Raw genomic sequence first — 114417 nt, 5'->3', positions numbered from 1 at the left:
AACAGGTAGCGGCTGGTGTCCTTGCCCAGCGCGTAGATCCACTGCCAGGGGGCGGTGGTGCCGTCCCACTTCACCCGGGCAGACACGGTCAGATCCGTCTTGCCTTGGATGGCGGCCAGCGGCAACCTCACGTAGGCGCCGTTGGAAGTGGGCGCGCCGCCGGGCAGGCTCAGCGCGTGACCTCCGCCCGCGCCGTCGACCAACGACGCGGTGGAGCCGTTGACCAGCGTCCCGTGCAGGCCGTTGCCCGAGGAGTCGGTGACGGAGCCGGTGCTGACGTCGTCGGCGTCGAACTCATAGACGAGGGCGGGAGCAGGCGGATCGGCCGCTGCCGCGACCGGGACGCCAAGGGTTAACGCGAGGGTGAGGGCGGCCGGGAGGAGCCCGGCGCGCATGGCCTTGGTGATGCTCGGAAAGGTCATCACGATGTCCCTAGGTCATGTGAGCGCTAACAAATTCGAGGGAGTCGATCCGCAACGCAACCGAGGGTTTCGCGTAGGTTACGTAGCCGCGGCGCGCACGTCAATGGGGTGCTTTCCCACCGTTTCCGGCAAGTCACGATTCGGTATCTTCCGCTGCCTGCGCTCTTGACGCCTGCCTCCTGGAGGGGTGACAGTCGAGCCCAATCGTTGAACCGGTTCGCCGATGCCGATGAGGCACCGTCCAGGAATCTCTGGGCGAAGGCGTCGTCCGGGCGACGATATGAGGGAGTCCGCAACGCAACTGTCGAACCGGTTCAATGATCAGGAGGTGAGAGTGGCGACGATCGGAGACGTGGCCCGGGAGGCCGGGGTGAGCCGCAGCACGGCGTCGTACGCGCTGTCGGGCAAGCGGCCCATCTCGGAGGAGGTTCGCCGGCGGGTGCTGGCGGCGGCCGAGGCGCTGGCGTACACGCCGAACGCCGGCGCCCGCGCGCTCGCCACCTCCCAGACCAAGGTCCTCGGTCTGCTCGCCCAGTTCCATGAAGACGAGTTCGCGCCCGCGATGATGCAGTACATCCTGGGCGTCACCGACACCGCCCGCGACCTGGGCTACGACACGCTGCTGGTCACCGAGGCCGACGGCGCGCGGGCGCTGCGGCGCATCACCGATTCCCGGATGGTGGACGGCGTCGTGCTGATGAACATCGCGGAGGACGACCCGCGGCTGCCCATCCTGCGCGCCGCGCCGCAGCCGGGCGCCCTGGTCGGCCTGCCCGGCGACTGCTCGGGGCTCGACGTGTTCGACCTGGACTTCGAGGAGGCCGGCCGGGTCATGGTGGAGCACCTCCACCGCCTCGGCCACCGCGAGCTCATCCTGATCTCGCAGCCCGAGCACGTGGTCGAGCGCGGCGGCGCGTACGTGTGGCGCCTGCGGGACGCCGCGCAGGAACGCGCGCGGCAACTGGGCGTCACCCTGCACGCGGTGTATGGCGAGTCCCGGCAACCTGCCGTCGGCCGCCTGCTCAACGGCCTGCTCGACGCCTACCCGGCGGCGACCGGCCTGCTGATCAACAACGAGGCGGCCGCCGCCGCGCTGCCGTCGGTCACCTACCAGCGGGGACTGCGGGTCCCCGAGGATCTGTCGGTCATCGGGCGTTACTCCGAGGAGTTCGCCGCGACCTTCTCCCTGCCCTATTCCTTCATCGAGAGCGCACCCGACCGCCTCGGCTCCATGGCGGTGCGCCAGCTCGTGCGCCGCGTCGAATCGGCGTCGGCCCGCGACGAGCCCTTCGTGGTGCGCTTCATCTCTCCCGAACTGGTCTCCCGAGGCAGCACCGCCGTCCCGGGAGCGCCTCTCCCGCCTCCGCACGCCCGCTGAACACGGGCCTTTACCCCCCCAAACCACCTTTGACCGCTCGATGTGAGCGCTAACATTGGAGGAATCGATGAACCGTCCGTCGATGTCCACGAGGGCGGCGGTCTTCGGAACCGCCGTTCTGGCGCTGTCCGCTCTGTCCGCCTGCGCCTCCGCCCCCCAGGGTGGGAGCACCCCCACGGCCGCCGGCTCCGCCGGCACGGCCTACACGTGGTGGGATCCGTACCCGCAGCACGACGCGTCCTCCGCCTGGGCGAAGCGGGTGAACACCTGCGGGCAGCAGGCCGGCGTCACCATCGAGCGCACCGCCTACGACACGACCGCGCTGACCAACCAGGCGCTCCTGGCCGGGCAGGAGGGCAACGCGCCGGACGTCATCCTCCTGGACAACCCGGCCGTCTCGACGCTCGCCGACGCCGGGATGCTCACCACCATGGCCGACTTCGGGCTGGACACCGCCAGGTTCGACAAGAACCTCATCGCCGCCGGTGAGTTGGACGGGAAGACCTACGGCATCCCCATCGGCGCCAACACCCTCGCCCTCTACTACAACAAGAAGATCCTCGACGAGGCCGGCGTCGACCCCGCCTCGATCAAGGACTGGGCCTCGCTCAACGCGGCGCTGAAGAAGGTCAAGGCGGCGGGCAAGAAACCGATCACGTTCTCGGCCATCGGCACGGAAGAGGGCTCGTTCCAGTTCCTGCCGTGGTTCTGGGGCGCCGGCGCGCAGCTCACCCAGCTCGACTCGCCCCAGGCCGTGGCGGCGCTGGAGCAGTGGACGTCGTGGGTCAAGGACGGCACCGCGCCCAACTCGGTCATCAGCAACTCGCAGAACACCACCTGGGAGGAGTTCCTGACGGGTGAGTTCGCCTTCGCTGAGAACGGCACGTGGCAGATCAACAGCGCCGGGAAGGCGGACTTCCCCACCGGTATCGTCCAGATTCCCGGCAAGGATGGGGGCGTCGCTCCCACGCCTACGGGCGGCGAGTTCATCACGGTCCCGGTGCAGAAGGACACCGGCCGCTACAGCGCCACCAAGAAGATCCTCGAGTGCATGACCACGCCCGAGGGCCTGGTGGAGACCGGTACGACGTTCGCCTACTACATCCCCTCCACCGCCGACGGGCAGCAGGCGATCCTCGCCAAGGAACCCGGCCTGAAGCCGTGGGTCGGTGCCGTGCAGTCCGCCAAGGGCCGCACCAGCGACAACCTCGGCACCAAGTACCCGAAGATCTCCGAGGCGATGTGGACGGCTGTGCAGAAGTCGCTGAGCGGCTCGGCCAGCCCGGCCGACGCGCTCAAGGAGGCGCAGGCGCAGGCGCAGGCGAAGCAGGCCACCGGCGGCTGATCCGATGACCTCCGTTCGCACCCAGACGGTCACGGCGAGGAGAGCGGCGCACCAGGCTCCCCGGCGGCGCTCTCCTCGATGGACGGCCCTCGCCTTCCTCGCGCCGCTCGTCGTCTACCTGCTCCTCTTCTACGCCTATCCGCTCTACCGCAACATCGAGCTCAGCGTGCACGACTACACGCCGCGCGCGTTCGTGCAGGGCGACCCGGAGTTCACGGGGTTCGAGAACTACGCGACCATCCTGTCCGACGACACCTTCCTGCAAGCGCTGGGCAACACCGCGGTGTTCACGCTGGGGTCCATCGCCGTGCAGTACGCCCTCGGGCTGGCGCTCGCGGTCTTCTTCCACCGCACCTTCCGCCTGTCGGTGGCGTTGCGGGCGATGTTCCTGGTGCCGTGGCTGCTGCCGCTGATCGTCTCCGCGTCGACCTGGTCGTGGATGCTCAACAGCGAGAACGGCATCGTCAACGCGGCCCTGCAGGCGTTCGGGATCGGCCAGATCAACTGGCTCACCTCGCCCGACACCTCACTGCTGGCGGTCACCATCGCCAACATCTGGCTCGGGATCCCGTTCAACCTGGTGATCCTCTACGCCGGGCTGCAGAACATCCCGGCCGACCTGTACGAGGCCGCCGGCCTGGACGGGGCGAACGCCTGGCAGCGCTTCTGGCGCATCACGTTCCCCCTGCTGCGCCCGGTGTCGGCGATCACGCTGCTACTCGGCCTGATCTACACGCTCAAGGTCGTCGACATCATCTGGATCATGACGAGGGGAGGTCCGGCGGACGCCTCGACGACGCTGGCCATCTGGTCCTACCGGGAGGCGTTCGGCACCGGGCAGCCCGACTTCTCCCCGGCGGCGGCCGTCGGCAACATCCTCATCCTCATCGCCTTCGCCGCCGGGCTCGTGCACGTGCATCTGCAGCGCAGGGAGGAACGCGCATGACGGTCCGCAGGTCCTGGTGGAAGACCGCGCTGGGCGTCGTCCTGGTAGGGCTGATGCTCTTCCCGGTCTACTGGATGTTCAACGTCTCGCTCACCAAGACGAGCGACATGCGGGCCGACCCGCCGCACTGGTTCCCGTGGGACCCCACGTTCGAGGGATACACCGCGGCATTCGGCCAGCAGCTGCCGGCCCTGGCCACCAGCCTGTTCATCGGCCTCGGCACGGTCGCGCTCACGCTGGTCGTGTCGCTGCCCGCCGGCTACTCGCTGGCCAAGCTGCGGCCGCTCGGCGCGCGCGGGATCGACTTCCTGCTCCTGGTCGCCCAGATGATCCCCGCCGTGGTCATGGCCATGGGCTTCTACGCGATCTACATCAGGCTCGGGATGCTCAACACCGTCGCGGGCCTGATCGTGGCCGACTCCACGCTGGCCGTGCCGTTCGGGGTGCTGCTGTTCCGGGCGTTCATGGCGAGCATCCCCACCGAGCTCATGGCCGCGGCCCAGATCGACGGGGCGAGCACCTGGCGCACGTTCCGCTCCATCATCCTGCCGCTCAGCCGCAACTCGGTGATCACCGTCTCGCTCTTCGCGTTCCTGTGGGCGTGGTCGGACTTCATCTTCGCCTCCACGCTCAACCGCAACAGCGACGTCATCCCCATCACGCTCGGCATCTTCCGTTACATCGGCAACAACACGACCCAATGGAACTCGATCATGGCGACCGCCGTGATCGCGTCCGTTCCCGCCGCGTTCCTCCTCGTCCTCGCGCAGCGTTACATCGCCGCCGGGGTCACCGCGGGCGCCGTGAAGGACTGATCGTTCCGTGATTCGAAAGGCCCACCACATGACCGACCGCTCCGTTCCCGTGCTGCCGCCGACCGGCCCGGTACGCCCTCTGGGGCTCGCCCAGGTGTCCATCACCGGCGGGTTCTGGGGCCACAGGCAGAGCGTGAACGCGACGGCCACGCTGTTCCACTGCGAGTCGTGGATGGAGCGCCTCGGCTGGCTCGCGAACTTCGACCGCGTCGCCGACGGCACGACCGGGCCCGACCGCCCAGGCTGGTCGTTCTCCGACTCCGAGGTCTACAAGCTGCTGGAGGCCCTGGCCTGGGAGACCGGGCGGACCGGCGACCCGGAGGCGGAGGCGGCCATCAAGCGGCTCACCGCCCGCATCGGCCGGGCGCAGGACCCCGACGGCTACCTCAACACGTGCTTCGGGCACGGCGAGCAGCCGCCGCGCTACAGCGACCTGGAAATGGGCCACGAGCTCTACAACACCGGCCACCTCCTGCAGGCCGCGGTGGCCCGCCTGCGCACCTCCGGCGAGGACGACCTGGTACGGATCGCACGGCGGGCCGCCGACCACGTATGCCGCACCTTCGGCCCCGGCGGCAACCCGGGCATCTGCGGGCACCCCGAGATCGAGGTCGGCCTGGCCGAGCTCGGCCGGGCCCTTGGGGAGGAGCGCTACGTCGAGCAGGCCCGCCTGTTCCTCGACCGCCGCGGGCATGGGACCCTGCGGGACATCCCGCTGGGCCGCGCCTATTTCCAGGACGACATCCCGATCAGGCAGGCCGACGTCTGGCGCGGCCACGCCGTGCGCGCGCTCTACCTCACGGCCGCCGCGGTGGACGTCGCCGTCGAGCTCGGCGACGACGAGCTGCTGGCCGCGGTCGAGCGGCAGTGGGAGCGCTCGGTCGCCCGCCGCACCTACATCACGGGCGGCATGGGCTCCCGCCACCAGGACGAGGGATTCGGCGAGGACTGGGAGCTGCCGCCGGACCGGGCCTACTGCGAGACGTGCGCCGGTGTGGCCTCGATCATGGTGTCCTGGCGGCTCTACCTGGCCACGGGCGACGTCCGCTACACCGATCTGATCGAGCGCACGCTCTACAACGTCATCGCGACCTCCCCGAGCCCCGACGGCCGGGCGTTCTTCTACGCCAACCCCCTCCACCAGCGCACGCCCGGCAAACCGGCGAACGCCACCGAGGTCAGCCCCCGGGCCGAGGCCGGCGTCCGGGCCGCCTGGTTCGACGTCTCCTGCTGCCCCACCAACGTCGCCAGGACGCTGGCCAGCCTGGACGGCTATGTCGCCACCGCCGACGACGACGGCCTGCAGATCCACCAGTACGCGCCCGGTACCGTCCGCGCCGAGCTGCCCGGCGGGCGGCAGGTCGCCGTGGACGTCGAGACGGACTACCCCGAGTCGGGCACCGTCTGCGTCCGGATCGCGGCCGACGCGCCCTCGCCCTGGACCCTCTCCCTGCGGGTGCCGGCCTGGGCCGCCGGCGCCACATTGACCGAGGACGGGCAGGCGCGGCCGGTCGAGCCCGGCATGCTGCAGGTCAGAAAGGCGTTCCGCGCCGGCGAGGTGATCACCCTCGAACTCCCGATGGAGCCCCGCTTCACCTGGCCGGACCCCCGCATCGACGCCGTACGCGGCTGCGTCGCCGTCGAGCGCGGCCCCGAGGTCCTGTGCGCCGAGTCCCACGACCTTCCGCACTCCGGCGGGCTCGACTCCCTGGCGATCGACCCCCTGTCCGGCCCCCAGGCCGAGCCCGGCGGCGCGCGGGTCCGCGCCCTCCTGCCCGCCCACCCCGGCCGGCCCTGGCCCTACCGTCTCTCGGCCGCCCCAGCGGAGCACGCCGAGTGGCTCGACATGCCACTGCGCCCGTACCACTCCTGGGCCCAGCGCGGCCCGTCGAGCATGCGCATCTGGTTGCCCGTGTCCACACCCCCCGAAGGAGCGTGACACCATGTCCCGATTCCGAGCGATCGCCTTAGCACTGGTCACCACGGCCGCCACCGTGGTGACCGCGTCCCCACCGGCCGCCGCGGCGGGCGCGACGCTGACCGTCAACGTCGCCCAGCCGTTCCGGACCGTCACCCACGCCGCCTCCGGCGGCCTGTACGGCCTGGCGGAGAACTCCCGCCCGGCCGACTCCACCCTGCTGCCGATCAAGGTGAACTCGCTCACCCAGCCCGCGCCCGGCGTCGGCCAGCGCCCCAACGGCCAGCCGCCCGGCGGCGACGCCCTCCTGGTCGCCCCGCAGGCCACCCGGGTCGGCGCGGGCGAGTTCATCCGCATGCCCGACATCTACCCGGACTTCCCCTACCGGTGGGTGAGCTGGGACGACTGGCTGGCCAAGGTCAACACCATGGTCAACGCCCGCCTGTCGGCCACCACGGTCACGAACGTCATCGGCTGGGAGCTCTGGAACGAGCCCGACTACACCTGGAACACCTCTGCCGCGGGCAACTTCAACGACGGCTGGGTGCGCACGTTCCGGGCGGTGCGCGCGCTCGACACGCTCACGCCGATCGTCGGCCCCAGCACCGCTACCTACAACCGCTCCTGGATGCAGGCGTTCCTCACCCGCGCCAGGGACACCGGCACGCTGCCCGACATCATCTGCTGGCACGAGCTGACGAACCCCACCAGGATCGCCGGCGACATCGCCGACTACCGAAACCTGGAGGCGTCGCTGGGCATCAGCCCGCGCCGCATCTCCATCAACGAGTACGCCGCCCCCGCCGAGGTGGACGTCCCCGGCCGGGTCGCCAGCTACGTGGCCAAGCTGGAGCGCGGCGGCGTCGAATCCGCGCACCGGGCCTTCTGGTACGAGTACGGCACCATGAACGGCCTGGTCGTCAACAACAACCAGCCCACTGGCACCTGGTGGCTGTACAAGTGGTACGGCGAGATGGCCGGCAACATGGTCACCACGACGACCACCACCCAGACCGGCCTGGACGGGTTCGCCTCCTACGACCCCACCCGCAGGATCGTCAACGTGGTGTTCGGCAACGAGGCCGGGGCCAACACCGTCAACCTCACCGGCCTCGGCCCGCTCGGCTCCAGCGTGCGCGTCACGCTGCTGTCCACCCCGTCCAGCGGCCGCTTCACCGCCGTGACCGCGCCTGCCACCGTCTCCTCCACCACCCGCACGGTCAGCGGCGGCAACCTCAGCGTGTCGGTGCCGAACATGAGCGCCACCAGCGCCTACCAGCTCATCGTCGAACCCGTCAGCGGGGTCCCGTCCTACCAGCAGCGCTACGAGGCCGAGAACGCCTCCGTGTTCCGCGCCCAGCGGCTGAGCGCCTCCAGCGCGTCGGCAGGCGGCTACGTGGGCCGGATCGACAACTCTGGCACGCCCCGCATCGACAGCTACGTCGACTTCGTCGTGAACGTGCCCACCGCCCGGGCGTACACGATGACCATCGGCTACGCCAACGGCACCGGCGCCACCGCCACCCAGGGCCTGGCCTACAACGGCGGGGCCTGGACCACGGTCAGCTACCCGCCGACCGCGGGCTGGGGCCAGTTCGGGGCCACGATCAGCACCAGCGTCAACCTCATGGCCGGCTACAACGTGATCCGCCTGGCGAAGGGCTCGCCGTACTTCGCCGGCGGCACCGGATACGCCGAGCTCGACTACATCCAGCTCACCTGATCGCTCACCGCCCATGATCGCGCCCGGCCGGGCCACGACGTCGACGTGACCCGGCCGGGCGGGTCTGGTCGAAGCAAAGGGCCGCGGGCGAGCGCCCTTGGCGCGTCGCGCCCGCAGCTCAGGGAATGGATGGGCCGGCCGTGGCGTTATCCCCGCAACCCCGAAGCCGGCTTTACCGCACAGGGTAGATCTTTGCCGGATTCGTGGTGTTTTATTTGCGTTTGTCCGATTCGAGTCGGTAACGTAGTTCCAGTTGCCGGGGAATGACCCGCACCTTACCTCTGAAGGGCGGTTTCCCGGATCCTCTTGCGCTCCACGTAGCGACTGTGGCCTCATGCCCGGCTACGTCGGTCAAGCGAGTGCAATCCATGTACGTGTCCCCTAACAAAGGACTGACCTTTAACTATGACTGCCCGCATGCGCTCTATCGCCCTGCTCGCAGCCTCCACCCTTGGCGCCCTGACCATCGGCTCCGCCGCGGCCCACGCCGACACCGGCTCGGACGCCGGCAAGGCCAAGCTCCAGGGCTCGACCACCGCGTCCTACTTCTGGGACGACTCCTCCGGTCGCGCCGGTGACACCGGCCTTCCCGCCGCCGGCAAGCCCATGCAGAAGGGTCTGGCCGCCAGCCCCAGCTGGCCGCTCATGACCGAGGGCTACGTGATGTACAAGGGCAAGAAGCTGCCCTTCTTCGTCGGCGACCGCGGCCCCGGCGACCCCTCCAGCCGTGGCGTCATGCTCGACCTGGACGCCAAGACCTTCGCCGAGCTGACCGGCGGCACGTTCAACCCCGACACCCTGGGCGTGGACGGCGTCGGCGGCGAGGGCCACATCAAGATTCAGTACGTGGTGACCAAGTGGGGCGACGGCATCGGCCGTAAGAGCCACCCGGTCGCCTTCTCCACCCGCGCCTGGGCCGAGAAGGACACCACCTCCGTCTCCACCGTGTCGGTGAAGCACTAAGCCGGCCCACCGGTCAGTCCGTCCACGAGGAGGGCACCCCATTCGGGGTGTCCTCCTCGTCTGTATCGTTACAAACCGATCTACAGAATGGACGGTCATGACAGAGGCTCCCCAGCCGCTCTACCGCGACCCCATGTTCGACGGCGCCACCGATCCCACCGTGATCTGGAACCGCGCCGAGGGCGCGTGGTGGCTCGTCTACACCAGCAGGCGGGCGACCGCGCCGCACCGCCAGGACGTCAGCTGGGTCCACGGCACCGACCTCGGTGTGGCCTCCTCCGCCGACGGCGGCGTGACCTGGCTGTATCGGGGGACCATCGAGGGTCTCGACCTCGAGTGGGGGCGGCACACGTACTGGGCGCCGGAGATCGTCGACGACGGCGCCACGTACCACATGTACGTCAGCGTCATCCGCGGCGTCCCCGAAGCCTGGCATTCCCATGAACGCCACATCCGCCACTACACCAGCCCCGACCTCGTCCGCTGGACCTACCGCTCCACCTTGGACCTGTCCTCCGCGTACGTGATCGACGCCTGTGTGGCCGCGCTGCCCGGCGGCGGTCACCGCCTCTGGTACAAGGACGAGGCCGACGGCTCCCACACCTGGGCCGCCGACAGCCAGGACCTGTATCAATGGAAGGTCAAGGGCCCGGCGGTGACGATCTCCGCCCACGAGGGGCCCAACGTGTTCACCCTCGGCGGCCACCACTGGATGATCGTGGACGAATGGCACGGCCAGCGCGTGCTCAGATCCGACGACCTCGAGACCTGGCAGCCCCAGGGACTCATCCTCGACAAGCCGGGGACCGGTGAGCAGGACGCCGGCTACGGGCACCACGCGGACGTCGTGGTGACCGGCGAAGAGGCGCTGGCCTTTTACTTCACGCACCTGGACCCGCCGGACGACGGGCGGCGCTCGGCCGTGCACGCGGCCCGGCTGCGGGTTCGCGACGGCGTGCTGACCTGCGATCGTGACGAGTCGCTCACCGGCCCGATCCTTCCCGTTGAGGGCCCGGCAACACATCCTTGACATCGGCCGATTTTTATCGATACAAACCCCTTTACCGATAAAAAACGGCGGAAGGCTGGATAGCGGACAGTGGCGTTCGCGAGCCGATCGCCCACGCGCGGATGGACATCCGCGTGCCATCCCCCACGGTAACGATCGCCAAAGAGGTGAGCGATGTCCCTGCTCAGAAGATCAGTCGCGACGCTGGCGGCAGCGGCCGCCGTCCTGGCCGCCACGGCCGGATGCGGCTCGGGAAGTGAAGGCAGCGGCGGCGGCAAGACCAAGCTGAGCTTCTTCTCCTGGGAGAACGAGAAGACGATGAAGCCGCTCATCGACGCCTTCGAGAAGCAGAACCCCAGCATCGACATCGAGTTCTCCACCGCCCCGCCCGTGGCCGAGTACATCGCGGCGCTGCAGACCAGGCTCGTCTCGGGCACTGCGGCGGATGTGTTCGTGATCGCCGCGGAGAACAAGACCAACCTCGTTCAGGGCGGCTTCGTCAAGGACCTGACCGGCAAGCCGTTCATGGCGAACATGTCCAAGTTCAACACCGCGGCCTGGTCCGTGGACGGCAAGGCCTACGGCATGTCGATCTCGTCGTGGTCCGCCGGCATCCTCTACAACAAGGACCTCCTCGCCAAGGCGGGCGTCACCGAATTCCCCACCAAGTGGGACGACTTCATCGCGCTGTGCCAGAAGCTCAAGGCGGCGGGCACCACGCCGTACTACGAATCGGTGGCGGGCATGCCGCTCACCTTCGCGGCCCTGGTCGGCCACGAGAACGCGCGCCAGGGCGGCGACGTGGACGCCCAGATCTTCGCAGGCAAGAAGAAGTTCGGCGACCTGTGGAACGGGCCGCTGACGACCTTCAACCAGCTGTTCACCAGCGGCGTGCTGGGCAAGGACGCGGTCAGCCTGAAGGGCGAGCAGATCGCGGACGAGTTCGCCAATGGCCGCGTCGCGATGATCCCCGCGGGTCCGTGGGACGTGACCTCGCTGCGGGAGAAGGCGCCGAAGATGAACATGGTCTTCGCCGGGGTGCCCACTCCCGACGGCAAGCCGTTCTGGGGCGGCGCCGCCTCGCCCGGCTGGGCCATCAACGCCAAGACCGAGCACGAGAAGGAGGCCGAGGCCTTCCTCACGTACCTCGGCAGCAAGGAGGGCGTCACGCTGTTCAACAAGCAGACGGCCGCCATGACCACCACGTCCGACGTCACCCCCGTGATCGACAAGGTGCTGGAGCCCAACCTCCAGGCGCTCAAGGACGGCAACTTCTACCTGCCGCAGATCGCCTGGCCGCGGGTCCAGGACGCGCTCACCACCGAGGCCGTTGCCCAGCTCCAGCTGATGGTGCAGGGCCAGGCCAAGCCGGCGGACGTCGCCGCCGCGCTGGACACCCGGCTGGCCCAGGGCTGACATGACCGCGCTCGGCAGAAGGGCGCCCGCACCGACGGGCGCCCTGTCCTGGCTCACCTCGCCGAAGAGGCTCGAAGGGCTGCGCCTGCAGGCGTTCCTGGTGCCGATCGGGATCGTGTTCGCGGTGTTGTTCGCGATCCCGCTGGCGCAGTCGCTCTACTTCAGCGTGACCGACTTCAACGGCTACTCCACGGACGTCAACTTCGTCGGGCTGGAGAACTACCGGAAGATCTTCAGCGATCCGTCCATGCTGGCGGGGCTGGGGTTCACGCTGCTGTACGCGATCGGCACCACCGTGATCGTCACGGTGCTGGCGATCCCGCTGGCCGTGCTGCTCAACCGGCGCTTCTTCGGCCGGAACGTGGTGCGCGCGGTCTTCTTCTTCCCGGCGATCCCGAGCATCGCGATCCTCGGTCTGGTGTGGGGGTTCATCCTGTCGCCCCTCGGGTCCGGCGCGCTCAACTGGCTGCTCGACGCGGTCGGCGGGCTCGGCCCCGTGCCGTGGCTGTCGGACGGCACGCTCGCCCAGTTGTCGATCATCATGGTCGCCGTCTGGTCGTCCACCGGCTGGCACGCCATCCTCTACCTGGCGTACCTGCAGTCCATCCCCGGCGACTACTACGAGGCCGCGCGGGTCGACGGGGCCTCGCCGCGCCAGTCGTTCTTCAGGATCACGCTGCCGCTGCTCGCCCCCGCGGTCACCGTCAGCTCGCTGCTGCTGATGACCGGCGGGCTGAAGGTCTACGATCTGCCCTACACCCTCACCAAGGGCGGCCCCGGGTACGCGACCTTCACCATCACCCAGTCGATCATCCAGAGCGGCATCGCCCAGGCCAAGTTCGGCCAGGCCTCCGCGCTGGCCGTGGTCTTCATGCTGGCCGTGGGGGCGATCGTGGCCGTCCAGCTCGTTCTGTCCCGTCGCCTGGAGGGACGCCTCTCATGAGGAAACAGCGCTCCTCGCCGATCCTGTCCCTGGCCATGATCCTGGCCGCGGCCGTGGTCGGCGTGCCCTTCTACTACATCGTCGTCAACACGTTCAAGACACAGCAGGAGACGTCCGCCGCGCCGCTCGCGCCGCCGACGAGCCTTTACCTGGACAACTATGTGCGGGTGCTGGAGAGCACGCCGATCTTGCAGTCGTTCCTCAACACCCTCTACGTCACCGCCGTGTCCATCGTGATCATGCTGGTCATCGGGTCGATGGCGGCGTACGCGATGCTGCTGCGCCAGACGCTGCTCAACCGGGTGGTCGGGGTGCTCCTCGTGATCGCGTTCTTGGTGCCCGGGCAGGCCACGCTGATCCCCGTCTACCGGATCCTGGTGGGGCTGCGGCTGGTGGACAGCCTGGAAGGGCTCGTCTTCCTGTACGCGGCCGGCTCGATCTTCTGCTATTTCCTCATCCAGGGCTACCTGCGGTCGCTGCCGATCTCGATCTTCGAGGCCGCGCGCATCGACGGCGCCGGACCCTGGCAGATCTACTGGCGGATCGTGCTGCCGCTCATCCGGCCGATCCTCATCACGGTCGGGGTGTTCCAGACCATGTGGATCTGGAACGACTTCATCACGCCGAACGTCTTCATCAGCTCACCCGACAAGCAGACCCTGGTCCTGCAGGTCTACAAGGCCGTCGGGGAGTATTCGGTGGACTGGCCGGCGTTCATGACGCTCAGCGTGATCGTGCTGGTTCCCGTCGTGATCTTCTTCATCGTGATGCAGCGGCACATCGTCAACGGGCTCCTGCAAGGAAGCGTCAAGGGCTGAGGCCCTCCATGAGAGGATTCTCCGGTGAGGCTGCGGGGATGGTGACGATCCAGGACGTGGCACGAGCAGCAGGCGTGTCCGCCATGACCGTGTCCCATGTGATCAACGACCATCCGCACGTCAAGACCGAGACCCGGGCTCGCGTGCTGCAGGCCATCACCGACCTCGACTACCGGGTCAACGTGGCCGCGCGCAACCTCCGCACCGGCCGCACCGGCACGATCGGGCTGGCCGTTCCCGAGGTCGACCGGCCCTACTACGGGCAGTTGGCCGCCGAGATCATCACGGCGGCGGCCCGCCACAACCTCAAGGTGGCGATCGAGCAGACCGGCGCCTCCCGCGAGGGCGAGCTCGACGCGCTGGCCCTGTCCCGCAACCGGCTCTACGACGGGCTCATCCTCAGCACGGTCGGGCTGGGGCCGGCCGACACCGATCTGCTCAAGGTCGACTACCCCGTGGTCATCCTGGGGGAGCGGATCTTCGACGGACCGGTGGACCACGTCGCGATGCCCAACGTCGAGGGCGCGCGGGCGGCGACCGCGCACCTGATCGAGCAGGGCTGCCGCCGCATCGCGCTGATCGACGGCGGGCCGCCCGGCGACGAGGTCGACGTGTCCAGCCTGCGCTACGACGGCTATCGGGAGGCGCTGGCGGAGGCCGGCATCCCCCTCGACTCGCGGCTGCTCGTCCACATCGACGGGCTCACCATGGAGCAGGGCGCCGCGGCCGCGCGGCGGGTGAGCGAGTCCGGGGTCGAGTTCGACGGCGCCTTCTGTGTGACCGACACGGTGGCGATGGGCGCGCTGCGCGGGTTCGCCGACGCCGGGGTGCGCGTGCCGCAGGACGTCAAGGTCATCGGGTTCGACAACATCGCCGAGGGCGCCTACATCGTGCCGTCGCTGTCGTCGATCGACCCCGACCACGCGCTCATGGCGAGCACGGCCGTCCGGTTCCTGGTCGGGCGGCTGGCGGAGAAGGGGAAGAAACGGCAGGTCGCGCGGGAGTTCATCAGCCGCTTCACGGTCGTGGCCCGCGAGTCCACCGGCGGCTGACGACTCCGGCCGCTGACGTCGACCGGCGGCTGACCGCCGCCGGTCGACTCGCTGGGGCTCAGCCCTGGGGGGTCCGGAAGCGGGGCACGGGCACTCTCGACCAGTCGATGTCCGAGCCCAGGTAGAAGCTCGGGTACGCGGGCTGGTTGTACCCGGTCTGCTGCCGCGCCACCTCCACGCGGTACTGCGGGTCGTGCATCAGCGTGTACAGCTTGCGGTCCGTGACCTCCGTGCTGAGGAAGATCCGGATCGCCGAGCTGTCGGTCGTGCGCGTCAGCAGCTCCTCCCGCCAGTCGCCGAACACGTCGGCCACCAGACCCGGGTTGCCCTTCGTCCAGTTGTTGGTCAGCGTGCCCTCAGCGGTGAGCACCGTGCCGCGCTTCCAGTCGTCGATCGTCGGCGTCTGGAGCACGGTGGTGGCGGTGCCGTTGATCAGCTGGGTGGTCATGTCGGCCGCCCAGCGGATGCTCATGTTCGTGCCAGGGGTGGTCCGGCCCAGGTGATCGCCGCGGGCCGACCACAGGCCCGCCTGGATCTCCTGGTTGGGCGGCATCGACGACCATGCCTCCAGGCCGCGGATGGCGGGGTCGATATCGCCGACCATGCCGCGCCCGGTGTCCCGGCCGCTGTAGCCGCCGAACAGCACCTTTCCGGTGGCGGCGTCCCGCATGGCCCATCCGTACGGAGCCCAGGCTGCACCCTCGTGCACGGTCCAGATCTCCAGACCGGGGCGTTCCGGGTCGAGGTCGCCGACGTGCATGGCGTCGCCGTGGCCGAGCCGCACGTTCTGCCCGGGCACGTTGCTCTGCGGCGGGCCCTCGGCGAACGACGAGTACAGCAGGTCGCCGTCGTCGTCGATGGTCGCGGCCCCGTACACGATCTCCTGCCGGCCGTCGGCGTCCACGTCGGCCACGCTCATCGAGTGGAAGCCCTGGGTGGTGAGGTCGGCATATTTCGGGTTGCTTCCCGGCACGCCGTGGGGGGAGGCGTTGAACGGGTTCGCCATCGGCGCGTGGCCGCTGTCGACGTACCAGACCTCCTTCAGCTTCCTGCCGTTCCAGTCGTAGGCGACCAGCGTCGTGCGCGTGTAGTAGCCGCGGGCGAAGATCGCCGACGGCCGCTTGCCGTCGAGGTAGGCGACGGCGGACAGGAACCGGTCGACCCGGTTGCCCGGCTCGACACGGGCCATCGCGTAGTCGCCCCACAGCAGGCCGTCGTCGCCGCGGCCCGGCTTGTAGTGAATGGTCTGCAGTTCCTTGCCGGTGGCGCCGTCCAGCACCGACAGGTACTCGGGGCCGGTGATGACGAACCCGGCGAACTCCCGCAGGCGGTTGTTGCCGCTGCGGCTCGGGGCGTAGACGTCGACGAAGTGCGTGGCCAGGTCGACGGCGGCCTCGTGCGACAGCGGGTACTGATGCCTCGGGGCGATGCCGAAGGCCTGCTCGAGCGTCGCCGGCCAGCGCCCGGCCACCACCTCGGGGTGCTCGTGCCACTTCTCGAACATGGCGACCACGTGGTCGAAGTAGTCGGCCGCGCTCTTGCGGTAGTCGTCGGTGTGCGAGTAGCCGGCCTTGACGTCCTGCTCCGGCATCGTGACGTAGCGCTCGGAGACGACCTGGCCGTCGCGTCCGTAGCGGATCATCTTCGTGCCGGGGGCGGTCTTGAGCATCATCTCCGAGCGGCCGTCGCCGTCGAAGTCGTAGACCAGGAACTGCGTGTAGTGGGCGCCCGAGCGGATGTTGACGCCCAGGTCGAGCCGCCAGCGGAGGGTGCCGTCCAGCTCGTACGTGTCGACGTAGGTGTTGCCGGTGTAGCCGCGCTGGGAGACGTCCTTGGAGTTCGACGGGTCCCATTTCACGACGTACTCGTATTGGCCGTCGCCGTCCACGTCGCCGACGCTCAGGTCGTTGGCCGAGTAGGTGTAGGCCTCGCCGGCCGGGGTCACGCCGTCGGCCGGCTTCTTCAGCTGAAGATCATAAAACGATTTAACCCAGGGCGTGGCGGCGGCGCTGCGGCGGCCCTCCCGGCCCTTGACGACGGGGGCGACGCGGTACTCGGCGGAGCCGGTGCCGGCGGTGTCGAGGTAGTTGGTGCTGTCGGTCACCGTCGCGATGGGCCGGCCGTCGCGGTAGACGCGGAAGTCGGCGCCCGTCATGCCGGTGGCGCCGGCGCCGGTCACCTCGTCGCCGAGGAGTCGCCAGCTGAGGAACACGCCCTCGCTGGTGGAGGCCGCTACCAGGCCGCGGTCGAGGTGTTCGAGCCGCACGCCCGCGCCGTGGCCGCCTTCGGGGTCGGCGGCGGCCGGGGCCGCGGTCGCCGATGCGGTGAGCAGGGCGGCCAAGACGGTGGCGAGTAAGCGGCGGACGCCGCTGGGGGATCTCATGGCACAGGGCTCCTGGCGCATTAAATCGATAAAATCTCCCGGAGGCTATTGGCCGTCTGTGAGGTTTGTCAAGGACGCATTTCGGCTGCATTTTTCGCGAAATGAATGCACGAGTTGCAGTGAATTGAATTCCCGATCGCGCCCCGGCCGCCGTGCCCCGGCTCCGGCGCGCCCCGGCCGAGATCGTCGACGAGCACGTGCGCCCGTGGGATGCTCGCTGGGCGGGGCAGGCGGGCGATCCCTGGATCTCCGGCGACACAGAATGACATGGATTGCGCGTCGCTCTGATCACGGCGTCTTGTGTGGTTTCGTCGCTAAAACGTACGAACGAGACCGCACTTCTGATTCGTGGAGGACTTTGTGCGCTTATATCCAGCCATCCTGGGCATCGCCGTCTCGGCGGCGCTCCTCGTCCCGCCAGGGTCGGCGACAGCCGAGCCGGCCGAGCCGCCCCACCCCGCCGTACGCGACTTCGGCAACGGCCCCGAGCGGAACGAGGTGGCCGCGGGCGTCGTGGAGGGACAGCAGGCCCAGAAGCTCCGCCTCGCCCCGGAGGCCGAGCCGTACGGGCTGTCCCGGGACCGCGGATACCCCAGGCAGACCCAGCTCCCGATCCCCGTGGAGAACCCCGCCGACGCCTCCATCAAACTGGGCCTGGTGCCGTACCACGGCATCGCTCCCAAGCTGAACGACCTGCAGCGGCGCAGCGACCGCGTCAGCGCGGAGATCATCGGCCGCACCCACCAGGGCCGCGACCTCTACCTCGTCACCCTCACCGCCCCGGAGAGCCGCGGCCAGGCCGCCGAGCAGAGCGTCATTCGCGACCGCATCGAGAACGACCCGGCCGGCGCCGCCCGTGACCGCAGGCTGGCCGCCAGGTACAAGGCGCCGATCTTCGTCAACGCCAACATCCACGGCAACGAGTGGGAGGGCACCGACGCCGCGCTGCGCACCATCGAAGAGCTGGCGACCAGCACCGATCCCCAGGTCGCCGACCTCATGAAACGCACGAGGCTGTACTTCAACATCACCGCCAACCCCGACGGCCGCGTCAACGGCGTTCGCCAGAACGGCGCCGGCTTCGACATGAACCGCGACTTCGTCACCGCCTCCCAGCCCGAGGTCCGGGCCATGCGCCAGGTGATGATCGACACCCAGCCGGTCGCCATGATCGACCTGCACGGCTACGTCAACGGCACGCTCATCGAGCCCACCACGCCGCCGCACGGCGCCAACTACGAGTACGACGTGTTCATCAAGAACACCTACGCCAACGGGCTCGGGATGGAGGCCGCCGTCAACGGGCTCGGCTACACCCCGGCGAAGGACGGCGTGGAGCCGGCGCAGATCCCGTTCCGCGACTCCGCCGAGGGCTGGGACGACTGGCCGCCGATCTTCACCCCGCAGTACGCGCCCTTCCACGGCACGGTTGCCGCGCACACCGTCGAGATCCCGCTCCGGGTCAACAACGCCGACTACAACCTGCCCGTCGAGGAGCTGCGCCGCCGCTCCGCGATCAACACCGACGTGGCCGCCGCCGCGATCCGGGCCACCTACGGGTTCGTGCAGTCCAAGCACGACGCGCTGATCGCCGACCAGATCGAGGTCTTCCGGCGGGGCGCGGCCGGCGAGCCGTCCAAGGTCGTGCCGCTCGGCATCGTGCCCGGCTTCGGCCCCGAGGACGTCTACAACACCACCTTCCCCCGCGCGTACGTCATCACCGGGCAGCGCTCGGCCACCGCGGCCGCCCGCCTGGTCGACCACCTGATCGCGAACGACGTGCGGGTCGAGCGGGCCACACGCCCGTTCCGCCTGAACGGCAGGACGTACCCGGCCGGGTCCTACGTCGTGGACATGCGCCAGCCCAAGCGCGGGCTGGCCAACGTGATGCTGGAGCCGGGGGAGGACATCTCCCCACGCGTCGATGCCATGTACGACATCTCCGGCTGGAGCCATGGTCTGCTCTGGGGCGCCACCGTGGACAGCGTTCCCTCGGGACCGCTGCATGTCTCATCCGAACCGGTCAAGGCCGCCGCGCCCACCGGATCCGTCCCGCGTACCCCCGGGCCGCTGGCGCTGAAGGTGACCGACGCCAAGGAGGTTCAGGCGCTCAACGACCTGCTCACCCAGGGCGTGGCCGTGACCTGGACGAACGACGGCCGCGCGATCGTGCCGGCCGCCGCCCGCCAGGCCGCCGCGACCGTGTCCGACCGCTACGGCGTGGCCTTCACCCCGGCGGGCCCGGCCACGGGCACGCCGCTGGCGCCGGTGCGCATCGCCGCGGCGGCCTCCGCGGACGAGCTGTTCACCTTGCGCGAGATGGGCTTCACCGTCACCCCGGTCTCCACCGCCGTGCTCAACGCGGGCTTCGACTGGAGCGGCGCCGACGTCCTGTACGTCTCCAGCGGGCTCAGCTACGCGGTGCTCAACCCCGCGGCCCGGACGGCGCTCGACGCCTTCCTCGCCACCGGCGGCGTGATCACCCGGGGCGGCACGGGGGCGGCGTTCAACGCCGCGGCGGGGCTGCTCACAGCGACCGCGGTCGCCGGCCGCGGCGATGCCAACGGCGTGGTCCGCGTGACCTCGCCGGCCGGCCCCGTCGGCGGCGGGTCGCCGGAGCACTCGTTCGTGTACTCGCCTCGCTGGTTCACCGCCCTCGGCGCCGAGGTCACCGTCGAGCAGTCGTACGCCACCGACGGCCCGCTCGTGTCCGGCCACTGGCGACCGAACGCGGCGGACGGCACCGGCGGCCCGGACGCGGCCAGGGGACAGGCGGCCGTGGTCAGCGGCCGGGACGAGCGGGGCGCGGCCGTGGTGCTGTTCGGCACCGAGCCGATGTTCCGCAACCACCCGAAGGGGTTGTTCCCGCAGGTGGCGAGGGCGCTGTACTGGTCGGCCGCGGTCACCGGCGCAACCGTCACCACCCCCTGACACCACTCGCGCGGGCCGGCGACCCGGAACAACCGGATCGCCGGCCCCCAGAACGGGCGGCGCCGCCTACAGGTTCGGGCGGCGCGGGGTGAGGACGTCACACCACTTTGGTGTTGACCTCCGCGAAGTGGCAGGCGGTGGGGTGGCCGATGCCGCGGTCGGTCAGGGCGGGCTCCTCGACGGCGCAGATGTCCTGGGCCTTCCAGCACCGCGAGCGGAACCTGCATCCGCTCGGCGGATCCAGCGGGCTCGGCACCTCACCGGTGAGGATGATCCGCTGCCTGCGGCGCTCCTCGCGCGGATTGGCCATCGGCGCGGCCGACAGCAGCGCCTGGGTGTAAGGGTGGGCGGGACGGTCGTAGACGTCGTCACGCGAGCCGGTCTCGACGATCTTGCCGAGGTACATCACCGCGACCCGGTCGGAGATGTGCCTGACCACCGACAGGTCGTGCGCGATGAAGATGTACGCCAGCCCGAACGCGTCCTGCAGATCCTCCAGCAGGTTGACCACTCCGGCCTGCACCGACACGTCCAGCGCCGACACCGGCTCGTCGAGCACGAGGAGCTTGGGCTCCAGCGCCAGCGCGCGGGCGATCCCGACGCGCTGGCGCTGCCCGCCGGAGAACTCGTGCGGATACCTGTTACCGTGCTCGGGGTTGAGGCCGACCCGTTCGAGCAGTTCGGCCACCCGGGCGGGGCCGCCGTCCTGCCAGCGGCCGTGGACCTTCAGCGGCTCCGCGATGATGTCGTTGACCGGCAGCTTCGGGTTGAGCGAGGCGTAGGGATCCTGGAAGACGATCTGGATGTCCCGCCGCACCGCTCGCAGCCGTTTGGGCGGCATCGTCGTCAGCTCTTCGCCTTCGAAGAGCACCGAGCCGGACGTGGGCTTGTGGAGCTGGAGGATGGCCCGGCCCGTCGTCGACTTGCCGCATCCCGACTCGCCGACGACGCCGAGGGTCTCGCCCTGGTCGACATGCAGGCAGACGCCGCTGACCGCCTGGATGTGGCCGCCCACTTTGCGCAGGAGACCGCCGCCGCGTACGGGGAAGCTCATCACCAGGTCGTTGACCTCGAGCAGGTGGGTCATCGGACGGCCTCGCTCCCGTTGCGGAACAGCGCGGTGGGGTCCGCCGCCGCGGCCACGTCGCGCCAGTGGTGGCAGGCGGCGTAGTGCCCGCCTTCGCCGGCTTCCATCAGGGTGGGCTCCTCGCTGCGGCAGGTGCCGTCGGCCAGCGGGCAGCGGGGCGAGAACGGGCAGCCCGCCGGCAGGTTGATCAAGGACGGCGGGGCCCCGCCGATCGGGCGCAGCCGCCCGCCCGACGTCTCCAGCGACGGCATCGAGCCGAGCAGCCCCGCCGTGTACGGCATGCGCGGCTTGTAGAAGATCGTGTCGGTGTCGCCGATCTCGACCGGCTTGCCGGCGTACATGACCAGCACCCGATGCGCGATGCCCGCGACCACGCCGAGGTCGTGCGTGATCAGCACGATCGCGGCGTTGACGGCGTCCTTGACGGCCAGGAGCTTCTCCAGGATCTGCGCCTGGACGGTGACGTCGAGGGCCGTGGTCGGCTCGTCGGCGATGATGACGTCCGGGTTGTTGATGACCGCCATAGCGATCATCGCGCGCTGGCGCATGCCGCCGGAGAACTCGTGGGGGTAGGCGCGCAGGCGTGCCTCGGCCTGCGGGATGCCGACCAGGTCGAGCATCTCCTTGGCGCGCGCGAGCGCCTGTTTCCTCGGCACGAGGCCGTGCGCGAGCACCGCCTCGGCGAGCTGGTCGCCGATCGTGTGCACGGGGTTCAGCGCCGTCATGGGGTCCTGGAAGATCATGGCGAGCTTCCCGCCGCGCAGCGCCCGCCGCCTGCGGCCGGGCAGCTTCAGCACGTCCTCGCCGCGGTACAGGATCCGGCCCCGCACGCGGGCGCCGCGCGGGAGCAGCCCCATCACGGCCAGGGAGGAGACCGACTTGCCCGAGCCGGATTCGCCGACGATGCCGAGCACCTCCCGCTCGTGCAGCGTGTAGGAGACGCCCCGGACGGCGTGGACGACGCCGTCGTCTGTCGGGAACTCGACGGTCAGGTCCTCCACGCGAAGAATCTCACTGGCGGGACTGGTCATCAGGCACGCACCCGGGTCTGTCGAGGGTCGAAGGCGTCACGCAGGCCGTCGCCGATGAAGTTGATGGACAGGGCGATCGCGATGATGAAGACGCCCGGCCACCAGAACAGCCACGGGCGGGTGGTCATCGCGCTGCGATAGGTGTCGATGAGCTGGCCGAGGGAGACGTCGGGCGGCTGCACGCCGACGCCGAGGAACGACAGCGCCGATTCCAGGAGCACCGCGTTGGCCACGGCCAGGGTGGCGCTGACGATGATGACGCCGACGGTGTTCGGCAGGATGTGCCGGAAGATGATCCGGCCGGCGGAGGTCCCCACCGCCCGTGCCGCCTCCACGAACTCCTTCTCGCGCAGCGACAGGAACTCGCCCCGGATCAGCCGGCCCAGCGTGGGCCAGGTCACCAGGCCGATGCAGATGGCCAGGATCACGATGCCCGAGTCGCCGAACGCCCGTCCGACGATGGCCGCGATGATGAGGATCGGAATGGTGATCATCACATCGGTCAGCCGCATGATGATCGATTCCGTAATTTTCCTGAAGTATCCGGCGAAGGCGCCTGCGATCGTCCCGACCGTGGTGGCGACGAAGCCGACGATGAACGCGACGATGATCGACTGCTGGGTGCCGCGCATGGTCAGCGCGAAGTAGTCGATGCCGATGTTGTCCTGGCCGAACGGATGCTCGCCGAGGTGGATCCCCTGACCGCCGAGGAACGCGGGGACCACGCTGAGCGTCGGCCTGCCCTGGTTGACCAGTGATCCGGTGGCGAGATACGTCTTGTCCCACCAGCCGGGCACGGGCCCGAACCCGATGGAGGTGAACGCCAGCAGGACGACGCCGCCGAAGACGACCATGCCGGCGAGCGCGGCGCGGTGCCGGAAGAACCGGCGGCGGACCATCTGGCTCTGGGTGCGGGCGACGACGGTCATGCCCTGCGCGGCCCCTGGAGCCTGGGCGCTGATCGTCATAGGTGGTTCTCCCTCATGACAGCCTGATCCGCGGGTCGAGATAGGCGTAGACGATGTCGGCCAGCATGTTGAAGATGACGATGGCGGTCCCCGAGACGATGAAGAACGCCATGACCGGGGCCGGGTCCACTTGCTGGAGCCCCTTGAGGAACAGGCTCCCCATGCCCTGCCAGCCGAAGACGTTCTCGGTCACGATGGCGCCGCCGATCACGCCCGCGAAGTCGACGGCCATCAGCGTGGTGATCGGGATCATCCCGTTGCGGAAGGCGTGCTTGGTGATCACCGTGCGCTCGGGCAGGCCCTTGGCCCGCGCGGTGCGCACGTAGTCGAGGTTCATCACCTCGAGCATGCTGGAGCGGCTATAGCGCGTGTACGTGGCCAGGGAGATCAGGATCAGCGCCATGGTCGGCAGCAGGAGGTGCCCGGCCGCGTCCAGGTTGGTCTGCCAGAAGTCGCCGGTGAAGTTCGGGGTGCGCGAGCCGATCGTGGAGATCGGACGGCCGCGGACCCGCTCGCTGTAGGCGGCGAAGCCGCGCAACATCCGGTCAAGGAAGATCAGCCCACCGGTGATCAGCCCGGTCAGCACGGCGGCGGTGATCGCCTGGCGGCGGAGCAGACCGCCGAGGCCGTACCCGAGTCCCGCGCAGACGGCCACGGTGACGAGCGCGAGCCCGAAGACACCCGCCCAGCCGGGGTCGGCCAGCACGGGATCCAGGACCTCGGACAGGAGCACGCCGATTCCCGCGGCCGCCAGGGCCGCGTAGAGCGGGCCGCGGTACTGCAGCCCGGAGACCAGCACGGTCAGCCCGATCGCGGTGCCTCCCGCGAGAACGGCCAGCGCGAACAGCCCGATGCCCGGATCGGCGAACCAGCGGGTCGCCGAGAGCAGCGCCAGCGTCACGGCCGTGACGGCGGCGCCCGCACCGAACGCGGCCAGCCTGAGCCGCCGGTCGCCCATGGCCAGCGCCGCCCAGGCGAGGCCGCCGACCAGGGCCGCCGAGCCGATGACGGCAGGCGGGATGACGGGATCGCGGAGCCAGTCGTTGAACTCGATGGCGATGTACTGCTTGAGCATCACCGCGACCCAGAAGAGCGGAAGCGAGAAGCAGACGAAGGCGGCGAAGGTGACCGAGTAGTCGAAGGCGCTGTACTGCCGCAGCGCCGAGACGATGCCCACGATCACGCCGATGACGACCGCGAGCACGGTGGCCGCCACGACGAGCTGGAGCGTCGCCGACAGGGCCGCGCCGAGCAGCACGCCCACGTCCTGGCCGTCGCGGTTGACGCCGAGGTCACCGCGGAACAGGTTGCCGAGCCAGGCCAGATACCTCAGGGGAAGGGCGACGTCGAGGTTCATCCGGTCGATGCGGTCGGCCATCCTCCTTTCCCGGTCCGGGCCCGGAAGCTCCCTCAGGTCCTCCAGCGGGTCGCCGGCGAGCGCCGTCAGCCCGTAGATGACCATGGTGGCGGCCAGGAGGACGAAGAAGGAGGTGATCAGTCTTCGGGAGATGAAGGCGATCACTCGCTACCCCCTTGGTTCATGGCGACGATGTGCCGGCGCGTGGGCCGGGGACCTGCGGGTGCCCTGCCCACGCGCGGCTGGTTCAGGATGATCGGACGGCTAGGGCGCCAGTGTCCACTTGTCCATGTTCCAGGTCACCGACGACTGCGCCGGGTTCGGCACGACGCCCTGGAGCTTCTCGTCCCACGCGAGCAGACCCGGGTGGGCGAACAGCGGGATCGTGGCGAGGTCCGCCCAGAGCAGCTTCTCGATCTCGGCGACCATGGCGGGGTGCTTGGTCTTGTCGACCTCGCCGTTGAGCTTCTTGATGAGCTCGTCGACTTCCTTGTTGGAATAGCAGCCGTTGTTGTTCTCCTTGCCGGCCTCGCTGCACTCCTTGGCCGTGGTGTACGTGGAGCTCCATTGGCTGACCTCGGCCGAGCCGCTCCACGCGAACAGGGCGACGTCGTAGGTGTTGGTGGCCAGCGGTCCGCCGGCCTCGAAGAACTTCTCGTCACCGGCGTCGACGATCTTGAAGCCGGCCTTGCCGCAGGAGTCCGCGATCAGCTGCACTTCCTGGGTGCGGCGGGGGTTGGGCAGGTTGTGGCCGATCTTCACTTCCATCCCGGCCTTGCCGGCCTTCTCCAGCAGCGCCTTGGCGCCCTCGACGTCGGGCTGGGCGTAGGTCTCCGAGCCACTGCCCTGCGCGACGGTGGCGTACTCGGCCTCGAACGGGAACTTGGTGCGGACCTGCAGCACCTGTGCCTGCGGCGCGAGCGGCTTGATCAGGTTGTCCACGATGAGCTGCCTGGGCACGCACTTGGCGAACGCCTCGCGCAGCGTCTTGTCCTTGAACGCACCCTCGAAGTTGAAGTCCAGGTGCTCGTAGGTGTACTGGTCGCCGGGTTTCACGGTGACGCCCTGCATGCCTTCGAGCTGGGCGAGCAGGTCGGGGTTGGGCTGCGGCTCGATGAGGTTGACCTCGCGGTTCTGCAGAGCCTGGGCCTGCTCCTCCTGCGAGATGACCCGCATGACGATGGTCGGCGTCACGGGCTTGGGGCCCCACCACTTGTCGTTGGCGGTGAGGGTCAGCGACTGGCCGGGCTCCATGGCGGAGATCTTGTACGGGCCGGCGGCGGGGAAGAGCGACATGTCCTTGATGCCGCCCTCGATGACCCAGCCCTCGTTGTAGAACTTGATCACCGCCTCCAGCTTCTTGGCGTCCTGCGCCTGCACCGCGGCGATGAAGTCCGCCTCGCTCATGCCCGCCGCCTTGTAGGCCACATGGGCGGGCAGCAGGTCCGCGGCGCCGGGGCCGTTGCTGTCCCAGTCGGCGAACGGCGCGGAGTACTCGAAGGTGAACTTCTTGTCGCCTGCCTTGCACGCCGGAGTCTTGGTGAGCTCGACGCCGCTGGTGCCGTCGACCTGGAAGCCCTTGACCTTGCCCGACTTGGCCGCCCAGAACAGCAGGGCGTCGTCACAGTCGATGGGGGTGCCGTCGGACCACACGGCACTGGAGTTGAACTCGTAGTCGACGGTCAGCGGGTCGTCGGAGCTCTTGGTGTAGGTGCCGAAGTCCTTGTCCGGGGTCACGACGCCGTTCTCGCCGTAGTACCAGAAGCCGGCCAGGACCCGCTGCATGGCCGTGCTGTTGACGAGGTTGTTCACCGCGGTGCTGTTGTAGGAGTTGAACTCCTGCTCACCGGCATAGGTGATGGTCTGCGCCGCGGGGTCCGAGGCCGAGGCCGAGGGCTTGCTCGCCCCGTCGCCGGTCTGCCCGCAAGCCGACAGCAGAAGCGCGCCTCCTGCCACCGCCGTGAGGAATCTCCCAAGTCTCCGCCTGTGGGACACGACAGCTCTCCTTTGTCCGAACCAGGGTCAACGCCGCTAGTTAGTGCGGAATAGAATCATTGACTAATGTTTCGGACAAATTGCCTGACAGTAATGTTGCAGAGTTGAGATCTATGTCCACCCGTTCCGTAATGTCCCTCTTGGGGAGGCCTGCAGGTCGAAAGGCACCTATAGACAGGAGGGGATGACCTATGCAAAGGTGTGCCACTACAGCCATCGGCGTCTGAAACATTCGCCTGGGCGTATTGTGGTGCGCCCTCGGTAAGGCGGCTTTTCCGTTGCCATCCTGGGCTGCCATTTACAGATATGGCCGTTTAGAGATTTAGCGGAACCTTCACTTCTCGCCCCTTCATGAGCGCCGGCATCGCACCGCGCACACCCGGCGCGCGGCATGATCGCGGCGCGGCCCCGTACGGGTGGACCCGCAGGTCTTCGCCACGAGGTTCACCGCGCGGACGCCTGCCTGCCCCCGGGGGGCGACGCCGTTGTCATTTCCGCATGTCGACATAGGCGCGAGACCCCTTCAGGGAAGGACGCCCGCCCATGACGATCTCTCTTGACACCGGTCGGTACACGGTCGACATGGCCACCACCGCCGCCGACCTGCGGGCCGCGCAACGATTGCGGTACGAGGTCTTCGCCGAGGAGATGGGGGCGCGCCTGGACAGCCCCGTCTCGGGCCTCGACGCGGACCGGTTCGACGCCTACTGCGACCACATCCTCGTCAGGGACGGCGCCGAGGTCGTCGGCACGTACCGGCTGCTGCCTCCGGGCCGGACCGACCGGCTCTACTCCGACGGCGAGTTCGACCTGCGCAACCTCGCCCCGATCAGGAAGGGGCTGGTCGAGGCCGGCCGCACCTGCGTGCATCCCGACCACCGGGACGGCGCGGTGATGGCCCTCATGTGGGCCGGCATCGCCCGGTACATGACGGACGGCGGCCACCAGTGGCTGGCCGGCTGCTGCTCGGTCCCGCTCGACGACCAGGGCGCCGTCGCGGCGGCCGTCGTCGACCAGGTGCCGCTCGGGCCGGAGGAGTACCGGGTCACGCCGCGCGAGCCCTGGCGCGGCCGCCGGGGCGGGGCTCGCGGCGACCGGTTCGTGCCGCCGGCGCTGCTGCGCGGCTATCTGCGGCTGGGGTCCTGGGTGTGCGGGGCGCCCGCGCACGACCGGGACTTCGGCACCGCCGACTTCTTCGTGCTGCTGTCCATGGCCCGCGTCAACCACCGCTACCTGCGCTACTTCCTCGGAGAGACCGCGCAGGGAGCGTCACGGTGAGCGGCACGAGCAGCGGCACGGTGAGTGGCCCTGTGAGTAGCCCGGTGAGCGGCATCGCCCAGGCCAACCCTTGGCGGCCGGTCGGCCCGTGCACGACCGCCACGTGCGTGACGGGCCCGGCCGCCGCTGCGGGGATGCTGCGCCGGGTGGCGCGGCTGTCGGCGGCCCTGCTCGTGATCCTCGCCGGCCTGCCGGTGTCTCTGGCGGCCTTCCGGATGCCGGCCCGTGTGCGGGCGGCGATCACGAGGGCGTGGGCCAGGCTGCTGCTCCGGGCACTCGGCATCCGGGTCGAGGTCCCGCCGGGAATGCCCGGCGCTGAGGGACTTGTCGTGGCCAACCACATCTCCTGGCTGGACCCGCTCGTGCTCGCCGCGACGGTGCCGTCGCGGCCGCTCGCCAAGCAGGAGATCGCCGGATGGCCGGTCGTCGGACGGCTCGCGGCCGGCTCGGGGGCGCTGTTCATCGACCGGGAGCGCCTGTACGCGCTCCCGGGGACCGTCGCGGCGGTCGCGGGCGCGCTGCGGGCCGGCGACACCGTCGTCGCCTTCCCCGAGGGAACGACCTGGTGCGGGCGCGGGATGGGCCGGTTCCGGCCGGCGGTGTTCCAGGCCGCCATCGACGCGGGGGCGGCGGTGGTCCCGGCGGCGCTGTGGTATCACGAGGGCGGCGCCACCTCGACCCGCGCCTGCTTCGTCGGCGACGACTCGCTGCTGGCCTCAATGCTGCGGGTGGCCGCCACCCGGGACCTCGCCGTCGAGGTGACGCTCCTCGACCCGGTACGGCCCGCGCCCGCCGACCGGGCGGCGCTGGCCGCGCTGGCCGAGGGCCGGATCCGCGCACACGTGCTCGACGACGCGCACGCCGGCTGGGCGGCGAAGGCACCCTTCAATACGCTCGTGCCCGCCGCGGCAGGCGGAATCGACCTCGCTCAGCCGGTACGTTCCCCATGACGGCCGTGACGGCTGCTCACGCGGGCACGACGTGGCCGACGCGGAAGAAGCCGTCCGGGTCGTAGGCCCGCTTGACCTCCCGCAGCCGCCGGTAGTCCGCCGCGCTGTAGGCGGCCGCCGTACGCCGCGGGTCGGACAGGAAGTTGAGGAACGTGCCCCCGTTGGCGTACGGCCGCAGCTCCTCGGCCAGGCCCGGCACCGGCGTGTCCACGATGACCGACAGCTTGGTGCTCCGGTGGCTGACCGGGCCCGCGTCGGGTCCCGGCCGGCCCAGCGCGCCGCCCCAGTGCCGGATCTCCACGGTCTGCGCCTGCTCGGCGGCCTGCACCACGATGTCGGCGACCTCGCCGGGGACCGTGTCGAACATGTCCATGTGCCGGTTCGGGGTGCCGCCCATCGCCGCGTCCACGTACGCGATCGTGCGGGTCTCGTCCAGCAGCGCCGGGCCGGCCGCCCGCCACAGCGGGGCCAGCAGCCGCCTGCCCTCGGCGGCCTCCCCGGCGTGCACGACCTTCAGCATCGCCACGTGCCGGCCAGGCAGCGGCCCGCCGGCGGGCATGCGCTTGAGGACGACGGCGGTGCTGATCTCGTCGGGCGCGTCGTCGATCCAGGTCCGGTACGCGTGCAGGAGGCCGGCCGCCGCCTCGATCGGGAAGTACGCGAACCCCGCGTAGACCTGCGCGACCGGGTAGAGCCGGAACTCCAGCGAGGTCACCACGCCGAACCCCCCGCCGCCCCCGCGCAGCGCCCAGAACAGCTCGGGATGGCTGCTCGCGCTCGCCGTGACGTGCCGGCCGTCGGCCAGCAGCACCTCGGCCCGCACCACGCTGTCGGCGGCGAACCCGTGCTTGCGGGCCAGCCAGCCGAGGCCGCCGCCCAGCGTGTACCCGGTGACGCCGACCGACGGCGCCGACCCCGACAGCGGCGCCAGGCCGAACGGCGCGGCGGCGGCCAGCACCGCGCTCCAGCGTGCGCCCGGCCCCACCCGGGCGGTCCGGCGGACGGGGTCCACCAGCACCGACGCCATCGGCGACGTCCTGACCAGCACGCCGCCGTCACCCGCGGCGTGCGTGCCGTGCCCGGTCGACTGCACGGCGAACGGCACCCCGTGCGCCCGCGCGGCGAGCAGCGCCGCCCGCACGTCCGCCGCCCCGTACGCCTCGGCCACCAGGGCCGGGCGGGCGTCCACGGCGGGGTTGAGCGAGCGACGCAGCTCGTCGTAGGCGTCCTGGCCCGGAAGATGCACGGGGCCGGTGAAGCCCGGGAGGGCGATCTCGTCCTGGAGGGTGACGGTGGACGGCTGGCTCATCTTTCTGCCCTTCTCTGCGGTGATCTGTGATCACTGTGCTGGAGGGCGCTTACGGTCCCGTTCTCGTGGCCTTACCGCGCCCCTTAAGCCGTGAAGGGCTCCAGGATCTTGCCGCCGCCGGGGAAAGGAATCCGCCGGCGGTCGCCGCCCGGGCTACGCCTGTGGTCGTACGAGCGTGCCGCCTGCTCCAGCGGGAGGGGTATGAGGCCCTGGCGGGATCTTTCTGGTTAGGTAAGGCTAATCTAATATGCCGTCCATAAGGGCAAGACGCGCAACGAGGAGAATCCATGGCCATCCCCCCGCCACGTACCCTTGCCGCCGCGCTCGCCGTCGCCGCCGTGCTGGGCGTCAGCGCCTGTGGCGGCACGGCCTCCCCACCCGCCGCCCCCGCCGCGTCGGCCCCGGCCTCCGCCGCGGGGCAGGGCCCCTGGACCTGGACCGACGACCGGGGCAAGAACATCTCCCTGCCACAACGGCCGCAGCGCATCGTGGCCCAGTTCGACTCGGCGGCCGCGCTGTGGGACTTCGGTGTGCGGCCCATCGCGGTGTATGGCCCGCACCGGCTCAAAGACGGCAGCCGTGACCGGGCGGTGGGCGAGGTCGACATCGCGAAGGTGGAGTCGATCGGCAACGCCTTCGGCGAGTTCAACGTCGAGAAGTACGCCTCGCTCCAGCCCGACGTGCTGGTGGCGGGCATGTACGAGAAGGACAAGCTCTGGTACGTCCCGGCGGAGTCCGTCCAGGCCGTCGACCAGATCGCGCCGTCCGTGGGCGTGATGCACAGCGGCAAGCCCCTGCTGGAGATCATCGAGAAGTACAGTCAGCTCGCCGCCGCGCTCGGCGCGGACCCGAAGGCGGCCCCTGTGGTCGAGGCCAAGAACCGCTTCGACGCCGCCAGCGCCGCCCTCAAGACCCTCGCCGCGGCCAAGCCCGACCTGAAGATCATGATCGTCGCCGGGGCACCCGACGGCCTGTACGTCACATACCAGCCCGACCACCCCGACATCAAGTACTGGGGTGAGCTGGGGCTGAACATCGTCTCCCCGCCCAAACCCTCGGAAGGCGGCTTCTGGGAGCTCGTAAGCTGGGAGAGCGCCGACAAGTACCAGGCCGACGTGATCCTCGTGGACGCCCGCGCCCAGTCGATGACGATCGAGGAGATGGCGAAGAAGCCGACCTGGGCCAAGCTGCCCGCGGTCAAGGCGGGGCAGCTCTACCCGTGGCGCGCGGCCGAGCGCTACAGCTACCTCGGCTATGCCAACGTCATGGAGGAGCTCAAGACCAACCTCGACAAGGCCCGCGACGACGTCGTCAGGTGACGGGCACGATCTCGGCCCGGGTCAGCACACCGTCCTCGATCGTGAGCAGCCCGATCGTGCCGTGCGGCTGGCGGCGGCGGTCGGTGGGCGAGCCCGGGTTGAAGATCCGCAGCCCCTCGCCCGACTCGTCGAGCGGGATGTGCGAGTGCCCGAAGACCACCAGGTCCGCCTGCGGGAACCGGCGCCGCAGGCGGGCCGCCCGGCCCGTGGCCGGGCCGCTGTCGTGGATCATCCCGATCCGCAGCCCGTCCAGGGTCAGCTCCAGCGTCTCGGGCGCGTCCACGTCGGGGCCGTCGTTGTTGCCCTTCACCACGTGCACCGGCGCGTACGCGGCCAGCTCGGCCAGCACCGAGGCGACGCAGACGTCGCCCGCGTGCAGGATGACGTCCGCATCGCGCAGGTGCTCGGCGACCCTGGGCGGGCACGAGCGCCAGCGCCTGGGCGCGTGGGTGTCCGACAGCGCGACGACCTTCATACGCTCCTCATGCCCCGTCCGCGCGACCCAACCTCAGCTCGCCGGCTCCTCGGCGAACGCCGCCCGGTCGGCCGCCGATGCGAAGCGCACCTCCCCGTCGATCGCGAACGTCGCCACGCGCTGGTGCCCCGGCGCGCCCCCGTGATGAGGGCGCCGACATCCCGGACGAGCTGCGCGGCCAGCGCCGGCAGCCGGCGGCTCGACCAAATCATGTCAAGACAGGCGATCTGCTCGGTCTTCAAGATAGTGCCGCTCCGGCAGGCTGGTCGTCAGCCGGGCCGCCTCCCGGTATTCCTCCACGGCCGCCGCCCGGTCGCCCGCCATCTCCAGCAGGTGGGCGCGTACCGCGGCCAGCCGGTGGTGCCGCGTCATCCGCTCGTCGGCCGCCAGGCGGTCGAGCAGCTCGAGCCCGGCCCTCGGGCCGCGCACCATGGCCACGGCGACCGCGTGGTTGAGCTTGACGACCGGGTTGTCGTCCAGGCCCGACAGCACCCCGTACAGCGCGAGGATCTGCGGCCAGTCGGTCTCCTCGGCGGTGGGCGCCTCGTCGTGCACGGCCGCGATGGCCGCCTGCAGCTGGTAGGGCCCGAGCACGGTCGTCGACAGCGCCTTCGTCACCAGCTCGACGCCCTCGTCGACGAGCCGCCGGTCCCACAGGCTCCGGTCTTGCTCGGCGAGCGGGATCAGCCTCCCGCCCGGCCCGGTCCGCGCCGGCCGCCGCGCCTCGGTCAGCAGCATGAGCGCCAGCAGCCCGGCCACCTCCCCGTCGCCGGGCAGCAGCCGGTGCACGGCCCTGGCGAGCCTGATCGCCTCGCTGGTCAGCTCGGTCCGGTGCAACTCCGGTCCGGAGGTGGCGGTGTAACCTTCGTTGAAGATCAAGTACAGCACGTGCAGCACCACGCGCAGCCGGTCGGCCCGCTCGGCCTCCGGCGGCATCGCGAAGCTCGCGCCGGTGGTCTTGATGCGCTGCTTGGCCCGGCTGATGCGCTGCGCCATCGTGGCCTCCGGCACCAGGAACGCGCTGGCGATCTGCGCCGTCGTCAGCCCGCCCACCGCCCGCAGCGTGAGCGCCAGCTGCGAGGGCTGAGAGAGTGCGGGATGGCAGCACAGGAACAGCAGCGTCAGCGTGTCGTCCTGGTCGCCGGTCCGCTCCTCGCCCGGCGCCGGCGCCACGAACGCGTCGGCGGGCACGCTGACGGCCACGCTCTCCTCCCGCCGCCGGCGCGCGTGCTCGCTGCGCATGTGGTCGACGACCCGGCGCGCGGCCACGGTGATCAGCCACGCCCGCGGGTTGTCCGGCAGACCCTGCTCCGGCCACTGCACGGCCGCGTCGAGCAGCGCTTCCTGCACGGCGTCCTCGCAGGTGTCGAACTGCTCGTAGCGGCGTACGAGCACGCCCAGGACCTGCGGCGCCAGCTCCCGCACCAGGCTCTCGACGGCAGTCACGGCCCCTACACCTCGTCGATGACGTGCTGCGACTCGGGGCCGGCGGAGATCATCAGCATGTATGTCACGGGCACATGGTAGTGGCGCGGCCGCTCAGGCGTTTGGGCCGCACGTGACCGGCGACGTCATGACGAGGGCAGGGTTTGTGTCCACCCTGTCATGGCATGGCCCGCCAGGGGTAGCGGGGGTGCTATGGGGGCGACAACGCGATCGTGCGCCGGGAATCTGCCACTCGAGCTCACCAGCTTCGTCGGTCGCAGGCGCGAACTGGCGGAGGGCAAGCGTGCGCTCTCGGCGGGCCGGATGCTCACCCTCATCGGCGTGGGAGGGGTGGGCAAGACCCGGCTGGCGCGGAAGATCGCCGCGGAGATGTCACGGGAGTTCGAGGACGGGGTCTGGCTGATCGACCTGGCGCCGCTGGGGGCCAGGGACCTCCTCGCCGAAACGGTCGCCGCCGCCGTCGGATGCCCGTACCCGGATATAGATTCTCTGGCCGCGTACCTGCAGGACAAGAAGACGCTGCTGGTGCTGGACAACTGTGAGCACCTGCTCGCCCAGTGCGGCGCACTGGCGGGCGACCTGCTGTCGACGGCCCCCGGGCTGCGCATCCTGGCGACCAGCAGGCAGGCGCTGAACATCGAGGGCGAGCAGGTGCTGGAGATCTCGCCGTTCACGGTGCCCGAGCCGGCCGAGGCGTCCATGGAGGACGTCCTGCACAACGAGGCGGTGCGGTTGTTCGAGGACCGCGCCATGGCCGTCGTGCCCGGGTTCAAGGTCGACGACGCCAACATCCTGGCGGTGGCGCGGCTGTGCCGGCGGCTGGACGGCATCGCCCTGGCCATCGAGTTGGCGGCGGCACGCGTGGTGATTCTCTCCGCGGAGCAGATCCTCCAGCGGCTTGACGACCGTTTCCGGCTGCTGACGACCGGGCTCACCACCGCGCCGCCACGGCAGAAGACTCTGCGAGCGCTGTTGGACTGGAGTTACGACCTGTGCTCCGAGGAGGAGCAGGCGCTGTGGGGGCGGATGTCGGTCTTCTCCGGCGGCTGTGACCTTGAAGCCATCGAGCAGGTGTGCTCGGAGGACGGCATCGCCCGGGAAGGTGTGCCGGACCTGGTGACTCAGCTGGTGAGCAAGTCGATCGTGCTGCGCCGCGGGCAGGACTCCACCGTACGTTTCGACATGCTGGAGACGCTGCGCCAGTACGGATGGGAGCGGCTGGTCGCCTCCGGCCAGGACACGACCCTGCGGCTGCGGCACCGCGACTGGTGCCGCGACCTGGCGGCGCGAGCCGAGGCGGAATGGTTCGGCGACCATCAGATGGAATGGCTCGGCCGCCTGGGCCGGGAGCAGGGCAACGTCCGGGCCGCGCTGGAGTTCTGCCTGAGCGAGCCCGGTGAGGCCTGGGCCGCCCTCGAGATCGCCGCCGCGATGTGGAGTCACCGGCTCTCCTGGAGCTCCCCGAGCGAAGGCCACCATTGGCTGGAGCGGGCGCTCGCCAAGGAGCCGGGCGCCGGGGCGGTCCGGGCCAAGGCCCTGTGGGTCGACGCGTGGCTCGTGCTGCTCCGGGGCGATCCCGAAACGGCGAAGCCGTTGCTGGAAGAGTGCCGCACGCTGGCGGAGCGGCTCGGCGACGAGGCCCAGCTCGCCGGCGCCCTCCACATCACGGGGTTCTCCGCGCTGCTGGCCGGAGACTTCGCCCGGGCCTTCACGCTGCTGGAGGAGGCCCTGGCCCGGCGCCGCGTCATCGGCCATCGGGGTCATGAGTGGGTCGCGCTCTTCCAACTCGCCCTGACGGCCGTCCTCATGGACGATCCGCGTTCCACGAAACTCTGCGAGGAGGTGCTGGAGACGGCCAGGCGCGCGAACGCCGATTGGTCGGTGTCCTACGCGCTGTGGGTCACGGCTCTCGAGCGGTGGCGGCGGGGCGCTCTCTGCGACGCCGTGACCATGATGCGTGACTCCGTGCGGCTGAAGTTGCGCTGCAACGACCATCTGGGCCTGGCCCAGTGCGTCGAGGGGCTGGCCTGGGTCCTGGCCGACGACAAGCTGTACGAGCAGGCCGCCCAGATGCTCGGCGCCGCCCAGGTGGCCTGGCGGTCGATCGGAACGTCACTGTCCGGCCTCGGGCACCTGGCCGGTGCTCATGACCGGTGCGAGTCCACCCTCCGCCGGCACCTGAAAGACGATCGGTTCCAGGTCGCCTTCGACCGCGGCGCGGAGCTCACCCTCGACCAGGTCGCCGCTTACGCCCTGGACGAGCGGCCCGCACGACCACCCACACCCGACGTGACCTCCGTCCTCACCCGCAGGGAGCGGGAGATCGCCGAATGCGTGGCGAAGGGCATGAGCAACAAGCAGATCGCGGACGCCCTGTTCATCGCGCAACGCACCGCGGAGTGCCATGTCGAGAACATCCTCCGCAAGCTGAACTTCACGTCCAGGTCCCAAATCGTCAAAACCTGGGACTCACGCCCGCCCGATCAAGAGTGACCCCGGGCCTTTGACCATGGGTTCTGTACGATGAAACGGATATTCGGCGACCTCGAGGCCCTGTCCGCCAGGTGGTGAGGTCCCGCGGAGACAGCTGTGCACAACGACATCTCGCATCACCGTCCGGCCAGACCGGGATCAAGGACCGGCCCCGATCCGCTCGTCCGGATCCGGGGACTCCGCAAACACTTCGGCGGCATCCACGCGCTCCGAGGAGTGGACCTCGACCTCCACGGCGGCGACATCCTCGCCCTGCTCGGCGCCAACGGAGCCGGCAAATCGACCCTGATCAAGATCTTGGCCGGGATCCATCACGCCGACGAGGGACAGGTCGTCGTGGCCGGCCATCCCCTGGGAAGCCAGGCCGCTTCCGCCGGCATGGCCTTCATCCACCAGGATCTCGGCCTCGTGGAATGGATGAGCGTCGCGGAGAACATCGCCCTCGGCGCCGGATATGCCCGGCGCGGCGGCCTCATCTCCTGGCGCGCGGTGCGGCAGCGCGGTGTGGACGCCCTGCGGGCCATCGCCTCTCACCTCGACCCCGACCTGCCGATCGCGCAGTTGACGCGCGCGGAGCGTTCGCTCGTGGCCATCGCCCGCGCGCTGGCCACGGATGCGACGGTCCTCGTGTTCGACGAGCCGACCGCCTCCCTGCCCGCCGCCGACTGCGTCGCCCTGTTCGACGTGCTGCGTACGCTCCGTGACCGCGGCCACGGGATCCTGTACGTCACGCACCGGATCGACGAGGTCTACCGGATCGCCGGCAGCGTCGCCGTCCTGCGCGACGGACGCGTCGTCAGCCGCGGACCGCTCGCGGGCCGCCGGCCGGCCGATCTCGTACGCGACATCGTCGGCCGGGAGAGCCGGGTTTACCGCCACCGGCATCGCCGGCCAGGAGAGGTCCTGCTGCGCGTCGCCGGCGTGCGTGCCGGGCAGGCGGGACCGGTCGGTTTCGAGCTGCGCGCAGGCGAGACGCTCGGCCTGGTCGGACTCGCGGGCGCCGGGCACGTGGACATCGGACGTGCGCTGGCGGGCGCGTGCCCCCTCCTGTCGGGCAGCGTGCACCTGGCAGGGCGGCCGTACCGGCCGGGCTCGGTGTCGGCCGCCGTCGGCGCGGGCGCCGGTCTCGTGAGCGGCGACCGGCACGAAGAGGCCGCCGCGGAGCTGAGCGTACGGGAGAACCTCCTGGCCAACCCCGCGACCCGCGGCCGATCGCCGCTGAGCCTGGTGGGAGCCCGGCGGGAGCGCGCCGAGACGATGGCGGTCATCACGCGACTGCGGGTCAGCCCCGCCGACACCGAGGCGACTTTCGCCACCCTGTCCGGCGGGAACCAGCAGAAGATCCTGCTCGGGCGCTGGCTCGGCGCCCGCAGCCGGCTGCTGATCCTCGAGGAGCCCACGGCCGGCGTCGACGTCGGCGCGAAGTCCGAGATCTACCGGCTGCTGGGTGAGGCCCTGGTGGGCGGGCTGGCCGCCCTGCTCGTCTCCGCGGACTTCGAGGAAGTCGTGAACATGTGCGACCGCGTACTCGTGTTCACCCGCGGAGCGGTCACCGCCGAGCTCGGCGGTGACGCCCTCACCGTCGCCGCCCTCACCCACGCGGCCACGGCCGCGCCCGCCGGCCGCCGGGCGGAGCGTTGCTGACCAGAGAGCTCGTCCGGCGGCGGCTCGCCGCGGGACGTCTCATCGGCGGCTACGGGCTGCCGGCGCTGGCCTTCCTCTTGTTCGTCGTGTTCGCACTCGTCCTGCCGGACACCTTCCCCACGATGGCCAACCTGACGGCGATCATCTCCGCCTATTCGATCATCGCTATCCTGGCGCAGGGCGCGATGATCCCCATCGTCACGGGCAACTTCGACCTGTCCATCGGCTACGGCCTCGGGCTGGGCCATGTCATGACACTGCTCCTCGTCGTCAACGCCGGCTGGCCGTGGCCCCAGGCCTGCCTGGCCGTGCTCGCCGGCGGCGTCGCGGTCGGCGTGATCAACGGTCTCCTCGTGGTGTTCGCGCGCATAGACTCCTTCATCGCGACGCTCGGCACCGGCAGCGTCCTGTACGCCGTCACGGGCTGGGTGACGCACGGCGCCCGCATCTTCGCCGGCCCGCAAGGCCTGCCCGCCGGTCTCACCGACCTGTACGACTCGACCTTCCTCAACCTGCCGATAGCCGCGTTCTACGTCCTCGTCCTGACCGCTGCGCTCTGGGTCGTGCTCGAGCGGCTCGCGCTGGGCCGCTACCTCTATGTCATCGGCTCCAACCTGCGGGCGGCGGAACTCGTCGGGATCCCCGTCCGCCGCTACGTCATCCTCGCCTTCGCGGGCTCGGGCCTGGTGACCGGATTCGCGGGGATCCTGCTCGCCGCCCAGCAGCAGATCGGCAACCCGAGCGTCGGGCTGGACCACCTGCTGCCGGCGTTCGTCGCCGCGCTGCTCGGCTCCACCACGATCAAGCCCGGGCGGGTCAACCCCTGGGGCACCGTCGTCGCCGTCGCCATCCTGGCCATCGGGCTGTCGGGCATCAGCCAGCTGGGGGCGGACTTCTGGGTGACCCCCCTGTTCAACGGGATCACGCTGCTCATCGCGGTCGGACTGGCCGGCTATTCGGCGCGGCGCCGCACACGCGCCGGCCCCGCTGCCGCCGCCGCTGACTGATGAGGCCGGAGTGATTGAGCCCGGAGTGATGAGATGAACCCTGAGTGATAGGTGAGCCCTGAGTGACGAGCCCTGAGTGAGGAGCCCTGAGCGAGGAGCAGGCATGGATCTCACCTGCCGCGGATTCCGGCGTGGTGCGACGGCGCTGGCGCTGGCCGCCGTGGTGACCGGCGTGGTGGCCGGCGGCTGCTCACGCGGCGCGCCCCGCCCCACGCCGGACGGCCCGCCCACCCGGGACCGGGCGGCCAGTCCGTGCCCTGACGTGACGGACACGGCCGCGCGGGCGGTCGCGCGGGCCGAAGCGGTGAACACTGCGTGGGACGGCCCCACGACCGGGCCGCGCGCGGTCGCCGGCAAGGGCGTGGTCTTCGTCGCCTCGACCATGACGAACCCCGGCGTGGCCGGCACCGCCGACGGGGTGCGGGAGGCCGCCCGGACCATAGGATGGCGCGTCCGCGTGATCGACGGCCAAGGCACCCCGGCCGGGATCCGGTCGGCTCTGGGTCAGGCGATCGCCCTCCGGCCATCCGGCATCGTCATCGGGGGATTCGACCCGAACTCCGTGGCTCAGCAGGTCAAACAGGCCGACGCCGCCGGCATTCCGCTCGTCGGCTGGCACGCCACCCCGTCACCGGGCCCCAGCGTGAATCCCAAGCTCTTCACCAACGTGACGAGCCGGGTGGAGGACGTCGCGAGGATCAGCGCGTACTGGATCATCGCCACCTCCAACGGCGACGCGGACGTCGTGATCTTCACCGACTCCTCGATCCCCTTCGCGGAGAACAAGTCCCAGCTGATCAGGAAGACGCTGCAGAGCTGTTCCGGCGTGAAGGTGCTCGCGTACGAGAACATCCCGCTGCCCGACACCGGCAGCCGGATGCCGGTGGTGACCTCCTCGCTGTTGTCACGCTTCGGCGAGCGGTGGACGCACTCGGTCGCCATCAACGACGTCTACTTCGCCGACGCCGCCCCGGCGCTGCGTGCCGCGGGACGGAAAGGCGGCGGGCCTCCCTACGCCATCGGCGCCGGGGACGGGGATCCTTCGGCGTTCCAGCGCATCCGCGCCCGGCAGTTCCAGCAGGCGACGGTCCCTGAGCCGCTGAACGCTCAGGGCAGCCAGATCATCGACGAGCTCAACCGCGCGTTCGCCGGCCGGCCGCCCAGCGGGTACGTGACGCCGGTGCACCTGACCACGACCGGGAACGTGGGCAACTCCACCTCATGGGAGCCACGGGGCTACCGGGAGGCCTACCGGCGCATCTGGCTCGGCTAAGGGACGGCCGGTGCAACAGTGCTTATATAAGCACTCTTAAAATCTGCTCATGGCGGACTCCCACGCACCCGATCCCACCCAGGAGAGCCTCTGGCGGCCTCTGCGGCTCCTGCAGGCATCGATGGACGCGGACATCGCCCGGCTCTACTCCGACAAGCGCATCAACGGGCTCAAGCCGAGCTTCGTCATGGAGTTGCTCCGGCTCCACGCCCACGGGCCGATGACCATCACCGAACTGGCCGAGTCGGTCGGACGGACGCATTCGGCGCTCAGCCAGAAGGTGGCGGCGATGCGCGCGGCCGGCTGGGTCCGGACCGTCGCGGGCGAGGACGCACGCAGCAAGAAGGTGACGCTCACCGACAACGCCCGCGGCATCGTCGGCCGCCTGGCGGCGGAGTGGCGGGCCACGGAGGCCGCCATCGCCGAGATCGAGGCCGAGATCCCCTATCCGCTCACCCGCGTCGTCGCCGATATCGAGCAGGTCCTCGCCCGCAAGAGTTTCCACGATCGGATCGCCGAAAAGCTGGCGGAGGACCCGGCGTGGGAGTGAGGCGCGCGCTGCGGGCCTCGCCGCTGTTCCGAACCGGTGGGTGGGGGAGCGGCCTCTAGTCTTGACCCCATGCAAGAGAAGGATCTTCACGCCATCGCCGCCCGGCTGGCCGAGGTGCCCGGTGTGGTGGCCGTGGTGCTGGGCGGCAGCAGGGCGCGCGGCACACACCGGCCGGACTCGGACATCGACCTGGGCCTCTACTACCGAGGGCGGCTCGACGTGGACAAGCTGCGGGCGCTTGCGCGGGAGGTGACGGGCGAGCCGGTCGACGTGACCGAGCCGGGCGGGTGGGGCCCGTGGGTGGACGGCGGCGGATGGCTGACCGTGAAAGGGTGGCGTGTCGACTGGATCTACCGCGACCTCGACCGGGTCCACCGGATCTGGCGGGACTGCCGGGAAGGCCGGAACGAGGTCGGCGTTCAGACAGGGCATCCGCTGGGCTTCTACTCCCACGCCTACGTGGGGGAGGTGGCGCTGTGCCGGGTGCTGGCCGACCCGGGCGGGGAGCTGGCCGCCCTGCGGGAAGAGGCCGCGCAGTACCCGCCGGCGCTGCGCGCGGCGCTGATCAGGGAGCTGAGGGAGGCGGACTTCGCCCTCATGATCGCCCGGTACGGTGCCGCAGGGCGGGACCCGGTGTACGCGGCGGGGGCGTTGTTCCGCGCGATCGGGGCCGCCTGCCACGCGCTGCACGCCAACGACGAGGCCTGGCTGATCAACGAGAAGGGCATGGTGGCCTCGGCGGATCGGCTGCCGTCGGCGCCGAGCGGGTTCGGCGAGCGGGCGCAGGCGCTGCTCGCGGCGGTCGGGCACACACCGGAGGAGATCGGCCGCACGGTCGACGACGCGGCACGGCTTATCGCGGAGGTACGGGCCGCCTGCGGCTCATAAGCGCCCCTGAGTCGTGCCTGGATGGTCAGGAACTGCACACCCAGCCGCTACCCTTCCTTGACCCGGGCCGACGGCGCGGCAGGGGCCTTCGGGCGGCCGACGCGGGCCACGTGGAGCAGGGACGCGGGATCGTCCACCCCCAGCCGCCGCGCCAGCGCCTCCCGCGTCGGGCCGCTGTCGATGATCTGGCTCAGCGGATGCGTGGTGTAGCCGAGGCCGGACAACGTCAGCCAGTGCCGCATGAGCAGGCGGCCCTGCTCCACCTCGTCGCCGGCCGCCCCGACCAGCACCAGCACGTCCCCGTCGTAGTCCAGCAGCCCTCGGGACGCGCCGGCCAGCACCCTGGGCAGGCCGAGCGGCCGCAGCGCCGGGTAGAGGGCGAGCGAGGCGCGCAGGGCGAGCGCCTCGAACCGGCTGAGCGCCAGCGCCCGGTCGCTGAGGCCGTCCAGCAGGTAGCGGCGGTGCCGGCGGGTCAGGCGCAGCCAGGCACGCAGCTCCCGCGTCACCTCCCGGTCCCCAAACTGGTGCAGGTCCGCCGCGTGCAGCAGGTCCGCCAGGTCCCGGCAGGCGACCCGTCGCATCCCGGCCAGCCCGGCGGCCACGTCGTCCGGCAGCCGTCCCGGGTGGTAGTCGCCCCGGTTGGCGCCCCTCGCCCGCACGTCCGCCGTCGTGAACGGCGTACGGTACGGCTCCTCGGCCCTGTGCAGGCAGCCCACGCGCAGCGGCCCGGGGGCGGGGCGGAAGGCGATGGACAGGCCCGCGTCCGCGCACACGATCAGGCAGCACTCCACGAACGCCCCCAGGCTGAGACGCAGGTCGCGCCCCGTGGGGTCGCTGACGGGCAGCGCCCTGGCCGGATCCCAGCCGACCGCGACCTCGTCCGCCCCGTAGGCGAGCGTCCACGGCTGGGTGTTGTGCGCGCTCGGCGCCCGCCAGAAGTCGGGCTCCAGCGCCCGCAACTCGTTCACGCGAGATCCTTGGCGTAGAAGGTGTAGCCGTGCAGCGGGCGCCCGCCCATCGCGACGTACTGGGCGGCGGAGCCGGGGTTGGTGCGCTCGACGTACGTGCTGCGCAGCGTGTGGTAGCCGCCGCGGCGCAGCCCTTCGTGCAGCTCGCGCGAGAGCAGCCGCATGTAGCCATGACCCTGCTCGCCGGGGACCGTGCCCTTGATGATGAGCACCGCCTCGCGGCGGTAGCGGGAGCGGGTGGCGAGCAGCCGGAGCTGCCGCAGGAGATGGAGATTGCCCCGGCATCTCGCGACGAATTCCGAGATGTCGGGCAGGCACAACACGAACGCCACCGGCCGGTCCGCCTTCGTCAGGTACAGCAGCAGCGCCTCGTCCAGCAGGTACGCCAGCCCGTCCGTCTGCGCCGCCAGCTGCTCGGCGGAGATCTCGGTGTAGTAGCCGAGCTGCGCGAAGCTGGCGTTGAGCATCTCCCGCAGGATCGGCAGCTGCTCCGCCACCCGCCGGCGGTCCCCCCGGTGCACCCGCAGCCGCTCGGCCTCGATCCTCCGGTCGTCGAACGCGAACACCTCTTTGTCCGGCACCGGGCAGATCCAGGTGTCGGACTCGAAGCGCCGGCTGAATCCATGAGCCTCGTAGGCAGCCGGGTAGTAGGGATGGTTCCACGCGCTGTCGATGAAACCGCGCTCGCCGAAGCCCGAGGTGATGACCCCGCCCGCCTGGTTGGGCAGCAGCGACACTGGTCCGAAGGCCGATTCCCTGCCAGCGGCCCGCCCGGCGGCGCAGATGCCGTCGAAGAGCTCCTCTGCCGCCTCCTCGGCGAACTCCGTCAGGCCGAACAGCTGAGTCCGCCCGCCCAGCTTGGCGTCCAGTGCGTCATCGGAGTGCAGGGTGGTTCTGGCCACGACCTGCCCGCGCCGGCGCAGCACGTACATCCGCACGCCTTGACGGAACCACGTGCGGACCTGCGCGTGCAGCGGCGGGATGAACCGCGGCTCGCCGGCGTAGACGCGGCCGGTGAGGGAGAGGAAGTCGCGCAGGTCACGGCGGGTCTCGACGGGCTGCAGCCCCGCGAGCTCCGTCATCCGCGCTTCACCGGCGGGCCGTCGCCGTCCTCCGCCGACAGTGGCGTGAACGTCTCGATGTGCGCCATCGGGCCGCCCTCCGCCCGCCAGACCCCGTTGCTGTAGCCCTCGGGCTCGGCGTTGTAGAGCCGGATGTAGCCGCCGGTGGCGTTCTTGGTGCCATCGGTCACCCACTGCATGAGCTTGCGGTGGTGCCGGCTGCGGGCGAAACGCAGCAGCGCGTCGCGGTCCTCGAAGAACGCCAGTGTGCCCAGCGTGAACGGGAACTCCCAGTAGACCTTGTGCCAGCGGTAGCCGCGCATCCGCTTCATGTCGCGCACCATGCGCACCCACGTGAAGGTCAGGGTGAGGATCGACAGCGGCCCCCGGTAGCGGGTGGCCCCGACGAACATGGCCGTCGCCTGCCCCTGCGGCGGCGCCTTGCTGAAATCCGTGGTCCTCATGAGTCCTTCACCAGATAGACGTTCTTCATCTTCGTGAACCCCGCGAACGGGCCCTCGCCCAGGTCGTGGACCTTGACCCTCAGGTCGGCGGCCGTCGGGTCCTCCTTGAGCGACTCGGCGAAGTCGCGTGAGACCGTGCTCAGGTGGGCGACGACGCCCTTGCGGCAGATGGCCGCCAGCTCCTCACGGTCCACGTCGCCGCGTACCTCGAGGTTGATCACCGGGCGGTACTCCAGGCCCGGCAGCTCCTCCAGCGACAGGCAGAACCGGTTGATCGCGGCGGCGTACGGATTGCCCTGGTAGAGGCCGTATTCGACGTCCTGCGGATAGAGGTTCGCGCCCATGTAGGAGATCGTCGAATCCTTGCGCCCGAACAGGAACAGCAGCGGCAGGTTCAGCCGCTCGTCGGTCCACGCCCGCTGGTACTCCTGCGTGCCTAACGCCTCCCGCACCTCGGCGAGGGTGTACAGGCGGGCCTCGTCGCCGACGTTGTAGCGGAGCTTGGGCTGCAGGCAGCTCTTGGTGTTGATGGTGCACAGCAGCTCGCCGTCCGCGTTGACCTCCAGGAACGTCTCCAGCGGGTTGTAGTGGAAGATCATCGGGAGCCGCTGCTCGCCCGGGCCGAGCAGCCGGTCGCGCAGCGGCTGGTCGGTGGCCAGGCGCTTGCGCAGCCACACGCTGAAACCGCTCTCCGCGCCCATGCCGATGGTCAGGTCGCTGGCACCGTAGCCGGAGCGCACCTCCTCGAAGCGTTCCTGCAGGTAGTCGCGGAGCGCCTCGGTCATGCCCTCGCCGCCGACCATGCCGCGGATGCGATAGTCCCGCCACGGGAACCCGGCCTCGTCGAGGCGGTCGCGCAGGTGCTTGAGGAACGGCGGGTACGCGGCCACCACGTAGTCGTAGCCGGGCCCGAAGTGCTCCAGCGTGTCGGCGATCTTCTCCAGGTCCGGACCGGTGTTCTTGACCATCGCGATGCGCGCCATGGCGGCGCCCGTGGTCGTGCCGGTGGCCCAGGCGCCCATCGAGTACGCGTTGATCACGAACAACCGCTCGCCCGGGAAGACCAGCTCGATGTACCCGGCGGCGTTGCGGTAGATGCCCTTGAGCTCGCGCGGCCCGCGTACCCAGTTGTACGGTTTGCCGCTCGACCCCGACGACTCGTCCACGATCACGCCGGGGCGGTGCAGCCTGCCCTCCTGGCAGCGGCTCTGCTCGTCGTAGACGCCGGCGTAGTTCTGTTTGGTGGTCTCGGGGAATTCCGCCAGCCGGCTGGCCTGCTCGGCCCCGTTCGCCCGCAGGAAATGGCGGTACGCCGGCACGTCCACGGCCGCGAACTGGCAGGCCACCCTGGCGTGCCTGGCGGCGACCCGGTCCAGCGCGGGATGGTAGCCACGGGCCACCAGCCGCCAGATGGCCGGATGCATCGCGCCGAGCCGGTAGGCGCCGGTCAAGGCCCAGGAATAGGCCTGGAGCCGGACCCGCCGCCAGCGCTGGCGGGGGGTGAGCGGTCCGAGGACGGGACTGAGGCGGGTCATGAGGTGTGACATTACTGATTCCGAATTGAAGATGGCTTTACGAACACTTACTTCGGCGTAGCGGCCTTTGATAGCGCGCCGTCCTTAGGCATGGCCACTGTCGTTGCGGAAGGAAATCTTCCGCGTTCGCCTCTACCGTGAGGATGCGGACGGAGGAGGACTGATGATCGAAGTGTCGTGGCCGCAGGTGAGCGCGCGGCGGCTGCAACGGGCCGGGCTGGGCGCAGCACCTTGGGGCCAGGCGGACCCTGCGGAGGTCGTGGCGGCCATGTGCGGGGCGCACGCGCAGGTGATGTCGGCCGGTGAGGCGTCCGTCGCCCTGCGGCTGGACGGCGCCACGCGGACGCACCTGCGCGAAGCGCTGTGGGATCGGCGCAGCCTGGTCAAGACGTTCGGGCCGCGCGGCACCGTGCACCTACTGCCCGCCCGCGACCTGCCCCTGTGGGTGAGCGCGCTGTCGTCGGTGCCCCCCGGGCACGCCGCATTCCCCGACGGCGTGCGGATGACGCCCGAGCAGACCCACCAGGTGGTGGAGGCCATCCGCGAGGTGCTCGCCGCCGGGCCGGAGATGACGATCGACGAGCTGAGCGACGCCGTCGTGGCGGCCACCGGGCCGTGGGCCGGGGACCTGGTCATGCCCGCGTTCCAGGGCATGTGGCCGCGCTGGCGGCAGGCCATGGCGCTGGCGGGACACCGGGGCGCGGTCGTCTTCGGCCTGAACAGGGGCCGCAAGGTCACCTACACCGCCCCGCCTCCCGCCGAGCCGGTCGAGGACGGGCTCGGCGGCCTGGTCAGGAGGTATCTGACGGCGTACGGACCGGCCACCCCCGACCAGTTCGCGCAATGGGCCGGCGGGCCGGTGCGGTGGGCGGCCCGGGGGTTCGAGGCGGCCGGGCTGGAGGAGGTGCTGTTCGAGGGGCGGCGGGCCTGGGTGGTCGCCGGCGACACGGCCTTCCCCTCGGACCCGCCACGCGGGGTGCGGCTGCTGCCGTACTTCGACGCGTACGTGGTGGCCGGGCGGCCGCGCGAGCTGCTGTACCCGGGCGCGGCGGCACAGCGGGCGCTGGCCGGCGGCCAGGCGGGGAACTTCCCCGTGCTGCTGGTGGACGGGGAAGTGCGCGGGGTGTGGCACCAGCGGCGTTCCGGCAGCAAGATCGACGTCACCGTGGAGACGCTCCGCGATCTCACACCGGCCCAGCTGCGCGACCTCGACGAGCAGGTGGAGCGGGTGGGGGAGGTGCTGGAGGGCCGGCCGCGCCTGACCATCGGCCCCGTGGCAGTGGGACCGCATGCCTGACTCCCTATTCTTCCCTGACATGCCCTATTGTAGGGAGTGTTATGGAGCAATACACCGTGGAGCAGGCAGCCAGGCGACTGGGGTTGCACGTCAAGACTGTGCGTAACTACGTGCGGGACGGGCGGCTGCCCGCCGCGCGCGTCGGCAAGCAATACCGGATCGCCAGGCAGGACCTCGCGGCGTTCGCCGGGCTGCCCGACGACCGCCCGGAGGTGCCGCGGCACGCCGAGGTGTCCAGCATCGTGCAGATCGACGGCGTCGAGCGGCGTGAGATGGACCGGATCAGCACGATGGTCATGGGATCGCTCGCGGGAGCGCCGCACGGGCTCCGCGTGGAGTTCGCGTACGACGAGGAGCGCGCCCACTTGAAGATCATCGTGCTGGGCGGGCTCGAGGAGAGTGCCCAGGTGCTGCGGATCGTCGACGCGCTGGTGCGGCAATGAGTGGCATCTACTCCTCGCCGGAGGGCGCACGGGCGGTCGAGCGGCGCTACCGGGAACTGCTCGGCCGCTGGCCGGTGCCGGGCGAGCACGTGCGCGTGCCCACCGGGCAGGGCGAGACGTTCGTGCTGGCGTCCGGGCCGGACGGCGCGCCCGCGGTGGTGCTCCTGCACGGATCGGGGGCCACCAGCGCCATGTGGATGGGTGACGTTGCCGCTTGGGCGCGGCGGTTGCGGGTGTACGCGGTCGATGTGATCGGCGAGCCGGGGCTGAGCGCGCCGTCGCGGCCGCCGCTCGGCTCCGGCGCGTACGCCGCGTGGCTCGACGACGTGCTGGACGCCCTGGGCGTGGAGCGGGCCTCGATGGTGGGCGTTTCGCTCGGCGGATGGCTGGCGGTCGACTACGCCACATGCAGGGCCGGGCGGGTCGAACGGCTCGCCCTGCTCTGCCCCAGCGGCATCGGCCGCCAGCGGTGGCTGCCGCTGCTGGGCGCGCTGCCGCTGATGCTGCTGGGCGAGCGGGGCCTGCGGCGCGCCATGCGCCGCCTCCTCGGCCCCGCCGCGGAGGGATGGGCCGCGAACGGTTCCGCCGCGGAGGGCGGCGGTGATCTCGGCGCGTTCTCGTTGCTGATCCAGAAGAGTTTCCGGCCGCGCCGCGGCAAGGTGCCGGTCTTCGGCGACGAGGCGTTGCGCGGGCTGGCCGTGCCGGTGCTGGCGATCGTCGGAGGCCGCGACGCCCTGCTCGACTCCCACGACACGCGCCGCCGCCTCCAGCGCAACGTCCCGCACGCCGAGGTACGCCTGCTGCCCGACGCCGGACACCTGCTCCCCGCCCTCACCCGAGAGATCATGGACTTCCTGGAGACCGCCCATGCCTGACGACAGCGTTCACCTCTGCCCGCCCGACGGCCCGCGGCTGCGTGACGAGCGGGACGCGCTCGACCTCATCGGCGAGGCATGGGGGCACGGCGCCACCTGGGTCGCCGTGCCCGCCGAGCGGCTGCACGAGGACTTCTTCTCCCTGCGCACCGGCGTGGCGGGGGAGATCGCGCAGAAGTTCGTCAACTACCGGATGGGGCTGGCGATCGTGGGGGACGTCTCCCGCTTCACCGCCGCGAGCGAAGCCCTGCGCGCCTGGGTGCTGGAGTCCAACCGGGGCACCCACCTCTGGTTCGTCCGCGACCTGGAGGAACTCGCGGCCCGGCGCTCCTGACGTCAGCCCTCACCGCCCGGCCACGCGTCACCCCAGTCCACGTCCCTGGCGCGCCGGTAGAGCTCGCCCTGCCGCTTGGAGACGATCACGTCACGTAGCCCGTCGTCGGCCGTGCACAGCCGCAGGGACACCACGCCCTTGCGTTTCTGCGGGTGCCGCAGCACCCGGGCCTCGGCGCGCGGGGACGGGCCGGCCGTGGCGGCGACGTAGGAGAACTTCTCGTCCTCGAAGCTCAGCGTCCCCGCCTTGACCTGGCGGTGCAGGGAGCTCCTGGGCAGCCTGACGGAGAAGTGGCACCAGTCGCGGCCCGGCTGGATCGGGCAGCGGCCGTCGTGCGGGCAGGGGGCGGCGATGGTCATGCCCTGCCCGGACAGCACCTCCCGGGCGGCGGCGATGGTGGCGTAGCCGGCGGGGGTGCCGGGCTCGATGATGATCACCATGGCGGTGCCGTCGGCGAGCCAGCGCACGATGTCCGGTCGGTCCCGTTCGGGGAGCTCGCCCAGCGCGTACGACATCGTCGCCAGGTCGGCCGGCGGCCGGTTCAGGCCAGGCCGGATGGCGGCGTGCCGCCACGTGGTGTCCCGCACGGCGGCCGCCTCCGACCCGCGGGCCAGGCGCCTGCCCAGGTCGATGACGTGCGGGTCGTGCTCGATGACCGTGACCTGGCGCAGGGACGGCCAGATCGCACCCGCCGCCCAGATGGCCGCCCCGGTCCCGCCGCCGGCGTCGAGAAGCGTCGCCGGCTGGAAGCCCGGCGTCAGCGCCGCCGCCTGACGCATCGCGGCGCCGGCGGCGGCGTAGGTGGCGGGCATGCGGTACGCGGCGTAGGCGGCGACGTCGGCCTGGGTGCGCAGGTGCGTGCCCCCGGCTGACGGGGTGCGGTAGCTCTCGGTGAGGTGGGCGACCGACCGGGACAACTCCTGCGGCGAGTAGCGGGTCAGGGCCTGGTCCAGGGCGGCTCTGAGGGCGTCGGGCAGCATGGGACATTATCAACCACGCGCTGTGCCCCTGGCGAACAGCTATCGGGCGCCGCCGAGTGGGCCGATCCCGCCGGCGGGCGGCCCGTCAGCTCGCGGAGGCGGTCCAGGCGCGGCCGGTCTGGGCGGTGTGCTCGGCGAGGATCCCGCCGATGGCCGACGTCAGCAGGTGCCGGTGCTCCTGCGGCAGTTTCCCCGCCAGCGCCTCCAGCCGCTCGCTCATCGCCTCGTGTGCCAGCGCCCCAAGCCGTTCCCCTTCCGGGGTCAGCACGATCCGGCAGGCCCGGCGATCCTTCGAGTCGCGGGCGCGGGCCACCAGGCCGCGTTTCCCCGCCCGGTCCACCAGCCCCGTCAGGCTGGACTTTTCCAGGTGCAGGGACCGGGACAGGTCCGTCATCCCGACGGGCCCGTCGATGAGCAGGCAGAGCAGCTGGGCCTGCTGCGGGGTCAGGTCGTGCTCCCTGGCGACCTCGTCGAACACCTGCTGCACCAGGTGCGACAGGCGGACGAGCGCCTCGGTGAACCGCAGGAGCGGCTCCTTCGTGGTGACCACGCCACCGAGTCTAGTTGACACTAGTTGGTAGTACGAACTATTTTTCTCGCGTAACAACTATTCGTATTACCAACTAATGCGCGGCCCGCCGCAAGGAGCCCCTCATGCCCGACTACGGCCACGACCTGCTCTTCAGCGCCAACATCGTGCCGTACGCGCAGGACCCCGGCACCGTCGTAGCCCACGCCCAGCTCGCCGAACGCGCCGGGCTGGACCTCGTCACCTTCCAGGACCACCCGTACCAGCCGGCGCTCCTGGACACCTGGACGCTGCTCGGCTACGTGGCCGCCGCCACCGAGACGATCAGGCTCGCGGGCAATGTGCACCCCTTGCCCCTGCGGCCGCCCGCCATGCTCGCCCAGGCCGCCGCGAGCCTGGACCTTCTCAGCGGCGGCCGGTTCGAGCTCGGTCTCGGGACGGGCGGCTACTGGGACGCCATCGCCGCCATGGGCGCCCCGCGCCTGACCCCCGGCGACGCCGTGGCCGCGCTTGAGGAAGGCATCCAGATCATCCGCGCCGCATGGGACACCGACGCGCCCGGCGGAATCCACTTCCACGGCGTTCACCACCGGGTGGAGGGCACGCCGCGCGGGCCGCGTCCGGCCCACGACATCGGCATCTGGCTCGGCGCGTACAAGCCCCGGATGCTCCGCCTCACCGGACGGCTCGCCGACGGCTGGCTCCCTTCCCTCCCGCACCTCCGGACCACCGCCAAGATCGCCGAGGGGAACGCCGTCATCGACGAGGCGGCCGCCGAGGCCGGCCGCGCGCCGGGCGACATCCGCCGCCTGCTCAACCTCGGCGAGGAGCTGCCACCCGCCCAGCTCGCCGAGCTCGCGCTGGAGCACGGAATCAGCGTCTTCACCCTCATGACCGGCGATCCGGCTCAGATCCAGCGTTTCGCCGCGGAGACGGCGCCGGCCGTACGCGAGCTCGTCGCCGCCGCACGCCGCACCGCCCCAACCGCAACCATGGAGGGGAGCCCCGGGGGACGCGCGCCGCGAGCGGCCCAGCCCAGTGCCTCACCGCAGCCGCCGCCGGAGGCCGAGCCGTCGCTGGGGTTCACCCCGACCCCGGACGATGGCGTGCGCCTGAGCGACGTCCGCGTCTGGGACGAGAGCACCCGGCCCACCGCGCCGCGCCCCGGCTCCGCCAGGCGCTACACCCCCCGGGAGCAGGCCAACGGCCGGCACCTCATCGACGTGCACGACCACCTGCGCGCCGAGCTCGCCCAGTTGCGCGACCTGATCGGCCAGGTCGCCGCGGGAGCGCTCGACGCGGACGCCGCCCGCTCGCACATCAACACCATGACCATGCGCCAGAACAACTGGACGCTCGGCGCCTACTGCGAGTCCTACTGCCGGCTCCTCACCATGCACCATTCCGCCGAGGACGCGGCCGTGTTCCCCCACCTGCGCCGCGTCGAGCCCGCACTCGCGCCGGTGCTCGACCGGCTCAAGGAGGAGCACCAGGCCATTCACAAGATCCTCGAACGGATCGATCGGGCGCTGGTGGCGTTCGTCGGGGACCCGGCCGGCCGCCTGGGCGAGCTGCGTGCGGTCGTGGACCTGCTCACCGACAGCCTGCTGTCGCATCTGTCCTACGAAGAGCGCGAGCTCGTCGAGCCCCTGGCCAGGCACGGCATCTGATGTTTGCCCCTGCGGCGGCCCGCGAGGGCCGGAGCGCACGCCACTGATACGCTTTATGCCGTAAGGAGTTCTGTCCGCAAGGAGAATCCCGCGTTGGTCGTGTACGCCGGTCAGGGTGACGCGCGCCGTTCGATGGCGCTGCTGTGGCGCACGGAGGAGCGGGACGAAGCCCGGCCGGGGCCCAAGCCGGGGCTCAGCGTGGACCTGATCGTCGAGGCCGCCATCGCGGTGGCCGACGGCGAGGGCATGACGGCGCTGTCCATGCGCAAGGTCGGCGAGCGGCTCGGCCGCACCGGGATGGCGCTCTACACGTACGTGCCGAGCAAGGGCGAGCTGGTCGACCTCATGTACGACCGGGCCATGGCCGAGCTGCCGGTCGACTACGACCTCGGCGGGGGCTGGCGCCCGGCCGTCACCGCGTGGGCCGAGCACATGTGGGCGTTCTTCCTGCGTCACCCGTGGATGGCGCAGGTGTCGCAGGCGCGGCCCGTGCTGGGGCCGAACGAGTTCGCGGTGCTGGAGACCTTGGTCGGCATCCTGCGCCTGACCGGCCTGCCGCCCGCCCGGCTGCGTGGCGTGGTGGCGCTGCTGTTCGACTTCGTGCGCGGGGCGGCCAGGACGGTCGCCGAGTCACGCCAGGCCCCGTCGGAGACCGGGGTGTCGGACGAGGAATGGTGGAAGGCGCGCTCGGCCCTGCTGGAGGAGGTAGCCCCCGGGTTCGCCGCGCGCTACCCGCTGGTGAGCTGGGTGGAGTCCGAAGACGACACGCCCGGCGAGGGCGAGCCGTGGCTGCGGCACCGGGCCTGGCAGACGTTCACGGTGGGCTTGGCCGTGCTGCTCGACGGCGTCGAAACGGCCGCTGCCGGCCCTTGAGGAAACGGTTTCGCCGCCCGCTGGGCGCGCCATCCTAATAGGGTGCACATCACTGATCTTCCCCACGCCCTGTACGCCCGCCGCCTGCGCCGCCAGGTCATGTCGGGCCCGCTGCCGCAGCACGTCGGCCTGATCATCGACGGCAACCGGCGCTGGGCCAGGCAGAGGGGGCTGGCCAACCCGAGCATCGGCCACAAGTACGGCGCCGACCACATCGAGCATGTGATGACCTGGTGCGAAGGACTCGGCATCCGGCACCTGACGATATTCCTGTGCTCGACGGAGAACCTGCAGCGGCGCGGCGACGAGGAGGTCGCGTTCCTGCTGCGGGTGATCGAGCAGATGGTCGCCGACCGGCTCGACCGGCCGGACGCCCGCTGGCGCGTGCACGTCGCCGGCCTGCTCGACATGCTGCCCGACACCACCGCCCGCGCGCTCAAGAGCGCCGTCGAGGCGACCCGCGCGTGCGCCACCGGCTTCCATCTCACGCTGGCCATCGGGTACGGCGGCCGCCAGGAGGTCATCGACGCCCTGCGCGAGCTGCTGTACGAGCGGGCCGAGGCCGGGCAGTCCATGCTGGACCTGGCCGCCACGCTGACCGCCGACGACATCGCCAAGCACCTCTACACGGCCGGGCAGCCGGACCCGGACCTGGTGATCCGCACCAGCGGCGAGCAACGCATGTCCAACTTCCTGCTCTGGCAGTCGGCCTACTCGGAGCTGTACTTCTGCGAGGCCTACTGGCCGGCCTTCCGTGAGATCGACTTCCTGCGGGCGCTCCGCAGCTTCGCGGCCCGGCAGCGCCGCTTCGGCGGGTGACGGCGTACCCTTGATGTGCCGCCACCTGCTGAGGAGTCAACACGTTGCCCGGAACGAACCCGCGTGAGCTCGGCCTGCTGGCCGACTGCGCCAACTGCTTCGGGCTGTGCTGCGTGGCGCTGCCGTTCTCGGCCTCGGCCGACTTCGCCGCCGACAAGGCCGCCGGCGACCCCTGCCGTAACCTGCGCGAGGACTTCAGCTGCGCCATCCACGCGCAGCTGCGGCAGCGCGGCTATCCGGGCTGCACCGTCTACGACTGCTTCGGAGCCGGGCAGAAGGTCTCGCAGGTCACCTTCGCGGGCACGAGCTGGCGGCAGGCGCCGGAGACCGCGGGGCAGATGTTCGCGGTGTTCCCGGTCGTGCGGCAGCTGCACGAGCTGTTGTGGTATGTGGCGGAGGCGTTGACGCTGGAGGCGGCCGGGCCGATTCAGGCCGAGCTGCGCAAGGCGCTCGACGAGACCGAGCGGCTCACCCGCGAGAGCGTCGACGCGCTGAAGAACCTCGATCTGGTGGCGCACCGGGCCGGGGTCAACACGTTGCTGCTGCGGGTGAGCGAGCTCGTCAGGGCGGGCTGCCGGGGTAAGGACCGCAGGGGCGCCGACCTGGTCGGAGCCCGGCTCAGGGGTGCCGACCTGCGCGGGGCCGACCTGCGTGGCGCCTACCTGATCGGGGCCGATCTGCGCGGCGCGGACCTGCGGCAGGCCGACCTGATCGGGGCGGATCTGCGGGGCGCCGACCTGGCGGGCGCCGACCTCACCGGCAGCATCTTCCTCACCCAAGCCCAGCTCAACGCGGCCAAGGGCGACGCCGCCACCCGCCTTCCCCCGGGGCTCACCCGCCCCTCGCACTGGCCCGACACACGCGGCGAGCCGAGACCGCAGCCCCGCCCCGGACGCGGGCGGGGCGCGCGGCGCGGGACCGGAGGCCGCGCCCGCCGCCGCTGATTAGAGGTGTCTGCGGAGGAAGCCGAGCTGGTGCAGGAGCAGGCCCTCGAAGATGTCGGGGTCGGACGTGGGTGAGTGCGCGACACCGGTCAACGGCATGCCGATCATGCGTGTGTCCTCTCTTCAGGATCGATCAGAAGCCAAAAGAAGGCGTACGCCAGAGGCGCACGCCTGCACGTGGTGATGCGTCAGCGGCCGCGATGAAAGGGAGATCCGCTGAACGTCCGGCGCGACAGGGGCCGCCAGCCGGGGAATCGTGCGCCTGGCCGCACGGCGGCGATCAAGCGCTGCGGCATCTTAGGCACATCTCCGGCGAATGAGCAAAGCGATCGCGGCCGAAGGTTTCCCTGGAGCAGGGGAACCGCCGGGCGCGCCCGGCGGTCCAAGCTATGGGCGACGTTCACACCGGTGACCATGTTGGAGCCGGATGACGCCGCGGGTGGCCCTTCCCGCTCGCCGGCGCGGGATGGACGTCGCCCCCACCAAAAATGGCCGGCCGTCAGAGCGTCGTCGGCAGCACCGGCAGGCCCCGCACCCCCGGGTCGGCGGCGAAGACGGCGCCCGCGCCGGGTTGCTCGGCCCGGTCCACGTCCAGCGCCGACGTGGTGATGAAGAGCCGGTCGAGATCCTCGCCGCCGAAGGTCACCGCGGTGACCTTGCGGACGGGCAGGCGGATGACCGCGTCGAGCCGGCCGTCCGCGTCGTATCTGTGCACGGCCCCGCCCTGCCACAGCGCCACCCACACCCCGCCCTCGGCGTCGACCGTCAGCCCGTCGGGAGCCCCCTGTGCGGGGTCGACGACGGCGAAAGGACGGCGCCCGCTGAGCCCGCTATAGGGGTCGTAGTCGAGCACGTCCACCCGCCCGGTCTCGGTGTCGGCGTAGTAGGCCAGGGCGCCGTCCGGGCTGAAGCCGAACCCGTTGGAGATCGTCACCTCCGGCAGCACCACCCGCAGTGCGCCGCCGGGCTCGGCCACGTAGAACGCGCCGCGCCCGGGGGCCGCGTCATAGGCCATGCTGCCGATGTAGAAGCGGCCGTCGGGGTCGCAGCCGCCCTCGTTCATCCTGATCGAGGGATCGGTCCACGCCTCGCCCAGGGAGCGCAGCGGGGCGTCCAGGTCGTCGGAGCCGGACAGCAGCAGCTCCCGCTCGGCCGCGACCAGGTAGCCGCCGGACGCGCGCGGCCGCACGACGGCGGCCACCGCGCCCACGTGGCGGCGGCGCACCGCGCCCTGGGCGTCGAGCGCGAGCACGTCGCCGGCCAGCATGTCGACCCACCGCAGCCCGCCCCAGCGGCCGGACCAGACGGGTCCCTCCCCGTGCTCGGCGACGGGGTCGGTCACGGGGTAGGGGGCGATGGTCATGCCGGTCTCCTCGGTCGCTGGCGGGCCACGTACCGATCATGCTGCCAGAATCGGTCAATAGGCGACCGTGAACCTGCTGCCGCGGTGCCGGGGCAGCTCGGCCTCGTCCAGCAGCGCGATCGCGAAGTCCTCCATGGAGATCGCCGACCTGCCGTGCGCGTCGACGAGCAACTCGTCGCCACCGACCCGGTAGACGCCGGTACGCTCGCCCGGCTCCAGCAACGCCGGCGGGCTCAGGTACGTCCAGTCGGCGTCCGTGGCCGAGCGGCAGACCTCGAGCTGCTCGTTGCAGGCCAGCGCGATGGGCCGCAACGCGGGCGGGAAATCGGGAGTCTCGACGAGGGGGAGCCCACCGGCTTCGGGCACGGTCAGACCCGCCGCGCCACCGACGAGCAGCAGCCGCACGCCGGTCCGCGCCACGCCGGCCAGCAGCGCCTTGGCGGTGATCGGGAGCTCGTCCTCGTCACCGGGCGCGGGCCGGGTCGCGCTGATCACCACGTCCTGACCGGCGCTCAACGCGGCCACCTGCTCGACGTCCGAGGCGTCGCCCGCCCGCACCCGGGCGGGCAGGTGGACCAGGCGAGCGGGATCGCGGACGACGGCGGTCACGTCGTGGCCGCGCGACAGCGCCTCGGCCACCACCCGGCTGCCTACGGCTCCGGACGCTCCGAAAATGGTGATGCGCATGGTGTTCAGGATTCCTTTCCGATGAGTACGCGGGGTGCCGCCGCCTCCGGCAGCGGTCGCGTGCGGGTGGGTTGGAGCTGGGCGGCGACGAGCGCGCCCAGCACGATGAGCGCGCCGAGCGCCTGGGCCGCGGTGAGCCGCTGGCCGAGCACGGCCCAGCCGAGCGCGGTCGCGACCACCGGGCTGAGCAGCCCGAGGAAGGTGACCTTGGTCGCCGAGAGGATCCGCAACCCCCGAAACCACAGGGCGTAGGCGAGGGCGGCTCCGATGATCGTGAGGTAGGCGTACCCCGCGAGGTTGGCGGTGGTCAGCGTGGCCGGCGGCGGTCCTTCGACGACGAGCGCCACGGGAAGCAGCAGCAGGCCGCCTGCCACGAGCTGCCAGCCTGTGGTGGCCAGCAGCGGCGCGGGGGACGGCCAGCGCTTGCTCAGCACGACGCCGACGGCCATGACGACGGCCCCGCCGAGCGCGGCGGCGACGCCGACAGCGTCCAGCCGGGCGTCGGCCCGCAACACGAGCAGCCCGACCCCCGCCACGCCCGCCACGGCGGCGACCACGGTGCGCGTGGTCAGCCGCTCGTGCAGCAGCCCGGCCGACAGCAGGGCGACCAGCAGCGGCTGGATGGCGCCGACGGTCGCGGCCACCCCGCCGGGCAGCCGGTACGCGCCCACGAACAACAACGCCAGGAACACCCCGATGTTGAGTGCCCCCAGCACCAGCGCCCGCCACCACCAGATCCCCTGGGGCAGGCGGCGTGTGATGGCGAGGAGCAGGATCCCGGCGGGCAGCGCCCGGATCAGCGCCGCCAGCAGGGGGCGGTCGGGCGGCAGCATTTCGGTGGTGACGAGGTAGGTGGTCCCCCAGATGGCGGGGGTCAGCGCGGTCAGCAGGACGACGGTCCATCGATTACTTAGCACTAAGACAAAGTATCTCAGCACTAAGCTACTTAGCCAGTGATTTACCTCACCGCTAAGACATCGGTAGGGTGGAGGCCGTGGCAGACCACGTCGACTTCATCCTCAAACAGTGGGGCGCCCAGCGGCCTGACCTGGACGTTTCCCCGATGGCCGTGATCGGCCGGCTGTCGCGGCTGTCCCGGCTGATCGACGCGGAGCTGCGGCGCACGTTCGCCGCGCACGGGCTCGACAGGGCTTCGTTCGATGTGCTGGCCACGCTGCGCCGCAGCGACCCTCCGCACCGGCTGACACCCGCCGAGCTGATGCGCGCGTCCATGGTCACCTCGGGCGCGATCACGCAGCGGCTGGACCGGCTGGAGGAGCGCGGGCTGGTGACGCGCACGCCGAGCGAGTCGGACGGGCGGGGCGTTTACGTGACGCTCACCGAGGAGGGATTCGCGCTGATCGACCGGGCGCTGCCGGACCACGTCGCCACCGAGCACCGCGTACTGACCGCGCTGAGCGGGGAGCGGCGCGAGGAGCTCGCGGGCACGCTCCGCGACCTGCTGGAGTCGCTCGGCGACGCCACGGACCTCCCGCCCCGCCCGTAGCGGGGCCGGACCTGGTAGGAATGACGCTCATGTCGGTCTCTTCGTCATCCGCCGCCCTGTCTGACATCGTGGGCAGGCTCCGTGCCGCCGGCTGCGTGTTCGCCGAGGACGAGGCGGAGCTGATCGTCGCCACCGCGCGCACCCCCGGCGAGCTGGCCGCCATGGTGGAGCGCCGGGTCGGCGGCCGGCCGCTCGAGCACGTGCTCGGCTGGGCCGAGTTCTGCGGGCTGCGGCTGGTGGTGGAGCCCGGGGTGTTCGTGCCGCGGCCCCGCACGCGGTTCCTCATCGACGAGGCCGTCGCGCTCGCCCGCGAGGTGCCCGGGACCCCGGTCGTGCTGGACCTGTGCTGCGGCACGGGCGCCATGGGCGCGGCGCTGGCCGCCGGGCTGGCGCGCCTGGCCGAGCTGCACGCCGCCGACCTCGACCCCGCCGCCGTGCGCTGCGCCCGGCGCAACCTTCCCGGCGGGCACGTCTACGAGGGCGACCTGTACGAGCCCCTCCCCGCCACCCTGCGCGGCCGGGTCGACCTCCTGATCGCCAGCCCGCCCTACGTGCCGTCCGGGTCCGTCGGGCTGCTGCCGCCCGAGGCCCGCCTGTACGAGCCGCGCGTGGCGCTCGACGGCGGCGACGACGGGCTGGACGTCGTACGCCGGGTGATCGAGCGGGCACCCCAATGGCTCGCTCCCGGCGGTCACCTCCTGATCGAGACCAGCGCACGCCAGGCGGCGGCGACCGTGCGCGCCGTCGAGCTCGCCGGCCTGGCGGCCCGCGCGGCCGGCTCCGACGAGCTGGACGCCACCGCCGTCATCGGCCGCCTTCCTTAAGAAAAAGCGCCGGAATTTGCCCTGTTTTATGGGTGGCCTACGTTTATTGTGGCGTCCTGCCTGCATGGACTTCCTTCTTCATTCGCGCTTTCATTTTCTCCGTCAGTCCAGTCGGCGGCCCTTCCATATGGGGGAGAAAATGGCTCTTAGGCGGAGAACAATGGTCATTGCCCTCGCATTCGCGGTGGTGGCGGCGAATACCACGCCGCCGCCCGCGTCGGCGGCGGGACGGCGGGATCCGGTGCGGATCACCCGTTTCCTGGGGGAGCAGCAGGTGCCGCACATGACACGCGTCGAGGGCACCACCGTGGGCGGGCTGTCCGGGATCGACCGGGATCCGAGCACCGGAATCTGGTACTTCATCTCCGACGACCGATGGCGCTACAACCCGGCCCGTTTCTACACCGGCCACCTGGACATCGACCAGGTGACCGGGGCGTTCAACGGGGTCCGGCTGACCGGGGTCACGACGCTCACCAGGGCCGACGGCACGCCGTACCCGGCGTACGGCAAGCCGGAGTCGGCCGACCCCGAGACGATCAGGTTCGACCGGCGCAGCGGCCGGCTGCTGTGGGGCGACGAAGGCGACCGGCCGGACGCCAGAAACCCGGCCATCCCGATCTCCATGTCCGCCGTACGGGCGATGGACCTGCAGGGACGGCACCTGGGCGAGCTGCGGCTACCGCGCAACCTGCGGCTGACCGGCGCCGACAGCGGTCCGCGCCGCAACTTCGGCTTCGAGGGGCTGGCCGTCACGGCCCGTACGATCACCGCCGTGACCGAGGGTCCGCGCTATGAGGACGGGCCGCCGCCGACGGCCGATCGAGGCGCGCTCGCGCGGCTCACCGTGTGGAACCGGGCAGGCCGGTTGCGCGCGCAGTACGTCTATCCGCTCGACCCGCTGCCCGTCGCCCCCGTCCCGCCCGGCGGGGAGGCCGACACCGGGGTGTCGGAGATCCTGCCCATCGACGAATACCGCTATCTGGCGCTCGAACGTGCCTGGATCGAGGGCGTCAATTACCGGGTGCGGCTGTACGAGATCGACCTGCGTGGCGCCACCGACGTCCTGGACAGGCACTCTCTGGAGGACGCCGTGAACGTGCTGGACACGCGCTCTCCGGAAGCCGGCAGGCCGTACCGGCCGGTGGTCAAACGCCTGGTCCACGACCTGAGCGCGGTCAGCACGCCGGTGCAGAACCTGGAGAGCATGGCCTGGGGGCCGCGCCTGGCGAGCGGCGAGTGCACCCTGGTGATCGGGTCGGACGACAACTTCAGCCAGCAGGAGGTGACGCAGTTCCTGGCGTTCGGCGCCACCGGCTGCCGCTGACGCCGGCCCGCTACAGCCCGTGGATGCGGCGGCCGGTGATCTGCTGGCAGGCGATGCGGATGTACAGATGTCGCTCGCCGCCCGCCCACGGTGTGACGCCCGCGCGGGTCACCTCGGGCACCTCCTCCTCCGGCACGTGATGGGCCGGCCCCTGCACCAGGACGCTCCAACCCTCCCGGTTGGTCTCGTCGAAGAGGTCCACCTCGAAGGCGATCTTGATGTCGACTCCTTCGAGCCCCGTACGCAGGTCCCTGTCCATGGGGCCGCCGGCGGCGGTGCGGAAGACGATGGCGCCCTCGTGCATCTTGTAGTTGACCGGCAGCACCGTCGGCCCGTGCGAGCCGTTGAACGCCACCCGCCCGATCCCGCCGGGACCGATCAGCCGCAGGCACTCCTCCTCGTCCAGCACCTCCATGGTCGGATTGGCCATGGCGGGACCGTGTCCGGGCGGCCGTTCCCTGCCCCCGCCGAGAAGCTCCTCCGTGGTCGTCCGCAGGGCGTCGGCCAGGCGGTAGAGCGCGCCGGTGTCCGGCATGTCGGGGTGCTCCTCCAGGTAGGTCAGGTAGCCCGGCGACATGTCGGCGCGTTCGGCGACCTCCTCGCGGGTCAGGCCGAGGCGCTCGCGGTGATGGATGATGCGACGCCCGAGATCCCCCGTCCCAGTCATGATCGCTTCCCCTCCTCTGTACGACCGGCACGCGACGCCGTTGACGCGCGCCTGCCGATGGTCGGCGTCGATGAACAGCCGCCGCCCGCGGAAGCGGATCGGCATGGACAACAAGCCGAGCCGCCCGGGCAGCAGCGGGTCCAGCCGCAGCCCGTCCCGCCGCAGCTCCAACCCCAGGTAGCAGCGCTGCAAGAGGTCCAGCGTGCCGCCCATGGCGCCCAGGTGGATGCCCTCCGCGGTGGTGCCGCCCTGGACGTCCTTGATGTCGCTGTGGAGCGCTTCGGTGAAGAACCGCCAGGACTGGGCGCGGTTGGCGCGGGACAGCACCCAGGCGTGCACGACCGCGCTGAGGGTCGAACCGTGGCTGGTGCGCTCCAGGTAGTACGAGATCGTACGGGGGAGCAGGCCGGGCTCGACGGGGTAGCCGAGCCCGCGCAGGATGCCGGTCAGCTCATCGCCGGTCAGCAGGTAGCAGAGCATGAGCGTGTCGGCCTGTTTGGACGCCTTGTAGCGGTTGACGTCGTCGCCGTCGGCCTCCAGGGCCCGATCCAGGCGGCGCACGCCGTGGTAGCGGTGCCAGTCGAGCTCCTCCAGGTCGGCGTACCCGCTGAACTGGCTGATGACGCCGTCGTGGAAGTCGACCCGCAGGCAGCTGCCGATCTCGTCCCAGCGGTCCAGCTCGGCCCGGTCCGGCACCAGGTCGGGCGCCAGGCGGGCGGTCTCGCGGGCGCGCAGCAGCAGCCAGGCCGTCATGACGTTGGTGTAGGCGTTGTTGTCCACGCCGGGCACGGCGGCGCCGGGGTAGCGGTCGTGGTACTCGTCGGGGCCCATGACACCGCGGATCTCGTACCGGTCGCCGTGCCGCACCGCCATCGAGGCGAAGAACCTGGCGATGTCGAGCAGCAGCTCGGCGCACCACGGCGGCATGGATCCGGTGGCCAGGTAGTGCTGCCAGACGTTGTAGGCGATGGCCAGGCCGACGTGCCGCTGCAGGTGCGAGTGGTCGGGCAGCCAGCGGCCCGATTGGGGGTTGAGGTGCAGGATCTGGGTCTCCTCGCGGCCGTCGCTGCCGCTCTGCCAGGGGAACATCGCGCCGCCGTACCCGGCCTCCCGGGCGGCGTCCCGCGCCTCGGGCAGCCGCCGCCAGCGGTAACGCAGCAGGCCGAGCGAGATCTCCGGGAAGCGCAGGCTCAGCCAGGGCTGGACGAACAGTTCGTCCCAGAACACGTGGCCGCGGTACGCCTCGCCGTGCAGGCCGCGGGCCGGCACGCCGGCGTCGAGGTCCGCGGTGTGCGGGGAGAGCGTCTGCAGCAGGTGGAAGATGTGCAGGTGCACGATCCGCGACAACTCGGCGCCGCCCACGTCGAGCCGGGCGCACCGCCACAGCCGCTCCCAGGCGGCCGCGTGCCGGGCCAGCAGGTCGTCGAACGGCGGAGCGCGGCGCACGTGGCGCAACGCCGCCGAGCGGGCGTCGTGGCTGGCGTGGTCACGTGACGTGGCCAGCGCCACGGTCTTGGTGAGGACGGCCGGCCGGCCCCGGCTGACGTCCAGCACGTGCTCGCAGGTGATGTTGTCGGCCTCCCGATGGAGCACGCACGGTCGCCCGGGGGCGTCGATCCGGCCGGCCAGGGCGATGGTGATGTGGGAGCAGCGGGTGATGGCGGTCAGCCAGGTGATGTCGTCCTGCGTTCCGGTGTCGTGGCAGGTCAGGTGGTCGCCGCGCAGGTCGCGGTAGCGCGCCACGCCGTCGTTGGCCACCCGCCCGTCGAGCATGGACCGCACGCGGAGCGGCCCCGACCAGTTCTCGGCCGTGAAGGTGGTCTGCATCGCCGCCAGGTAGGGGTCGGCCATCGAGACCAGCCTGCGCTGGCGCACCGCCGTGACCCGGCCCGCGTCGTCGCGCCAGCGCAGCTTGCGCGTCAGCACCCCGTGCCGCAGGTCCAGCACGTGGCGGTAGGCCAGGAGGTCGGCCCGCTCGGGCGCGAACCAGTCGCCGTCCGGCGTGGCGAACGTCAGCGGCAGCCAGTCGGGCAGGTTGACGATGTCCTCGTTCGTTACGGTACGGCCGGCCACGAAGGAGTCGATCCGGTCGTAGCAGCCGGCCACGTACGTGCCGGGGGTGCGCACCTCGCCGTCCGGCGTGGCGCCGCGCGTGGCGAACCTGCCGTTGCCCAGCGTGCACAGCGCCTCGCGCAGCCCCTCGCCTTTGGGGTCGAAGCCGTCGTAGACCAGGATCCAGGTGTTCATGGCCGCCCCACGGGCACCCGTCCCGCCACGCGCATGTCGGCCAGGTCATCGACGACGGCGTCCGCCCCGGCGGCCCGCATCGCGGCGGCCCGCGACCCGCTCCTGTCGACGGCGACGATCAGGCCGAAGCCGCCCCTGCGGCCCGCCTCCACGCCGGGCAGCGCGTCCTCCACGACCGCCACCCCGGCCGGCGGCAGCTCCAGACGGCGGGCGGCCTCCAGGAACAGCGCGGGGTCAGGCTTGCCCGGCAGGCCGAGCCTGGCGGCGTCGGCGCCGTCCACCAGCACGTCGAACAGGTGCAGCAGGCCCGCCGACGACACCACCGCGCGGCAGTGCCGGCTGGCCGAGACCACCGCCGTACGGCAGCCGCGGTGTCGCAGCTCGTGCAGCAGCGCCACGGTGGACGGGTACGCCGCCACGCCGTGCTTGTCGATCTCCGCCACGAACAACGCGTCCTTGGCCCGTCCCAGCCCGTGCACGGTCGGCGTATCCGGCTCGTCGCCCGGCCCGCCCTCGGGCAGCGAGATGCCCCGGGAGGCCAGGAACGTCCGCACCCCGTCCAGCCGCGGCCGCCCGTCCACATACGCCAGGTAGTCGGCGCGCACGTCGAACGGCGCCGAGCCGCGGCTGCGCAGGAAGCCGTCGAACACGTGCTTCCACGCGGCGGCGTGCACCCGCGCCGTGTCGGTGACCACGCCGTCGGTGTCGAAGACGACCGCGCGGATGCTGGTGAGGTCAAAGGTGGCCATGCCTGGACGCTACCCGCGCAAACGCCCTCCAGCCCTGGCCGCGCCGGTCAGGAGGCCGGGTCGCGGCGGTCGTTCGTGCCGAACCCGTCCAGGGCCTCCCGTTCCTCTAGGGGGCGCAGCTCCTCGAAGACCGTGATGTGCAGGCCGGCCGGTGCGTCGAGGCGGGCGTTGAGCGACTCCCATGGGGTGACCGTCGGCGGCGCCACCTCGGCCGCACCCGCCGACACCAGCCGCTCGGTGGTGGCGCGTGCGTCGTCCACCTCGAACGCGACCCGGATCTTCGGCGCCACCTGCCGCCCCACCTCCACCTCGTCGATCATCTTCTTCTGCGCCGGGTTGGCGATCTCCAGCGTGGCCCGCCCGGCGTCCAGGATCACCACCCGGGCCCCGTCCCCGCTGGAGAACGCGGCCTGCTCGGGGAGCCCCAGGACGTCGCGGTAGAAGGCGAGCGCGGCCTCGTAGTCGTCCGCCTCCACCACCAGGCGGAGCTGGCGGACCGGGCGGCGGCCGCCCTCGGGCTCGGCATGCGTGCTCATGATTCTCCTCCGGGTGCGAGCCACGACGTTCGTTCCCCTACGGCAACCCGCTCGCCGTGCGCGTTCATCCCCTCCTGCCATTTCTCCCGTCATGTCGCAGGTCGGGGCGTCGGCGGGCACCTTTTGCTCATTTTGAAAACTTTCCCGGGAACCGCGGCCCCGGCAGGAAACGTCTTTTGTCCAAACGGGGTTTTCCAACACCTTTCCTGTCAGGGGACGCCCATGAACGTGGTTTTCTCCGGGGTCGCCATCGCACTGTTCGCGTTCATCACGATGACCGCGATCAGGACCTGGATGGTGGTATTCCGCGCCCGCGCCACCGCGGCTTCGACCATGCGCCAGCCGCTCGACCTGTACGAGACGGCGTATCTGGCGGGTGGGCCGCGCCGGGTCGTCAACACGGCGCTGGTCTCGCTCGTCTCGCAAGGCGGCGTACGGGTGTCGAGCGAGGGAGTCGTCACGCCGGTGCAGGGGTTCCGGCCGGACAAGCAGATGCCGGTCGAGCGGGCGGTGTACAAGCACGTCAAGTCGGCGCCGGGCGGGCGCACGACGGCGCAGGTACGGCACAGCGCGCTCGAGGATCACACGATGCTGCGGCTGACCACGCCGCTGTGGCGGAACGGGCTCATCGTGCCGCCGGCCGATCGGGGGCGCTCGCGGCGGCGTGCGAGCAGGCTGGTCCTCCTCACCGCGCTGGCGGCGGCGGTGGCCGTGGCGGGGCTCTTCTTGCGGGCGCCGGTGGCCGCCATCGTGATCGCCGCCGCGGCGGCCGTCGTGGGTGTGGCCTTCTGCTTCTGGCTGCGCCGCGCCCTGGCCAACCCACTGACGAAGGCGGGCAAGGCCGCGCTGGAGCAGGCGGACGTCCCTGAGCCGGCGCACGTGGGCCACGGGGCCGGCGGGTCGCAGCCGAGCTCGGGCAACATCCGGCTGGTGGCGCTGCACGGGCTGACCAAGCTGCCCGACCGGCAGCTGGCCGACACGCTGGGGCGCGACACCCGGGTCAGGGCCGGCCGGACCGCCGCCTGCTGCGCCCCCGGCCACTGCGGGTCGTACAGCAGCTCGCACGGCGGTTCGAGCGGTGGTGGGTGCGGCGGTGGGTGGTCCGACGGCGGGTTCTTCGACTTCGGCGGCGGCTCCCACGGCTACGGCGGAGGCACCTTCGGAGGCGGCGACGGGGGCGGCTCCTACGGGGGCGGCTCCTTCGGGGGCGGCGACGGAGGCGGCTCCTACGGGGGCGGCTCCTTCGGGGGCGGCGACGGAGGCGGAGGTGGCGGCGGCGGATGCGGCGGGGGCGGCGGATGCGGGGGCGGCGGCTCGTGACAGCCGCCATCACCGCCGGCCCGTGACGCTCGCCGGGACGGCGGCCGGTCAACGACCGGTCGCCGTCACCCCCGGCCGTACCTGTCCTCGGCGCGCCAGAAGTACCAGAAGCCGGCGATGAGCGCGACCACCGCCCAGCACAGGCACGACACCCACACCATCCGTGGGGGCGTGTGGCTGCCGATGAGCAGGTCGCGCATCCATTCGATGTAGGAGGCGGCCGGGTTGAGGTACATGGCGGTGGCCACCCATTCGGGCAATCCCGCGCTGTTGACGACCTTGTCGTGGATGGCGAAGAAGACGCCCGAGGCGTACAACCACGTACGCATGATGAACGGCAGCAACTGGTTGAGGTCGCGCATCGACGCCCCCAGCCTGGCCATGATGAGCCCCGCCCCGACGTTGAAGAGCGTCTGCAGCACCAGCACCACCGGGATCATGAGCCACAGCCAGGAGGGCGGCTCGCCCGTGATCACCACGATGACGAGGAGCACGCCCATGGAGATGACCAGCTGCTGCAGCTCCTGGATCGTGTACGCCAGCGGCAGCGAGGCCCGCGGGAAGTGCAGGGCCCGGATCAGCGACAGGTTGCCGGAGATCGACTTGGCGCCGGCGGTGACCGTCCGCTGCGTGTACGTGAAGACGAACATGCCCGTCAGCAGGAAGGCGGGGTAGTTGGGGATGTTCTTGCTGCCGCCCAGGATGAGGCCGAACATCACGTAGTAGATGGCCGCGTTCAGCAGCGGGGTGATGACCTGCCACAGCTGCCCCAGGGCCGAGCCGGAGTATTTCGAGACATTGCGCGAAGTCGCGTACGTCTGGATGAAATGCCGCCGCGTCCACAGCTGGCGCACATAGGCGGGGAAGCGCGGGCGCGCTATGGCGGGGCGGAGCCCGTGCTTCTTCGCGAGTTCGGCCAGCGACCCGCTGTCCTGTGAAGTGTTTTCCAGTTGGCTCATGGGCACCTCGATGCTTGGTGGGTCGTCAGCAATCCGATCATCCCCCGCCGCCGGGGGCGTTGGCCGAGATTTCCCGGGGAGCGTCGCGGCCTACCGTGCCATGGTCACGCCCGTCACCGCGAAGCGCTCCACCTCGGCGATATGGCCGCCGGTCGAGGCCACGATGGTCAGCGTCCGGCCCGGCGCCGGGGTGAAGGAGACCCCGGCCGACCAGCGCGCGTTCTCGCCGCCCGCGGGCAGGCAGCACTGCTCGCCCAGGACGGACCCGCCGCGTACCTGGATCCTGATGCTCTCGTCCACGCCCGTGATGCGGCCGCCCACGGTCAGCGGAGAGGTGACCGCGGCGCCGTACTTGGGCGTCGTCAGCGTGAGCGAGGTGTCGTCGGTGCCGACCACCTCCCACGGCGCGTCCGGGCCGGAGCCGTACCTGACCAGGTGGACGATGGCGGCGACCAGCGGCCGCGGGCCCTCCTCGGCGCGGAAGCCGACGTGCACGCGCGCGTGCCGCCCCTCGCTCACCGTCTTCACGGCCCGGTCGATCTCCTTGAAGCCGAGGTAGTCGCGGGCGAAGGCCAGCGCGGTACGGCGCGCGTCCAGATGCCAGGCGCCGCGGCGGTCCGCCCGGTGGCCACGCTGCCACTCCTGCGCCTCGGCCAGCGTGGCGAACGGCCACAGCGGCTGGTAGTAGCCGGCCACCAGCCGGTCCTCCTCCCCGGGTGGCGCCGTCGCGCTGGGAGACGATGCCGGTGACCGCGTCGCCTCGGGGGTCGGCGGCGTCTCCGGTCGCGTGGGTGTCGGGCTGGCCGGCGGCGGGGAGGCCGTCGCAGCAGGAGTCTCGCGTGGTGAGCCACCGCCGCAACCCGCGAGGGCCAGGCCGAGCGCGATCAGCAACGGCAGCGCGCTCTCGATACGTGGTCTCATACGGACCTCCTGGGGCTGCGGAACGCGTCTTGCTGACAGTAGGACGTACCCGAGACCGGCGGCGGCCCATCGCCCAAGCCGGTGGGCGAACGCGTCGTCATGTGGCGGTGGGACGGGCCCTGACGTGCATGCGCTCTCCCTGCGGCCCGAACAACCCCAGCACCTCGGCCGGCTCGGCGTCGGGGTTGGCGAAGGCATGCGGGACGCGCGTGTCGAACTCCGCCGCCTCGCCAGGCGTCAGGATCACGTCGTGCGGTCCGAGCAGCAGCCGCAGCCGCCCCGACAGGACGTACAGCCACTCGTAGCCCTCGTGGACCTTCTGCTTCAGATCGCACCCCGGCCAGTGCGGCGGATAGATCTGCTTGTACGCCTGCACCCCGCCGGGGCGGCGGCTCAGCGGGATGAAGGTCGTGCCGTGGCGCTTGAACGGCTGCAGGTGCACGCGGGGGTCGCCGGTCACCGGCACGTCGATCAGCTCGTCCAGCTGAACCTGATGGGCGCGGGCGAGCTGGAGCAGCAGCTCCAGGGTCGGCTTGCGCTGCCCGGACTCCAGGCGCGACAGGGTGCTGACCGAGATGCCGGTGCTCTTGGACAGCTGCGCCAGCGTCGCGCCGCGCTCTTGGCGCAGCGCCCGCAGCCGCGGCCCGACCGCTTGGAGCGTCTCTTCGAGGTCCATGCGGCTACTTTGCCAATACGGCAACGATATTTGTCAAATGGGCAGCGGGCGGCGGACAGTGGCGTAGCGGATCGATGGAGAGGAGCCGAGCTGTGAACACGAACTACGACGTGGTGGTTGTGGGCGGTGGGGCCGCCGGGCTGAGCGGCGCGCTCACCCTGGGACGGGCGCGCCGCAAGGTGCTGGTGATCGACGCGGGCGAGCCGCGCAACGCCCCGGCGGCGGGCGTGCACACGTACCTGACACGGGAGGGCATGCCGCCGCGCGAGCTGCTGGCCGCCGGCCGCGAGGAGGTCATCGGGTACGGCGGCGAGATCGTGACCGGCACGGTCGTGGCCGCCGAGCGTGTCGAGGGCGGCTTCCGGGTGGTGCTGGACGACGGGTCGGCGGTCGCCGCGGGCCGGCTGCTGCTGGCCACCGGCCTGGTCGACGAGCTGCCCGACGTGCCGGGGCTGGCCGAGCGGTGGGGGCGGGACGTGCTGCACTGCCCGTACTGCCATGGCTGGGAGGTCCGCGACCAGGCCATCGGCGTGCTGGCCACCGGGCCGCTGGCCGTGCACCAGGCGCTGCTGTGGCGGCAGTGGAGCGACGAGGTGACCCTCTTCCTGCACACCGGGCCCGAGCCCGACGCGGAGCAGCGCGAGCAGCTGGCCGCCAGGGACGTCGCGGTGGTCGAGGGGCGGGTGGCCGGCCTGGAGGCGACGGGGGATCGGCTCGCCGGAGTGCGGCTGGCCGACGGCACCATCGTGGAGTGCCGGGCGCTGGCCGTCGCCACCCGTCTGACCGCCCGCGAGGACCTGCTCGCCGGGCTGGGGCTGGAGACCGAGGAGCAGGAGATGGGCGGGCACGTGATCGGCACCCGCATCCCGGCCGACGCGATGGGCGCCACGAACGTCCCCGGAGTGTGGGTCGTGGGAAACGCGGCCAGCGTAACCGACCAGGTCATCGTCGCCGCCGCGGGCGCCGTGCGGGTGGCGGCGGCCATCAACGCCGACATGATGGCCGAGGAGACCCGCCGCGCCGTCACCGCCCGCCGCGCCGGCTCCGCGGGCGCCGAGTCCCACGCCGAGTCCCACGCCGAGTCCCACGGCGGGTCCGGATGGCATGGGACGACGCTTCCCCCGGAGGAGTTCTGGGACGCCTTCTACGCCGAGAAGGCGCAGGTCTGGAGCGGCAACCCCAATGTCGCGCTGGTCCGCGAGGCCGCGGGCCTCGAGCCCGGCACCGCGCTCGACCTGGGCTGCGGCGAGGGCGCCGACGCGATCTGGCTCGCCCGCCGCGGCTGGCGGGTCACCGCCGCCGACATCTCCCACGTGGCCCTCGAACGGGCGACCGAGCACGCCAGGGACGCCGAGGTCGCCGGCCGGATCGACTGGCAGCGCCACGACCTGGGCATGTCCTTCCCTGAGGGTTCCTACGACCTCGTCTCCGCCTGCTACCTGCACGCTCCCACGGACCTGCCGCGGGAGAAGATCCTGCGGGCTGCCGCCGCGGCCGTCGCGCCCGGCGGGGTGCTGCTCGTCGTGGGGCACGCGGGCTGGCCGTCCTGGGAGCACAACCCGCCCGCGGAGGTGCATTTCCCGACTCCGCAGGAGGTCCTCGACGCGCTCGAGCCCGCGGAGGGGGAGTGGGAGGTGCTCCGCAGCGAGGAGTTCGAGCGCACGCAGGACGGCCCCGACGGCCGGGCGGGCGCACGGAAGGACAACTTGCTCAAGCTCCGTCGGCTCCCCTGATCGATATCCGCGCTATGCGGAGTCTCCCGGGAGCGCGCGGTAGGCGGCGCCCTTGCCGCCGAGCCGCGTCGAAGGCGCGCTCGCCGGGATGAAAGCGGACTCTCCCGGCCGCAGCGTCAGCGCGTCGCCCAGCAGGGCCTCGCCCTCGACGCACACGACGATCTGCGGCAGGCCGCCCGCCAGCTCATGCGTGCTCTCCCCGTCGAGATCGTGGCGGCTGAGGGCGAACTCGGGGGCGGGCGGCCGGTAGTGGTAAGCGCCGGGTTCGCCGGGCTCCGGCCGGACCAGGAACGGCTCGCCCGGCGTGAAGTCCACGACCCGCATCAGCTCGGGTACGTCCACATGCTTGGTGGTGAGCCCGCACCGCAGCACGTTGTCGGAGTTGGCCATGATCTCCACGCCGACGCCGCCGAGATAGGCGTGCGGCACCCCGGCGCCGAGGTAGAGGGCCTCGCCGGGGCGCAGGCTCACGTGATGGAGCAGGAGCGCCGCGACCACGCCCCGGTCGCCCGGGCAGGCGCGGGCGAGGCCGGCGTAGACCGCGAGATCGGCGTCGTCCGCGCCGAGCAGGGCCGCCTCGACCTCCGCGCGCAGCGGTCGGGAGGCGTCGTCGAGCATCTCGGCGAACACCCGGCGCAACGCGTCCCCGGGCTCCGCGCTCCTCAGCGCGTCGATCCAGGGCCGCAGGCCGGGCACCGCGAGCCGGTCGAGGAGATCGGCGGTGGCGGCGGGGGAGCGGAAGCCGCACAGTCCATGGAACGGGGTGACCGCACAGACCATCTCGGGTTTGTGCGAGGCGTCCTTGTACGTGCGGGCGAAGTCGTCGAGGGGGATGCCGCGCGCCGTCTCGTCGGCGAACCCGGCCCGCGCCTGCTCGGTGGTGGGGTGGACCTGCAGCGACAGGGGCCGCGCGACGGCCAGGATCTTCAGCAGGTAGGGCAGCGCGGGACCGAAGCGGGCGGCGGTCGGCTCGCCGAGTGTGCCGGCCGGGTCGGCCGCGATGAGCTCGCCGAGCGGGACGCCGCCGACGGTCGAGGGAGCGCCCGGGTGGGCGCCCATCCAGAGTTCGGCCTGCGGCTGTCCGGTCGGCTCTGTTCCGAACAGTTCCGGCAGGGCGGTCACCGAGCCCCAGTCATAGGGGCGGATGGTGGTGGCCAGGCGCGCGGGAGTGCGCAGGTCGGGCTGTGGCACGGCGTATGACTCCAATCGTGGTGAGTTGGAGCCTAGAACGGGAGGCGATGTCACGCGTAGCCGGGTCCCGCACCTCGGGTGAACAGCAGGCGTGGACTGACGACCGTACCGGATGGCGACGGGCTCGACCAGCTCGGCCGGCCCAGCGGACCGGCCGCCCGAGCTGGAAGAGCAGTTCCTGCGGCCCTGCGACCGGAGTGCGAGCTAGCGGGCCCGCGGGCCGAGGATGACGGGCATGCTGCGAGTGCTGTTGCCCAGCAGATTGTCCAGCGGGCTCAGCGCCTCGGGCCGGGCCGCGGCCCTGATGGCGGGAAACGCCGCGAACAACGCCTCCAGCGCCACCTCGGCCTCGACCCGCGCCAGAGGCGCGCCGAGGCAGAAGTGCGGCCCGTGCCCGAATGCCAGATGCGAGGCCGGCGGACGGCTGATGTCGAACCGATCCGCATCCGGCCCGTACTGGTCGGGATCGCGCCCCGCCGAGGCGAAGCAGGCCAGCACCGGCTCCCCGGCCCGCAGGTGCACGCCGTCGATCTCGACATCGCGCATGGCGTACCGGAACGGGAAGTAGGCGATGGGCGAGTCCCAGCGCAGCGTCTCCTCGACGGCGGCGCTGAACGGGCACCGGCCCGAGCGCAGCAGATCGAGTTGCCCCCGCACGTTGAGCAGGGCGCCGATGGCGTTGGTGATGAGGTTGACAGTGGTGACGTGCCCGGCGATGAACAGCAGGTCGATGGTGGCGAGCAGCTCCGACTCCGACAACCGGCCGCCGTCCTGCTCCCGCAGCGTGATCAGATCGGTGATCAGGTCCTCGCCGGGCGTCTGCTGGCGCTCCTCGATGATCTGGTGGAGCAACGCGTGCAGGGCGCCGCGTACCTCCGGGCCGTCCTCGAGGTCGCCGCTGACCTGCGCGACCGCGTCGGTGAGCTCGTGCAGCCTGTCCTGGTGAGCGCGCGGGATGCCGATCATCTCGGAGATCACCTCGCGCGGCAGCGGGTAGGCGAAGTCCCGCCGCAGGTCCACCGGCTGGTCGGGCGGCAGCGCCGCGAGCCGGTCGATCAGCTCGGCGGCGATCGCGGCGATCTTGGGCCGCAGCTGTTCGATCCGGCGCGGGCTGAACCCGGCGGCCAGCGGCGCGCGGAGCCGCCGGTGATCCTCACCGTCGGCGTTCAGCATGGAGATGTCGGTGACGATGCGGAAGATCGCGCTCCCCGGCCGGGCGCTGCCGCGTTCCGCGGGGTCCCAATAGCGGATCTCCCTGGTCATGTCCGGATGGGTCAGCACGGACAGCAGGGTCGCGTGCCGGGTGGCGGCCCAGGCATCCACGCCCTCGGCCGTCACGGGCACGAGCGGCCCCGCGTCCCGCAGCCGCTCGTTGTCGGCGTGCAGCTCGCGGGTCGCCGGGTCGATGACGAATCGGATCAGCTCGGTCATGGGTCATCCCGTTCGTTGCCGGCCGACCGACAGCGCGGCGATGTCGATGCCGGGGTCCTTGCCGAGGTAGAGATCGCGGACCAGCTCGCCGGCGGCCGGCGCGTTGCACAGGCCGTGGCCCGAGAACCCGGTCGCGTACAGGAACGCCGGAGGCCCCGGCTGGTGGCCGATGAAGGCCGTCTTGTCCGGGCTGGCGTCCCGCAGGCCGGTGACGGCCGTGTGCAGGGCCAGGCCGGCCAGGCTCGGGTACGTCACCGCGAGCTGAGCGGCCACCCCGCGCCGCCAGGCCGCCCGATCAGGCCCCGGATAGCCCATCCCGATGAGCAGGCGGTCGCCGCGCACCCGTACCAGCAGGCCGCTGGCGGCGTGCAGGGTGACCGGGATGTCCGGCGTACCCGGCGGCAGCAGGTCGGTGACCAGCAGCTCCTGCTCGGTCGGCTCGACCAGCGGCAGGTCCACGCCCGCGCAGCGCACGAGCGAGGCCGACCACGCGCCGGCGGCGCACACGATCGCGTCGGCGGTGATCTCGTCGTGCGCCGTGAACACCCGGCCGCCCAGCGCGTCGAGCCCGGTGACCGGGCAGCCGGTACGCAGCGTGGCGCCCGCCAGCTCGGCCGCCTCGGCGTAGGCGGTGACGATGGCGGTGGTGTCGGAGACGTAGGCCTGCGGTGAGTACGCGGCGGCCAGCAACGGCAGGTCGCCGATGAGCGGATTGTGCTCCCTGGCCTCCTCCACGCTGATCAGGCCCACGTCCACACCGGCGTCCAGCTGGGCCGGCAGGTCGGCCTCGAAGGCCGTCACCTGCTCGGGCTCGCTGAACAACACCAGGTAGCCGACCTGCCGCAACGGCAGCTCGGTTCCCGGCCTGGCCGGGAACGCGCGGTAGGCGTCGAGGCTGCGCACGGCCAGCGCCGAGCTGACGGCGTTGCCGGCGAAGTACGACCGGACCACGTCGGCGGTGGCGCGCGAGGCGCCCGAGCCGAGCGCGCCGCGTTCCAGCAGCATGGTCTCGACCCCGGCCTCCGCCAGGTGGAAGGCGATCGACAGCCCGATCACGCCGCCGCCGATCACCGCCACACACGTGTCACTCATGCCCCCTCCTTCGTCGGTCGCTCGCTCATACCGTCGCCTCCACGCGGCGCAGGCGGTCGCCGGCGTGCCACGGGAACAGGTGCAGGTTCCAGCCGCCCAGGCAGTTGCAGTAGAGCGCCATGTGGGCCATGGCCGAGATGTAGTCCGCATGGCTGTTGAGGCGATCCAGCCCGTCCATGAGCCGCTTGGTGAAGCCCCACAGCGTGTCCAGGCCGCAGTAGCCGAGGAACTCCGCCGGGGTGTGGGCGAGCTGCCGGGTCATCTGGCGCAGCCACGGCAGCGGCATGCCGTCCAGGGCGGCGCGCACGAGACCGCCGTAGCAGCTGTAGCCGAGCGGACGGGTCTCGCCGTTGACGAACAGCAGCGTGGTCAGGACCGTCTCGTAGCTGCCGGCCTGCGACGGGATCCGGCCCGCGTGCAGGTCGACCAGCTCGCGCGGCGGGTTGAGCCAGATGCGCTCGGTCTCGGCGTGCACGTCGGCGATCAGGCCGTTGAGCTCCGGGTCGCCGACGGGCAGCCGGGGCAGATCGTGGCCGCCCGGCTCGCCGGCGCGGCGCACCTCGGCGATGATCGGCTCCTTGGTGGTGTAGACGGACTGCCACACCTCGCGACCGGCCTCGACGAGAGCGTCGAGATCCTCCGGGACGACCTGGCCGATGGGCGTGGCGGTCATCGGCTCGGTCAGCCGGCCGTACTTGATGCCGAGGTGCTGCAGCCGCGAGCAGAACAGTGTCCCGTCAGGGACGGTGCGCCGGTCCACGCGGTAGGCCGCGGGCGCGTGCAGCAGCGAATGGACCGGTGCGACGTGGTACAGGTGATTGCCCGCGACCAGGGCGTGGCCTTGCAGGCTGCGGTACGGCAACGCGTCCCAGAAGCACTGGGCCAGGGCCGGGTTGCGCTGGTCGAGTTCGGCCGCCACGGTGATCCCGAGGGCGGGCCAGGCTATTTCCACACGCTTCGAGTCGTTCACAATTTGTCACTCTAACGTCACGTTTTGTGTCGATTCGGGCGGGGGTGGGCGCTTTACCGGGTCATGACCGCGTCTGGGGGAGCGGTTCAGCCGCCGGTCCACCGGTGCCTGGGCCATGGTGTGACGGCCGGGCCGGACGTCGCGCCGGCGGTGGGCGGAGGGTCGTTAGGGGGCGAGGGCAGAGGGTAGCCGACCTGCTCAAAAGGCGATGACGAGGGGTGGATCCCGATGCGTGCGAGAAAGGTTTACATGACAGCCGGGGAGCGGCAGACGCACCTGGCTGGGAAAGCGGCCGCGGCCGGGATGGGCTTCTGCGCCGGAGCCGCGATCGCCTACCTGTTCGATCCGGCGCGGGGACGCTCCCGCCGGGCCAAGAGCCGCGACAAGGCGGCGCATGCGAGGCACGAGCTGCGTGACGGGCTGGGTGTCCTCCGCCGGGACCTGGCCAATCGCAGCCGCGGCTCGGCCGCCGCCGTGCGCTACCGCGTCGCCGGCCGGTCGGTCGACGACCGCGTGCTCTACGAGCGCGTACGGGCGGAGCTGGGCCGCCACGTCAGCTACCCGCACGCGGTGGAGGTCCACGTCCAGGACCGCGTCGTGAGGCTCGACGGCGACGTGCTCGCCACAGAGGACGAGCGGACCAGGCGGGCGCTCCGGCACATCCCCGGCGTCAAAGGCGTCGAGGCGCACTGGACTCTCTACGATGACGCGGCGCAGTCGCCGCGGCTCCAGGGCGCTGGCAGGCGCCGCGAACCGGTGCCCGAGCTGCTGCAGCAGCAGTGGTCGCCGACCGCCAGGTTCCTGGCCGGCGCGGCCGCCGCCGGCATGATGGCGCTGCCGGGCGGGCTGCCCCGGCCGGTCGTCTGGGCCGTCCGCGGCGCCGGCGCGCTGCTGGCCGCCCGCGCGGCGACGAACCTGCCGCTGCGGCGCCTGACCGGGCTCAAGGCCGGCCGGCACGCCGTCGACATCACGGAGGGCATCTCGATCGACGCGCCTGCCGCGACCGTGTGGTCGCTGGTGAGCGACTACTCGGCCTTCCCCCGCTTCATGCCTGACGTGCTCGAGGTACGCCGCTCCGCCGACGGCCGGACGTCCCACTGGACGATCAGCGGGCCCGCCGGAACGCCGATCCGGTTCGACGCCACCGAGATCAGGCGCGAGGAGGGCCGGGAGATCGCCTGGCAGTCGGCCGAAGGTGAACTCATCGCCCACACCGGCTCGCTGTGCCTGGACGAGCAGCCCGACGGCAGGACCCGCGTCCAGGTGCGGCTCGCCTACAACCCGGTGGCGGGCGCGGCAGGCCACGCCGTGGCGCGGCTGCTGGGCGCGAACCCGGCACGCAAGCTGCGGCAGGACCTGATGTGGCTGCGGTCGTACGCCGAGAGCCGGCGGCAACCTGTCGGCTCGCGCTAGGAGGATGGCCGTGATACGGATCTGAGCGATCGGCGCGTACCCGCAGGGAGTCCGCATGTCCCACCGCAAGACCCGGCTGCCCGGCCTGCTGCCCGAGCAACTGGACGAGGAGCAGGCCGAGGTCTACCGCGCCATCGCGGCCGGGCCGCGGGCGGCGGGGCCGCAGGCGTTCGCCCTCGCCGACGAGCGGGGACGGCTGCGGGGGCCGTTCAACGCGATGTTGCTGAGCCCGCCCGTCGGCCTGGCGTTGCAGGCGGTGGGCACGGCCGTGCGGTACGGCTCGGTCCTGACCGCCCGGATCAGGGAGATGGCGATCCTCACCGTGGCCGCGCACTGGGGCAGCGACTTCGAGCGTGAGGCGCACGAGGCGGTGGGCCGTACGTGTGGCCTCACCGAGTCCGAGCTGGCCGCGCTGCGCGAGGGCCGCTCGGCCGGCCTGGACGACCCCGCGGAGCAGGCCGCCGTGCGCGCCGCGGCCGCGCTGGCCCGCGCGGGCGAGCTCACCGACGAGGAATACGCCCGGGCGGTGGCGGCGCTGGGGGAACGGGGCCTGTTCGAGCTGACGACCCTCGTGGGCTACTACGCCACGCTGGCCATGCAGCTGAGGGTTTTCGCGGGCGAGCACAAGGAGGGCGAGCCGGGCGACCGGGCAGGAGGCGAACCAGACCTCGCCCCCCGTTCTGACGTTCGGCCGGCCGGATGAGCGCGCCCCGGGCTACGGTTCAATGCTGGCGTTGAAGTGCGCCAGGCCCTCGGCGAAGGAGGCCAGCTCCTGCCGGCTCCAGTCCTTCAGCACCGTGGCAAGGCCGCCGAGCCGGAAGTCGCGCTCCGCCGCCACCCGCCGCAGTCCCTCCTCGGTGATGCGGAGCTTGCGCGCCATGCCGCCCTCCGGGTCGGGGATGCGCTCGGCCAGGCCGCCGCGCAGCAGCATGGCCGTCTGCCGGTTGACCGTGGAGGTGTCGAGCGAGAACGCCTGCGCGAGCTGGCCGATCGACATCGGCCCCTCGGCCTCGAGCCGCCTGAGCAGGATGTAGCTGCTGCGTTCGAGCCGTTGCTCGGCGGGGCCGGCGGCGGTCGCCAGCTCCTTGTAGCGGCCGATGAGCATGAGCTCACGCTCGATGTCGGCGATCTCTTCGTGCACCCTGCCTCCCCGTCGGAGGTCGGAACCCCCCTCCCATGTGTATGGTACACATCGCAGGCCGGGCCCATCACGCCGCCGGGTGGCAGGAGGCGGCGGGGGAGCCCGCCAGGACGTCGCGGTAGTGGCCGAGCAGCTCCTCGCAGACGCTTGCCCAGTCGCGCTCGCGCACCGACTCCCTGGCCTGCCGCGCCATGCGGGCACGCAGCCCGGCGTCGGCGGCGAGCGCGGCGACGGCGGCGCGGAGCGCCGACGGCTCGCCGTGCGGATAGAGCAGGCCGTTGACACCGGGTTCGACGAGGTCGAGCGGCCCGCCCGAGTCAGGCGCGACGACGGGCACGCCGGAGGCGAGCGCTTCCTGCACGGCCTGGCAGAAGGTCTCGTTGCTGCCGGTGTGCACGAAGACGTCGAGCGAGGCGAGGACGCGGGACAACTCGGCCCCGGTACGCAGGCCGAAGAACTCCGCCTGCGGCAGCAGCCGCCGCAGCCGCCCCTCCATGGGGCCTGCCCCCACGACGGCCAGCCGGACTCCCGGCAGGTCGGCCAGCGCCGCCAGCAGCTGGGGCTGCTTCTCGGCGGCCAGGCGACCCATGTAGCCGACGATGATCTCGCCGCCAGGGGCGAGCCGGCCGCGCAGACTCCGGCAGCGATGGCCGGGGTGGAAGAGGCCGAGGTCGACGCCGCGCCCCCACAACGCCAGCCGGGGGATGCCGCGGCCGGCCAGCTCGTGCAGGGTCGGCGTGGACGGGGCGAGGGTCCGGGCGGCGCCGCGGTGCATGCGGCGCAGCCAGGACCAGATGATCGCGTCCCCGCCGCGTAGGCCGTACTGGCGGGCGAACCCCGCCAGATCGGTCTGGAACACGGCGACCGTCGGCACGCCGAGGCGGCGCGCGGTGGCCAGCCCGGCCCCGCCGAGCACGGCGGGCGAGGCGAGGTGGACGAGGTCGGGCTTGAAGCCCTCCAGCGTGCGCGCGATGCCGCGGCCGGGCAGGCCGACCCTGACGGAGCGGTAGAACGGCAGCGTGAGGCTGGGGACCGGGTGGACGGGGAAGCCGGCGTACGCGGGGGGAGCGGGATCCGGGGCGATCACCAGGGCGTCGTGCCCGGTGGCGGCCAGGTGGTCAAGGATGCGGCACACCGAGTTCGTGACCCCGTTCACCTGGGGCAGGAACGACTCGGCCACGATGGCGACCCTCATGTCCTGTTTCATCCCGTTCCAGAGCGACGTGCAGGTCACCGGCAGTCGCCCGTTGGGCGAATTCCCCGGCAACCCCATCCCCGTCGGCCTGCGCCCAGAGCTCCCTCGCGATGAGCACAGTGAAGGCGGGCAGGAAGTCCCAGCAGCGCCGCGCCAGCCAGGCGGTGCCCGCGGTGGCCAGCCAGAACGCGCTGGCCCACGCGCTCGGCTCGGCGCCGGTCGGCTCCGGGGCGGGCGGCCGTACGGCGAGGCCGCGTGCGCCTAACTCGGCGGCGGCGAGCCGGGCGAGGCTGCGGTGGCCGCGTTCGCTGGGGTGCATGCGGTCGACACTCCACATGCGCGGCTCGTACAACGCGGGATGCCGGGCGAGGTCGAGGTGCGCGGTCCCGTGGCGGTGGGACAGGCCCGCCACGATCGTGTTGATGACGTGGATGCGCCGGGCGAGGGGGCGGCGCAGCAATGCCGGGATCCGCAACATCAGGCCCGGATCGGGCAGGGTGGCGGTCACCACGGTGACCCGGTCCGCGCTCAGCCGCGTCACCAGGTGCTCCAGATCGGCGGCGATCTCCGCGGGCCGGAAGTCGCTGCGTAGCGTGTCGTTCACGCCGACGAGCACGGTGACGACGGACGGGCGCAGGGCCAGAGCGCGCGGCAGCTGGTCGTGCACGACGTCGTGGACGCGGGCGCCGCAGGTGGCGAGGTTGGTCAACTCGGCGGGGGCCAGCGACTCGGCCAGCAGGCCGGCCCAGCCGCGCCCGGGCACGGAGTCGCCCAGGCCGACCGTGACGGAGTCGCCCAGGGCGACGATGCGGATCATCGCACCTCCGTGTCGATCACGCTGTGCGCCCGCAGGAATCCCTGGACCGCCGCGGGCCAGCCGTACCGTTCGGCCTGAGCGCGCGCCATCGAGCGCCGGGCCGGATCGGACAGGAGGGTCTCGATCGCGTCCGCGTAAGCGGCCGGGTCGTCGCGCACCGCCGCCCCCGCCGGGCCGACGACCTCCGGCAGGGCGCTGTCGCGGGCCACCACGACCGGGGTCCCGCTGGCCATCGCCTCCAGCGCGGCCAGGCCGAACGTCTCCACCGGCCCGGGCGCGATGGCCACGTCCGCGGTGGCGAGCAGCGCGGCCAACTCCTGCCGGTCTGCCACGTGGCCGAGGAAGCGCACCGGCAGCCCCTCGGCCTGGTGCGCGAGCCGGGGCCGCAGCGGCCCGTCCCCGGCCACCACGAGCACCGCGGGCAGGCCCCGGCGGCGCAGCTCCGCCAGGGCCCGGATGGAGCGGTCCGGCCGTTTCTCCGGCGACAGCCGCCCGCAGTGCACCAGCAGCGGCTGACCGGGCGCGGCCAGGCGCGCACGCAGGCCGCGGTCGAAGCGCCCCGGGCCGAACGTGGTGAGGTCCACCCCGAGCGGCACGCGGACCAGGTTCGGCACGCCGAGCCTGGTGAACTCGGCCGCGGCCCAGCCGGTCGTGCACACCACGGTGTCGAAGGCGGCGGCCGTCGCGCGGTTGAGCGGGTCGGCGAGCCGGCCGAGGGGACCGTACAGGCGCAGCAACGCCGACAGGCTCTCGTGCGAGACCATGACCGAGCGCACGCCTGCGGCCCGCGCCCACGCTCCCGTCCACCGCAGCGTGGTGCGGTCGGACACCTCCAGCCGGTCGGGCGCCAGCTCCTCCAGCAGCCGGCGCAGCCTCCGCCGGCCGGTGATGACCCGGTAGCCGCCGAGTCCCGGCACCACGGGGCCGGGCAGGGTGATCACCCTCCCGGCAGGGGTGAGCTCGTCGCCGGCGCTCGCGCCCGGCGTGATCAGAACGGGCTCGTGGCCCGCCGCCGCGTATCCGGCGCCGAGCTCGTGCAGGGCGGTACGCAGCCCGCCCGACGTAGAAGTGACGAAGTTCGCTAACCGAACGATGCGCACACCGGATTGCTTACCGGGCACCCGTCCTAACGTGCTAATTCAGCATGAACCTGTCCATAATGGTGTTCAACGGACGCTCCGCGACCTTGTCGATGACCATCGCGGCGCCCACGGAGAACAGCGCGATCGGCCACGCCACCGGGCCGAGCGGCGTGGAGCCGAAGAAGTGGCTGAGGCCGGGCGTCTGCACGATCGCGGCCAGCGCCACCGCCGAGCCCACGGCGCTCAGCAGCACGGTCCGGTCCCGTCCCGCGGTCTGCACCGTCTGGGCCAGCTGGGTGCCGACCAGCGCGACCAGCCCGACCGTGCGCGCTCGCGCCGGTGTGCCGGTGAACCTGGCCAGCGTCCACCCGATCCCCGCGCCGAGCGACGTGATCACCGCGCGCCGGGCGATGTCACGCGTGAGCGCCTGGCCCAGCGAGCTTTCCGGACCCTCCTGCAACAGGTTCGCCGCCTCCTCGGGCGAGGGGGCGCGCAGCGCGATGGCCAGCGCGGGCGCCAGGTCCGTGAGCATGTTGACCAGCAGCAGCTGCCGGGCCGACAGCGGGGAGGAGCCGGCGGCGAGCGCGCCGAGCAGGGTGAAGCCGATCTCGCCCAGGTTCCCGCCCACCAGGATGGCCAGCGCCTCGCGGACCGAGGCCCACATGGCGCGGCCCTCGGCCAGCGCCGAGACGATGGTCTCCAGCCGGTCGTCGCTCACGACGATGTCGGCGGCGGCCCGCGCCGCCGGGGTGCCGGTGAGGCCCAGCGCGATGCCGACGTCGGCCAGCCGGATCCCGGCGGCGTCGTTGGCGCCGTCGCCCGTCATCGCCACCACCTTGCCGATCCGCTGGAACGAGCGCACGACCCGGACCTTCTGCTCCGGCGTGCAGCGGGCCACCACGTCGACGGAGGGCAGCCGCTCGTCCAGCTCCGTGTCGTCCAGGGCGTCCAGCTCCGCGCCGGTGAGCACCCGTGGCTCGGCCTCGATCAGCTCGGCGGCGATGGCGCTCGCCGTGCTGGGATGATCCCCGGTGATCATGACGATCTGCACGCCGGCCGCGCGCAGGCGGGTCACCGCCGGGCTGGCGGTGTGCCGCACCACGTCGGCCAGGCCGAGCAGCCCGGCGAAGGTCAGGTCGGCCACGTCGCCGTCGTCGAGATCGTCGCGCCCCGTCACCGGGCGTTCGGCCACGGCCAGCACGCGGTGCCCGGAGGCGGCCAGACGCTCGACGTGTTCCTCGACGCGGTGCCGTTCCTTGTCGTCCAGAGGGCGCTCCTGGCCGTTCACCCGCACGCGGGTGCAGCGCGGCAGCACGGTCTCGGGCGCGCCCTTGACGCTGAGCAGCCTGGTCCGCCCATTCTTGCCGAGGGTGGCGTGGAAACCCCTGGACGGCTCGAACGGCAGGGCCGCCAGCTCCCGCCAGCCGTGCACCCCCGTTCTGCGGCTCACCCCGGCGGCCTCGGCGCCGGCGGCGACGGCCGCGTCGGTCAGGTGGCTGTGCTCGCCGTTGCTCTCCCGGCGGGGCGTCGCGCGCAGTCCCGTGGCCAGGACCGTCTCGAGATCGCCCAGCCTGCGCACGGACACCTCGCGACGGGCGTCGCAGACGCGGGTCAGCCGGATCTCACCCGCGGTCAGCGTGCCCGTCTTGTCGAAACACAGCACCTCGACCCGGCCGAGCGCCTCGATGGTCCGCGGATCGCGTACGTGCACGCCGTGCGCCGACAGCCGGCGGGTCGCCGCCAGCTGTGCCGCGCTGACCAGCAGCGGAAGGCCCTCGGGCACCGCGGCCACGGCGAGGCTGACGCCCTCGGCGAGCGCCTGGCGCAGAGGCCGGCCGCGCACCAGGCCGGCCAGCGTCAGCGCCGCCGCCGCACCGCCGGCGATCGGCGTGGTGGCCCGGGTGATCCGCGCCAGCCGGTCGGCCACCCCGCTGCGCGGGGCGCGCTCCTCGGCGGCGGCCAGGGCGCGGCCCGTCTCCGTGGCCTGGCCCACGGCCACCACCACGGCCGTGGCCGTGCCTGCCGCGATCGAGGTGCCCTCGTACAGCATGGAGCGCCGATCGGCCACGTCCCTGGCGAAGATCGGCGCGGCGTTCTTGGTCACGGGGAGGGACTCCCCGGTCAGCGCCGACTCGTCGGCCTCGAGTCCGACCGCCGCCACGATCCGGCAGTCGGCGGGCACCACCTGGCCCGCCGAGAGCACCACCACGTCGCCGGGGACCAGGTCGCGGGCGTCGGCGTCGTGTTCCTCGCCGTGACGCAGGACCCGCGCGCGGACGCGTACGTGCCCGGCCAGCTGGGCCAGCGTGCGCGCGGTGGCCACCCGCTGCACGCCGCCGGCCAGCGCCGACAGCCCCATCACGCCGGACACCAGGGCGGCGTCCACGACAGAGCCCACCGCGGCCGAGCCCACCGCACCGGCCGCGAGCACGGGCGTGAACGGGTTGGCCAGCTCCGCCGCCGTCTCGCGCAGCAGCGACGGCCGCCTGCCGTTGGCGGCGACCGGTGTCCGCCTGCGCGCCGCCTCTGCTTCGCTCAGCCCGTCAGGGCCGGTGTCCAGCTCGCGCAGCACCGTCTCGACCGGCATCGCGTGCCACGGCCGCGGATCGGCCGGAGTGAGGGCGGGCGTCAGCGTGGTACGCCAGGCGCGCCAGGCGCCGTGGCCCATCGACAGGCAGGTCGCGACGTGCATCGCCGTCAGGGCGTTGCCCGCCGAGCGCGGGGCGGGAGAGGTGAGGGCGAACAGGGCGCCCACGCCCGTGCCGCCGCGGGCCAGCCGCACTCCGCCGGCGGCCACCTCGCGGGCCGCCGGGATGGCGGCGATCAGCGCGACCAGAGGCCGCAGGTCGTCGTCGAGCAGCAGATGGGCGCCCCAGGGAGGCGGGGCCGGGGCGCCGGCCGCCGAGCCGGTGCGGACCCCCGGGGTGACCCCGGCTCCACAGTCGGCCTGCGCCAGGGCCTGGGGGTCGGAGGACACCAGCAGCACGCCCGCCCCGCCGGCCTGCAGCTCCCGCACCCGCTCCGCGCCCGCGCCGGGCCGCACGATCACGCGCAACCCGGCCTTGCGCGCGGCCGCCACGGCCGCCTCCGCGTCCGGCGAGCGCTGCCGCGCGGTCTCGGCGCTCGCCTGTTTCTCGCCGTCGCGGGTCAGGGTGAGCCGCCGGCCGCGGGCCCGCAGCCGCCACGGCCCCTCCTCCTGCGCGGCCTCCGGCCGGTCGGGGTCGAACATCCGGTAGAGCCACGTGGCGATCTCCTCATGGTCGGCGCCGGGCGCGGGCCGCACCTCGCCGATCGCACTGCGTGGCGACAGCAGGACGTCCTCGTCGAACACCACCGTGTCGATCCGGTCCAGGCGCCGCAGCGCCGCGCGGTCGGCGATCACCACGCCGCGGCGCGACAACACGAAGCCCAGCTCGGCCGCGAACGTCTCGCGTCCCGCGAACGCCGGCTTGGGCGTGCAGATCATCGCCGTCTGCAGACCGCGCCGGGCGTTCATGCTCAGCAGCGAGCCGACCAGGCCGCCCAGCGGCGCACCGGCGAGCAACTGGTCGGCGTAGCGGTCGGCGGGGCCGGGCGGCAGCGGGACGGGCCGCTCGGCGGGGACCGCGGAGGCGGCGGCCTGCTCCGGCGTCCCGGTCAGGCGCTCGTGCACCGCCTGCCACGCGCTGTCCACGGCGTGGTTCTCCCTGATCTGCACCAGACGCTGGGCCGTGTCGACCACCAGCCCCGTCAGGCCGGGCGCCAGCCCTTTCACGGCGGCGCTCGCCACCGGCAGCCACGTCCTCAGCGCGGGAAGGGGGATCGCGTCGTCGATGGCGTCGCGGAGCCGCGGCAGGTTGTCGACCAACGACACCAGGCCGGCGACCTCCCCGGGCAGCGGGGTGCGGTGGAGGAGCCACTCCACGCCGGTCGCCGCGATGCCGCCCAGGTCCGCCGCCAGGACCAGCCCGGGCGGCGGCTCGGCGGCCACCCGCGACCGGGCCTTGGCCTCCGCCTCCTCCAGCGCGCGCATCAGCTCGGCGGTGTCGGCGGGCGGGTCGTCCAGCGCCACGATCGCCCGGCTCAGCGGCACGTTGACCCGGGCCCACCGCACGCCCGGGACCGCCTGCAGCCTGCCCTCGATCTCGGCCGCCAGGACCGGCTCGCGCAGCAGCTCCAGATGGATGCGGCCCGGATATGTCCAGGTCGAGCGCCCGCCGAGAGCGCCGACCGCGTCCGTCACACGGCGCAAGGTACGAGTGAGGTGTCCGAGCATGGGTGTCCCCGTACCCCGCCAGCCGGGATCAGTCGAGGACGTTCATTAAATCTCCATGAACAACGCCTTTACCGCACGCCCCGGCAGCCCGCTCCGTGCCCAGGCGGAAGCGATCACGTGGCAGGGGGTGGGGACTACAGTGAAAGACGTGGTCACGCGTACGAGCTCCAGCGGACGTCGCCAGTTCCTCACCCGCGGGATCGTCGTGGCCGCGGGCCGGCGAGTGGCCGAGACGGAAGGCGTCGGCGGGCTGACCATCCGGCGGGTCGCGGCCGAACTCGGCGCCGCTCCGATGGCGATCTACCGGCACGTCGCGGACAAGCGGGCGCTCATCCTCGCGTTGCTCGAGGACGTGGCCGAGGGACTGCCGCCGCTGCCGGACGAGGAGGGGACCCCGCAGGAGCGGCTGGTGGCCGCGTTCGCCGCCGTGGACGCCTACCTCGCCCAGCATGCCTGGGTCGTGGAGATCCTGCGCCAGGGCGAGCAGTTCGCGCCGCGGGCCGCCGCCCTGTTCACCTGGACCCTGGACCGCTTCGCCGAGCTGGGCCAGGACGACCGGCAGGGGACCGACGGCTACGCCGCGCTGTGGTGGTACGTCCTCGGCCACCTGTCCTACCTGCCCGGCGTGGCGCCCGAGCGGCGCGCCGCCCGCGAGCAGCTGCTCGCCTCCTCGGTCGACGACCCCGAGCGGGCCCGCCGCGCGCTGCGTTCCTTCGACCACGAGGCCGCCTTCCTGCACGGGCTCCGCGCGCTCGTGGACGCGCTGGCGACCCGCTGAGCAGATCTCTCCCGCCCTCTATTTAGGTTTGCCTAATTTCTGTGTACTTTGTACGCATGACTCAGCCTCCGAAGGCCGGGTGGACCCTGGCCGTGGTCTGCCTGGCCGCGGTTCTGCTCACCCTGGACATCACGATCGTCAACGTCGCCCTCCCCGAGATCGCCGGTGAGCTGCAGGCCCGTCTGGACGGCCTGCAGTGGGCCATCAACGGCTACACGCTCGCGTTCGCCGCCCTGTTGCTCACCGCGGGATCGGTCTCCGACCGCGTCGGCCGCCGCGCGATCTTCACGGCCGGGGTCGCGCTGTTCACCGCCGCCTCCGCGGCCTGCGGGGCGGCCTGGAGCCCGGGCGCGCTGACGGCCTTCCGCATCGCGCAGGGGGTCGGCGGAGCGATGATCATGGGCACCGCGATGGCGCTCATCGCCGGCGCCTATCCGGCGGGCCGCGCCCGGCAGGGCGCCATCGGGGCGTTCTCCGCCGCGGGCGGCGCGGCCGCCGGGCTCGGGCCACTGCTCGGCGGCCTGATGGTGGACACCCTCGGCTGGCGGTGGATCTTCTGGATCAACCTGCCCGTGGGGGCGATCCTGCTGGCCGGGGCGCTGCTGCGGCTGCGCGAGCCGGCCAGGGAGGCACCCTCCGGCCGGATCGACGTGGCCGGCGCCGTGCTGGCCGTCACCATGCTCTTCGCGCTCAACTACGCGCTGATCGCCGGTCCCGGCCAGGGCTGGGGCTCGCCCGGGGTGCTGGCGGCGCTGCTCGCCGGTCTGGTGCTGCTCGGCCTGTTCGTCGCGGTGCAGGCCCGCCGCCCGTACGCCGTGCTGGACGTGCGCCTGTTCCGGATGCCGACGTTCACCGGCGCGGTGCTGCTGACGTTCCTGGCCAGGATCACCAGTTTCGGCATCCTGCCGTACCTGATCCTGTGGCTGCAGGGCATGCTCGGGCACTCTCCGCTGGAGACCGGGCTGCGGCTGCTGGCCCTGACCCTGCCCATCCTGATCGTCGCCCCGCTGGCTGGTCGGCTGGGGGAGCGGATCCCCGCGTCCCGGCTGATGGCCGGGGGCTTCGCGCTGATCGCGATCGCCTTCGTCCTGATGGCCAGGGTGGGGCCGGACAGCTCGTGGCTCGTCGCGCTGCCCGGCTTCGTGCTGCTCGGCGTCGGCGGGGCATTGGCCTTCCCGCCGCTGCTGGGCGTCACGCTCGACGTCGTGCCCCGCGAACGGGCGGGCATGGCCTCGGGCCTGTCCAACACCTTCTTCCCGCTGGGCACGGCCACCGGTGTGGCCGCGTTCGGGGCGATCTTCACGACCCGGATCGGGGCCGAGCTCCCCGGGCAGGCCGCGGTGGTGGCCGGCGGCCGGTTCGACCTGGTGAGCCAGTCCGCCCAGGAGACGGCCAGGAACGCCTTCACCGGCGCGCTGGCCACCACCTGCCTGGTGGCCGCGGCCGCGGGGCTGGCCGGCGTGGCGATCTCGCTGCTGCTCATCCGGGCACGCGACAGCCGGCCGGTCCCCGTGGGGTGAAACCTAGGGAAAGCCCTAGGGCGGCCCCCGAGGCGGCCGCCGCCCGTCCCGTGCCAGCCTGCGGGAATCCGATCCGCGCGGCCGCCCGGCGCCCCTTCCGGCCGGCAGGGCCGCGCCACGACGCCTGGGGGTGGGCAAAGGCATGACCGAGGCATCAGAGACGATGGCGAAGCGGCTGGCCGACGCGGTGGAGTTGCCGGACTTCCTGCGCACGGCGGGCACGTTGACGCTCGCCGACCGGCGCACGCTGGTCCAGCAGGCGCTCGTGCTCATCGAGCAGAACTACGTGCACCTGCCGCTCAAGGCCGCGATGCACGCCGTGAACCCGGTCCAGCGGCTCAGGCTGCTGGCCCAGCGACTCGGCCGGCAGAGCGAGACGGGCATGGATCCGGAGTGGCGCTTCCACCAGGAGCTGTCAGAGATCTTCCACTCGATGCGCGACCTGCACACCAACTACCTGCTGCCGGTGCCGTTCTCCGGCAAGATCGCGTACCTGCCGTACCAGATCGAGGAGTACTTCGAGGGCGACGACCCGCACTACGTGGTGACCAGGGTCGTCGAGGGCTTCTCCGCTCCCGGGTTCGGCCCCGGCGTCGAGGTGACGCACTGGAACGGGGTGCCGATCGAGCGGGCGGTGGCGCTCAACGCGACACGCTTCGCCGGTAGCAACGCGGCGGCGCGGCACTCGCGCGGCCTGCAGTCGCTCACCCTCCGGCCGCTGCGCATCCACGTGCCGCCCGACGAGGACTGGGTGGTGCTCACCTACGTCAACGGCGACGGGATATCCCGGGAGCTGCGGGAGAAGTGGCGCATCACCGACAACGTGCCGCCCTTCGTCGACGCCGACGAGCTCAGCACCGCGGCCGTGGCTCAAGGGCTCGACCTCGGCACGGACGAGATCGGCCGCGCCGTCACGATGTTGTACGTGCCCACGTCGGTCACGGCGCGGGAGTCGCTGGCCTTCGCGGACCTGACGACCGAGCCCGCGGCGCCGGGCGCGGACGTCCCGACGTCCATGCCGGCGGTGTTCCGGGCCAGGAGTGTGGTCACCGCGTCCGGCACGTACGGCCACATCCGCGTGTTCACGTTCAACGTCAACAACCCCGACGGGTTCGTCCGGGAGTTCGTCCGGCTCATCGAGCTGCTGCCGCAGAACGGGCTCATCGTGGACGTGCGCGGCAACGGCGGCGGGCACATCTTCGCCAGCGAGTTCCTCCTGCAGACGCTCACCCCCCACCCGATCTCCCCGGAGCCGACGCAGTTCATCGCGACGCCGCTCAACCTGCGGATCTGCGGGCAGCACAAGAACAACCCGACCGGCCAGATCGACCTCACGCCGTGGTGCAGGTCGATGGAGCAGGCGCTGGAGACGGGCGCCGTCTACTCCGGCGGCTTCACCATCACGCCCGCCGACGGGGCCAACGCCGTCGGCCAGCGCTACCACGGCCCCGTCGTTCTGATCACCGACGCCCGCTGTTACTCGGCGACCGACATCTTCGCCGCCGGCTTCCAGGACCACAAGATCGGCCCCGTCCTCGGCGTGGACGGCAACACCGGCGCCGGCGGCGCCAACGTGTGGACGCACCAGTTGCTCACCACGCTGCTGGAGCTGCCGGAACCGGCCGCGGACACGCCGTACAGGCCGCTGGCGGGGCAGGCGAACATGCGGGTGTCGATCCGGCGCACCCTGCGCGTGCACGACCTCGCGGGCACCCCCGTCGAGGACCTCGGCGTCGTGCCCGACCAGCGGCACCGCATGACGCGCAGGGACGTGCTCCAGGGCAACGCGGACCTACTCGAACGGGCCGGGCAGCTGCTGGCCGGCCGGCCGGTGCGCCGCCTCGAGGCGCAGGTGGCCGCGGCGAGCGGCGAGCTGACCCTGCGGAGCCGGCTCGTGGACCGGGCCGACGTCTACCTCGACGGCCGGCCGCGGCTGTCGGTGGACCTGGCGCAGGAGTCCGTGACGTTCCCCGTCCCGGGGATCGGCGCCGCCCAGGTGGTCCGTGTCGAGGGTTATAAGGAAGGGGAGCTCGTCGCGGCCCGCACGATCGTCCGCTGACCCCGCCTACACGCGCAGCAGCGACGGCCAGGTCTTGGGCCCGACGACGCCGTCCTCGTCGAGGCCCTCGGCCTGCTGGAACCCGCGGACGAGCTCGACCAGGCCGGTGTCGCAGCGGGTGGACGTCAACCAGCCCTCGAGCCCGTCCTGGACGCCGGCGTAGGCGGCCCGCGGCACGTGACCGCGGGCGAACAGGCAGCCTCTGACCGTCTTGACGTCGACGTTGTCGTCACCGAGGCGGATCAGCGGCAGGTTCTTCACGATGGTCTCCGTCCAGGATGGGTCCGGGTCGCCCTTGATGATGGCGGCGACGGACGCCCGGAAGTCGTTCATGTCGAGGGAGTGCGGGTCCGGTTTGGCGGTGTTGACCTCCCGGTGCGCCTTCACCCGGGAGGCCGGCAGCCCGAACTCGCGGCACAGCTCCGCGCACAGCCGGATGTAGGCCTCGACCTGCGCCGCGGGCCACGGCTGGACGCCGTTGTTCTCCGCCTCGATGCCGATCGAGCTGGAGTTGTCGTGCCGCGGGGAGGTCGACGGGGCGTTGTGCCAGCATCGTCCGGCGGCGATGACGTAGATCCGCCCGGACCTGCCGAGCCCGAAGTGCGACAGCGGCCCGTCCAGTCCGGGGCGGCCGTCGCGCACCACGGCCAGCGACGGGTAGTCGCCGCCGGCCGGCGGGCCCGCGGTGTGGTGACAGACGATGCCCTGCACCTCGGGCTGCGGCCCGTGACCGCGGGTCTTCCATCCGGCCACTTCGGTCACCGGTCCGCCGGTGCGGCGGGCGACGTCGGCGAGCTGGGTCAGGAACGGCATGATCAGGAACCTTCATCGCAATCGTCGCGGGCAGTTGCTTACAGATCTTTAGCATGCCCTATCTCTGCGTGATCGCGAGAATCGGGGCGATCTTATGCCGACACCGTGATGACGACCTTGCCCGGGGCGCGGCCCTCTTCCTGATACCTGATGGCCGCGGGGATCTCCTCGAACGGGTACTGCCGGTCGATGACCGGGCTGACCTGGCCGTCCTCGATGAGTCCGGTCAGCGTGACGAGGTTGCGCCTGTTCTGCTCCGCCGTGCACCCGACCACGTCCGTCAGCACCACCTTGTGGGGCAGGAACATACCGGCCGCCAGCGTGGCGAACATCCGCCCCGCCGGCTGGAACCAGCGGCCGGCGGGCCCGCCGACCAGGACGTGGATGCCCTTGGGCTTCAGGACCCGCCGGTAGGCCGACGCGCGCCGGCTGCACGCGTTGTCCACCACGAGGTCGAAGTGGCGGCCGAGCCGGGTGAAGTCCTCCTTGGTGTAGTCGACGACCTCGTCGGCGCCGAGTGAGCGGACCAGGTCCACGTTCCTGTGGCTGCAGACGCCGGTGACGTGCGCGCCGAAGGCCTTGGCGAGCTGCACGGCGAACGTCCCCACGCCGCCCGAGGCCCCGTTGACCAGGACCCGCTGCCCGGGCTGGAGCCTGCCGTCGTCGCGGACGGCCAGCAGCGCGGTGCCGGCCGCCAGCGGCACCGCGGCCGCCTCCTCGAACGACAGGTTCCGCGGCTTCGGCGCCAGCTCGGCCGCCTCGACGCGGACGTACTCGCCGAACCCGCCCTGCTTGGACATCGCGAACACCTCGTCGCCGGGCGCGAACTCGGTGACGTTCTTCCCGACCGCCTCGACCTCGCCGGCCACGTCGGCGCCGAGGATCGGGATCGACGGCTTGCGCAGCCCGAGGCCGCCGGGCATGACCCGCGCGACGTACGGCTCCCCGCGCATCCCGTGCCAGTCGTAGGGCTGGACGGACGTGGCGCGCACTCGCACCAGCACCTCGCCGGGGCCGGGCTCGGGCCGGTCGACGTCCATGAGCTTGAGCGCGGCGGGCGGGCCGTACGTGCGTAGAACGAAAGCCTTCATCACATTCCTCCTCCGGGAGCGGTTGAACGTCAGTGTCGCCAAGACCCGCCCCCGGTCCAACGGCCGAAAGTACGACCTCCTCGGTGGCCGATAGGCCAGGCCGGCCGAGCCGTTCCGCCGATGAACCGCGACCGCCCCGGCGGCCACGATCGAGGCATGACCCTCCAGACCACCAGGACACGCCGCCCGGCCACCAGGGCAGGATGGCTCCTTCCCGCCGGGCTCATCGTTCTCAGCTTCGTTCCCGTGCTCGCCGGCGCCGTCCGGCTGACCGAGCTGGCCGGCGGCGCCGACGTCACGCCCGCGAACGCGCGGTTCGTCGCCATGCCGCTGCCGGTGATGCTGCACATCGTCGCCGCCAGCCTGTACAGCGTCCTGGGGGCGTTCCAGTTCGGCCGCGTCCGGCGGCGCTGGCACCGCCCGGCGGGGCGGATCCTCATCCCCGCCGGGCTCGTCACGGCGCTGTCCGGCCTGTGGATGACCCTGTTCCTGGCCCGCCCGCCCGGCGACGGCGATCTGCTGGCCGCCTTCCGGCTCGTGTTCGGCACGACGATGGCCGTCTCCCTCGTGCTCGGCCTGGCCGCGATCCTGCGCCGGGACATCGCCGGGCACCGCGCCTGGATGACCCGCGCCTACGCGATCGGCATGGGCGCCGGCACGCAGGCGGTGACCCAGGCCGTCTGGCTCATCGTCCACGGCGGTGAGCAGGACGAGGTCACCCGTGCGCTGCTCCTGGCCGCCGGCTGGGTGATCAACCTTGCCGTCGCCGAAGGGATCATCCGCCGCAGGCGGCGGCGGTCCCGGGTCAGTGCTTGACGCGGTTGGTCTCGTACGCCCACATCGCGATCTCCACGCGGTTGCGCACGCCGAGCTTGGTCATCAGGCTCGCGACGTGGCTTTTGACCGTACTGAGTGAGATGTGCAGCTCGGCGGCTATCTCGCTGTTGGTCCGCCCGCGTGCCACGGTGAGCAGGATCTGCTCCTCCCGGTCCGTGAGCGCCTCGATGGGCTGCGCAAGCGGCGCGGCCGGCCCGGCGCCGGCGAAGGTGCCCAGCAGCCGCGCGGTGATGCTCGGCGCGATCAGTGCGTCGCCGCCCGCGGCCGCCCGGATGGCCTGGGCCAGCAGCTGCGGACCCGCGTCCTTGAGCAGGAAGCCCCGGGCGCCCGCCCGCAGCGCCTCGTAGACGTATTCGTCCAGGTCGAACGTGGTGATGACCACCACGGCGAGCGGGTCGCCGACGTCCGGGCCCGCCAGCAGGCGGGTGGCGTCGATGCCGTTGAGGTGAGGCATGCGGATGTCGAACAGGCACACGTCGGGGCGCAGCCGCCGGGCGAGCTCGACGGCCCGCCGCCCGTCGCCCGCCTCGCCGACGACCTCGATGTCCGGCTGGGCGTCGAGGATCATCCTGAGCCCGGTGCGGGCGATCTCCTGGTCGTCGGCCACGACCACCGTGATGTTCCTGTCGGGGATGGTGTTGCTCATGTCACCGCCCCGGTGCGGGGCAGCACGGCCGTCACGGTCCAGCCCCGGCCCGGGTTCGGGCCTGCCTCGCAGCTGCCGCCGAGCAGGCCGGCGCGTTCGATCATGCCGATGAGCCCGTATCCCGCCGACGAGATCGTATGCGTGGAGCTGTTGTCGCCGTCGTCGCTCACCCGCAGGCGCACCGAGGTGTCGTCGGCGGCCACGCTCACCTCGATGCGCGTGGCGTGCCGCGCGTGCCGCCTGGCGTTGGTGACCGACTCCTGCGCGATGCGGTAGATCGCGGCGCCGATCGACGGCGGCAGGCTGTCGAGGTCGCCGCGGATCTCCACGTCGACGGACGGGCCGACGCGGCCCTGGCCGGCGAGCTGGGCGAGATCGGCGATGTGCTTGCCGGGGGCCAGCTCCGCGGGCTCGTGCCTGCGCAGGACCCGGACCATGGCCCGCATCTCGGCCAGCGTGCGCGACGCCTCGGCCTCGATCACGCGCAGCGCCTCGGTGGCGGCGCCGGGATGCGTGGCCGCCGTCGCCAGGCCCGCCTGGGCGCGGATGGCCATCGCCGAGACGTGATGGGCGACGGTGTCGTGCAGATCGCGGGCCAGCTGTTCGCGTTCGAGCAGTTTGACCTGGTCGAGCTCGCGCATCCTGGCCCGCGACCGGAACCGGAAGGCCACGCCCAGGGCGAAGGAGGAGACCATCACGGCGAACGCGCCGATCATGTCGGCGGGGGCGGCGATGCGGCCGGCGGCCACCGACATCGAGACCGCGGCCAGCATGATGGCGAACCCGATCGCGACCTCGCGCCCCGACCCCCACCGGAACAACGCGTACAGCGCCACCAGCACGTAGGCCATCGTGTACATCTCGATGGCCGCGCCACCGGTGAACAACGGCGCCAGGCTCGTGGCGGCGAAAATGATCAGGACCATCAGCAGCGGCCTGGTGCGGCGCCACAACAACGTGAACACCAGCCCGACGGTGACGGTGACCGACAGGGCCCGCCAGGAAAGGTCCGGCCGCATGACCCCTTCGAGCACCGCGACCGGCACGAGCACTCCTACGAGCGCCCAGTCCCGCCACACCCTCCGTGGAGGGTTGGGGGCACGTGGCTCGTTCCATAAGGAGCGGAGAAGACCGTGCACTCCATCATGCTATCGAGACCCCGCACCGGCCTTCGCCTGCTGGGCGGGGCTCTCGCGGCCACAGGCGTAGGCCACGGCGCGGTCCGGTCCGAGCCGCTCACCGGCGCGGAACGCCCCCGAGAACGCCCGCCTGCCCAGCGCCAGGCACGCCTGCTGCTCGCAGCGCTCGTGCCAGACGGCGTGGTAACTCAGCCGCTCCGGCGCGGCGCCCATCACCCGCCACAACACATGCGCGGCACCCAGCAGCTCCGCCGCCCGCTCATGCTCCCCGCGCCCGCCCGCCGCCCACGCCAGCACCTCCAGGCACTGGGTGAGGCACCATCGGTCGCCGATCTCGCCGGCGAACTCGGTGGCCGCCGTCACCAGCTCCTCCGCCCGCGAGCAGTCGCCCAGATTCCACCGCGCGACGCCGAGCGACATCTGGGCGTAGGCGCGGGAGACCAGAGCGTGATGCCGCTCGCACAGGTCCAGCAGCTCCTCGCCGAACTCGGCGGCCTGGCGGGGGTCCTCGCTGGAGCCGTACGCGGCGGCGAAGTACAGGCTGTACAGCACGCCGTCCAGGTCCTCCATGGCCCGGTGGAGCGCCAGGGACTCGCGCAGCAACTCCAGACCCCGGCGGCCGTCGCCGGTGGAGAACGCGGCCACGCCCTCGGCCATGAGCGCGCGCGGCAGGATCCGGTCGTTCCCGGCTTGACATGCGAGGTCACGGCACTCCCCGAGCCGCGGCCCGGCCGCCGCCACGTCGCCTTGGCGCAGCGCGAGCAGGCCGCACGCCCACAGCGCCTGCCCTCGCGTGCTGGTGCCGTCCGGCACCAGTCTCAGGCCGCGTTCCAGCCAGTAGCGGCCCTCGGTGAGCGAGCCGGCCAGCAGCCAGTAGCACCACATCGCCGACGCGGTGCCCAGCCCGACGGGTGCGAGCGCGGGCTCGCACATGCACGCGTCGAGCGCCGCCCGCAGGTTGGGCAGCTCCCCGCGCAGCAGGTGGTAACGCTCGAGCTGGTCGGGAACCAGCCGGTCGATGCGGTGCCGCTCCACCAGCTCCCGGTAGTGGCGGACGTAGCGGGAGCGCAGGAGCCGCCGGTCGGCGGCAGGCAGCCGCTCGCTCCCGTACGCGCGCAGGCTCTCCAGCATGCGGTACCTGAGCCTGCCCTCCCGCAGCTCGCCGGCCACGACGGACTTGTCCACCAACCCGGCCAGCAGGTCGAGCACCTCCATGTCGTCGATGCCGTCGCCGGCGCACACCGACTCGGCGGTGTCCAGATCGACCCCGCCGGGGAACATCGACAGCCGTGACCACAACCGCCGCTCCCCGGCCGAGCACAGGCCGAAGCTCCAGTCCATGGTGGCGCGCAGCGTGCGATGGCGCGGCGGCACGGAAGGGGCGTCGGCCGCCAGCACGTCGATGCGCTCGTCGAGCTCGCGCGCCAGGTCCTCCAGCGTCGAGGTGCGCAGCCGGGCCGCGGCCAGCTCGATGGCGAGGGGGATGCCCTCCAGCCGCCGGGCCAGCCGCACCACCCACGCCTTGTTGCCCGGGTGCAGCGAGAAGCCGGGCACGGCCCGCGCCGCGCGCTCCACGAACAGGCGGACGGCGTCGTGGCGGGCGGTCTCCCGCAACCCGCGCCCGGGGTGTGGCACGGGCAGTGTGGGGACGGGCAGCACCTGCTCGCCGTACACGCCCAGGGTCCGCCTGCTGGTCGCCAGGATGCGCAGCCGGGGAGCGGAGCGCAGCAGCCGGTCGACGAGGCGGGCGCAGGCCTCGTGCACGTGCTCGCAGTTGTCGAACACGAGTAGCATCCGCTGGTCCGACACGTAGTCGATGATCACCTTCACCGGATCGGGCCCGGCGTCGCGCAGCCCCAGCGCCGCGGCGACCGTCGGCTCGAGAAGCTCGCCGGTCTCCAGGGAGGCCAGCTCCACGACCTCCACCCCGTCACGGAAACTGCCCCGGAGAGTCTCGGCGAGCTTGAGCGCCAGGCGGGTCTTGCCGACGCCGCCCGGGCCGGTCAGGGTGAGCAGCCGGCTCGAGGCCAGCATGCGCCGGGATTCGCACAATTCACGCCTGCGCCCGACAAAGCTGGATTTGTCCGTCAATAGGCTGGCGGTCATGACGAGCTCCCGGAACGGTCCTGCTCGTAGACCCAGGCGGCGATCTGGGTCCGCGAGGTGAACCCGAGCTTGCACAGGATGTGCTCCACGTGCGCCTCGGCGGTGCGCTGCGCGATCACCAGGTGGGCCGCGATCTCCTTGTTGCTCTTGCCCTGGGCGACGAGCGCGGCGATCTCCCGCTCCCGCCGGGTCAGCGGCGAGGCCTCGCGCGCCTGCTCGTCCCGCGGGGCGGCGCGGCCTATGGCGTAGGCGAGCGCCTCGGCGCAGCTCATCTCGGTGCCCTTGCGGAAGGCCGCGTCGAAGTCGCGCGCGCCCAGGCGTTCGCGCGCCACCGTCTCGGCGCTCTCGTGGAAGCCGGAGAGGTAGCCGAACAGCGGCCCGCCGAACGAGCGCCAGCTCTCCTGAGAGGCCCCGAGCAGCACCGCGGCCCGCTCGGCCTCGTCCTCGGCGGCCATCCAGGCCAGCGCCTCCATGCACAGCGCGATGCCCAGGCGGTCGTCGAAGGGCTGCTTGAGCCGGATGGCCTCGCGCTCCATCTCGACCGCCCGCGCCGTGTCGCCCTGCTTCCACGTCTCGATCCCGAACACCCACAGCGTGTACGACCGGAACCAGTGCTCGTTCTGGACCTCGCAGATCGTCAGGCACTCCTTGTAGAGGTCCGCGGCCTGCTCGGGGTGGCCCAGCAGGGAGTGCGCGGTGGCCAGGTACATCATCGCGTTGACCACGCCCATCTGGTCGTCCGAGGCGCGGTGGGCCTCGATGGCCTCGCCGAGGAGGGTCACGGCCGGGGACGGGTCGCGCTGGATCAGGGCCGCGAGGCCGCAGACGTAGGCCGCGCCGGCGAGGACCAGCGCGTCCCCATGCCGGTCGCCCAGATCCTTGCTCTCATCCAGCATCGCCGTGGCCACGCCGAAGTCGCTCTGCAGGACCGCGAGCCTGGCGTTGACCAGCAGGGCCCTGGCACGTGCGGCGGTGGGCGCCGGCTCGGCCGCGAGCAGCCGGTCGAGCCAGCTGCGTCCCTCGCGCAGCGCGCCGGCCGCGATCCAGTAGAACCGCAGCGCCGCGGCGATGACCAGGCCGGCCTCCGCCTCGCCGGGCGTGGTGAGGCAGTAGTCCATGGCCGTGCGGAGGTTGCCGTGCTCGGCACGCAGGCGGGCGAACCAGGCCACCTGGTCGGGGCCGTACCATCCCTCCTGCGCGCGGAGGGCGAGGTCCCGGTACCAGTCGCGGTGGCGGGCCTTCAGCTCCGCCTCTTCGCCCGACTCCCGCAGCCGCTCGCGGCCGTACTGGCGGATCGTCTCCAGCAGCCGGTACCTGACGCCGTTCTGCTGCTCCTCGCGCGCCAGCACGGACTTGTCCACCAGGCCGTTCACCAGGTCGATGATCTCCTCGACGGCGATGCCGTTCCCGCCGCAGACCTGCTCGGCCGCCTCCAGGTCCAGGCCGCCGGAGAACACCGAGAGCCGGCTCCAGAGCAGCTGCTCCTGCTCGGTGCACAGAGCGTGGCTCCAGTCGATCAGCGCCCGCAGCGTCTGCTGGCGCGGCAGCGCGGTCCGCGCCCCTGTCGTGAGCAGGCGGAAGCGGTCGTCCAGCCGGGCCAGCAGCTGCTGTACGGAGATGGCCCGCAGCCGGACGGCGGCCAGCTCGATCGCCAGCGGCATGCCGTCCAGCCGCCGGCAGATCCACGCCACGCTCTCCCTGTTGGCGTCGGTGACCTCGAAGCCGGGCAGCACGGCCTTGGCCCGCTCGGCGAACAGCCGCACCGCGTCGGACCGCCCCATCGCCTCGGCCGACGGCCCCGCCCCGTCGGCGTCCGGCACCGACATCGTCGGCAACGGCATCGTCCGCTCGCCGGCGACGCCCAGCGCCTGCCGGCTGGTGGCCAGGATCCGCAGGCCGGGGGCCGCGCGCATCAGCGTGTCGACCATGGCCGCGCACTCGTCCAGGAGGTGCTCGCAATTGTCCAGGAGCACGAGCATCTCCTTGTCCCGCAGGTGGTCGACGAGCACCTCGATCGGGGGGCGTACGGAACGGTCCTGGATCTCCAGCTTCTCCATGACAGTCGGGACGAGAAGCAGGGGGCTCTCCAGCGCGGCGAGCTCGATCAGCCACACGCCCGCGTGGAAGGCGCGCCGCAGGTCGGACCCGACGCGCAGGGCCAGCCGGGACTTGCCGACGCCTCCCACGCCGACCAGCGTCACCAGCCTGGCCTCGGACAGCAGCCGTTTGACCTCGGCTATTTCGTGCCGGCGGCCCACGAAGGTGTTGAGCTCCGCCGGCAGACCGCCCGAGACGTGCGGCGCGGCCATGGTCATGATTGCTCCAACGACTCAGGCGCCCGGGTCACCATGCCGTGTGCCGAGCCCCACAACCCAGATTATGTCCGGGCCGTTTTACGGATCTCTCCCCTCGGTAAAACCCTGGTCGTGGTCAGGTATTGAGCGCGGAATGACGGCGGCTGTACGCGAAGTAGATGATCAGCCCCAGCGCGAACCACACGGCGAAGCGCAGCCAGGTCACCGGGTCCAGGAAGGTGATCAGCCAGAGGGAGAAGAGCACGCCGATGCCCGGCACCACGGGCATGCCGGGTGTGCGGAACTCCCGGTGCAGGTCGGGTCGGCGGTAGCGGAGCACGATCACGGCCGCGCACACCACCACGAAGGCCAGCAGGATGCCGATGTTGGTCAGCTCGGCCGCCTCCCTGATGGGCAGGAACCCGGCGATCAGCGCCGAGGCGACGCCCACGATCCAGGTGACGCGCGTGGGCACCCTCCGTACCGGATGCAGCCGGGCGAACCACAGGGGCAGCAGCCCGTCCCTGCTCATGGAGAACCACACCCGGGTGACGCCCAGCATGAACGTGAACATGACGGTCAGGATGCCGATGACGGCGCCCGCCGCGATCAGCGTGGCCAGGCCGGACAGGCCGGCGGCGGCGAACGCCGAGGAGAATCCGCTCTCCGGGTCTATGTCCCGGTAGTTCTGCATGCCGGTGAGGACGAGCGTCGCGAGCACGTACAGGACCATGGAAATGGCCAGGGAGTAGACGATGGCCTTGGGCATGTGCCGCCGGGCGTCCTTGGACTCCTCGGCGGCGGTGCTCATCGCGTCGTAGCCGAAGACGGCGAAGAACACGGTGGCCGCGCCGGTGATGGCCCCGCTGACGCCGAAGGGGAAGAACGGCGTGTAGTTGGCCGGGTCGATGAAGAAGAACCCGACCCCGATCACCAGCAGCACCACGGCCACCTTGATCGCGACCACGAACGTCTCGAACCTGGCGGCCGCCTTGATGCCCAGGTTCAGCAGGAAGGCGATCAGCAGGCAGAGCAGCACCGCGAACAGGTCCACCACGCGCCCGTCTCCGGTTCCAGGCGCGCCGAGCATCCACGGCGGCAGGGTGATACCCAACTGCTGCACCAGAAAGCCAAAATATCCGGATATGCCGATGCCGACGACGGCGACGATGGCCGTGTACTCCAGCAACAGATCCCATCCGATGAACCAGCCCACGACCTCGCCGAGCACCGCGTAGCCGTAGGTGTAGGCGGACCCGGCCTTCGGGATCATGCCGGCGAACTCGGCGTAGGAGAAGGCCGCCGCCGCGCTGGCCACCCCGGCCAGGAGGAACGACACGAGCACGGCCGGCCCCGCCGTCTGGTTGGCCACCGCCCCGGCCAGGGCGAAGATGCCCGCGCCGATGATGCCGCCGATGCCGATCGCGGTGAGCTGCCACAACCCGAGCGCCCGGGACAGCTCACCCTCGTGCTCCTCCGCGATCTGCTCGACCGGCTTCCGGCGGAACACGCTCTGCGACGAAACCATCACGGCCTCCTTGCTCCCGCAGGTCTCCTCTCGGGCCCCTTTCCTGTACGGCCCGCGCCATACTGCCCGCGCTCGGGATTTGACGACTTCCAGAACGTGGTTTCGCGGCCCTCCGGCGGGCACCTGTGAACGCATGGATCGCACGGATCTGGAACGGCGGACCGTCAAGGCCGGCAGCTGGCCCATGACCGGCTGGCGGCGCGTCCCTCCGGGAGGGCGGCACAGCACGCCGGTCGTCTGCGTGCACGGGGCCGGCGTGTCCAGCAGGGAGCTGCGGCCGCTGGTGGCGGCGCTGGGGGAGCACCTGCCGGCCTGGACCGTGGACCTGCCGGGCTTCGGGGAGAGCGCGAAACCGCCTCACCCGCTCGACCTGCTCGGGCTCACCGACGCCCTGGTCTCCTGGCTCGAGGCCGAGGAGCTGCCGCCCGCCTGCCTGGTGGGCTGTTCGTTCGGCTGCCAGCTCGCCGTGGACGCGGCGGTGCGCCACCCGGAGCGCGTGCGCTCGCTCGTCCTCGTCGGGCCGACCGTGGATCCCCGGGCGCGCTCCTGGCCGCGCGTGATCGGCAGGTGGCTGCGCAACTCCGTGCGGGAGAGCCCACACATGGCGCCGCTCAACGTCGCCGACTACCGGGACGCGGGGCTCCTGCGGGTCGTCGCCACGTTCCAGGAGGCGATGCGCGACCGCCCCGAGGACAAGCTGCCCCGCGTCGCTGTGTCCGTGCCGCACATGATCCCGTTCCGCGGGCCGCAGGCCCTGGTGCCGATGATCACGGACTTCGCGTGAGGCTCGCGGGGAGCGGCCGGCCGCCCGCCAGGGCGGCGAATAGCTCCTCCCAGAGCGGCATCACGACCTGCGGCGTGTAGGCGTGCGCCGTCTCCGCCGCGGCGGCGCCCAGGCGCGTGCGCAACTCGCGGTCACTCATCAGCCGAGCGAGGGCCTCGCCCAGCTTCTCGACGTCGCGCGGCGGCACCAGCAGCCCGTCCCGGCCGGGCGTCAGCACGTCCGCGGGTCCCGTGGGGCAGTCGAAGGCGACGATCGGCAGGGCGTGGCCCATCGCCTCGATCATCGCCATCGGCAGCCCTTCGATCCGCGAGCTGAGGGCGTAGATGGACGCTTTGGCCAGCTCCTCGTGGATGCGGTCGGTGCGGCCCATGAGCCGGATCCGCCCGCCCATGCCGTGCTCGTCGATCCGCTCCTGCAGGCGCTGCTGCGACGGTCCCGTGCCGAAGATCCGCACCGTCCACTCCGGGTAGGCGTCCGCGACCGCGGCGAACGCCGGGATGAGCATGTCGAAGCCCTTCTGCGGCACCAGGCGGCCGACCGCGATCACGGCCGGGTTGCTCTGGTCGGAGTGCTTGCGGTGCTCCATGTGCACGGCGTTCGGGATGCGCACGATCGGCGCTCCGGGGCTCAGCAGCGCCCGGTACTCGGCCCGGCTGGTCTCGGTCAGCACCGTGATCGCGTCGAAGCGGCGGTAGTGGCGGGCGATCTGCTCGCGTACGGCCGGGTGGTAGGCGGCCAGGTTCATGTGCTCCTGCGCCACCCGGATGACCTTGCGGGAGGCGCGGCGGGCCGAGATCAGGTTCAGCGCCGGGCGGGTGGTGACCAGGATGCCGTCGGTCAGCGAGGACACGTAGTCCATGACCGTGGCCTCCACACGTTCGGTGAAGTACTCGGCGGCGAACTCGCCGTACGGCACGATCTTGCCGCGGGCCCGCCGCCACACCTTGCGGGCCAGCGAATCGGAGGCCACCCCGTCGCGCTGGTCCACCAGCGCCGACAGCCGCACCCGCGGGTCGATGGCGAACTGCGGCTTGGTGCGCCGCCGCACCACGCTGACGATCTCGACGTCGTGGCCCGCCTCGGCCATCGCTCCGGCCTGGTTGACCACCGTGCGGATGGTGCCGCCCATGCCGTAGGCGTGCAGCAGCATGTACCGGATCTTCACGTCTGGTACTCCCACTTCATGAAGGGTGAGAGTACTGGCCTTTTCTGGGGATTGACTGGGAACCGAACACCCCGGTCTTCATGGACGCGGCGCCCTGTTACATCGATTTATTCTCGCCCTCATCGGCGGGCAACGTCATCGAACGCATCCTGGGGCACACGTACCAACCGGATGGGTGACATGACACACCTCGCAGACCATTCGGTCATCCCCCAGAATCCGCTCGACGACGTCGCCCGCACCACCGACTCCACCTTCTCCCGCCTGCTGAGATTCGCGCTGGCCAACCTGCGGCGAAGACCCGAGCGCGCGCTGCTGTCCGTGCTCGGCATCGGCCTGGCGATCGCCGCGGTCGTCGTGGTCCGCACGATCGCCGCCGGCCACCAGGACGCGGGCGTCGCCGCGGTCGCGCGAGCGGTCGACGGCGCCCCCTACTGGGTGGTCCCGGCCGGCGGCGTCGGGTACGACTCCGGCGCGCTCGCCGCCGCCGGACACCTGCCCCCGATCACCGTGCCGCCCGGCTGGACCTTCCACGCCGCCCCTGAAGGGTGGGCGACCATCACCACCGACGCGACCCCGGACGAGGTCGCCGCCGCCACCGGGCTGCGCGTGGTCTCCGACCCCGCCATCGCCCCCGCCCCCGGCGAGGGCGGGCTCGTCTACGCCACCGAAGAGCAGGGAGGGCGCGGGTCGTTCGTCGGATTCGACCAGAAATACGCGGCGCTGCTCGGCGGGCAGGTCGAGTCCTCCGTGCTCGGCCTGATCGGGCAGGCGGGCCTGGTCCTCGGCTTCGTGATCGCCGTCACCGGCTTCATGGCTTCCGTGCAGGAGCGGCGGCGCGAGTTCGGGATCATGTCCAGCGTCGGCCTGTCCGACGAGGTCCTCTACTTCTTCATGGTCGAGTCGCTGCTCGTGTTCGCCGCCGCGTACCTGTTCGGGGTGCTGGCCGGGGGCGCGGTCGTGGCCGTGCTGCTGCCGGCGTTCTTCGGGCTCGCGGCCTGGCTGACGGCGGCCGGGCTGGTGGCCATGTACCTGCCCGCGCTCGGCATCGTGGCCGCGCTCGTGCCCGTCCACCGGCTGCTCCAGCAGCGGCCGGTCGCGCTGCTCGTGGAGCACGCGTGAAGCGGGGCCTGGCGTACGGGCTGCTGGCCGTCCGCCGCAGGAGCCGGCTCCTGGCACTGCCCGCCGCGACCGTCGCGACCGGGGCGTTCCTGCTCGTGCTCGTCATGGGGCTGCTCCCGGGGCTGCGTGCGCAGGCGTTCGGCGACATGAGCCGGGCCTCGGTCGTCATCGCCGTGCTCGTCCTGCTGGTCGGGGCCGTTGAGGTGGCCATCGCGGCCACCCGGTCGGTGGTGCAGCGCACCAGGGAGATCGGCGTGCTCAACGCGTTCGGTGTGCCGTACCGGGCGATCGTGTGGGGGCTGCTCGCCGAGCCGGTCGCCATCGCGGCCTCGGGAGCGGCCGCGGGGGCGCTGCTCGGGCTCGCCGCGACGGCGGGCCTGGCGCTGACCGGGCCGGCCGACGTGCCGTTCCTGCCGGGAGTCGCGCTGCTCGGAGCGCTCGCCGCGGTCTGCGCCTCCACCCTGGCGGCCGCCGCGGCCAGCGCCGTGCCCGCCTGGCGGGCGGCCCGCCGGCCGCCGCTCGCCTCGCTCACCGACTGAAAGGACGACAACCTGTGGCGACCGTACAGGTGGAGAACGCCTGGAAGCTGTTCCAGGTCGGCGACGAGGTGGTCCGCGCCGTCGTGGACGTCAGCCTGACGGCCTCGGAAGGCGAGTTCGTCGCGCTGATGGGGCCGAGCGGGAGCGGCAAGTCCACGCTGCTGCACCTGCTCGGCGGCCTGGACCGGCCCACCAAGGGCGAGATCCGCATCGCCGGGCAGCCGACGACCAGCCTGACCGAGAGCCAGTTCGCGGCGCTGCGGCACTCGACGATCGGCTTCATCTTCCAGTCCTACAACCTGATCCCGTTCCTGTCGGCGGCGGAGAACGTCGAGCTGCCGCTGATGTTCGAGCCGGTCGACCGCGCCTCGGTCCACCGCCGTGCCCTCGAGCTGCTCGACCTCGTCGGGCTCGGGCACCGCGTGCACCACCGGCCCGGCCGCATGTCCGGCGGCGAGCAGCAGCGCACCGCGATCGCGCGGGCGCTCATCGGCTCGCCGTCGGTGGTGCTGGCCGACGAGCCCACCGCCAACCTCGACCAGCACACGGGGCAGTCGGTCGTCACGCTGCTGAAGGACCTGTGCGCCCGGCTCGGCGTGACCGTCGTCGCCTCCACCCACGACCCGATGGTCGCCGGGCACGCCACCCGCGTCCTGCGCATGTCCGGTGGACGGATCACCGAGGAGAACCATGAGTGAACCCCGCCTGCTCACCGAGATCATCCCCGACCAGGTGCTGCCGAAGGTCCTGCGCACCTTCGACCTGGTCGCCGTCTACGTGTTCATCATCTTCTTCGTCTCCGGCGCCTCGATCATCGCGGGCGGCGGCTGGGCGTCCATGTCGATGTGGATCATCGGGTTCGCGGTGTTCCTGGTCCCGGCGGCGTTCGCGGTGCTGGAACTGGCGGGGCTGTGGCCGGCGCAGGGCGGCGTGTACGTGTGGGCGTACCGCACGATGTCGGAGCGGTGGGCGTTCCTCGGCGGGTTCCTGTCGTGGATCCCGGTGATTCTGTCGGGCACGCTCACCCCGGCGGCGGCGGTGGCGTACCTGTCGCTCGCCTTCGGCTGGAACCTCAGCCTGACCGCCAACATCGTGCTCCAGCTCGTGCTGCTGTGGGCCTGCGTCGGCTTCGCGCTGCGGAAGCTGCGCCTGAGCCAGAACGTCGCCAACGGCGTCTTCGTCTTCTACGCCCTGCTCGTGGCCGCGGTGTTCGCCGCGGGCCTGACGGTGACGCTGGGCAACGGCGCTCCGGCGGTGCCGGTCGCGGACCTCGTCACGGTGGACTTCGGCACCTACGGGTGGATCTTCGGCATCGTGCTGCTCTACCTGGTAGGCGTGGAGACGCCGTTCAACATGGGCGCCGAGTTCACGCAGGGCTCCAGCGCCAAGCGCATGGTGTGGGCCGGCTCGGTCGCCCTCGCCGTCGGCTACCTGCTGGCCACCGCGGGCGTGCTGCTGTCCACCCCGGCGGACCGGATCGACCCGGTGACGGGCGTGGCGCGGGTGTTCGGTCAGCTCGGCGCGCCCTGGCTGCAGTCGGTCGCGGCCGTCGGCATCGCGCTGATCAGCCTGACCGCCTTCACCGTCTACCAGTCGGCGTACTCGCGGCTGGTCTTCGTCTCCGGCCTGGAAAAGCACCTGCCGCGGCTGTTCACCCACCTCAACGCGCGCACCAGGAACCCGGTCACGGCGCTGCTCATCCAGGGCGCGATCTCGTCCGTCGCGGTCGTCATCCTGTACTCCCAGCAGTCGCTCACGACGGTCTTCCTCAGCCTGCAAGGCGCGCTGACCGTGTTGTGGCTGGCCTCCGGCTACTTCTTCCTCGTCCCGGTCATCATCGCCCGCTTCAAGTACGCCGACCGCTACGCGAACGAGACCTTCTGGCGCATCCCCGGCGGCCGGACCGTGGCCATCGCGGTGTCGGCGGTCGGGATCCTCGCCACCACGGCAGGCATCTACTACACCTTCACGCTCCCGTTCAGCTCCGACATCGCGACCGGTACGTGGATGCTGAACCTCACGGTCATCTGCGGCGTCACGATGGTCGTGGCGGGGCTGGTCTACGTCTTCGGCCGCCGCTCGGCCGCCCGGCTCTCCGAGGACCAGCGGCTGGCCCATCTCGCGACGCTCGGCACGGAAGGAACCCCGCAGTGACGACGATCAGCAACATCTCCGTACGCCACCCGCTCGCCCCGCTGACCGAGGAGGAGGCCGCGGTGGCCTGCCGGGCGGCGCTGGCGTCCGGGGCGGTGGACCCGGGGGCGCGCATCGCCTACTGCGCGCTCGCCGAACCCGCCAAACGGGCCGTGCTCGGCTGGGACGGCACGCCGCTGCCGCGCGAGGTCACGGTCGTCACGTACGAGAAGAAGATCGGCAGGACCAGCATGCTCACGATCGGCCTGCCCGAAGGCGCGCTCGTGTCGTGCGTGCACGCCGCCGCCGGGCAACCGCCGATCATGCTGGAGGAGTGGCTGGCCAACGCCGAGTCCGTCCGCAACGACCCCGGGTTCCAGGCCGCCTGCGCCAAGCGCGGCGTCACCGACATGTCCGCCGTCCAGATCGACCCGTGGCCGGCCAGCAACTTCGGGCTGCCGGTCGACGGCGAGGGCCGCAGGCTGGCCCGCTGCGTCGCGTACGTGCTGGACGGGCCGGGCGACAACGCCTACGCGCACCCGATCGAGAACCTCGTCGTCGTGCTCGACCGCGACACCGGCGAAGTCGTCGAGTTGCAGGACGGCGAGGTCATCCCGGTGCCGAGAGCGCCGGGACGCTACGACTCCGGCACGCGCGAGCTCGCGCCGCTGCAGATCGTCCAGCCCGACGGCCCCGGCTTCACCGTGGACGACGGCGCGTTGCGCTGGGGGCCGTGGCAGCTCCGGGTGTCGATGCACCCCATCGAGGGCCTGGTGCTGCACGAGATCTGCTACGTCGAAGGCGAGCGCGTCCGCCCCGTCGTCTACCGGGCGAGCCTGTCGGAGATGATCGTCCCGTACGGCTCCACCAGCATGAACCACTGGTGGAAGAACGCCTTCGACGCCGGCGACGTCGGGCTCGGCAAAATGGCCAACGCGCTGGAGCTCGGCTGTGACTGCCTCGGCGAGATCGTCTACCTCGACGCGGTCATGGTGGACGAGGACGGCGTGCCCGCCACGCTCCGCAACGCGATCTGCGTGCACGAGGAGGACCACGGCATCCTCTGGAAACACTTCGACATGATGGCCGCGACGTCCGAGGTGCGGCGGTCGCGGCGGCTGGTCGTGTCGTTCATCGCGACCGTCGGCAACTACGAGTACGGTTTCTTCTGGTACTTCTTCCTCGACGGCACCATCCAGGCGGAGGTCAAGCTCACCGGCATCATCCAGACGCAGGCCGTCGCCCCGGGCTCGGCGGCCCCGTACGCGAATCTGGTGACGCCCGACCTCGCCGGGCCGCACCACCAGCACCTGTTCAACTTCCGGCTGGACATGTGCCTCGACGGCCCGCGCAACTCCGTGTACGAGGTCGAGGCGGCGCGGGTCCCGCCCGGCCCGGACAACCCGTACGGCAACGCCTTCACCGCCACGTCCACGCTGCTCGCCACCGAGGCGGAGGCGCAGCGCATGGCCGCGCCGGAGAAGGGGCGGTACTGGAAGATCGTCAACCATGGGTCGCGGAACGCCGTGGGGGAGCCCGTCGCGTTCAAGCTGATGCCCACGCACGTGGGCCCCGTGCTGCTCGCCGACGACGAGGCGGCGATCAGCAAGCGGGCGGCGTTCGCGACCAAGCACCTCTGGGTGACGCCGTTCGACGCCGAGGAGCGCAGGGCGGCCGGGGACTTCCCCAACCAGCACCCGGGCGGGGCGGGGCTGCCCGCGTGGACGGCGGCGAACCGGCCGGTCGTGGACACCGACCTCGTGCTCTGGTACACCGCCGGCACCACCCACTTCTGCCGGCCTGAGGACTTTCCCGTGATGCCGGTCGAGTACACCGGGTTCACGCTCAAGCCGGCCGGCTTCTTCGACCGCAACCCCGCCATCGACCTGGCCCCTACGCGGGGCGGCCACTGCCACCCCTGAGGCTGGGCGTGGGCTGAGAGGCGCCGGCGGGTCAGGCCCACTTCTCCGCGCCGGCGAACGGCATGTGCTCGCCCTCGACGTACCTCGGGAGCGGCTGGTAGACGTTCACTCCCGGGTCGCCGCGCAGCAGCAGCGCCGACACGAACGGCTGCTGCTCGCTGGTGATCCGGGTGGAGGTCGGGATGTACCTGATCGTCAGGCCGCAGCGGCGCCTGGGCGAGGTGTTGGCGTTGGAGGCGTGCAGGATGTTCGGGTGGTGCACCTCCACGTCGCCGGGCGACAACACCAGGTCCACCGCCCGCGACTCGTCCACCGTCACCGCGCTCTCCGAGCCGAGCACGTTGTCGATGTCGTCGCGCTGCCGCAGCGCGTGCAGGTCCTCTTTGTGCGAGCCCGGGATCACCCGTACACAGCCGTTGTCCGGCGTGGACTCGTCGACCGCGAGCCACAGCGTGACCACCCGCATCGGCTCCAGCGGCCAGTACGCCCCATCCTGGTGCCACAGGACCGGCATGCCGGAGAAGGGCGGCTTGCTGATGTAATGCGCGGCGAACAGGGCGATATCCGGGCCGACGAACAACTCGGCGAGGTCCAGCAGCCGGTCGTCGCTCACCAGCCGCACCCAGAACGGGTCGCCGGCGACCAGCTCGGTGGCCAGGTCCTCACCGAGCCGGTCCGGGTGATTGGCCTGGAGCCAGGCGACGTGGTCGCTCGCCCCGGCGACCAGGTCGCGGTCGAGGACGTTCCGGAAGATCGTGTAGCCGTCGCGGTCGTAGTCCTGGAGGATCCGGTCGACTTCCGTGATCACCATGTACTCCTCTGCAGGGAAGGGCGTCGATCCGGATTCTTCGGTGGCTGCGGCCCGAGTTACTAGTATTCGCCGCTCCATAACTATTAATTTCCTGACATGCCGACGATCCTGCGGTGGGTCGAATTCGCGGCCGGGCTGCCGTACCACGCGGCCCTGGTGCCGGTGACCGGCGGCCGCCGCGACCGGCCCGAGCCGCACACGCACGCCGATTTCCATGAGCTGGTGTTCGTGACGGCGGGGGAGGGCACCCAGCGCCTCGGCGACACCGAGATGCCGCTGCGTGCCGGTGACGTGGTGCTGGTACGGCCGCACGACCGGCACGAGTTCGCCGCCACGACCGCAACGGGCCTGCGGTTCGTCAACATCGCCTTCCCGAGCGAGCGCTGGCGGGCCTTCGCCGACCTCGCCGGGCTGGCCGGCACGGCGGACTGGGACCGGCGCGAGCAGCCACCGGCGGCGCGCGCCGAGCTGGAGGGGCCGGTCGCAGCTGAGTTCGCCCGCGTGCTGGGCGCCTATTCCGGGGTGCCGCGCGTGCTCGACCTGGTGCGGCTCTGGACGGCGGTCGTCCCGCTGCTGGAGCGCGCGGACGGCACGGCCGTGGACCGGCGGCCCGGCTGGCTGGTGTCGGCCTGCGTCGCGATGAGCCGGGAGGAGAACCTGCGCGAAGGGCTTCCCCGGCTGCTCACCCTGGCCGCTGTGAGCTCGGGACACCTCGCCCGCTCCATGCGCACGCACTACGGCTGCACGCCCGTCGCGTTCGTGGCCAGGCGGCGGCTGGAGCACGCCGCGCTGCTGCTGACCACGACCACGGAGAGCATCGGCGGGATCGCGCACCGGTGCGGCTTCTCCGGCCAGTCGTACTTCGGGAGGCTCTTTCAACGCGCCTACGGCATGGCGCCCCGGGACTACCGGGAAACCACGAGGCGGGCTGTGGTCCCGGGGCTATGGACGCCCAAGATATCAAGTGATTAGATGACTTGCACTCGGGCCCGTTTTCATCTCCAGCCAGGACCACAAGTGAAACAGGAGGGCCGGGCATGATCCGGTCGCGTCCAGTGCTCATCGCCGCCGTCACTTCCCTCTTACTCGCCGGCTGCGGCTCCTCCGGCGACACCGCCGGGCAGCAGCAGCCCGGCAAGACCGAGCTGAAGCTCTACAACGACAAGGGCGCCTGGAGCAAATACTTCGACGAGATGGGCGTCCTGTCCAAACAGCAGATCGGCCTGTCGATGAAGTCGGTCGGTTACACCGACGAGCCGACGTACCAGGCGTTCATCAAGGCGTCCTTCCGCACGAGCGTGAAACCCGACCTGTTCACCTGGACGACGGGCGGGCGGCTGGCGGAGATCGTCGCCCAGAAGCAGGTGGCGGACACGACCGCTATCTGGCAGGAGGCCATCAAGAACGGCGACCTCTCGGCCGATCTGGCCCCCTACTACACCATCGGCGGCAAGCAGTATTGCGTGCCGTTGAACGCGGCCTACTGGGGCATGTTCTACAACAAGAAGCTCTTCGACGAGCACGGGCTGAAGCCGCCTGCGACCTGGGACGAGCTGATCCAGATCGCCGGCACGCTGAAGAAGAACGGCGTGCCCGCCTTCTACCACACCTCCGTGTTGTTCTCCTTCGTCTGGTTCGAGCAGCTCCTCGCCGGCACCGACCCCGACCTGTACGACCGCCTGTCCACCGGCCAGGCCAAGTACACCGATCCCGGCGTGGTGGAGGTGATGAAACGCTGGAAGTCGATGATCGACGCCGGCTACTTCAACAACCCCGGTGACAAGACCGACCCCGGCGACGTGCTCAAGACCGGCAAGGCGGCGATGGTGTCGTTCGGGACGTGGTTCAACACGAGCATGACCCAGCGCGGCATGAAGCCGGGCACCGACTACGGCTTCTTCGTGATCCCGAACGTCAACGCGTCCCTCCCCAAGACCTCGATGATCTTCGAGAGCGGCCCGCTGTGCTCGCTGGCCAAGGCGCCCGATCCCGCGGCCAGCATGAAATACCTCAAGTGGTGGGTGGGGGCCGGCGCTCAGGAGAAGTGGGCCACCGCCAGGGGAGACGTCTCGGCCAACCCCAAGGTCGCCGTCGCCGACCAGGCCATCGCGGAGGTCGGCAAGGCCGCGGGCAGTGGCGAGTATCGGCTGGTCAACCGGTATTTCGAGGCCACGCCGCCACCCGTGCTCACCGCCGCGCTCGACGGCTTCAGCGGGTTCGTCGCCAAGCCCGACACCTACGAGAAGGTCCTCGCCGACATCCAGGCCGCCGCCGATGAGTATTGGAGCACGCACAAGCAAGGAAACTGAGCACGTCAGGGCGACAGGGCGGCTCGCCACGGGTCCGGCACCTTGTCCCCGTAGGCGATCTCGCGGGCCCTGGCGAAGGTGGCCAGCTCGGCGACCGCCCGCCCCACGGCGGTCGCCGTGTCCGCGGACGTGCCCGGCTCGGGGAACAACCCTTCGATCTCCAGCCGCGCCCGGCGCCGGTCCAGACGCGGCACCAGCCTGCCCACCAGCCGGTCGCCGTGCAGGATCGGCATGATGTAGTGCCCGTACTGCCGCTTGGCCTTGGGCACGTACATCTCCGTCCGGAACACGAACCCCCACAGGCGCTCGGTCCGCTCCCGGTCGCAGATGAGGTTGTCGAACGGCGACAGCAGCGTGGTGCGCGGCTTCCAGTCGCGCTCCAGCAGGCCGAGCACGTCGCGGTGCACGTACCACCGCTCGTCGCCGCCCTCGACCTCGGCGGGCACGACCCGCCCCGACGCCTCCAGATCGCTCAGCACCTCGGAGAGGCCGGGATAGCGGGAGCGGATGAAATGCCGCTCGATGTCGGCCGCGCGGGCCACGCCGAGCGCGCGCAGCGCGTGCTCGGCCGCCCGCGTCACCGCCTCCTCCCGCGGCAACGGCTCCAGTTCGGCCCACTGCGGCAGCCCGCGCTCGGGCAGGTCCCACAGGCGGGTGCGTCCCTCCCGGCCCGCCACCATGACGTGGCCCTGGAACCACAGGAAGTCCAGCATCCGCTCGACGTTGCGGCCATGGGTCCACCCGCTCGACCGCCACGCGACGGCCGCGAGGTCGTCGAACCCGCCGACCGGCAGCGGACCCTTCTCCCGCAGCCGGTCGAGGACGTGCTGCCGTAAGGCGTCGTTCGCCGCCAGCCAGTCGCGGACCTGCTGCGCGTAGCGGGACTCGCCTGCCGGATAGACGCGCATCATCACCTGGTGGATGGGGTAGTCCTCGGCCAGCACGATCGACGCGGCGTGCGCCCAGTATTCGAACAACCAGCGCTCGCGCCACAGCAGCACGTCCACGTCGTCCGGATCGTAGCCGCCGACCCTGCTCCAGAGCACCAGCAGGTGACTGCGTGCCACCACGTTGACCGGGTCGAGCTGCAGGCACCGCAACGTCCGCAGCACCTGCCGCAGGCCGTCGAGGTCATTGCCTGGGCGGGGACCGGCCAGGTGCTGGCAGGTCACGGCCAGCCGCCTTGCGGACGTGAGGCTGAGCGTCAGGGGGCGCGACATGGTCATCAAGCGTACTCGAAAAAGAGTTCGATCGGAGCTATTGGAAGGTGTATTCCTGGCGGTCGAAGTCCAGCGTCCAGGCGTACTCGGAGAGGAAGGCCTGCGAGATCAGCCCGTCGATCCTGACGCCGCCGAAGTCGGACCACGGCGCGGTCCTGCCCGGCGCGACGGACAGAAGGTGCGCCGTCTGCTCCAGCGGTCCCAGGCGCAGCGGGTGCGGTGCCGTGAGGTGGGTGGCCGCGAGATCGGCACGGGGGATGCCCCAGGTGCGGTACTGGGACCTGGTCGCCAGCACGGCAGCCTGCCTGATCCTGCCGTCGTCCTCGATCAGGTGCACCAGGCCGGAGTCGACGAAGAAGGTGAGATCTCGCGGGCCGTGGCCGCCCTTCGCGAACATGAAGTGGTCGGCCCAGAGGCAGAACGGCACCCGGACGCCGTCCGGCGGAGGGTGGTGCCCGCGCGGGGCCAGGAGGAGATGACCGGCCGGAACGTCGATGGTGGGCAGAAAGTGCCGCAGCAGGCAGGTCCCCATGATCACGATGTCCTGGGGTCCGGTCAGCGTGGGGAGGACGTCCACCGGCACGTTCGTCAGCGCCACGCCCCCGAGGTCCAGCTCCCGGACGAGGCCGGTGCGGACCGGCGTGCGGGTGACGCCGTGGAAACGGCGGCCGGCCGGTACGGCCTCGACGCCCATCGCCGCCGCCCGCTCCAGGCCCATCACCAGGAACGCGCCTCCGGTGTCCAGGTGGATGAGCGCATGGCGCCCGTTCAGCGTGCCCTCGAGGGCCGGCAGGTACGGCGCCAGCGGATGGTCGGCGAACGGCAGCGTGACGGGCCCGTGCACCTTGACCGTCATCGGGTGGTCGCGCCGCAGCGCCAGACCGGGCGGAAGGCGGCGGCGCCGGCGGCATAAGTGCTCGCACGCCTTGTCCACCCGGTCCAGGTGTACCCAGGCGTGCGCCACCGGCATGTCCAGCGCACGCGGCGGGCGCCGGAGCGCCTGGTAGCGGGCCAGCCCCTGCTCGAACCGCCCGCGCACCAGGTCGGCCAGGACGAGTAACCGCTCGGCGCCACGGTGCGGTCGCGCCAGGCGGGCGGCCTCGTCCACGTCCCCCGATCGCCAGGCCCGCCACGCCGTGCGGTGCCGTGGCGTGATCATTCCGGCTCCGTCTCGGACGGTGGGGCGGGGTCGTCGACCCCCGGCGAGCCGGGGCCGACGTCGAGGGCGGCGGACAGGATGGCGAGGAGCGGGATGAGGGCTCGCCCCACGATCTCGTACGTGCCGCGCCGCGGCTGCCGGATCAACCCGCCCCGCTGCAGCTCGCGCAGGTGGTGGTACAGGTGCCCGGTCGAGCTCTCGGCGCCCAGCGCGTCCTGCAGCTCGGCCCGCCCGCGCGGCCCGCCGGCGAGCGCGGCGAGCAGCGCCAGCCTGGCCGGGCTGCCCATCGACTCCAGCGTCGCCGCCGCGGCCGTCCAGTCGGCCGCCATCAGGTCGTCGACCTGGTGCTCGCCGGTCCACAGGAACTCGAACCCGCAGATGAACGCCGCCCCGCCGTACGCCACCGTGCCCCCAGTGCCGCCTTCCGCGGCCTGGTTCCGATAGTGGTGCACCAGGTCCAGCGCCGCCGACCCCACGCCCCGCCGTCCGAGGTCGGGCGTGCCGGCGGGCGCCGCCTGCTGCTCCAGTTGATCCATCCGCCGCTCCAGCGCGGCCAGACGCTCCTCCACTGCACACCTCTCGTCTTTCCGGAATTACGGAAAAGCGTACGTATGTGGATAGCGGAGCGTCAATGGGCAGCTGCTGCACGAGCTCACCGGGCTCGGGGGCGTCATCGCCGGCCTGCGGGGCGAGCTGCGCCGCAACCCCCTCCTCGCCACCGCGATGGAGGAGCACTTCATCGCCTCGCGACGTGCGGCGGTGACGAGCGTGTTCGAGCGGGCGCGCGCCAGGGGCGAGCTGGCCGCCGGCGCCTCGTGGACCACGTGATCATCCCGCTGGGAATCCCGGCCCACCCCGCACGCGAGCGTGATTCCGGCGCACGATAGAAGAAGGGCCATGCCGTTCGACCCCTACCTCGCCGACAAGCTGGCTTCGGTGCGTGGCCTGTCCCGGGAGGACCTTGCGACCGACCCGGCGGCCCAGCGGAAGATGACCGACTACCTGCGGGATCCGGCGGAGTGGACCCTGCCCCCGGACGTGGTGGTCGAGGATCTCTTGATCGCCGGCCCGCACGGCGACATCCCCATCCGCACGTACCGGCCGCGGGACACGTCTGCGACCCTCGCCCTGCTATGGGCGCACGGCGGCGGCTTTTCCGGCGGCGACCTGGAGATGCCCGAGGCCCACGTCGTGAGCGCCGAACTGGCCGCCCGGGCCGGCGCCTTCGTCGCCTCGGTCGGCTACCGGCTGGCCCAGAACGGGGTGCGTTACCCCGTACCGCTGGACGACGTCGACGCGGCCTGGCGCTGGCTCACGGCGGAGGCCATGCCAGGCGGGCGCGCCGCGCTGGGCGGCGCCAGCGCGGGAGCGGCCCTCGCCCTCGCGACCGCCCTGCGCGCCCGCGACCGGAGGTCGGCGGACCTGCTCCTCCTGGCCTATCCCTTCGCGCACTACCCCAACCCTGCCCTGGACGACGCGACCACCGCCGAGATGGCCACGTTGCCCCCGTTCATGCGTTTCCCCACGGCGGCGATCGAAGGCATGGTCCGCACCTACGTGGGCCGGATCAGCGACCTGCCGCCCGACGCGCTCCCCGGCGCCGCCCGCCTCGACGGCCTGCCGGCCACCCACATCCTGCTGTCCGAGTACGACGACCTCCGAGCGTCCGGCGAACTCCTCCAGCGCCAGCTCTGCGAAGCCGGCGTCCCGGTGAGCACGTTCCTGGCACGCGGAATGCCACACGGGCACCTCAACCGCACCCCGTCCCTCCGCGAGGTGGACGCCTCGCTCGACTACTTCGCCGCCGCCCTCGGCACGCTCTGACCGCCGCCTGGCGCGGCACCGGCCATGGTCGACGGCTCGTGCCTAACGTGCGTCGGTTGGGGCTGGGGCCGGCCTCCTCACCCCCGTCAAGCGCTCGGTCCATGCCGCCACGACGTCGCTGCGGTCCATGTTGCACCGGCGGCCGAGCTCGGCCGTCTCCGTGGAGACAGCGTTGCGTGACGTGCGTCGGCGGATCGGTCCGGCTCCCTACCTGGGCACTGTCACTTCGATGCGAGCCGAAGTGACAGTGCCCGCGTCATCGAAGTTTGGCAGTGCCCAACCGAAGTTCAGGTGTCGGAACGTGCGTCGGCTGGGAACTAGGGCTTCAGAGGTTTGACGCATGGCCCAGTGATCCGGTTGTTCGGAAGGAAGCAGATGAGCGACACCCAGGACAACGCCCCCGCCAGCGCGCAGGGCGTGGATCGGAAGGCGGCGGCCGGCTTTCTGGTCGCGCATGACTCCGTGACCGCGCATGGCAGTGAGAGCGAGAACCCGGCCATCGGCTCGCCGACTCCGAAGACCGGCGGTCGTCCGCGCACGAACCGGGACTGGTGGCCCAACCAGCTCGACCTGTCGGTGTTGCGCGCGCAC

The 114417-nt window shown here is 71.6% G+C and carries 98 protein-coding genes (2 of these 98 running past the window's edge); 52 read left to right on the top strand and 46 right to left on the bottom strand.

Annotated features, from left to right (window positions below; all coding sequences use genetic code 11):
- Positions 1-422, bottom strand: partial view of a LamG-like jellyroll fold domain-containing protein gene (locus tag Q9G87_RS16160; protein WP_305917165.1) — the start only. Its footprint begins 3211 nt before the window's first position; only the first 422 of its 3633 coding nucleotides appear in the window; the start codon lies at positions 420-422; its stop codon lies off the left edge, out of view.
- A 334-nt stretch (positions 423-756) separates the two neighbouring features.
- Here Q9G87_RS16160 and Q9G87_RS16155 point away from each other — a divergent pair, with 334 nt between their 5' ends.
- From Q9G87_RS16155 to Q9G87_RS16100, 12 genes are all read left to right on the top strand, one after another.
- A complete protein-coding gene (locus tag Q9G87_RS16155; protein WP_305917164.1) occupies positions 757-1800 on the top strand; it encodes a LacI family DNA-binding transcriptional regulator in 1044 nt (347 codons plus the stop codon).
- A gap of 67 nt (positions 1801-1867) precedes the next feature.
- Positions 1868-3145: a sugar ABC transporter substrate-binding protein gene (locus Q9G87_RS16150; RefSeq protein WP_305917163.1), complete on the top strand. Its 1278-nt coding sequence runs from the start codon at positions 1868-1870 to the stop codon at positions 3143-3145.
- A 4-nt stretch (positions 3146-3149) separates the two neighbouring features.
- Positions 3150-4091 carry a carbohydrate ABC transporter permease gene (locus Q9G87_RS16145; RefSeq protein ID WP_305917162.1) on the top strand — a complete coding sequence of 314 codons (942 nt, stop codon included), beginning with the start codon at positions 3150-3152 and terminating at the stop codon, positions 4089-4091.
- Positions 4088-4906, top strand: a complete 819-nt coding sequence (locus Q9G87_RS16140; protein ID WP_305917161.1) for a carbohydrate ABC transporter permease — start codon at positions 4088-4090, stop codon at positions 4904-4906. The genes Q9G87_RS16145 and Q9G87_RS16140 overlap by 4 nt, the downstream gene beginning before the upstream one ends.
- Positions 4907-4913: 7 nt before the next feature.
- Positions 4914-6845, top strand: coding sequence for a glycoside hydrolase family 127 protein (locus Q9G87_RS16135; protein ID WP_305917160.1), 1932 nt, complete (start codon positions 4914-4916; stop codon positions 6843-6845).
- 4 nt (positions 6846-6849) lie between these two features.
- The gene (locus tag Q9G87_RS16130) at positions 6850-8547 is read left to right on the top strand and encodes a carbohydrate-binding protein (protein ID WP_305917159.1); all 1698 of its coding nucleotides are present in this window, start codon (positions 6850-6852) and stop codon (positions 8545-8547) included.
- A gap of 417 nt (positions 8548-8964) precedes the next feature.
- Positions 8965-9510, top strand: coding sequence for a hypothetical protein (locus tag Q9G87_RS16125; protein WP_305917158.1), 546 nt, complete (start codon positions 8965-8967; stop codon positions 9508-9510).
- A gap of 97 nt (positions 9511-9607) precedes the next feature.
- Positions 9608-10540, top strand: coding sequence for a glycoside hydrolase family protein (locus Q9G87_RS16120; RefSeq protein WP_305917157.1), 933 nt, complete (start codon positions 9608-9610; stop codon positions 10538-10540).
- Between the two features lie 153 nt (positions 10541-10693).
- Entirely contained in the window at positions 10694-11935 is a 1242-nt protein-coding gene (locus tag Q9G87_RS16115) for an ABC transporter substrate-binding protein (RefSeq protein ID WP_305917156.1), read from the top strand.
- Position 11936: 1 nt separating this feature from the next.
- On the top strand, positions 11937-12878 hold the full coding sequence (locus Q9G87_RS16110; RefSeq protein ID WP_305917155.1) for a carbohydrate ABC transporter permease: 942 nt from the start codon (positions 11937-11939) through the stop codon (positions 12876-12878).
- The gene (locus Q9G87_RS16105) at positions 12875-13696 is read left to right on the top strand and encodes a carbohydrate ABC transporter permease (protein WP_305917154.1); all 822 of its coding nucleotides are present in this window, start codon (positions 12875-12877) and stop codon (positions 13694-13696) included. The genes Q9G87_RS16110 and Q9G87_RS16105 overlap by 4 nt, the downstream gene beginning before the upstream one ends.
- 38 nt (positions 13697-13734) lie before the next feature.
- A complete protein-coding gene (locus tag Q9G87_RS16100; RefSeq protein WP_305917153.1) occupies positions 13735-14748 on the top strand; it encodes a LacI family DNA-binding transcriptional regulator in 1014 nt (337 codons plus the stop codon).
- A gap of 58 nt (positions 14749-14806) precedes the next feature.
- On the opposite strand, the gene Q9G87_RS16095 is transcribed toward Q9G87_RS16100, so the two are convergent.
- Entirely contained in the window at positions 14807-17131 is a 2325-nt protein-coding gene (locus Q9G87_RS16095) for a rhamnogalacturonan lyase (protein WP_305917152.1), read from the bottom strand.
- A 360-nt stretch (positions 17132-17491) separates the two neighbouring features.
- On the opposite strand from Q9G87_RS16095, the gene Q9G87_RS16090 reads away from it, so the two are divergent.
- Positions 17492-20062: a M14 family zinc carboxypeptidase gene (locus Q9G87_RS16090; protein WP_305917151.1), complete on the top strand. Its 2571-nt coding sequence runs from the start codon at positions 17492-17494 to the stop codon at positions 20060-20062.
- A 97-nt stretch (positions 20063-20159) separates the two neighbouring features.
- Here the strand turns inward: Q9G87_RS16090 and Q9G87_RS16085 are convergent, their stop codons facing one another.
- The 5 genes from Q9G87_RS16085 to Q9G87_RS16065 form a co-directional block, all read right to left on the bottom strand.
- The gene (locus Q9G87_RS16085) at positions 20160-21149 is read right to left on the bottom strand and encodes an ABC transporter ATP-binding protein (RefSeq protein ID WP_305917150.1); all 990 of its coding nucleotides are present in this window, start codon (positions 21147-21149) and stop codon (positions 20160-20162) included.
- Entirely contained in the window at positions 21146-22180 is a 1035-nt protein-coding gene (locus Q9G87_RS16080) for an ABC transporter ATP-binding protein (protein WP_305917149.1), read from the bottom strand. The genes Q9G87_RS16085 and Q9G87_RS16080 overlap by 4 nt, the downstream gene beginning before the upstream one ends.
- Entirely contained in the window at positions 22180-23148 is a 969-nt protein-coding gene (locus Q9G87_RS16075) for an ABC transporter permease (protein ID WP_305917148.1), read from the bottom strand. The genes Q9G87_RS16080 and Q9G87_RS16075 overlap by 1 nt, the downstream gene beginning before the upstream one ends.
- A 13-nt stretch (positions 23149-23161) precedes the next feature.
- On the bottom strand, positions 23162-24670 hold the full coding sequence (locus Q9G87_RS16070) for an ABC transporter permease (RefSeq protein WP_305917147.1): 1509 nt from the start codon (positions 24668-24670) through the stop codon (positions 23162-23164).
- A 99-nt stretch (positions 24671-24769) separates the two neighbouring features.
- The gene (locus tag Q9G87_RS16065; protein ID WP_305917146.1) at positions 24770-26500 is read right to left on the bottom strand and encodes an ABC transporter family substrate-binding protein; all 1731 of its coding nucleotides are present in this window, start codon (positions 26498-26500) and stop codon (positions 24770-24772) included.
- 543 nt (positions 26501-27043) lie between these two features.
- On the opposite strand from Q9G87_RS16065, the gene Q9G87_RS16060 reads away from it, so the two are divergent.
- Positions 27044-27778 (top strand): GNAT family N-acetyltransferase, encoded by a 735-nt coding sequence (locus tag Q9G87_RS16060; RefSeq protein ID WP_305917145.1) that lies wholly within the window; start codon positions 27044-27046, stop codon positions 27776-27778.
- Positions 27775-28728 (top strand): lysophospholipid acyltransferase family protein, encoded by a 954-nt coding sequence (locus Q9G87_RS16055; RefSeq protein ID WP_305917144.1) that lies wholly within the window; start codon positions 27775-27777, stop codon positions 28726-28728. Before Q9G87_RS16060 ends, Q9G87_RS16055 begins: the two co-directional genes overlap by 4 nt.
- 16 nt (positions 28729-28744) lie before the next feature.
- Here Q9G87_RS16055 and Q9G87_RS16050 read toward each other — a convergent pair whose 3' ends face one another.
- Positions 28745-30037, bottom strand: a complete 1293-nt coding sequence (locus Q9G87_RS16050; protein ID WP_305917143.1) for an FAD-binding oxidoreductase — start codon at positions 30035-30037, stop codon at positions 28745-28747.
- A gap of 287 nt (positions 30038-30324) precedes the next feature.
- On the opposite strand from Q9G87_RS16050, the gene Q9G87_RS16045 reads away from it, so the two are divergent.
- Positions 30325-31356: an ABC transporter substrate-binding protein gene (locus Q9G87_RS16045; protein ID WP_305917142.1), complete on the top strand. Its 1032-nt coding sequence runs from the start codon at positions 30325-30327 to the stop codon at positions 31354-31356.
- Here Q9G87_RS16045 and Q9G87_RS16040 read toward each other — a convergent pair.
- Together Q9G87_RS16040 and Q9G87_RS16035 are read right to left on the bottom strand one after the other, a co-directional pair.
- Complete coding sequence (locus tag Q9G87_RS16040; RefSeq protein WP_305917141.1) at positions 31349-31831, bottom strand: metallophosphoesterase family protein; 483 nt, start codon at positions 31829-31831, stop codon at positions 31349-31351. The two genes, Q9G87_RS16045 and Q9G87_RS16040, sit on opposite strands and share 8 nt — an antisense overlap.
- Positions 31832-32044: 213 nt before the next feature.
- Positions 32045-33277: an RNA polymerase sigma factor gene (locus Q9G87_RS16035; protein ID WP_305917140.1), complete on the bottom strand. Its 1233-nt coding sequence runs from the start codon at positions 33275-33277 to the stop codon at positions 32045-32047.
- Between the two features lie 192 nt (positions 33278-33469).
- Here Q9G87_RS16035 and Q9G87_RS16030 point away from each other — a divergent pair, with 192 nt between their 5' ends.
- From Q9G87_RS16030 to Q9G87_RS16005, 6 genes are all read left to right on the top strand, one after another.
- A complete protein-coding gene (locus Q9G87_RS16030; protein ID WP_305917139.1) occupies positions 33470-35770 on the top strand; it encodes an ATP-binding protein in 2301 nt (766 codons plus the stop codon).
- Positions 35771-35866: 96 nt separating this feature from the next.
- Complete coding sequence (locus Q9G87_RS16025) at positions 35867-37414, top strand: sugar ABC transporter ATP-binding protein (protein ID WP_305917138.1); 1548 nt, start codon at positions 35867-35869, stop codon at positions 37412-37414.
- Positions 37408-38421: an ABC transporter permease gene (locus tag Q9G87_RS16020; protein WP_305917137.1), complete on the top strand. Its 1014-nt coding sequence runs from the start codon at positions 37408-37410 to the stop codon at positions 38419-38421. The genes Q9G87_RS16025 and Q9G87_RS16020 overlap by 7 nt, the downstream gene beginning before the upstream one ends.
- Positions 38422-38524: 103 nt before the next feature.
- Complete coding sequence (locus Q9G87_RS16015) at positions 38525-39694, top strand: substrate-binding domain-containing protein (RefSeq protein ID WP_305917136.1); 1170 nt, start codon at positions 38525-38527, stop codon at positions 39692-39694.
- Positions 39695-39743: 49 nt separating this feature from the next.
- The gene (locus tag Q9G87_RS16010; protein ID WP_305917135.1) at positions 39744-40244 is read left to right on the top strand and encodes a MarR family winged helix-turn-helix transcriptional regulator; all 501 of its coding nucleotides are present in this window, start codon (positions 39744-39746) and stop codon (positions 40242-40244) included.
- A gap of 69 nt (positions 40245-40313) precedes the next feature.
- A complete protein-coding gene (locus tag Q9G87_RS16005) occupies positions 40314-41132 on the top strand; it encodes a nucleotidyltransferase domain-containing protein (RefSeq protein WP_305917134.1) in 819 nt (272 codons plus the stop codon).
- A 47-nt stretch (positions 41133-41179) separates the two neighbouring features.
- Here Q9G87_RS16005 and Q9G87_RS16000 read toward each other — a convergent pair whose 3' ends face one another.
- Genes Q9G87_RS16000 through Q9G87_RS15985 form a run of 4 tightly spaced genes read right to left on the bottom strand, consistent with a single transcriptional unit; the run spans position 41180 to position 45160 of the window.
- Positions 41180-42100: a nitroreductase family protein gene (locus Q9G87_RS16000; RefSeq protein WP_305917133.1), complete on the bottom strand. Its 921-nt coding sequence runs from the start codon at positions 42098-42100 to the stop codon at positions 41180-41182.
- Positions 42097-43182 (bottom strand): hypothetical protein, encoded by a 1086-nt coding sequence (locus Q9G87_RS15995; RefSeq protein ID WP_305917132.1) that lies wholly within the window; start codon positions 43180-43182, stop codon positions 42097-42099. Before Q9G87_RS15995 ends, Q9G87_RS16000 begins: the two co-directional genes overlap by 4 nt.
- Complete coding sequence (locus Q9G87_RS15990) at positions 43179-43625, bottom strand: DUF4188 domain-containing protein (protein WP_305917131.1); 447 nt, start codon at positions 43623-43625, stop codon at positions 43179-43181. Before Q9G87_RS15990 ends, Q9G87_RS15995 begins: the two co-directional genes overlap by 4 nt.
- Positions 43622-45160 carry a phenylacetate--CoA ligase family protein gene (locus Q9G87_RS15985; protein WP_305917130.1) on the bottom strand — a complete coding sequence of 513 codons (1539 nt, stop codon included), beginning with the start codon at positions 45158-45160 and terminating at the stop codon, positions 43622-43624. Before Q9G87_RS15985 ends, Q9G87_RS15990 begins: the two co-directional genes overlap by 4 nt.
- 163 nt (positions 45161-45323) lie before the next feature.
- Between Q9G87_RS15985 and Q9G87_RS15980 the strand changes: the two genes are divergently transcribed.
- Genes Q9G87_RS15980 through Q9G87_RS15965 form a run of 4 tightly spaced genes read left to right on the top strand, consistent with a single transcriptional unit; the run spans position 45324 to position 48109 of the window.
- Positions 45324-46457 carry a winged helix DNA-binding domain-containing protein gene (locus tag Q9G87_RS15980; protein WP_305917129.1) on the top strand — a complete coding sequence of 378 codons (1134 nt, stop codon included), beginning with the start codon at positions 45324-45326 and terminating at the stop codon, positions 46455-46457.
- 41 nt (positions 46458-46498) lie between these two features.
- Positions 46499-46900: a helix-turn-helix domain-containing protein gene (locus Q9G87_RS15975; protein ID WP_305917128.1), complete on the top strand. Its 402-nt coding sequence runs from the start codon at positions 46499-46501 to the stop codon at positions 46898-46900.
- Positions 46897-47775: an alpha/beta fold hydrolase gene (locus tag Q9G87_RS15970; protein WP_305917127.1), complete on the top strand. Its 879-nt coding sequence runs from the start codon at positions 46897-46899 to the stop codon at positions 47773-47775. The genes Q9G87_RS15975 and Q9G87_RS15970 overlap by 4 nt, the downstream gene beginning before the upstream one ends.
- Complete coding sequence (locus Q9G87_RS15965; protein WP_305917126.1) at positions 47768-48109, top strand: DUF4180 domain-containing protein; 342 nt, start codon at positions 47768-47770, stop codon at positions 48107-48109. The genes Q9G87_RS15970 and Q9G87_RS15965 overlap by 8 nt, the downstream gene beginning before the upstream one ends.
- 2 nt (positions 48110-48111) lie before the next feature.
- Here the strand turns inward: Q9G87_RS15965 and Q9G87_RS15960 are convergent, their stop codons facing one another.
- The gene (locus Q9G87_RS15960) at positions 48112-49089 is read right to left on the bottom strand and encodes a small ribosomal subunit Rsm22 family protein (protein WP_305917125.1); all 978 of its coding nucleotides are present in this window, start codon (positions 49087-49089) and stop codon (positions 48112-48114) included.
- Positions 49090-49174: 85 nt separating this feature from the next.
- Complete coding sequence (locus Q9G87_RS15955; protein WP_305917124.1) at positions 49175-49639, bottom strand: MarR family winged helix-turn-helix transcriptional regulator; 465 nt, start codon at positions 49637-49639, stop codon at positions 49175-49177.
- 104 nt (positions 49640-49743) lie between these two features.
- On the opposite strand from Q9G87_RS15955, the gene Q9G87_RS60685 reads away from it, so the two are divergent.
- From Q9G87_RS60685 to Q9G87_RS15930, 4 genes are all read left to right on the top strand, one after another.
- Positions 49744-51288, top strand: a complete 1545-nt coding sequence (locus tag Q9G87_RS60685) for an LLM class flavin-dependent oxidoreductase (RefSeq protein WP_371825777.1) — start codon at positions 49744-49746, stop codon at positions 51286-51288.
- A gap of 93 nt (positions 51289-51381) precedes the next feature.
- Positions 51382-52161 carry a TetR/AcrR family transcriptional regulator gene (locus Q9G87_RS15940; protein ID WP_305917123.1) on the top strand — a complete coding sequence of 260 codons (780 nt, stop codon included), beginning with the start codon at positions 51382-51384 and terminating at the stop codon, positions 52159-52161.
- Between the two features lie 99 nt (positions 52162-52260).
- Entirely contained in the window at positions 52261-52980 is a 720-nt protein-coding gene (uppS, locus tag Q9G87_RS15935) for a polyprenyl diphosphate synthase (protein WP_371825782.1), read from the top strand.
- 44 nt (positions 52981-53024) lie between these two features.
- A complete protein-coding gene (locus Q9G87_RS15930) occupies positions 53025-53924 on the top strand; it encodes a pentapeptide repeat-containing protein (protein WP_305917121.1) in 900 nt (299 codons plus the stop codon).
- A 499-nt stretch (positions 53925-54423) separates the two neighbouring features.
- On the opposite strand, the gene Q9G87_RS15925 is transcribed toward Q9G87_RS15930, so the two are convergent.
- The 3 genes from Q9G87_RS15925 to Q9G87_RS15915 are packed head-to-tail and all read right to left on the bottom strand — an operon-like array spanning position 54424 to position 56891.
- Positions 54424-55287 carry an SMP-30/gluconolactonase/LRE family protein gene (locus Q9G87_RS15925; RefSeq protein ID WP_305917120.1) on the bottom strand — a complete coding sequence of 288 codons (864 nt, stop codon included), beginning with the start codon at positions 55285-55287 and terminating at the stop codon, positions 54424-54426.
- Positions 55288-55341: 54 nt separating this feature from the next.
- A complete protein-coding gene (locus Q9G87_RS15920) occupies positions 55342-55974 on the bottom strand; it encodes an NAD(P)-dependent oxidoreductase (protein ID WP_305917119.1) in 633 nt (210 codons plus the stop codon).
- A gap of 5 nt (positions 55975-55979) precedes the next feature.
- Complete coding sequence (locus Q9G87_RS15915; protein WP_305917118.1) at positions 55980-56891, bottom strand: EamA family transporter; 912 nt, start codon at positions 56889-56891, stop codon at positions 55980-55982.
- A gap of 77 nt (positions 56892-56968) precedes the next feature.
- On the opposite strand from Q9G87_RS15915, the gene Q9G87_RS15910 reads away from it, so the two are divergent.
- The 3 genes from Q9G87_RS15910 (at position 56969) to Q9G87_RS15900 (ending at position 59632) form a co-directional block, all read left to right on the top strand.
- Positions 56969-57481, top strand: coding sequence for a MarR family winged helix-turn-helix transcriptional regulator (locus Q9G87_RS15910; RefSeq protein WP_305917117.1), 513 nt, complete (start codon positions 56969-56971; stop codon positions 57479-57481).
- A gap of 29 nt (positions 57482-57510) precedes the next feature.
- Complete coding sequence (locus tag Q9G87_RS15905; RefSeq protein WP_305917116.1) at positions 57511-58305, top strand: putative protein N(5)-glutamine methyltransferase; 795 nt, start codon at positions 57511-57513, stop codon at positions 58303-58305.
- 160 nt (positions 58306-58465) lie between these two features.
- A complete protein-coding gene (locus Q9G87_RS15900) occupies positions 58466-59632 on the top strand; it encodes an esterase-like activity of phytase family protein (protein WP_305917115.1) in 1167 nt (388 codons plus the stop codon).
- A 10-nt stretch (positions 59633-59642) separates the two neighbouring features.
- Here the strand turns inward: Q9G87_RS15900 and Q9G87_RS15895 are convergent, their stop codons facing one another.
- The 3 genes from Q9G87_RS15895 to Q9G87_RS15885 are packed head-to-tail and all read right to left on the bottom strand — an operon-like array spanning position 59643 to position 63831.
- Positions 59643-62546 (bottom strand): pyridoxamine 5'-phosphate oxidase family protein, encoded by a 2904-nt coding sequence (locus Q9G87_RS15895; RefSeq protein ID WP_305917114.1) that lies wholly within the window; start codon positions 62544-62546, stop codon positions 59643-59645.
- Positions 62543-63295, bottom strand: coding sequence for an HAD family hydrolase (locus tag Q9G87_RS15890; protein ID WP_305917113.1), 753 nt, complete (start codon positions 63293-63295; stop codon positions 62543-62545). Before Q9G87_RS15890 ends, Q9G87_RS15895 begins: the two co-directional genes overlap by 4 nt.
- A 47-nt stretch (positions 63296-63342) precedes the next feature.
- Positions 63343-63831: a VOC family protein gene (locus tag Q9G87_RS15885; RefSeq protein WP_305917112.1), complete on the bottom strand. Its 489-nt coding sequence runs from the start codon at positions 63829-63831 to the stop codon at positions 63343-63345.
- A 222-nt stretch (positions 63832-64053) separates the two neighbouring features.
- On the opposite strand from Q9G87_RS15885, the gene Q9G87_RS15880 reads away from it, so the two are divergent.
- Positions 64054-65151 (top strand): TIGR04222 domain-containing membrane protein, encoded by a 1098-nt coding sequence (locus tag Q9G87_RS15880; RefSeq protein ID WP_305917111.1) that lies wholly within the window; start codon positions 64054-64056, stop codon positions 65149-65151.
- 65 nt (positions 65152-65216) lie between these two features.
- Here Q9G87_RS15880 and Q9G87_RS15875 read toward each other — a convergent pair whose 3' ends face one another.
- The 3 genes from Q9G87_RS15875 to Q9G87_RS15865 all read right to left on the bottom strand — a co-directional run bounded on the left by Q9G87_RS15875 (position 65217) and on the right by Q9G87_RS15865 (position 67707).
- Complete coding sequence (locus Q9G87_RS15875) at positions 65217-66110, bottom strand: ABC transporter permease (protein WP_305917110.1); 894 nt, start codon at positions 66108-66110, stop codon at positions 65217-65219.
- A gap of 90 nt (positions 66111-66200) precedes the next feature.
- Positions 66201-67031 (bottom strand): hypothetical protein, encoded by an 831-nt coding sequence (locus Q9G87_RS15870; protein ID WP_305917109.1) that lies wholly within the window; start codon positions 67029-67031, stop codon positions 66201-66203.
- A gap of 97 nt (positions 67032-67128) precedes the next feature.
- Positions 67129-67707, bottom strand: coding sequence for a helix-turn-helix domain-containing protein (locus Q9G87_RS15865; protein WP_305917108.1), 579 nt, complete (start codon positions 67705-67707; stop codon positions 67129-67131).
- A 92-nt stretch (positions 67708-67799) separates the two neighbouring features.
- On the opposite strand from Q9G87_RS15865, the gene Q9G87_RS15860 reads away from it, so the two are divergent.
- Positions 67800-69440 carry a bifunctional NAD(P)/FAD-dependent oxidoreductase/class I SAM-dependent methyltransferase gene (locus tag Q9G87_RS15860; RefSeq protein ID WP_305917107.1) on the top strand — a complete coding sequence of 547 codons (1641 nt, stop codon included), beginning with the start codon at positions 67800-67802 and terminating at the stop codon, positions 69438-69440.
- A gap of 12 nt (positions 69441-69452) precedes the next feature.
- Here Q9G87_RS15860 and manA read toward each other — a convergent pair whose 3' ends face one another.
- The 4 genes from manA to Q9G87_RS15840 all read right to left on the bottom strand — a co-directional run bounded on the left by manA (position 69453) and on the right by Q9G87_RS15840 (position 74124).
- Positions 69453-70631 carry a mannose-6-phosphate isomerase, class I gene (gene manA / locus Q9G87_RS15855; protein ID WP_305917106.1) on the bottom strand — a complete coding sequence of 393 codons (1179 nt, stop codon included), beginning with the start codon at positions 70629-70631 and terminating at the stop codon, positions 69453-69455.
- Positions 70632-70835: 204 nt separating this feature from the next.
- Positions 70836-72062, bottom strand: a complete 1227-nt coding sequence (locus tag Q9G87_RS15850) for a cytochrome P450 family protein (protein ID WP_305917105.1) — start codon at positions 72060-72062, stop codon at positions 70836-70838.
- A gap of 3 nt (positions 72063-72065) precedes the next feature.
- Complete coding sequence (locus Q9G87_RS15845) at positions 72066-73154, bottom strand: NAD(P)/FAD-dependent oxidoreductase (protein ID WP_305917104.1); 1089 nt, start codon at positions 73152-73154, stop codon at positions 72066-72068.
- 25 nt (positions 73155-73179) lie between these two features.
- Positions 73180-74124, bottom strand: coding sequence for a cucumopine synthase-related protein (locus Q9G87_RS15840; protein ID WP_305917103.1), 945 nt, complete (start codon positions 74122-74124; stop codon positions 73180-73182).
- A 249-nt stretch (positions 74125-74373) separates the two neighbouring features.
- On the opposite strand from Q9G87_RS15840, the gene Q9G87_RS15835 reads away from it, so the two are divergent.
- On the top strand, positions 74374-75537 hold the full coding sequence (locus Q9G87_RS15835) for an SRPBCC family protein (RefSeq protein ID WP_305917102.1): 1164 nt from the start codon (positions 74374-74376) through the stop codon (positions 75535-75537).
- 55 nt (positions 75538-75592) lie between these two features.
- Entirely contained in the window at positions 75593-76240 is a 648-nt protein-coding gene (locus tag Q9G87_RS15830) for a carboxymuconolactone decarboxylase family protein (protein ID WP_305917101.1), read from the top strand.
- Between the two features lie 12 nt (positions 76241-76252).
- Here Q9G87_RS15830 and Q9G87_RS15825 read toward each other — a convergent pair whose 3' ends face one another.
- The 5 genes from Q9G87_RS15825 to Q9G87_RS15805 all read right to left on the bottom strand — a co-directional run bounded on the left by Q9G87_RS15825 (position 76253) and on the right by Q9G87_RS15805 (position 83994).
- Positions 76253-76678, bottom strand: a complete 426-nt coding sequence (locus Q9G87_RS15825) for a MarR family winged helix-turn-helix transcriptional regulator (protein ID WP_305917100.1) — start codon at positions 76676-76678, stop codon at positions 76253-76255.
- 67 nt (positions 76679-76745) lie between these two features.
- Positions 76746-77873 carry a glycosyltransferase family 4 protein gene (locus tag Q9G87_RS15820; RefSeq protein WP_305917099.1) on the bottom strand — a complete coding sequence of 376 codons (1128 nt, stop codon included), beginning with the start codon at positions 77871-77873 and terminating at the stop codon, positions 76746-76748.
- A complete protein-coding gene (locus tag Q9G87_RS15815) occupies positions 77797-78690 on the bottom strand; it encodes an SGNH/GDSL hydrolase family protein (protein ID WP_305917098.1) in 894 nt (297 codons plus the stop codon). Before Q9G87_RS15815 ends, Q9G87_RS15820 begins: the two co-directional genes overlap by 77 nt.
- On the bottom strand, positions 78687-79790 hold the full coding sequence (locus tag Q9G87_RS15810; protein WP_305917097.1) for a glycosyltransferase: 1104 nt from the start codon (positions 79788-79790) through the stop codon (positions 78687-78689). The genes Q9G87_RS15815 and Q9G87_RS15810 overlap by 4 nt, the downstream gene beginning before the upstream one ends.
- Positions 79791-79824: 34 nt before the next feature.
- A complete protein-coding gene (locus Q9G87_RS15805) occupies positions 79825-83994 on the bottom strand; it encodes an HAD-IC family P-type ATPase (RefSeq protein WP_305917096.1) in 4170 nt (1389 codons plus the stop codon).
- Between the two features lie 181 nt (positions 83995-84175).
- Here Q9G87_RS15805 and Q9G87_RS15800 point away from each other — a divergent pair, with 181 nt between their 5' ends.
- The 3 genes from Q9G87_RS15800 to Q9G87_RS15790 all read left to right on the top strand — a co-directional run bounded on the left by Q9G87_RS15800 (position 84176) and on the right by Q9G87_RS15790 (position 88384).
- Positions 84176-84805 (top strand): TetR/AcrR family transcriptional regulator, encoded by a 630-nt coding sequence (locus Q9G87_RS15800; RefSeq protein ID WP_305917095.1) that lies wholly within the window; start codon positions 84176-84178, stop codon positions 84803-84805.
- Between the two features lie 56 nt (positions 84806-84861).
- Positions 84862-86325, top strand: a complete 1464-nt coding sequence (locus Q9G87_RS15795; protein WP_305917094.1) for an MFS transporter — start codon at positions 84862-84864, stop codon at positions 86323-86325.
- Between the two features lie 142 nt (positions 86326-86467).
- Complete coding sequence (locus Q9G87_RS15790) at positions 86468-88384, top strand: S41 family peptidase (protein WP_305917093.1); 1917 nt, start codon at positions 86468-86470, stop codon at positions 88382-88384.
- Between the two features lie 6 nt (positions 88385-88390).
- Here the strand turns inward: Q9G87_RS15790 and Q9G87_RS15785 are convergent, their stop codons facing one another.
- Positions 88391-89197, bottom strand: a complete 807-nt coding sequence (locus Q9G87_RS15785) for a peptidoglycan recognition protein family protein (protein ID WP_305917092.1) — start codon at positions 89195-89197, stop codon at positions 88391-88393.
- A 92-nt stretch (positions 89198-89289) separates the two neighbouring features.
- On the bottom strand, positions 89290-90288 hold the full coding sequence (locus tag Q9G87_RS15780) for an NAD(P)-dependent alcohol dehydrogenase (protein WP_305917091.1): 999 nt from the start codon (positions 90286-90288) through the stop codon (positions 89290-89292).
- Between the two features lie 156 nt (positions 90289-90444).
- On the opposite strand from Q9G87_RS15780, the gene Q9G87_RS15775 reads away from it, so the two are divergent.
- Complete coding sequence (locus Q9G87_RS15775; protein WP_305917090.1) at positions 90445-91104, top strand: DUF2306 domain-containing protein; 660 nt, start codon at positions 90445-90447, stop codon at positions 91102-91104.
- Here the strand turns inward: Q9G87_RS15775 and Q9G87_RS15770 are convergent.
- The 5 genes from Q9G87_RS15770 to Q9G87_RS15750 all read right to left on the bottom strand — a co-directional run bounded on the left by Q9G87_RS15770 (position 91094) and on the right by Q9G87_RS15750 (position 98838).
- On the bottom strand, positions 91094-91771 hold the full coding sequence (locus tag Q9G87_RS15770) for a response regulator (protein WP_305917089.1): 678 nt from the start codon (positions 91769-91771) through the stop codon (positions 91094-91096). The genes Q9G87_RS15775 and Q9G87_RS15770 overlap by 11 nt on opposite strands.
- Complete coding sequence (locus tag Q9G87_RS15765; protein WP_305917088.1) at positions 91768-92817, bottom strand: sensor histidine kinase; 1050 nt, start codon at positions 92815-92817, stop codon at positions 91768-91770. The genes Q9G87_RS15770 and Q9G87_RS15765 overlap by 4 nt, the downstream gene beginning before the upstream one ends.
- A 102-nt stretch (positions 92818-92919) precedes the next feature.
- The gene (locus Q9G87_RS15760; RefSeq protein ID WP_305917087.1) at positions 92920-95016 is read right to left on the bottom strand and encodes an ATP-binding protein; all 2097 of its coding nucleotides are present in this window, start codon (positions 95014-95016) and stop codon (positions 92920-92922) included.
- Positions 95013-97331 carry an ATP-binding protein gene (locus Q9G87_RS15755; protein ID WP_305917086.1) on the bottom strand — a complete coding sequence of 773 codons (2319 nt, stop codon included), beginning with the start codon at positions 97329-97331 and terminating at the stop codon, positions 95013-95015. The genes Q9G87_RS15760 and Q9G87_RS15755 overlap by 4 nt, the downstream gene beginning before the upstream one ends.
- Positions 97332-97446: 115 nt before the next feature.
- Positions 97447-98838: an amino acid permease gene (locus Q9G87_RS15750; RefSeq protein WP_305917085.1), complete on the bottom strand. Its 1392-nt coding sequence runs from the start codon at positions 98836-98838 to the stop codon at positions 97447-97449.
- Between the two features lie 133 nt (positions 98839-98971).
- Between Q9G87_RS15750 and Q9G87_RS15745 the strand changes: the two genes are divergently transcribed.
- The gene (locus Q9G87_RS15745; RefSeq protein ID WP_305917084.1) at positions 98972-99622 is read left to right on the top strand and encodes an alpha/beta fold hydrolase; all 651 of its coding nucleotides are present in this window, start codon (positions 98972-98974) and stop codon (positions 99620-99622) included.
- Here Q9G87_RS15745 and Q9G87_RS15740 read toward each other — a convergent pair.
- Entirely contained in the window at positions 99606-100787 is a 1182-nt protein-coding gene (locus Q9G87_RS15740) for a glycosyltransferase family 4 protein (RefSeq protein ID WP_305917083.1), read from the bottom strand. The genes Q9G87_RS15745 and Q9G87_RS15740 overlap by 17 nt on opposite strands.
- A gap of 180 nt (positions 100788-100967) precedes the next feature.
- Here Q9G87_RS15740 and Q9G87_RS15735 point away from each other — a divergent pair, with 180 nt between their 5' ends.
- The 5 genes from Q9G87_RS15735 to Q9G87_RS15715 are packed head-to-tail and all read left to right on the top strand — an operon-like array spanning position 100968 to position 106503.
- A complete protein-coding gene (locus Q9G87_RS15735) occupies positions 100968-101909 on the top strand; it encodes an ABC transporter permease (RefSeq protein ID WP_305917082.1) in 942 nt (313 codons plus the stop codon).
- A complete protein-coding gene (locus Q9G87_RS15730) occupies positions 101906-102448 on the top strand; it encodes an FtsX-like permease family protein (RefSeq protein WP_305917081.1) in 543 nt (180 codons plus the stop codon). The genes Q9G87_RS15735 and Q9G87_RS15730 overlap by 4 nt, the downstream gene beginning before the upstream one ends.
- 14 nt (positions 102449-102462) lie before the next feature.
- Positions 102463-103146: an ABC transporter ATP-binding protein gene (locus Q9G87_RS15725; protein WP_305917080.1), complete on the top strand. Its 684-nt coding sequence runs from the start codon at positions 102463-102465 to the stop codon at positions 103144-103146.
- On the top strand, positions 103139-104602 hold the full coding sequence (locus Q9G87_RS15720) for an APC family permease (protein WP_305917079.1): 1464 nt from the start codon (positions 103139-103141) through the stop codon (positions 104600-104602). Before Q9G87_RS15725 ends, Q9G87_RS15720 begins: the two co-directional genes overlap by 8 nt.
- Positions 104599-106503, top strand: coding sequence for a primary-amine oxidase (locus Q9G87_RS15715; protein ID WP_305917078.1), 1905 nt, complete (start codon positions 104599-104601; stop codon positions 106501-106503). The genes Q9G87_RS15720 and Q9G87_RS15715 overlap by 4 nt, the downstream gene beginning before the upstream one ends.
- Before the next feature lie 31 nt (positions 106504-106534).
- Here the strand turns inward: Q9G87_RS15715 and Q9G87_RS15710 are convergent, their stop codons facing one another.
- On the bottom strand, positions 106535-107314 hold the full coding sequence (locus Q9G87_RS15710; RefSeq protein WP_305917077.1) for a phytanoyl-CoA dioxygenase family protein: 780 nt from the start codon (positions 107312-107314) through the stop codon (positions 106535-106537).
- Positions 107315-107410: 96 nt separating this feature from the next.
- On the opposite strand from Q9G87_RS15710, the gene Q9G87_RS15705 reads away from it, so the two are divergent.
- Together Q9G87_RS15705 and Q9G87_RS15700 are read left to right on the top strand one after the other, a co-directional pair.
- Positions 107411-108286 carry an AraC family transcriptional regulator gene (locus Q9G87_RS15705; RefSeq protein WP_305917076.1) on the top strand — a complete coding sequence of 292 codons (876 nt, stop codon included), beginning with the start codon at positions 107411-107413 and terminating at the stop codon, positions 108284-108286.
- Between the two features lie 65 nt (positions 108287-108351).
- A complete protein-coding gene (locus Q9G87_RS15700) occupies positions 108352-109623 on the top strand; it encodes an ABC transporter substrate-binding protein (RefSeq protein ID WP_305917075.1) in 1272 nt (423 codons plus the stop codon).
- Positions 109624-109628: 5 nt separating this feature from the next.
- Here Q9G87_RS15700 and Q9G87_RS15695 read toward each other — a convergent pair whose 3' ends face one another.
- The 3 genes from Q9G87_RS15695 to Q9G87_RS15685 are packed head-to-tail and all read right to left on the bottom strand — an operon-like array spanning position 109629 to position 112571.
- Positions 109629-110843, bottom strand: coding sequence for a winged helix-turn-helix domain-containing protein (locus Q9G87_RS15695; RefSeq protein WP_305917074.1), 1215 nt, complete (start codon positions 110841-110843; stop codon positions 109629-109631).
- 37 nt (positions 110844-110880) lie between these two features.
- Entirely contained in the window at positions 110881-112002 is a 1122-nt protein-coding gene (locus Q9G87_RS15690) for a retropepsin-like aspartic protease (RefSeq protein ID WP_305917073.1), read from the bottom strand.
- Entirely contained in the window at positions 111999-112571 is a 573-nt protein-coding gene (locus Q9G87_RS15685; RefSeq protein ID WP_305917072.1) for a helix-turn-helix domain-containing protein, read from the bottom strand. Before Q9G87_RS15685 ends, Q9G87_RS15690 begins: the two co-directional genes overlap by 4 nt.
- A gap of 70 nt (positions 112572-112641) precedes the next feature.
- On the opposite strand from Q9G87_RS15685, the gene Q9G87_RS15680 reads away from it, so the two are divergent.
- The 3 genes from Q9G87_RS15680 to katG all read left to right on the top strand — a co-directional run.
- Complete coding sequence (locus tag Q9G87_RS15680) at positions 112642-112830, top strand: TetR-like C-terminal domain-containing protein (protein WP_371825781.1); 189 nt, start codon at positions 112642-112644, stop codon at positions 112828-112830.
- Between the two features lie 69 nt (positions 112831-112899).
- Entirely contained in the window at positions 112900-113826 is a 927-nt protein-coding gene (locus tag Q9G87_RS15675) for an alpha/beta hydrolase (RefSeq protein ID WP_305917071.1), read from the top strand.
- 375 nt (positions 113827-114201) lie between these two features.
- On the top strand, positions 114202-114417 hold the start of the coding sequence (gene katG, locus Q9G87_RS15670; protein ID WP_305917070.1) for a catalase/peroxidase HPI. Its footprint extends 2061 nt past the window's final position; the window shows 216 of its 2277 coding nt (coding positions 1-216); its start codon is at positions 114202-114204; the stop codon falls past the right edge of the window.

Origin of the sequence: Nonomuraea turcica, from assembly GCF_030718205.1 — a bacterium.
Classification (GTDB): domain Bacteria; phylum Actinomycetota; class Actinomycetes; order Streptosporangiales; family Streptosporangiaceae; genus Nonomuraea.
This window is presented reverse-complemented; position numbering and strand designations above follow the sequence as displayed.

Coding starts and splice junctions, on each gene's coding strand:
- Q9G87_RS16150 (WP_305917163.1), top strand. CDS start 1,868: ATGAACCGTCCGTCGATGTCCACGAGGGCGGCGGTCTTCGGAACCGCC.
- Q9G87_RS16145 (WP_305917162.1), top strand. CDS start 3,150: ATGACCTCCGTTCGCACCCAGACGGTCACGGCGAGGAGAGCGGCGCAC.
- Q9G87_RS16140 (WP_305917161.1), top strand. CDS start 4,088: ATGACGGTCCGCAGGTCCTGGTGGAAGACCGCGCTGGGCGTCGTCCTG.
- Q9G87_RS16130 (WP_305917159.1), top strand. CDS start 6,850: ATGTCCCGATTCCGAGCGATCGCCTTAGCACTGGTCACCACGGCCGCC.
- Q9G87_RS16125 (WP_305917158.1), top strand. CDS start 8,965: ATGCGCTCTATCGCCCTGCTCGCAGCCTCCACCCTTGGCGCCCTGACC.
- Q9G87_RS16120 (WP_305917157.1), top strand. CDS start 9,608: ATGACAGAGGCTCCCCAGCCGCTCTACCGCGACCCCATGTTCGACGGC.
- Q9G87_RS16115 (WP_305917156.1), top strand. CDS start 10,694: ATGTCCCTGCTCAGAAGATCAGTCGCGACGCTGGCGGCAGCGGCCGCC.
- Q9G87_RS16110 (WP_305917155.1), top strand. CDS start 11,937: ATGACCGCGCTCGGCAGAAGGGCGCCCGCACCGACGGGCGCCCTGTCC.
- Q9G87_RS16105 (WP_305917154.1), top strand. CDS start 12,875: ATGAGGAAACAGCGCTCCTCGCCGATCCTGTCCCTGGCCATGATCCTG.
- Q9G87_RS16100 (WP_305917153.1), top strand. CDS start 13,735: ATGGTGACGATCCAGGACGTGGCACGAGCAGCAGGCGTGTCCGCCATG.
- Q9G87_RS16095 (WP_305917152.1), bottom strand. CDS start 17,131: ATGAGATCCCCCAGCGGCGTCCGCCGCTTACTCGCCACCGTCTTGGCC.
- Q9G87_RS16085 (WP_305917150.1), bottom strand. CDS start 21,149: ATGACCCACCTGCTCGAGGTCAACGACCTGGTGATGAGCTTCCCCGTA.
- Q9G87_RS16080 (WP_305917149.1), bottom strand. CDS start 22,180: ATGACCAGTCCCGCCAGTGAGATTCTTCGCGTGGAGGACCTGACCGTC.
- Q9G87_RS16075 (WP_305917148.1), bottom strand. CDS start 23,148: ATGACGATCAGCGCCCAGGCTCCAGGGGCCGCGCAGGGCATGACCGTC.
- Q9G87_RS16060 (WP_305917145.1), top strand. CDS start 27,044: ATGACGATCTCTCTTGACACCGGTCGGTACACGGTCGACATGGCCACC.
- Q9G87_RS16050 (WP_305917143.1), bottom strand. CDS start 30,037: ATGAGCCAGCCGTCCACCGTCACCCTCCAGGACGAGATCGCCCTCCCG.
- Q9G87_RS16045 (WP_305917142.1), top strand. CDS start 30,325: ATGGCCATCCCCCCGCCACGTACCCTTGCCGCCGCGCTCGCCGTCGCC.
- Q9G87_RS16040 (WP_305917141.1), bottom strand. CDS start 31,831: ATGAAGGTCGTCGCGCTGTCGGACACCCACGCGCCCAGGCGCTGGCGC.
- Q9G87_RS16030 (WP_305917139.1), top strand. CDS start 33,470: ATGGGGGCGACAACGCGATCGTGCGCCGGGAATCTGCCACTCGAGCTC.
- Q9G87_RS16015 (WP_305917136.1), top strand. CDS start 38,525: ATGGATCTCACCTGCCGCGGATTCCGGCGTGGTGCGACGGCGCTGGCG.
- Q9G87_RS16010 (WP_305917135.1), top strand. CDS start 39,744: ATGGCGGACTCCCACGCACCCGATCCCACCCAGGAGAGCCTCTGGCGG.
- Q9G87_RS16005 (WP_305917134.1), top strand. CDS start 40,314: ATGCAAGAGAAGGATCTTCACGCCATCGCCGCCCGGCTGGCCGAGGTG.
- Q9G87_RS15995 (WP_305917132.1), bottom strand. CDS start 43,182: ATGACGGAGCTCGCGGGGCTGCAGCCCGTCGAGACCCGCCGTGACCTG.
- Q9G87_RS15990 (WP_305917131.1), bottom strand. CDS start 43,625: ATGAGGACCACGGATTTCAGCAAGGCGCCGCCGCAGGGGCAGGCGACG.
- Q9G87_RS15985 (WP_305917130.1), bottom strand. CDS start 45,160: ATGACCCGCCTCAGTCCCGTCCTCGGACCGCTCACCCCCCGCCAGCGC.
- Q9G87_RS15980 (WP_305917129.1), top strand. CDS start 45,324: ATGATCGAAGTGTCGTGGCCGCAGGTGAGCGCGCGGCGGCTGCAACGG.
- Q9G87_RS15975 (WP_305917128.1), top strand. CDS start 46,499: ATGGAGCAATACACCGTGGAGCAGGCAGCCAGGCGACTGGGGTTGCAC.
- Q9G87_RS15970 (WP_305917127.1), top strand. CDS start 46,897: ATGAGTGGCATCTACTCCTCGCCGGAGGGCGCACGGGCGGTCGAGCGG.
- Q9G87_RS15965 (WP_305917126.1), top strand. CDS start 47,768: ATGCCTGACGACAGCGTTCACCTCTGCCCGCCCGACGGCCCGCGGCTG.
- Q9G87_RS15960 (WP_305917125.1), bottom strand. CDS start 49,089: ATGCTGCCCGACGCCCTCAGAGCCGCCCTGGACCAGGCCCTGACCCGC.
- Q9G87_RS60685 (WP_371825777.1), top strand. CDS start 49,744: ATGCCCGACTACGGCCACGACCTGCTCTTCAGCGCCAACATCGTGCCG.
- uppS (WP_371825782.1), top strand. CDS start 52,261: ATGTCGGGCCCGCTGCCGCAGCACGTCGGCCTGATCATCGACGGCAAC.
- Q9G87_RS15925 (WP_305917120.1), bottom strand. CDS start 55,287: ATGACCATCGCCCCCTACCCCGTGACCGACCCCGTCGCCGAGCACGGG.
- Q9G87_RS15920 (WP_305917119.1), bottom strand. CDS start 55,974: ATGCGCATCACCATTTTCGGAGCGTCCGGAGCCGTAGGCAGCCGGGTG.
- Q9G87_RS15905 (WP_305917116.1), top strand. CDS start 57,511: ATGTCGGTCTCTTCGTCATCCGCCGCCCTGTCTGACATCGTGGGCAGG.
- Q9G87_RS15900 (WP_305917115.1), top strand. CDS start 58,466: ATGGTCATTGCCCTCGCATTCGCGGTGGTGGCGGCGAATACCACGCCG.
- Q9G87_RS15895 (WP_305917114.1), bottom strand. CDS start 62,546: ATGAACACCTGGATCCTGGTCTACGACGGCTTCGACCCCAAAGGCGAG.
- Q9G87_RS15890 (WP_305917113.1), bottom strand. CDS start 63,295: ATGGCCACCTTTGACCTCACCAGCATCCGCGCGGTCGTCTTCGACACC.
- Q9G87_RS15885 (WP_305917112.1), bottom strand. CDS start 63,831: ATGAGCACGCATGCCGAGCCCGAGGGCGGCCGCCGCCCGGTCCGCCAG.
- Q9G87_RS15880 (WP_305917111.1), top strand. CDS start 64,054: ATGAACGTGGTTTTCTCCGGGGTCGCCATCGCACTGTTCGCGTTCATC.
- Q9G87_RS15875 (WP_305917110.1), bottom strand. CDS start 66,110: ATGAGCCAACTGGAAAACACTTCACAGGACAGCGGGTCGCTGGCCGAA.
- Q9G87_RS15870 (WP_305917109.1), bottom strand. CDS start 67,031: ATGAGACCACGTATCGAGAGCGCGCTGCCGTTGCTGATCGCGCTCGGC.
- Q9G87_RS15865 (WP_305917108.1), bottom strand. CDS start 67,707: ATGGACCTCGAAGAGACGCTCCAAGCGGTCGGGCCGCGGCTGCGGGCG.
- Q9G87_RS15850 (WP_305917105.1), bottom strand. CDS start 72,062: ATGACCGAGCTGATCCGATTCGTCATCGACCCGGCGACCCGCGAGCTG.
- Q9G87_RS15845 (WP_305917104.1), bottom strand. CDS start 73,154: ATGAGTGACACGTGTGTGGCGGTGATCGGCGGCGGCGTGATCGGGCTG.
- Q9G87_RS15835 (WP_305917102.1), top strand. CDS start 74,374: ATGACAGCCGGGGAGCGGCAGACGCACCTGGCTGGGAAAGCGGCCGCG.
- Q9G87_RS15830 (WP_305917101.1), top strand. CDS start 75,593: ATGTCCCACCGCAAGACCCGGCTGCCCGGCCTGCTGCCCGAGCAACTG.
- Q9G87_RS15820 (WP_305917099.1), bottom strand. CDS start 77,873: ATGAGGGTCGCCATCGTGGCCGAGTCGTTCCTGCCCCAGGTGAACGGG.
- Q9G87_RS15815 (WP_305917098.1), bottom strand. CDS start 78,690: ATGATCCGCATCGTCGCCCTGGGCGACTCCGTCACGGTCGGCCTGGGC.
- Q9G87_RS15795 (WP_305917094.1), top strand. CDS start 84,862: ATGACTCAGCCTCCGAAGGCCGGGTGGACCCTGGCCGTGGTCTGCCTG.
- Q9G87_RS15790 (WP_305917093.1), top strand. CDS start 86,468: ATGACCGAGGCATCAGAGACGATGGCGAAGCGGCTGGCCGACGCGGTG.
- Q9G87_RS15785 (WP_305917092.1), bottom strand. CDS start 89,197: ATGCCGTTCCTGACCCAGCTCGCCGACGTCGCCCGCCGCACCGGCGGA.
- Q9G87_RS15780 (WP_305917091.1), bottom strand. CDS start 90,288: ATGAAGGCTTTCGTTCTACGCACGTACGGCCCGCCCGCCGCGCTCAAG.
- Q9G87_RS15775 (WP_305917090.1), top strand. CDS start 90,445: ATGACCCTCCAGACCACCAGGACACGCCGCCCGGCCACCAGGGCAGGA.
- Q9G87_RS15770 (WP_305917089.1), bottom strand. CDS start 91,771: ATGAGCAACACCATCCCCGACAGGAACATCACGGTGGTCGTGGCCGAC.
- Q9G87_RS15760 (WP_305917087.1), bottom strand. CDS start 95,016: ATGACCGCCAGCCTATTGACGGACAAATCCAGCTTTGTCGGGCGCAGG.
- Q9G87_RS15755 (WP_305917086.1), bottom strand. CDS start 97,331: ATGACCATGGCCGCGCCGCACGTCTCGGGCGGTCTGCCGGCGGAGCTC.
- Q9G87_RS15750 (WP_305917085.1), bottom strand. CDS start 98,838: ATGGTTTCGTCGCAGAGCGTGTTCCGCCGGAAGCCGGTCGAGCAGATC.
- Q9G87_RS15745 (WP_305917084.1), top strand. CDS start 98,972: ATGGATCGCACGGATCTGGAACGGCGGACCGTCAAGGCCGGCAGCTGG.
- Q9G87_RS15735 (WP_305917082.1), top strand. CDS start 100,968: ATGACACACCTCGCAGACCATTCGGTCATCCCCCAGAATCCGCTCGAC.
- Q9G87_RS15720 (WP_305917079.1), top strand. CDS start 103,139: ATGAGTGAACCCCGCCTGCTCACCGAGATCATCCCCGACCAGGTGCTG.
- Q9G87_RS15710 (WP_305917077.1), bottom strand. CDS start 107,314: ATGGTGATCACGGAAGTCGACCGGATCCTCCAGGACTACGACCGCGAC.
- Q9G87_RS15705 (WP_305917076.1), top strand. CDS start 107,411: ATGCCGACGATCCTGCGGTGGGTCGAATTCGCGGCCGGGCTGCCGTAC.
- Q9G87_RS15700 (WP_305917075.1), top strand. CDS start 108,352: ATGATCCGGTCGCGTCCAGTGCTCATCGCCGCCGTCACTTCCCTCTTA.
- Q9G87_RS15695 (WP_305917074.1), bottom strand. CDS start 110,843: ATGTCGCGCCCCCTGACGCTCAGCCTCACGTCCGCAAGGCGGCTGGCC.
- Q9G87_RS15690 (WP_305917073.1), bottom strand. CDS start 112,002: ATGATCACGCCACGGCACCGCACGGCGTGGCGGGCCTGGCGATCGGGG.
- Q9G87_RS15675 (WP_305917071.1), top strand. CDS start 112,900: ATGCCGTTCGACCCCTACCTCGCCGACAAGCTGGCTTCGGTGCGTGGC.